Here is a 113,870-nt window from a genome sequence, read left to right as displayed (position 1 = left end):
GGCCGACCCCGCCAATCCCGTGCATCTGCTCACCGAGCAGGGCATGGGCTACCGCCTGGTGCTCTGAGCCGACGCCCCGGTGCTCAGTGCTGCGGCAGGCTCATCCGCACGACCCAGGAGCCGCTCTCGAATCCGCCCGTGAAGGTGCCGCCCAGCAGCTCGGCGCGCTCGCGCAGACGCGCGAGGCCATAGCCGGATGAGGCTACCGGCGCCTTCGCCTGTCCCGCGTTCTGCACGCAGAGCGTGACGGTGTCGCGGTCGGCGGCCAGCGAGATGCGCACCTGCCGGCCGGGGCCGACCGTGTGCTTGATGACGTTGGTGACCGATTCGCGGGCCGCGTGCACGAGCGTGGTCTCGATGCTGCGCGCCAGGGCCGGCACGGCGTCGACCGCGAGATCGACCTCGTCGCCCGCGCTGCGCAGCTGCTCGGCGAGGCGCTCGAGCGTCGCGCGCAGATCGGCCGGCTCGGTGGTGACGGGGTCGGGCTCGCGATGGATCAGCTGCAGCACCCGGCGGGTGTCGGCGAGCGCCTGGCCCGCAGCGTGCGCGATCGCCTGCTGCGAGCGCTGACGCACCTCCGGATCCTGCGTGCGTTCGAGCACGCGGGCGTGCATCGTGACGACCGAGATGTCGTGCGCGATGATGTCGTGCAGCTCGTCGGCGATGCGCACGCGCTCGGCGCGCAGCTCGGCCTGCAGGCGCTCATCACCCGCGGCGATTTCGCGGCTCAGCTCGCGGTTTCGCCGCACCATGCCGCGGATGGCCGCGCCCACCGCCACCGAGAGCACCAGCGCGAGCAGGTGCCCGAGGGTGCCCCAGTCCCCCAGGCCGGGTGGCCAGGCGGTGACGATCGCGACCCAGACGAGCGTGGCCGCCAGGAAGGCCGCCACCATCTTCAGCCCGCAGGCGAACACGATGAGCCCGGCCGTCAGCACCATCCCGCTGAGGAATCGTCCACCCTGGCCGATCGCCACGCCCCCGAAGCCGAGCAGCATCAGACCGATTGCGCCGGAGGGAGGATGCCAGAGGGTCACGGCCACCAGGGCCGTCGCGAGCAGCGGCATGGCGAAGCCGCGGGCGCCGTTGGGGAGAAGGTCCGCGAGACGCAGGGCCGCCTCGATCGCGAACAGCACCAGGGTGATCCCGAGGATCGTGACGCGCGCATCGCGGGAGAACGGGGTGAACTCCCAGAACCCCACGGGCCGGGCAGACGAGCGGAGCAGCCAGCGCTCGGAACGGACCTGCCGGGGGCGCTCCGGGGTCCTCGCCCGCGACGTCTCGCTCATGGTTCGATTCTGGTGCCGGGATGCACCCGAAAGCGCCGAGGGCGCCCGCAGAGCGGCAGTGGGCGCGCCCTATGATCCTGCTATGACGATCCGGGTCCTCATCGCCGATGACGATCCGCTGGTGCGTCGGGCGCTGTCGTTCTTCGTCGAGGACGCGACCGATCTCGCACTGATCGGCGAGGCGGCCGACGGCGCCGAAGCCGTCGCGCGCTGTCGCGACCTGCGTCCCGACGTGGTGCTGATGGACATCCGCATGCCCGGCACCGACGGTCTCGCCGCGATCGAGGTGCTCGCGCGCGAGCTGCCCGACGTCCGCGTCATCGCCGTCACGACCTACGCCTCCGATGAGACCGTGCTCGCCGCCCTGCTCGCGGGCGCCGTCGGATTCCTCGTCAAGGACACGGATCCGGATCAGATCGTCGCCGCCGTCCGCGCGGCTCACGAGGGCGGGTTCGTGCTCTCCCCCGCGGTGGCGCGCGAGCTGGTGCAGAGCGTCGCCGCGACCGTGCGCGCGCCGCAGCCGCTGTCGCCGATCGAGGCCGTGTCCGAGCGCGAGCGCGATGTCATCTCGCTGGTGGCGCGCGGGCTGTCGAACGCCGAGATCGCGCGCGAGCTGTTCCTGGCGGAGGCGACCGTGAAGTCCCACCTGCGTCGCATCATGCTGCGCTGGAAGGCACGGGATCGCACGCAGGTGCTGATCCGCGCCGTGCGAGCGGGTCTCGTCCGTCTCGACTGAGGCCGCGGTGCCGCGGTCCCCGGCCCCGCGATCCTGGCGTTACAGGCGCGCGACCTCGATCACCCGCACGACGGCCGCGCCCGCCTCATCCGACTCGGCGAGGTCGACCTCGGCGCGGATGCGCCAGTCGTGGTTGCCGTCCGGATCGTCGATGACCTGCTCGACGGTCCAGGTCTCGCGGCCCTCGGTGATCCGGCACAGTGCCGGAGAGCGCGAGGCGCCCGAGATGCCGATCGACTCGTGCTCGTCGTAGTAGGCGTCCAGGGCCTCGGGCCAGCCCGCATCCGGATCGAGCTCGACGAGCTCGTCATCGGCCTCGCGCGCGGCCAGCTGCACGCGACGGAACAGCTCGTTGCGCACGAGCACCGTGAAGGCTCGGCGGTTCTGCGAGAGGGACGGCGGGGCGGGCGGCACCACGACCTCGGCCCCGTGCGCGTCGGCGCCGGCCACGAGCGCCTCCCACTCGTCGACCAGGCTCGAGTCGACCTGCCGCACGAGCTCGCCGAGCCACGCGATGATGTCGAGCAGCTCCTCGGTGCGCGCCTCGGCGGGCACCGTCTGGCGGATCGCGCGGTACGCGTCCGAGAGGTAGCGCAGCACCAGTCCCTCGCTGCGCCCCAGCTGGTACCAGTTGGTGAACTCGGCGAAGCTCATGGCCCGCTCGAACATGTCGCGCACGACCGACTTGGGCTTGAGCTCGAAGTCGCGCACCCACGGCTGGCTCGATGCGAACACCTCGAAGGCCTGCGCGAGCAGATCCTGCAGCGGCTTCTCGTACGTGATCTCCTCGAGCAGCTCCATCCGCTGTTCGTACTCGATGCCGTCGCGCTTCATCGCGGCCACGGCCTCGCCGCGGGCTTTGAACTCCTGCTGGCTGAGGATGGCACGCGGATCATCCAGGGTCGCCTCGATCACGGAGACGACATCGAGGGCGTAGTGACCCGATCCCGCGGCCCCCGGCTTGTCCTCCGGATCGAGCAGCTCGATCGCGGCGAGCGCGAACGGCGACAGCGGCTGGTTGAGTGCGAAGTTGGGCTGCAGCTCGACGACCAGGCGGATCTCCCCCGCCGGTGTGACCTCGACGATGCCGGCGTCGCGCAGGGTGCGGAAGATCGCGATCGCGCGGCGGGCCAGCTCGTACTTGCGAGCGCGGGGCTCGTGGTTGTCGAACACCAGCGAGCGCACGTTGCCGAACACGTCGCCGCCGCGGCCGATGACGTTGATGATCATCGCCGAGGTGATCTGCATACGCGACGTCAGCGGCTCCGGATCCGACTCGACGAGCTTCTCGAAGGTCTGCTCGCTCCAGGAGACGAAGCCCGCGGGCGCCGACTTGCGCTGCACCTTCTTGAGCTTCTTCGGATCGTCGCCGGCCTTCTTGAGCGCGGTCTCGTTCTCGATCTCGTGATCCGGTCCCATCACGACGACGTTGCCGTAGGGGTCGAACCCGGCGCGGCCCGCGCGGCCGGCGATCTGGTGGAACTCGCGCGCGGTGAGGCGGCGCATCCGGGTGCCGTCGAACTTCGACAGCGCCGAGATCAGCACCGTGCGGATGGGCACGTTGATGCCGACGCCGAGGGTGTCGGTGCCGCAGATCACGCGCAGCAGGCCGCGCTGCGCGAGCGTCTCGACGAGGCGGCGGTAGCGGGGCAGCATGCCCGCGTGGTGCACGCCGATGCCCGCGCGCACGAGACGGGAGAGCGTCTTGCCGAACGCGGTCGTAAAGCGGAACCCGCCGATCGCCTCGGCGATCGCGTCGCGCTGCTCGCGCGTGGACACCTTGACGTTGGCGAGGGCCTGGGCGCGCTCCATGGCGGCGGCCTGCGAGAAGTGCACGATGTAGATCGGCACCTCGTTCTCCTCGAGCAGGTTCTCGACGAGCTCGTGCACGGGGCGCTTCTCGTAGGTGTGGTGCAGCGGCACGGGGCGGGTGGCGCCGGAGACGAGCGTCGTGGGGCGGCCGGTGCGCGCGCTGAGGTCCTTCTCGATCGCGGTGGTGTCGCCGAGGGTCGCCGACATGAGCAGGAACTGCGCGCGCGGCAGCAGGAGCAGCGGCACCTGCCAGGCCCATCCGCGATCCCACTCGCCGTAGTAGTGGAACTCGTCCATCACGACCTGGTCGACGTCGGCGTCGGCCCCCTGACGCAGCGCGAGGTTCGCCAGGATCTCCGCGGTACAGCAGACGATGGGCGCATCAGGGTTCACGGACGAATCACCCGTGACCATGCCCACGTTCTCGGCGCCGAAGACATCGACCAGCGCGAAGAACTTCTCGCTGACCAGCGCCTTGATCGGGGCCGTGTAGTACGTGCGCCCTCCCGCCGCGAGCGCGGCCGCGTGCGCCGCGATCGCGACGAGCGACTTCCCGGTGCCGGTCGGGGTCGCGAGGATCACGTTCGCCCCTGAGACGAGCTCCATCACGGCCTCGTCCTGCGCGGGATAGAGGCTCAGACCCCGACCCTCGGCCCATTCGACGAACGCGTCGTAGACGGCGTCGCCGTCACCTCCGGTCGCGCGGACGGCGTCAAGCAGCGAGGAGGTCACCCCGCGAGTCTGCCCTACGCGCCTGGGCAGTCACCCGGCCTGGCAGGCAGGGCACCACTGCGCGTTGCCCTTCGAGCCCGGCACGTCCTCCACAACGCCCCCGCACTCGGGGCACGGCTCGCCGGTGCGCCCGTGCACCCGCATCGCCGCGACCTTGGCGGCCTTCTGCTCGGCGATCGGCACGTCGCGCCGGGCCGCGAAGGCCTCGCCGAGCACGCCCGTGATCGCGTCGAACAGGCGCCCGCGCTCCTCCTCGTCGAGCGCCGATGCGTGGACGTCGGGCGCGAGGCGGGCGACGAAGAGGATCTCGTCCGAGTACGCGTTGCCGATTCCCGCGAGCGACTCCTGCTCCTGCAGCAGCGCCTTCAGCTGCTTGCGCCGGCCGCCCACGATGCCGTCGAGGGTGGCCCTGGTGAACGAGGGCAGGATCGGATCCGGCCCCAGCTTCGCGACCGACGGCTCGGTGGTCGGGTCGTCGGTCACGGAGACGCCGAGCGAGAGCCAGTCGCCCGCATCGGTCAGCGCGAGACGACCGTCGCCGTCGAAATGCACCCGGACGATCGTGGGAGCCTCGGGCAGATCCTCCGCGTTCCAGCGCGCCCACCCCGCGCGGCCGAACGAGATGAGCAGGCTCGGGCCGCTGCCCTGGGCGTCGGACGTGTCGAGGGCGAGGTGCTTGCCGAACCTGCGCACTCCGGTGATGGTGCGCCCCGCCATCTCCTCGGCAGGACGCGCGCGGGTCTTCCACGCGCGGAACTCCTCCACCTCGATCTCGCGGATCGTGCGCCCCGTCAGCTCGGCACGCAGGAACCCGGCGAGCGCATCCACCTCAGGCGACTCCGGCATGCGGGAAGTCTATGCACGGGCGACCCCACGCCCCACCCCGTCGCTCGAGGAAGCACGGAGGGCCAGACTGTGCCCATGCCCTTCGCCCGTGCCGCCGCCCACGCCCTCGGCATCCCTCCCGAGCAGCTCGAACGCGTCGAGGCCACCGCTCCCGCGTGGTCGTCGCACCTGCCGGTAGCGGAGCTGGCGGTCGATTCCGCTGCCGTCGCCTCGCTCGCGATCGATCTCACGGCCGAGGCCCGCGGATCCGTATCCTCCGAGCCGGTGCGCATCGACGGCGCCCGCGTCGCGGCGTCGTTCGCGAGCGACCGGGTACTGCGCGTCGACGGGAAGAAGCCCGACGTCTGGTCGCCGCTGTCGGGCTTCTGGCGCACGGCCGACGGATGGGTGCGCACGCACGGCAACTACCCGCACCACGCCGAGCGGCTGCGGCGGCTGCTCGGCACCGACGACATCGCCCGCGGCGCCGCGGGCTGGGCGGCGATCGACCTCGAGCAGGCGGCGATCGAGCGCGGCGCGATCGTCGCGGCCGTGCGCACCGAAGAGGAGTGGCGGGCGCACCCGCAGGCCCAGGCCGTGGCCGATCAGCCCCTGATCACGCTGACCTCCGCGGGTGAGGCGTCCGCGCGGTCATGGACCTCGGATGCGACGCCGCTCGGCGGCATCCGGGTGCTCGACCTCACGCGCGTGATCGCCGGCCCCGTCGCGACGCGCGACCTCGCGCACGCGGGCGCCGACGTGCTGCGGATCGACTCCCCCGCGCTGCCGGAGTTCGCCTGGCAGCATCTCGACACGGGCCACGGCAAGCGCTCGGCGCTGCTCGACCTCGCCGCCGATCGCGAGGCCTTCGAGGCGCTGCTCGCGCAGAGCGACGTTCTCGTCACCGGCTACCGTCCCGACGCGCTCACGCGGTTCGGCCTCGACGCGGGCGATCTCGCCGATCGCCATCCGGGTCTCGTCACCGCGCGGCTCTCGGCCTGGGGGTCAGAGGGCCCCTGGGCGCATCGCCGCGGGTTCGACAGCATCGTGCAGGCGACCGCCGGCATCGCGATGCGCGAGAGCCGCGACGACGAGACGCCCGGTGCGCTGCCCGTGCAGGCTCTCGACCACGCCGCCGGCCACCTCCTGGCCGCGGCCGTCGCCACGGCCCTTGTGCGCCAGCGCCGGGATGGCGGATCTCCGCACGTCGAGATCGCCCTCGCCCGCGTCGCGCAGGAGCTCCTCGCCGCGCCCGCCGTCACCCGCACCGAGCATCCGGAGCCGGATCTCCCCTCGCACGTCACGCAGGTCGCGGGCGGTCCGTCGCTCACGCACGCCCCGCCGATCCTGGCCTTCGCGGGCGCGCCGGATCGCTTCGCTCCGCCGCGCCCCTGGGGCGGCGATGCGGCGACGTGGGACGCCTGAGCCGCTACGCCTCGGGCCGGGCGAGCTGGCGTGCGGCCTGCACCACGGCGGCGCGGCGCGCGGCGATGCCGGCGGCGTCGGTGCCGTGCCCGGTGGCGAGCGCCGCGATGCGCGGCACCGCGAACCACCACGCGTTGAGCGCCATGATCGAGAACACCAGCTCGCCCGGGGCGAGCGCATCGCTCACGGTCCCGGATGCCTGGCCGCGGGCGAACCGGTCGGCCTTCGCGTCATAGGTCTCCTGGGTGAAGCCCTCGGGCGATCCGCCGCCCGACGACAGGCTGTCCCACAGCATCAGGCGCACCATCTGCGGCCGCGAGAGGTGGTAGTCGAAGATGCGCCCGGCGTAGTCGCCCATCGGGTCGTCCGCGTCCGGATCGAAGAGCACGTTGTCGCTGATCCGCCGGCTCTCTGCCCGCACGACGTGACCGAACAGCGCGTCGCGGTTGCCGAAGTAGTGGTAGATCCGCTCCTTGTTCACCCCCGCGAGCGCCGCGATGCGCTCGACCGTCGTGCCGGAGGGACCGTGCTCGGTGAACTCGGCGAGAGCGGCGTCGAGGATCTTCCGCTTGGTGCCCTCGGTGTCCCACGCCATGTGGTTCAGCGTACCCGGGAACACAATCTCCAACACGAGCGTTGGGAGTGCTATCGTCAAGCCAACGCAACCGTTGGAGATGGAGATATGACCCACACCGCTCCCGCCCCCGTCCTCCCCCGCCGGTCGGTCGACCATCCCGTCGCGGTGGTCGCCGTTCTCGCCGTCGCCGTGCTCGCCGCGGTGTCGCTGATCTACATCACGATCCCGCTGACCCCGGTGCTGAGCGCCGAATGGCAGGCGTCGGTCGCTGCCGCCGCCTGGATCGGCGCCGGGTTCGGCCTCGCCTTCGCGGCCGCGAGCTTCTTCTACCCCGCCCTCTCCGACACCATCGACCCGCGCTGGGTGATCACGTTCGGGCTGGTCGGCGCCGCCCTCGCGACGGCCCTGGCCGGAACCGCCACCGACCTCGGATGGATGGTCGCAGCCCGTGTCGCCCAGGGAGCTTTCGCCGCCGGCGTGCCGTCGGTCACCCTCGCCTACGTCGCCCGCGTGCTCCCCCACCGCCACCGCGTCACCGGCATCGCCGTGATCTCCGCGATCTTCCCCCTCGCGAGCATTGCCGGCCAGGCGTACTCGCTCACGATCGAGCCGGGCCTCGGGTGGCGCTGGGTGTTCTGGATCCTGGCGATCCTGCTCGTGGTGATGGCCGCGGCGATCCCCTCGCTGCCCGCGGTCGCGCGCGCCGCGCACTCACCCCGGATCTCCTCATCGCTCGCGGCTGCGGCGGGCATGTTCCGCCGGCGCACGATGTGGGCGCCCTACCTCGCCGCGGTCTCGTTCCTGCTGCTGCTCGTGGGCATGTACGCGGCCCTGCAGCAGCACGGGGCGGAGTTCGGCATCCACGACACGGCGAGCGCTCTCGCGGCGCGCCTGCCCGGTCTCCCGGGCATCGTGCTCGGCGGCTTCGCGGGAGTGTTCATCGGCCGCTTCGGCGCCTATCGCGTGGCCGCGGCGTCGTTCCTGCTGGGGGCCGCGGGCCTCGCCATCGAGGCGGCCGGATCACCGACCTGGCTCGTGATGCTCGGCAGCGGCGTGTTCGTGGCCGGCATCGCCGTCGCGATCCCCGCGATCGTCCACATGGTGGGACTCGCGAGCGGCCCCGCCCGCGGCGCGGGCATGGCGGGGTACGCGCTGCTGATCGGCACGGGCGCGAGTCTCGCGCCCCTCGCGGTCGCAGCCCTGGCACCCCTCGGCTTCGGCGTCACGGTGGGGGCCTTCGCGGCGCTGATGCTGGTGGTCGCTGCGGCGGTGATCTGGGCCCCGCGTCCGGCGCCGGCCACCTGATCAGGGGGCCGCCTGCCCCACTCAGCGGCGGAACGCAACCCCTTTCCCGCATCGGCGAGCACGTCGTAACGTCGCGGACATGGCACTCGACACCATGCTCGCCGCAGACATCGAACAGCAGCTCAAGCCTCTCGACGCCGCCGGGCGCGCGCAGTTCCTGCTCGACCTCGTCGAGGTCGTGTACAACTACGCCACCTCCGACGCGGTCGGCGAGGTGCAGGCCGGCCGCGACACCTCCACCCTCGAGGCGGTGCGCGATGCCGCCCGCACGCATGCCGAAGCCCAGGGCGGGGAGTCATCCTGAGCGCATCGCGTCCCGACAGCGTTGTGCGGCCGCCGGTCGCGCGCCAGATCGTCGTCGCGGTGATCCTGCTCGCGGCGGTGGCGGCCGTGGCGCTCGGCGGGTCGCTTGCGACCACCTCGAACGTCGACGGATGGTACGCGGAGGCCGAACGCGCGCCCTGGTCACCGCCGAACGGAGTGTTCGGCCCCGTGTGGACGCTGCTCTACGCGGGCATCGCGCTCGCGTGCTTCCTGGTGTGGCGCCGCGGGTACCTCGGCTCCGGCAACCGCAACCGCGCCCGCCCGTGGCTCACCGGCTGGATCGTGCAGCTCGTGCTCAACGCGGCCTGGACGCCCGCGTTCTTCGCGGGGTTCCCTGTGATCGGCGAGGCCGCCTGGTGGATCGCCGCCGCGATCATCCTGGCCCTGCTGCTCACGGTGCTGTGGCTGATCCTGACGGCTCCGCGCTGGTCGCGCACGGCGATGGCGATCATGATCGCCTACGCGCTCTGGCTCGCCTTCGCCACCACGCTGAACCTCGCGATCATCGCGCTCAACTGACCCCGCGCAGCATCCCGGCGCTCAGCCCACCGCGACCCGGGCACCGGCCATGCACGGAGGCCATCCGGAGAAGAGTGTCCGGATGGCCTCCATGAACCTCGACCCGGGAGCCCGGGCAGGCGTGCTCAGCGCGCGTTGGCGGCGGCGAGGAACTGCTCGAGCTCCTCGTCGCCCAGCCCGAACATGCCCATGCGCCCCACGGGGAACGACGCCATCATCATCTGGATGCCCTCGTCCTCCGAGGCGGCGAGGCCACCGGCGCCGGTGCGCTCCAGCAGCGCGTGCAGCGCGGCGGCGGCCGTCGGATCCGCGAAGACCTCACCGAGAGAGGAGTCGCGGGTGATCGGCTGAAACACCGCGTCCCCCTCGACCTCGACGTCGGTCGTGGTGCGGATGTCGCGGCTCGACGCGCCGACCTCCACCCGGTATGCGCCGCCTTCGACGACCCAGCCGTCCACGCGCACGTCCCAGTAGGCGAGATCGGAGCGGCGGACACGGAGCACGACCTCGCGCGTCTCCCCGGCGGCGAGCGCGACGCTCGCGAACGCCTTCAGCTCGCGAACCGGACGGGACACCGCCGATCCGGGCAGCGACGTGTACACCTGGACCACTTCGCGGCCGTCGCGCTCGCCCGTGTTCGTCACGGCGACGCGCACCTCGAGGTCACCGTCCGCGGTGGTCGCCGCCGCCGCCTCGCCGTAGGCGAACGACGTGTACGACAGGCCGTGGCCGAACGGGAAGGTCACCGCGAGATCCCGGGCGTCGTACCAGCGGTAGCCGACGAACAGGCCCTCGCCGTAGTGCACACGACCGAACTCGCCCGGGAAGGAGAGGTAGGCCGGGTTGTCCTCGATGCGCACGGGAACGGTCTCGGTGAGCTTGGCCGACGGGTTCACGTCGCCGAAGAGCACGTCGGCGGTGGCCCCGCCGCCCGCCTGGCCGAGCAGCGAGCCGTCGAGGATCGCGGGCACGCGGTCGGCGAACGGCAGCGCGACGACGCCGCCGTGCGAGAGCACCACGACCGTGCGCGGGTTCGCGCTGGCCACCGCGTCGATCAGGGCGAGCTGGTCGGCGGGCAGCTCGATCGTCGAGCGGTCGAAGCCCTCCGACTCGAGGCGGGCCGGCAGCCCGACGAACACCACCGCGGTCGATGCGCGGGAGGCCGCAGCCACGGCTTCGTCGCGTAGGCGCGCGGTCTCGGCCTCGGGAGCCGCCTCGTCGATCGTGAATCCCTCGGCGAACACCACGTCGCCGGACGACAGCGCGCGGATCTCGTCGATCGCCGCGTCCACGCGGGTGGGGTTGATCAGCGAGGAGCCGGCGCCCTGGAACCGCGGTTCGCGCGCGAAGACGCCGATCACGGCGAGGTCGGCGTCCTTGGCCAGCGGAAGCACCGCGCCGTCGTTCTTGAGCAGCACGATGGAGCGGCCAGCGGCCTCACGGGCGAGGGCGTGGTGGGCGTCGACGTCGAGCGGACCCTCGACGCGCTTCGCGCTCGTCGCCGCGAGGGCGAGCTTCGCGACGCGGGCGGCGGCGCGGTCGACGACCGACTCGTCGAGGGCGCCGGATCGCACCGCCTCGACGATCTTCGCGTCGGTGCGGCCCGCGCTCGAGGGCATCTCGAGGTCCAGGCCCGCGGCGAGCGCCGCGACGCGGTCATTGACCGCACCCCAGTCGGAGACGACGAGTCCCTCGAAGCCCCATTCGTCGCGCAGGACCGAGGTGAGCAGCCAGGGGTCCTCCGACGCGTAGACGCCGTTGATCCGGTTGTACGCGCACATCACGGTCCAGGGCTGCGCGTCCTCCACAACGCGCTGGAACCCGCGCAGGTAGATCTCGCGCAGGGTGCGCGGGTCGACCTCGCTCGAGACGCGCAGGCGGTCGGTCTCCTGGTTGTTGGCGGCGAAGTGCTTGAGCGACGTGCCCACGCCCTGCGACTGCACCCCCTTGACCCAGGCCGCGCCGATCACGCCCGAGACGACGGGATCCTCGGAGAAGTACTCGAAGTTCCGGCCGCACAGCGGCGAGCGCTTGATGTTGACCCCGGGGCCGAGCAGCACGGCGACCTCCTCGATCGACGTCTCCGCACCGAGCGCCGCACCCACCCGACCGACCAGCTCGGGGTCGAACGACGCGCCGAGCCCCACCGCGGGCGGGAAGCAGGTCGCGGGCACGCTGTCCTCGAGGCCCAGGTGATCGCCCGCGGCGCGCTGCTTACGCAGGCCGTGGGGGCCATCCGTCACCATCACGGACGGGACGGGACCCGCGCCCTTCGTGTGCCAGAAGTCGAGCCCGCTGGTGAGCCCCGCCTTCTCCTCGAGGGTGAGCCCCTCGATCGCCGCCTTCGCCTCGTCGAACGTCGTCATCGCGACTCCTTCTCTGCTGTTGCTGGTGTGGTGGTCTGTCCGCCGGTGGAGCGGTGCTCCGGGGCGGTGCGCGGTCGGAGCGTCACAGGGTGAGACCGTGTCCGAAGCGGAACAGGGGGTCCTCGGTGTCGAACGGCACATCCGGCCGGGACGCCTCGACCGCCGCCATCGAACGCGGCAGATCGAACGGCAGCCGCCCTTCGGCGACGGCCGCCCCGGTGAGCACGTCGAGCAGCGCCTGCGCGCTGGCGCCCCAGTTGCCCACGAGCGCGTGCGCCGTCTCGGCGATGGGGGTCAGGATCGCGGGACGGTCGAGGAAGACGTCGACCACGGTGGGCACGGCGGCGGCGACTTCGTTCACCCGCGCGATGACCTCTGCCGGGAAGTCGAGGGATCCCGCGTGGAAGAACGACTCGAAGCCGCTGCCCCGCTGCTCGAACGGTGCCTGCAGCCGGATCACGGCGACGTCGGCCTCGTCCGGGGTGTCGACCACGTCGCCGTAGGCCGCGGCGACGTCCGGCGCGATCCCCTCGACGTAGAGCTTCAGCCCCTTCGCGAGGGGAAGAAGGGCGTCGCGGTTCGCGAGGACCGTAAGCGCGGCGCGCTGCGCGGCATCGCCGGCGGCACGGAACTCCGGCGACCCGACGATCGCGTCCGCGGCGGCCTCGTCGACGTACGGATCCTCGAAGAGACCCAGCAGGAACTTCTCGCGCAGCAGGCGGCGAGCCGACGCGTCCACTCGCTCCTCGCTGATCCGGCCCTCGCGCACGAGGGTGACGAGCAGTTCGGGGCAGGCCTCTCCGCCGAACTGGTCCGCGCCGGCGTCGATGATCTTCACCATGCGCTCCTCGCGCGAGAGGTGCTCGACGCCCCACGCCCGTGCGGGGAAGGGCTGACCCATGATGTCGGCATCGGTGATGAGTCCCCAGTCGGTGCAGACGACGCCCTCGAAGCCGTAGCGCTCGCGCAGCAGGCCCGTGAGCACCGACTTGTTGAAGCCGAAGCCGACCGCCTCGTACTCGGTGCCGATGGGCATGCCGTAGTACGGCATCACCTGCCGCACTCCGGCGGCGAAGGCGTCCTCGAAGGGCTTCAGGTGCAGCTCGAACTTCCCGCCCGGATAGACCTGCTCGCGGCCGTACTCGAAGTGCGGGTCCTCACCGTCCTGCTGGGGGCCGCCGCCCGGGAAGTGCTTGACCATGGTCGACACGGCGCCGGGACCGAAGGCCTCGCCGCGCTGGAAGCCGCGGATGTACGCCGCCCCGAGCTCGCCCGCCACCTGCGCGTCCTCGCCGAAGGTCTGCAGCTGGCGCGACCAGCGGGGCTCGGTGGCCAGGTCGACCTGCGGGTGCAGGGCCACACGGATCCCGACGGCGGCGTACTCCTGCCGGGCGATGTCGCCGAACCGCTCGACGAGGTCGGGATCGCGCGTGGCCGCGAGCCCCAGCGTGTCGGGCCACTGCGAGAACGGTCCCGCCATCATCGCCGCGCCGGGGTTGTCGGTGAACGAGTGACGCGGATCCGTCGACAGCGTCACCGGGATGCCCAGACGCGTCGAGGCCGCGAGGCGCTGCAGCGCGTTGTGCCAGCGCGCGATCTCGCCCGCGGTCTGCGCGCCGCCGAGCAGGTTGAAGTGGTTCAGACGCCGCTCGATCACATACTCGCGGGTGCTCGGCAGCCCGAAGGTCGGATCGGGACCGGCGAGCTCGCCATCCTGCCCCATCGTGATCATGGTGTGGAAGAAGAGCCCGGCCTTCTCTTCGAGCGTCATCTCGGCGAGCAGCAGGTCGATGCGCTGCTCGACGGGAAGGTCGGCGTCGAGCCACGGGCGCTCGCCCTCACGGGCGACGGGTACGGCGACGGTGGAAGCGTCGGTCATCACTTCACTCCCTTGATGCGGTAGACGAGTACAGCGCCGGCGAGGGCCACCAGGGCGCCGAACAGGTACCAGGTGGTGTAGCCGCCCAGGGCGGTCGTCGCTCCGAAGGCGATGATCGCGGGGGCGATGGCCGGGGCGATGGACTGCGGCAGCGCGTTGGCGATGTTGAGCACGCCGAGGTCCTTGGCCGTGTCGTCGGGGTTGGGCAGCACCTGGGTGGCGAGGGCCAGGTCGACGGAGAAGAACGATCCGGCACCGAAGCCGATGATGGCCTGCGCGATGATCAGCGTCGTGACGTCGGGCGCGATCGCCAGCAGCGCGAGACCGACCACCATCACGAGGCCGGCGACCGCCACGAACGGACGACGCTTGCCCACCTTGTCCGAGAGGAAACCGCCGAGCGGGGACGAGATCATCATGGCGATCATCGACGCCACGTTGGCGAGCAGGATCGTCGACACCGCGCCCTGCTCGTCCAGCTGGAACTTCTCGGTCAGGTAGAAGGGCAGGAAGGTCGCGACGCCGGCGTAGCCGAACATGATGAGGAACTTCGTCAGCCAGGTCCAGCCGAAGTCGGGGTGCTTGACGGGGTTGAAGACGAAGGATCCGAAGAACTGGCCGATCGTCAGGCGCTGCGCGGGGGCGTGCTCGAGTCGGCGGTCGCGCAGCACGAACACGAAGAGCACCGCCAGCACCGCGGCGATCGCGCCGGGCACAACGAAGCGCGCGACGTCGTCGGCGAGCAGCGTGGTGAGGAAGCTGCCGCCGAGGATGCCCAGGGGCGTGGTGATCCCCACCAGGCCGGAGACCTTGCCGCGGCTGGCGGCGGGAACCTGATCGGGCAGGGTCGCGTTCGCCGCGGCGAGCGCCGCGTTCATCGCCGCCTGCACGAGGCACCAGGCGATGAGCACCACCCACACCGAGGTGGCGACCCCGATGAGCACAAATCCGCCGAGACCCACGAGGGTGCCGCCGAGCACCCACGGGCGACGCATGCCCCACCGCGAGGTGGTGCGGTCGGACAGGCGGCCCGCGAGCGGGTTCGCGACGAGCGCGAACAGGGCGCCGACGCCCATCACGAGACCGAGATTGCCGGTCGCCTCCTCGGGCGTCGCCGAGATGTGCTGCACCTTGAAGGCCATCGACACCATGACGGGCGTGAGGAGCGCGAGGAAGACGCCGAAGTTCACGGCCGCGAGCGCGGGCGCGTACGTGCGCGGTGTCTTGTCGGGGGTGATCCCCGGAGCCTTGAAGCCGGTGGTGCCGACAGCCGCGGCGTTGGCGGCGGGTGACATCTCTGTCATCGGAGTCCTTTTCGCTGGTCATGCGCATCCTCGTCGATGCGATCACGGAGCACACTACGCCAAATTCGACCGATTGGTAACCCAACTTCGACCGAGTGGTAACCGGGCATCGATAGGATCGGATCCGGATGAAGGAGACACGATGACGACGGTCGAGCCGGGGACGACCCGGAGCAGGCGGAGCGGCAGCACGCGAGCCGCGATCGTCGCCGCCGCGCGTGAGGAGTTCATCGCGCGCGGCTACCGCGCGACCTCGTTGCGCGAGATCGCCGCCGCCGCCGGGATCAGCCATCCCGGGCTCCTGGGGCACTTCGCCACGCGAGGCGAGCTGCTGGCCGAGGTGGTCGCGACCTTCGAGGAGCAGAACCGCCTTCGTGTGCTCGAGCGCGCGGCCGCGGCCGAGCCGGGCATCCTCGGGTTCAGCGAGATCGCCCGGGACAACGAGCGCGTGCCGGGTTATCTCGCACTCTTCGCGGCCCTGACCGGCGAGGCGTCGACGACCCGCCACCCGGCTCACGCGCTGATGCGCGATCGCTACGCGCGCCTGCTGGAGATGTGCACGGACGCCATGGAGGACGCCGTCGCGCACGACGCCATCGCCGCGGATCGCGACCCACGCGAGGAGTCGGTGCGCGTGGTCGCGGCGTGGGACGGACTGCAGGTGCTCGAGCAGTACCTGCCGCGCCGCGTCGACGTCGCGAGCGCGCTGGAGACATACGAGGATCTCCTCGCGCTGCCCCGGGGATGGCGGGAGGACGACGGCCCGCGCGGTGAGGTCATCCCCCAGCCCCTCCCGACGATGGCACTGGCCCAGCCCGACGCCCCACCCGTCGGCTACCGCACCGGCCGTCAGCGCCGCGAGCAGGTGCTCGCCAGCGCGATGCAGCTCTTCGCTCGCGACGGCTACGGCGACACGAGCCTGCGCGAGGTCGCCGAACACGTCGGCGTCTCGAAATCCACGCTGCTGCACTACTTCTCCTCGAAGGAGGAGCTGCTGCGCGCCGTGCTCACCGAGCGCGATCGACTGATCGAGCAGGTGACGACCGACGCGCACCCGACCCGGGCGGCCGACGTGCTGCGTGCGCTGCCGACGGGCGCCGCACACAACGCCGCCCACGAGCCGGGACTCATCGAGGTGTACGCCGTGCTGTCGTGCGAGGCCGTGCCGGCTGGCCACGTCGCGCACGAGTACTTCGAGACGCGCCTCGCCAGCGCCACCGACTACTTCGCCGACCTCTTCCGGGCCGCACAGGCCGACGGAGACCTCCCCGCGCATCGCGACCCCGAGTTCGAGGCGGCCTGGCTCGTGGCGCTCTGGGACGGTCTGCAGTACCAGTGGCTCTACGACCGCGAATCGATCGACGTCGCCGCGCACCTCATCGCGCACCTCGACGACGTCCTCCCGCGACGCTGAGCCGCGGCATACCCGCGCCGCGTCGCGGTCCGGAACGCGAAAACCCCCGCCTGGGCGGGGGTTTTCTTCTGCGGAGACGAGGGGATTTGAACCCCTGGTCCCCTTACGGGGACTCCACCTTAGCAGGGTGGTGCACTAGGCCTGACTATGCGACGTCTCCAGATCCCGAGGGATCCTGCGCCCTTGCGAGCGCGTCATTCCATCCTAACCGCACTCGCCACCTGCGCGAAAACCGCGGCGGGTCGTGGGCTCAGTTGGCCTGCGAGCAGCTGGTGTCGGCCGCGGTGCGGCCGAGCAGCTGGTCGGGCTGCGCGGCCTCGGCACCGGTGCCGGCCGACGGGTCCGTGGTCGGATCCGTCGTGGGCTGTCCGGCCTCGACCGGAGGCTGAGTCGCCTCCTGAGTGGGGGTCTCCTCCTCGAGGTACTTGCCGGTGGGCGAGATCGGGGCGTTCGACGCGAGCAGCTGCATCAGTGCCTCGGCATCGGCCTCGACGGGGACGAGACGGTTCGGATCCTGCGACCACGGAGCCGCCGGGTACTGCAGGAACACGATGTTCTCGGGCGCGACATCCTTCGCGGCGAGCGCGATCTTGACGAGCTCGACCGGCGTGAGGCTGGCGCTGGGGTCGACGTTCGTGACGACCGTGCGCGCGAGGCTCAGCACCGTGCCCGGGTTGGACAGCGTGCCCGAGCTGAGCATCTTGCGCGCGAGCGAGGACATGTAGACCTGCTGGTTCGAGATGCGTCCCTGATCGCCGCCGTCGCCGACGCCGTGGCGCGAGCGCAGGAAGGCGAGGGCCTGATCGCCTGCGAGGTTGTGCGTTCCCGCCTCGAGGTAGAGGCCACCGGCCTCCGGGTCGTCGATCGTGCCGTCGACGCAGACGTCGACGCCGCCGATGGCGTTGGTGATCTCGATCACGCCGTTCCACGTGACGGTCGCGGCGTAGTCGATCGCGAGATCCGGGTCGTAGGGCGTGGTGAGGGAGTCGATCGCCTGCACCACGCAGTTGAGGCCACCGCCCGCATATGCGGTGTTCATCATCGCCTGCGACTGCGCGGAGGTGACGGTGCCGGTCTTCGGATCCGTGCACTCGGGCATCGGGATGAGCATGTCGCGGGGGAACGCGATCGCGGTGATGCGGCGGGGCTCGGGCGAGATGTGCACCAGCAGGTTGACATCGTTCAGGCCGGTGCCGAGCTCGCGGCCGTCATCGCCGTAGCGCGACTCGCTCTGCGGGCAGCGGTCTCCGAACTTCTGACGCGAGTCCAGCTCGCAGACGTCGATGCCGGTGAGCAGCAGGTCGACGCCCTCCGTGCCGACGAGGGCGTCGATGTCCGGCGGGGCGGCCTCCTGGCCCTCGAGCGCGACGGCGTTCTGAGCGAAGGTGCGGGTCAGGTCCCAGGTCGCGTACGCGGCGGTGCCGAGTCCGGCCACGAGCAGGCAGGACAGCGCGATGCCGAGCACCCGCAGAGCACCCGCGAACGGGGTGCGTGCGCGCAGGTGCCCGTGGCGGGCGATGGTGCGGCGGCTCATCCAAGCCTTTCGGGGGTCGGGCTTCTTGCGGAGTGCTTCGTCGCGAAGCGAAGTGCGGAGGGTGTGGGATTCGAACCCACGGGACATCACTGCCCACTGGTTTTCAAGACCAGGTCCATCGGCCGCTCGGACAACCCTCCCGGCAGGGTCTCCCCTGCTGATCAGGCCCAAGTCTATCGACCACGGATCCGTCCATTGTCCCGCGCCGGTCTGTGGGACCCCTGGACACACCCGAGGTGCGGCCTGTGGACGAGCCAGCGCCCCGCAGGGCCCCTCCGCGCAACGACGCGCCTATGGCCGGCCGGCAACCGCACCCGTGGGCGATCGACGTCCGCGCTTGAATGTGTCGGCGCCCGGGCGCCGTGGATCAGCCCTGCAGCAGGTCGCGGATCAGCGCCACGAGCAGCGCCGTGCGCGGAGCGATCTCGTCGACGTACGCGTGCTCGTGGTCGGCGTGTGCGCCGCCGCCCACCGCGCCCAGACCGTCGAGGGTCGGCACGCCGATGCCCGCCGTGAAGTTGCCGTCCGACGCACCGCCGACCACGATCGCGTCGGGCAGCTCCATGCCCAGCTGCTCGCCCACGGCGCGAGCGCGCACGAACACGCCGGTCGCGGCCGAGGTCTCGAGCGGCGGACGGTTGATGCCGCCGGTGACCGTCAGGGTGGCCCCCGTCACCGAGGTGAGCGTGCGGAAGGCTTCGTCCACACGACGCTGCTCGTCCTGCAGCAGGGCGCGCACGTCGACGTCGAAGTAAGCGTGCGCGGGCACCGTGTTGGTGGTCGTGCCGCTGCGCGCGACCGACGGCACCACCGTCGTGCCGAGCGCGGGGTCGGCGAACTCGAGCACGGCCTGCACCTGATGAGCCAGCTCGACGAGCGAGTTGATCCCCTTCTCGGGCTCGGTTCCCGCATGCGCCGCGCGGCCGGCGATGTTCACCCGGTACATCGAGGTGCCCTTGCGCCCGATCTTGAGCGCACCGGGGCGTCCCGTCGCGTCGTCGCCCGCCGCCTCCAGCACGAGCGCCGCAACGCAACCGGCCGCCTCCTGCTCGATGAGGGCGCGGGAGGTGATCGATCCGACCTCCTCGTCGCCCGTGACGAGCAGGGTGATCGCCGCGTCGGAGAGCTGCCCGCCGCGGCCGTCCGCGAAGGTTCCCGCGGCATGCAGCGCCATCACGAGCCCCGGCAGCATGTCGAAGCTGCCGGGCCCGCGCAGCACACCGTCCTGGATCGAGAACGGACGCGTCTCGAGCGATCCGACCGGCCACACGGTGTCGTGGTGGCAGAGCAGGATGACCCGAGGCACCTCGGGGTCGGGGGATCCGATCCGCCAGCGCAGGTGCGACACGCCGTCGATGACGATGCGCTCGGGCGCGAAGCCGATGCGGCGCTCGCCGATCGCGGCGATCAGGTCGGCCGAGCGGGCGATGGCCGCGTGGTCGTGCGAAGGCGACTCGAGACGGATGAGGTGCTCGATGTCGTCGAGGATCTCCGGGAGCGCCGCGTCGGCCCAGGCAAGCAGGTCATCGCTCATCCTTCGACCCTAGTCAACGCGCCCGTCCGCCGAGCGCGGCGAGTCGAGACGCTCAGGCCGTGCGGCGGCCCGAGCGTCTCGGCTCGACTGTCTGTCTGTCTGTCTGTCTGGGCGAGCGAGCGAGGGCGACTCAGGCGCGCCCCGCGGCCAGCCGCTTCGCGACGAGCTCGTCGGCGGCGGCCCCCGTGGGCATGCCCTCATCGGCCGAGTGCGTGAGGATCTCGCGGGTGGTCTCGGCGATCCGGTCGAGGTGCACGCGCACCTCCTCGTCCGAGCGACCCAGCATCTCCAGGTCGGCGAGGTGGATCACACCACCGGCGTTCGCGACGTAGTCGGGCACCCACAGGATGCCCGCGGCGTGCAGGGCGGCATCCTCATACGGGGTCGGCAGCTGGTTGTTGGCGCCGCCGCACACGAGCTTCGCGCCCAGCAGCCGCGCCCTGCCGACGGTCACGGTGGCGCCGAGCGCACACGGTGCGTAGACGTCCACCGGCCCCTCGAGCGCCTCCGAGATGCGCACGCGCGCGGCGTGATCCGGATGCGCCGCATGGATCGCATCGGCCAGACGCACCCGGGCGTCGGCGGACGGATCCGCGACCATCACGATCGCGCCCGCGTCCAGCAGGAGCCGGGCGAGCGCTCCGCCGACCTTCCCAGCGCCCTCGACGCCGACGACGCGATCGTTCAGACCCTCGGGCCACAGGGTCTCGGCGGCGGCGCGCATGGCCACGAAGACGCCGTAGGCCGTGTCGGGGCCGCTGTCGCCGGAGCCGCCGGCCGCGACGGTGCGGCCGGTGATGTGGGAGGTCTCCTCGCCGACGATGTCGAGATCGTCCGAGTTGGTGCCGTAGTCGGCGGCGGTGACGTAGAGGCCGTCGAGCGCCTCGACGAAGCGGCCGTAGGCGCGCAGGATCTCGGGTGTCTTCTGTGTGGCCGGATCGCCGATGATCACGGCCTTGCCGCCGCCGAACGGAAGCCCGGCGAGGGCGTTCTTGGACGTCATTCCGCGCGAGAGGCGCAGCACGTCATGGAGGGCGTCGCGCTCGGAGTCGTAGGCCTTGAACCGCGTGCCGCCGAATCCGGGGCCGAGAGTGGTGTTGTGCACCGCGATGATGGCCCGCAGACCGCTCGCGTCATCGCGGCAGTAGAGGACCTGCTCATGCTGATCGACGATCTCGTCGCCGATGTCGAACGCCTTGTGGGCGGGAGTGATGGTCAGAGTTGTGCTCATGGCATGAGTCTCGGCCCGCCATGCAGGCCCGTCAATCGGATCCGTCGCGACAGAGCATTCCGCTCGGTCGGTCGGCGCCGAAGGGCACTCTGAGCAGCACTTCGACGGCCGCGGCGGCATACGCCGAGCAGACGGCCAGACGGGTCAGGCCTTGCGGGGCTTGCCGGCGCTGCGCTTCCTGCCCAGCACGACGTCGATCGCCTGGGAGACCCCGCCCTCCGCGACCGACCCGACGAGATCGGTGGCGGCGGCCTCGACCTCCTCGGGCGAGTGCGCCATGACGAAGGCGCGACCGCCCGAGCGCGCGGCCCACTCGAACATCCCGATGTCGTTTCGGCCGTCGCCGACGACGACGACGTTCTCCTGGGCGATGCCGAGCCAGGTGCGCACGTTCTCGAGCGCGGTGCCCTTGTCGACGCCCTGAGGGGCGATGTCGAGCCAGGCGCTCCAGCCGACCGCATACGAGACGTGCTGCAGGCCGATCTCCTCCACGAACTTCACGAAGTCGGTGTCGGCGCGCTGACCGTCGTCGTGATTGTGGTCGGGAGAGACCACCACCACACGAGCGACGTGCAGGCCCTTCATCTCGTCGAACTCGACCTGACGGGCGTTGTCACGCCACAGGCCCCAGTCGTCGACGTAGTGCGTGTAGAGGCGCGACCCGTCGGCGAGCTCGACCATGTAGTTCGCCTCGGGCAGGTGCTGATGGATGAGCTCGAGCACCTCTGTCGCATCGAACACCTCGACCGTGTGACGCGCGTAGCCGGTCTCCTGCGTGATGTCGCGGTTCATGATGGCCGCGCCGTTCGAGGTGACCACGTACTCGGGCAGGATGCCGAGGCGGTGGAGGATGTACGACGTCGACTCCCAGCTGCGGCCGGTGGCGATCGTCACGATGTGACCGGCGTCGACGGCGCGACGCACAGCCTCGTCGAGGCCGGGGCTGAACGACTCGTCCTCGAACAGGCAGGTGCCGTCGAGGTCGAGGGCGATGAGCTTCGTGCCGGGTTCTGCGGCGGGGGCGACCATGTCAGGCCACCGGCTCGAGCACCTCGAGGCCGCCCATGAACGGGCGCAGCACCTCGGGGACGACCACCGAGCCGTCCGGCCGCTGGTGGGTCTCGAGGATCGCGACGATCCAGCGGGTGGTGGCCAGGGTGCCGTTGAGCGTGGCGACGTGCTCGGTCTTGGCACCGCCCTGCTCGCCCTCCGCCTTGATCGGGCGGTGGCGGATGTCGAGGCGACGGGCCTGGTACGTGGTGCAGTTCGACGTCGAGGTGAGTTCGCGGTACGCGCCCTGCGTGGGCACCCACGCCTCGGTGTCGTACTTGCGCGCGGCGCTCGAGCCGAGGTCTCCGGCGGCGACGTCGATCACCCGGTAGGCGAGACCGAGCGACTGCAGCATCTCCTCCTCGAGCGCGACGAGCCGCTGGTGCTCGGCCTCGGCGGTCTCGGGCGTCGCGTAGACGAACATCTCGAGCTTGTTGAACTGGTGCACGCGGATGATGCCGCGGGTGTCCTTGCCGTACGAACCGGCCTCGCGGCGATAGCAGGTGGACCAGCCGGCATAGCGCAGCGGACCGTTCTGCAGGTCGATGATCTCGTCCTTGTGGTAGCCCGCGAGCGCGACCTCGCTGGTGCCGACGAGATACATGTCGTCGGCCTCGAGACGGTAGATCTCGTCGGCGTGGGAGCCGAGGAAGCCGGTGCCCTGCATGATGTCGGGGCGCACGAGCGTGGGCGTGATCAGGGGCGTGAAGCCGTTCTCGAGCGCCTTGCTGAGCGCGTAGTTCATCAGCGCGATCTCGAGTCGCGCGCCGACGCCTTTCAGGAAGTAGAAGCGCGCTCCCGAGACCTTCGCGCCCCGCTCCATGTCGATGGCGTCGAGCTTCTCGCCGAGGGCGAGGTGGTCGAGCGGCTCGAAGTCGAAGACCGGCTTCTCGCCGACCTCTCGCAGCACGACGAAGTCGTCCTCGCCGCCCTCGGGGACGCCGTCGATGACGACGTTCTCGATCTTCCCCATGGCGGCGACGAAGGCCTCCTCGGCCGCCGTGACGGCCTGCTGCGCGTCCTTGACGGCGTTGGCGAGGTCCTTCGCCTGAGCGACGAGCGCGGCCTTCTCCTCCTTGGGGGCCTTCGCGACGAGCTTGCCGAACGCGTTCTGCTCGGCTCGCTTCTCCTCGAACGCGGTGATCGCGGCACGCCGGGCCTTCTCCGACTCGAGCGCCGTCGTCACCGTGTCGGGCGACAGACCGCGCGCCACCTGCGAGCGGGTCACGAGGTCGGGGTTGTCACGCAGAAGCTGAGGATCGATCACCCGGTAAGTCTAGGCGCGGGGTCCGACACTCCCGCTGGGAGCGACACCCTCATCGCTCCCTCATCGTCGGCGCTCAGGAACGCTCCACGGAAACGCTGACACTTTCGTGCTTATGTTCGAAAGTAGTTCTTGTTCTGTCCGAACATCTGTTCTAAGCTTGAACCATGCCGCAAGCGCCGTTCGAAGCCCGCTGGGATCTCAGTGATGCCCAACGCGCCGAGGTGCGAGCCATCAAGGGCGGGCTCGGTGAGATCGAACGCGCCCGCGCCCTGCTCGCGGCCATCGAGACGCAGCTGCACGCGCAGGCCTACAAGATGGCGGTCGACACGCTGCTCGCCATGCCAGGCCGACCCTCCTCCTACGAAGTGCCGATCCGGTCGATGGCGGCCGATGTCGCCTCGGTGTCCCGCGTCTCGGACGCCACCGTGCGAGCCCGGATGGAGGAGGCGGCGCGCATGATCCAGCTCTTCCCCGCCGTGTACGCCGCACTCAGCGATGCCAGGGTGTCGCCGGCTCATGCGCGCGCGATCTGCGACGAGGGCATGAGGCTGGATGACGCCGACCTGCGGGCGCGCTACGCCGACACCGCGCTGAGCCTTGCTGACACCACCGTGGCCAAGCTGCGTCGTATCTGCCAGGTCGTCGCCGAACGCCTCGCCCCCACGCCGCTCACGGAGCGCCACGAGGCCGCCGTCGCCGGACGCAGCGTCTGGGCCTCCCCCGCCGCTGACGGCATGACCGAGATCCACGTCCTCGTCGAGACCGCTCTGGCCGAGGGCATCATCGACCGCACGACTGAGCTGGCACGCACCGTGCTCGCCGGCCGAGCGGATGACCCCGCCGATCCCGCCGACACTGCGGAAGGATCCGAGAAGGATCCGCGCACGCTCGCCCAGGCGCGCGCGGACGTCATCACCGACCTGCTGCTCACCGCGGTGCCCACCGGACACGGCGACGGGCTCGATCAGATCAAGGCGACCGTGCAGGTGACGATCCCCGCCGAGGTCCTCACAGAGCGACTCGACCTGCCTTCGTGCACGGGTGGGGGCGGCGTCGTCGCGCCCACCACCGCGCGTCGTCTGGCCGCGCACACCTTCCTCTGGTCGCGCCTGTTTCGCGACCCGCAGACCGGTGCGCTGGTCACGACCGACAGCTATGTGCCGACCGCCGAGCAGCGCCGGTTCCTGTACGCGCGAGACGAGCACTGCCGCTTCCCCGGATGCCGGCGCGCGATCCGCCGCTGCGACCTCGACCACATCCATGACTACGCGCGGGGCGGCAAGACGTCCGTCTGCAACCTCTCGGGCCTCTGCCGCGCGCACCACGTGGTCAAGCACCACTCCCCCTGGAGCTGTCGCCGCACGTCCGACGGCTCGCTCGAATGGGTCACCCCCACGGGCCAGGTCCTGCGCGAACAGGAGACCCCCGCGGTGCGCTTCCGCGTGCTCCACGGCCTAGCCGGTCCACCGCCCTTCTGAGCCGCCGCGGGTGCACACCCGTCAGCCCAGCACGCCCCGCAGCCGCTCGCGCAGCGCGGGGTCGCAGACGTACACGTATGTGCCGCGCATGCCGCGAGTCATCAGCACTCGATACACGTTGCGAACGAGCACAAGCAGATCGTCGTCCGAGTATGCGATCCCGAGCATTTTGTTGTCCTGCGCGGCGGTCTTATCGAAATAGTTGGCTCGATCGAAGACCAGCCGGGATCGTTCGACGTCCCATCGCAGATCCGGCCCGATGATCACGCCGGCGTAGTTGAGGTCATAACCCTGCACGGTGTGGATGCTGCCGACTTCGTCGACCGAACCGGGAGAGTTGATCCAGTCGGTCACCGTGCGATTCCATCGCAGCGAGACCCCGTCGAGCACGATGTCGAACTCCGACTGGGCACGCTTCGACCGCCATTCCCACGCGTAGCCGGCCACGAGCCGCGACAGCCCGACCTCGGCATCGCGCGCCCGGATCGCATCGCGCAGCTCGCCGAGGTCATCGAACATGCGCAGGTCGTAGTCGCCGAACGACGTCGGGGCCGGCAGGCGGTCACTCAGCAGCGCACGCACATGGTCCAGATAGTCGTTGCCACCAGCGACGCGCATCTGTGACCACAGGAGGTGGTGACGGTTCTCGTCACGCGCACGGTCGATGAGCTCCCGTTGCACGGCCTGCGGCAGATCGGCCGTGCGCACGCTCTGCTCGCTGTCGATCAGGAAGATCTGATGGCGGCTGCGATCCCGGATCCAATCGAGCTGCGTCTTAGACGGGTCGTCTGTGCCATACAGCTTCTCGGTGATGGTGCGGCGCAGGTGGTTCAGGGCTCCGAGATTCGCGCGATGAGTGAGCCGGTGGGCCTCATCGACGATGAGCAGGTCGAACGACTCGTCGCTCGCGCCGACCTCGAAAGCGGTCAGCACCGGCACGTTCTTCAATCCCGGCGTACGGCGGAAGACCTTCTTCACCGTCTTGCGCAACGACTGCTGCGGGACGACGAATCCGATCCGAAGTCCCTTCAACAGGTCACGCTTTTCGACGACGTACCGCTCAGAGAATCGCTCGTCAGCGTCCCGCAGGTCGGTTGGATCCATCGTCCGGATGTCCTCTAGCAGCTTGAGCAGGTAGATGGCGACGACGGTCTTGCCCGTGCCGGGTTCACCCTGAACCACGGACGTGCTGCCGACGCCCGAAGAGAGATCGTCGAACAGCCGATCAAGCAGGTCGTCGATCGCGGCGGCCTGCGCGTCATTCAGCGCCTTGAAGGGCGACAACTTGAACATGTCGCTGTTGCGGATCTCCGCGATGGACCGAGTGAAGAGCTTCTGGTCGCGCAGCTGCTCGAAGATCTCGTCGAAGGTCGCCCGGTAGGCGTCGCGATCGAAGTAGTCCCAGTCGACCTGCCCGCGATTGCTGTTGAGCACCTGGTATCGAGCGTCGGATCCGAACCACTGGATGAGGCGCGACTCGAGGTCCAGGCATGCCGACTTGTTGAACCGGCTGCCGAGCACCAGACGTACCGCGTGCAGACGTCGCTTGTCAGGATGCCCGAAGTGCTGCTCCAGCCGCCTTGCGGCGCTCGACGTCTCGCCGACGTAGACATGGGTGTCGTTGTTGAGCACGTAGACGATGGGCCAGTCGGAGAACCGGTGATCGCCGTCGCGCGCCATCTGCTTCAGCGCGGCGGCGGTCTGCGCTCCGAATGCGAGATGCTCGATCTCGAAGTCGGTCACTCGGCAGCCTCCCCAGGAGCCGGGTATTTCACCCGCGTCTTCTCGAGCTTGTCGAGCACGATCTCGGATGGATCGGCTCCAATTCGATCCGCCAGCAGCAGGCAGTAGGTGAGCACATCGGCGAGCTCGTCGCGGACGTGCTGCGGATCACCCTCCGCACCCCATTGGAAGCACTCGAGCAGTTCGGCGGCTTCGATCGAGATGCTCTGCGCGAGGTTCGCCGGCGTGTGGAATCGACCCCAGTCGCGCTCGGCGGCGAAGGCACGCAGGGTCTCGATCACGCGATCCGAGGTCATGACCATCAACGTAGCGTCGCCACGGGTGGACACCCGTCAGCGCCCCGATACGCCCCGCCCCATAGGCTCGCCCCATGGACCCCCTCGACGCCGTCGTCTGGCCCGTGTTCACCGAGCGACTCGCTCTCCGTCGTGCCACCGCCGCCGACGCCGATTCGGTCTGGCAGTGGCGGAAGCTGCCCGAGGTCGGCGAGTGGATCACCCGCGCGCCGACCGATCATCACACCTTCGTCGAGCAGTTCATCGACCCCACGCGCCTCGCGGTGACGCTGATCGTCGAGCTCGACGGCCAGCCGATCGGCGACCTCATGCTCAAGATCGAGGACGGCTGGACGCAGGCCGAGGTGGCGGACCAGGGCGTCGCCACGCAGGCCGAGCTCGGCTGGGTGCTCGATCCCGCACATCAGGGCCGGGGCTACGCGACCGAGGCGGTGCGCGGAGCGATCGGCGTGTGCTTCGAGCAGCTGGGCCTGCGCCGCGTGCACGCGGGCTGCTTCGCCGCCAACGAGCCGTCCTGGCGCGTGATGGAGCGCCTCGGCATGCGCCGCGAGGAGCACAGCCGTAAGACCGGGCTGCATCGCTCCGGCGTCTGGATGGACGGCATGAACTACGGACTCCTTGCCGAGGAGTGGCAGGGCTGAGCCGGATCAGTCCAGCTCGGCGATCAGCACCGTCTCGCCCTCCGCGGCAGCGAGCGCGCGAGCGGATCCGTCGCGGCCGACGATCGTGCTGAGCCCCGCGTACTCGAGCGTTCCCTCCGCGCCGCAGTAGTTCGCGTACGCGATGCCCACCCCCGCCTCGCGCGCATGCGCGGGCACAAGCACGGTCGAGACGTCGGCGTACGCGGCCATGTTCGCCGTCGGCACGAGCACCGCGGATGCTCCGGCCGCGGCGAGCGCACGCACATCGTCGGCGTGCTCGACGTCGAAGCAGATCAGCAGCCCCACATCCCGCCCCCGCAGCGCGAAGACGGGCAGGTCGGATCCGGGCGTGAACCGGTCGGCGTCGAGCGCCCCGAACATCCGGCGCTTGCGATAGCGCCCGACAGACACGCCACGGTCGACGAGCAGCGCCGCGTTCGCGACGCGTCCGCCGGCCAGGGCCTCGGGGTAGCCATACGCGATCGCGAGCCCGGTGCGCTCGCTGATCGCGGCCACCGTCTGGAACTCCGCCCCCTCGGGCGCGAGCCCCTCGACCGGCCCCACGTCGTAGCCCGTCAGGAACATCTCGGGCGTGACCAGCACATCCACGTCTTCCGCGGAGAGCCGCTCGGCCACCTCGGCGAGCCGTGCGAGGTTGCCCGCCACGTCTCCCGGCCTCGAGGCGCACTGCCACACCGCGACGCGCAGCTTCGAGCGGGACGTCATGATCACTCCGGCAGCGCCACCGGCGCCAGATCGTCGAACAGGTCGCCCGGGCCGGGGTTGTCCGCGGGCGTCGTCCCGCCGAAGTGGGCCATCACGCCCCACACGGCGTTCAGCGCGGTCTGCACGGCACCCTCCGCCCAGGCGGGGGTGAAGGACACGTCGTCGCCCGCGAGGAAGATCCCGCGCTGATCCTCGGGGAAGGCGTCCTGCATGAAGTGGGAGTACATCCGGTGGTTGTAGCGATAGTGCCCCGGCAGTGCGCCCTTGAAGGCGCCGAGGAAGTACGGATCGTCCTCCCACGTCACCGTCACCGGGTCGCCCACGATGTGCTTGCGGATGTCGACGCCGGGGTAGATCTTCGCCAGCGCCCCCAATGCCAGCTCCACCCGGCGGTCGACGCCGTGCGGGAGCATCTTCAGCGAGTCGGACATCCACGAGTACGACAGGCAGATCACCGCGGGCTTGTCGGGTCCCTCGTCGAACAGGTACGTGCCGCGGGTCAGTCGGTCGGTGAGCGTCATGCTCATCCGGTCCCGGCCGGTGACGGGATCCGGATCCTTCCAGAACGGCCGGTCGACCATCACGAACGTCTTCGTCGACTGCATGTAGCGCGTGCGGTCCAGCGCCATCCAGAGATCCTGCGAGAAGAGGCTCTCGTCGCAGTCGATCTCGGTCGTCAGCAGCCAGCTCTGGCAGGTCGCGACGACGGCGTCGTGGGTGCGGCGCGTGCCCCAGCGGTCGGCGACCTCGAATCGGTCGCCGTGTCTCCGGATCGCCGACGCGGCCGGCAGGGTCGCCCCGCCATGCAGAGACGCGAGCGTTGTGCCCTCCGGCCACGGAGATCCGGCCCGCACGGGCAGCTCCCACAGCCCGCGAGGCAGCTGCTCGACTCCGCCCTCGATGAGCCGCTGGTCGGTGTCGCACTCCAGCACGGCCACGCGCAGGATCTCGAGCATGGAGTTGGGGAAGTCGGAATCCCAGCCGCCCGTTCCGAAGCCGACCTGTCCGAAGGCCTCGCGGTGCCGGAACGAGAGCTTCGAGAAGGCCTCCGACGAGGCGACGAAGTCGTAGAACGTGCGGTCGTCCCACGCCCGCACCAGCTCGTCCCATCGCGCCTTCAGCGCGACAGGGTCCCTCCGGGCGATGGCGCGCTGCAGCTCCGTGTACCCGATCTCCTCGAGCGCGGCGTCCCAGGCATCCGACACCTCGCGGAAGAACTCGGGCAGGTCGTCGAGAGTGCGCCCGTAGTGCGTCTCGCCCCACAGGTCGATGACGGTGGATCCGGCCGCCTCGGTCAACGGGTTCGGAAACGGCCGATGCGTCAGCCCCACCCTGTCGGCGTAGTGGAAGAACGCCCTCCCCGAGGAGGGGAAGCGCATGCCGCCGAGCTCGGCCACCGCGCCGTCGCCGCCCTCGAAGCGGTGGGTGCGCAGGCGCCCGCCGATCCGCGTCGGCTCGTAGATCACGGGCTTGAGGCCCAGGCTCATCAGCTCGTACGCGGAGACCATGCCGGCCAGGCCCGCGCCGATGACGGCGACCTCGCGGCCCCGGGCGTCCTCGGGCAGCGAGCCGAGCCCTGCGGGGTGCGAGATCCAGTCGTCGAAGGGGAACGGGAAGTCCGGCCCGTACATTGTCACGCCGGCCGGTTCCTCCGGCCCCGTCAGGAATCCCTCGTCCGATGTCTCCCTCGAAGCCGTATCGCTCATCCGGTCATCGTAGGTCCGTCCCGGCGGCTCGGGCCATAGGCTGGCGCCATGACGTCCGACGCTCCCTCTGCGCCACGGGCCGCGCTCATCTACAACCCCATCAAGGTCGACGGAGCCGCACTGTGCGCTCTGGTGGAGCAGCACTCCGTCGAGGCCGGCTGGGAGCCGCCCCTGTTCCTCGAGACGCTCGTCGAGGATCCGGGTCAGCAGATCACCCGCAACGCGCTCGAGCAGGGCGCCGACGTGGTGATCGTGGCGGGCGGCGACGGCACCGTGCGCGCCGTCTCCGAGGCGATCCGCGGCACCGGAGTGCCCCTGGCGATCGTGCCGAGCGGCACGGGCAACCTTCTCGCCCGCAACCTGCTGCTGCCGCTGGACGACCAGGCGCTCGCCATCTCGGCCGCCTTCGACGGCGACCACATGGAGGTCGACATCGGCGTGGCGCTGCTGCGCCGGGAGGACGGCCGCCACGAGGAGCACGCCTTCGTTGTGCTCGCCGGCATGGGTCTCGACGCCGAGATGATCAAGAACACCAACCCCGAGCTGAAGAAGGCCGTGGGATGGGTGGCCTACGTCGACGGGGCCGCCCGCTCGCTGGCGGGAGCGCAGCCCTTCCGCATCGTCTACGACATCGTGCGCAAGCGCGAGGTGACCCGCAACACGCAAACCATCTCGACGTCGACGCGTCTGCGCTCGGCCAAGGTGCAGTCGATCCTGTTCGCCAACTGCGGTGAGCTTCCGGGCGGCATCTCGCTGATCCCGGACGGATCCATCGTCGATGGGCTGCTCGACATCGCTCTGGTGCAGCCGACAGGTCCGCTCGGGTGGCTCGGCGTGTGGCGCAAGGTCTGGTGGGACAACTCGGTGCTGCGCCGCACGCGCGCCGGGCGCCGTGTGCTCGAGCGCCGTGGGCGCTCGACCTCGGTGCGATACATCAGCGGCGTGGCGGCCGAGGCGGCGACGCCGATCCCCCAGCCCGTTCAGCTCGACGGCGACGAGTTCGGCCATGCCACGCGCATCTCGGTGCGCGTCGAGCACGGCGCCCTGCTCGTCACCCTGCCCAAGGGCCACCTCGACCTCGATCAGGAGTGAGGCGCGGCGCGGGTGACGCGGCGCGGCGGCGGGTGGCGCGGCGGCGCGTACGGCCGGGGGCTCCGCGGCTACTGCAGCGCCGAGGTGAGACGCGCGAGGTTGTCGAGCACCGTGGAGCGCAGCGGCTGCTGCTTCCACTCCTCGTGAGTGAGCTCGCGGCTGAGATCCCGGTAGTCGCCCTCGAGCTTGCGCATCTGCTGCACGAACTCCTCGCCGCGCACGAGCAGCGACACCTCGAGGTTGAGGCCGAACGAGCGCATGTCCATGTTGCTCGATCCGATGACCGCGACCTCGTCGTCGATCGTGAGGCCCTTGGTGTGCAGGATGTACGGCTTCGGGTAGAGCCAGATGCGCACGCCGGCGCGCAAGAGCGTCTCGTAGTAGCTGCGCTGCGCGTGGAAGACCACGGCCTGGTCGAGCTCTTCCGACACGAACAGCTCGACCTTCACGCCGCGCTTGGTCGCCGCGGTGAGGGCCAGCAGCATCGCCTCGTCGGGCACGAAGTACGGGCTGATCATGATGATCTTCGACTGCGCCGCGTAGAACAGCCCGAGGAAGAGGCGCAGGTTGTTCTCGACCTCGAAGCCCGGGCCCGACGGCACCACCTGGCAGTCGAGGTCGCCCGTGCCGGCCTCCATGTCCTTGAGGTCGATGTCCGGAGGCGTCCCCGCCTCGCTGACCCAGTCGGAGAGGAACACCGCGTTCACGCTCGAGACGATCGGACCGTCGAGGCGCACCATCACGTCGACCCACTGCAGACCGCGTCGGATGTTCTTCTTGACGTTGTAGCTGGCGTCGGTGACGTTCTGCGATCCGAGGAAGGCCACGTCGCCGTCGACGACGAGGATCTTGCGGTGATTGCGCAGATCCGGTCGCTGCCACCGGCCCTTGAGCGGCTGGATGGGCAGCGCGAAGTGCCATTCCGCGCCCATCGCGTCGAGACGCTTGAGCGTGCGGCGGTGGAACGGCTTCGAGAGGTTGGCCCAGTGATCCAGGATCACCCGCACCGGCAGGCCGCGCTCTCGCACCTCCTCCATCGCCCGGAAGATGTCATCGGTCGCCGGGTCGGACTTCAGGATGTACATCTCGAGATGCACGTACTCGCGAGCGGATCGGATCGCCGCGGCCATCTCGCGGAAGCAGTCGTCGTAGTCCGGGATGAGCCGCACGCCGTTGTCGCCCGTGAGCGGCATGGCGCCCAGCTCGCGGTTCATGCGCACGAGCGACGTGAACCACGCGGGCTCGTTCGGGCGCAGGCTCCCGCGCTCGAGATGTGAGCGGGCGTCGCGGATGTACTGGTTGATCTCGCGCTGACGCAGCCGCCGATGCCGCGGCAGGCGCGGGTTGCCGATGAGCAGGAACAGCAGCAGACCCGGCACCGGGAGGAAGAAGATCGCCAGCAGCCAGGCCATGCCCGCGGTGGGGCGGCGGTTGCGCGGCACGATGATCACGGCGAGCACCCGGATCGCCATGTCGACGATGGTCGTGACCACCAGAGTCCACGACGGATCGACGAACAGCTCCATCAGGCCCCCTTAGCGGTCGGCACCAGCGTACCGGTGCCCGGGGACATGATCGGTCGGTGACCGGGGATTATTCGGCGGCCTTGGGCGGAAGGCCGCGCTTGGCGCGCTCCTCCGCCTCGATGCGGGCATACGCCTTGCGCTCCGTGCGGTCGAAACGCAGGATGCTCCGCAGAATCCACCAGAACACCACGAGGATCACCGCGGTCGGCAGAATCGACCAGACCACTGCCATCCATCCGTCCATGGATCCATCGTAAGCGTGCCTTGCTGAGTGCCGGTCACGGCTCCCTCGACGTCGGATCTGTCGTCCACAGCCCCTGTGGGAGCCGGATCCCGTCCTCCCGCCTTCCGGGCCCATCCCGCGCTCGTCAGGCTCGGATCATGACCACCCAGACTCGATTCTCGCCCTCCCCCCAACCCGCCGTTGTGAAGGCCCACGGGGCCGCCGACCTGCTCTCGCTCGTGCCGCTGCTCATCGGGTGCCGTCCCCGCGACAGCGTGGTGCTCGTGCCGTTCGCCGGCGGGCGAGCGGCAGGGGGTCTCCGTCTCGACCTGCCGGCGGACGAGCTCTCGGCCGATGAGACCGCGGAGATCGCGGCCGAGTTCGTGGGTCACCTCGCGCGCCTGCCGAAGGAGATCGACCGCGCGGCGGTCGTTGTGTACACCGACGACCCCTATCGAGACGAGCAGGGCCGGGTCGCGCGGTCCGCGTTCGTCCAGGCGCTGCTGCGCTGCCTCGCCGCGGCCGAGTACGGCCTCGTCGACGCGCTGTGCGTCGGCTCGGACGGGTGGGGCCAGTGTCTCGACGGTCCGTTCGAGCCGCACCCCCTCAGCGAGATCGAGCCCGATCGCCTCGCGCTCCCGGGCATCGAGGTGCCGCAGGGCGACCAGCACGCGGGTACCGAACTGCCGCCGTCGAACCTCATCGAGCGAGAGCAGGTGGGCCACGAGCTGCTGCGGCTCACGCTCCGCTCGGACGACCTCACCCTGCCCGACCTCTTCGAGGACGCTCTCGCGCACGATCCCGCCGACCTGTCGCCGCCCGTCCTGGCGCGGCTGGCCCTCGCACTCGACCGCCCGGCCATCCGGGACATCGCCCTTGGCCAGTGGGCCGGCGACCTCGACGAGGGGCGGGCGATCCAGCGCTTCAACGTCGCGTGGTCGCGGGGCGAGCGGATCGACTTCGACGGCCCGCTCCGGCTGGCCGGCGAGGGGGACGAAGCCGATCCGGATCGGCTTCGTCACGCGCTGGAGGTCGCCAAGCGCGTCGCCTCGGTCGCACCGCGCGCACGTCGCGCCGGGCCGTTCGCCGCGGCGGCATGGCTGTCGTGGGCGCTCGGGCGCTCCACGCACGCGGCGCACTTCGTGAAGCTCGCGCGCGAGATCGACCCGCACCACGGGCTGGCGGACATCATCGCGACGATGATCGCTCAGACCCACCTGCCCGCCTGGCTGGGCAGTCGCGTGTCTCCGCGGGCCTCCCGCACACGGCGCGCCGGCCAGAGAGGCGCGTCGTGACGCCCTTCGCCTCCCGTGAGAGAGGCCCCGAGGGCTTACTTGACCAGCGGGAAGAGGATCGTCTCGCGGATGCCGAGACCGGTGATGGCCATCAGCAGGCGGTCGATGCCCATGCCCATGCCACCGGTCGGCGGCATGCCGTGCTCGAGCGCCCGCAGGAACTCCTCGTCGATGCGCATGGCCTCGTCGTCACCGCGGTCGGCGAGCTTGGCCTGCTCGACGAAGCGCTCGCGCTGGATGACCGGGTCGACCAGCTCGGAGTAGCCGGTGGCCAGCTCGAAGCCACGCACGTACAGATCCCACTTCTCGACGACGCCGGCGATCGAGCGGTGCTCGCGCACCAGCGGGCTGGTGTCGACCGGGAAGTCCATGACGAACGTCGGACGGGTGAGGTGCTGCTTGACGAAGTGCTCCCAGAGCTCCTCGACGAGCTTTCCGTGGGTCTCCTGCTTCGGGATCTCCACGCCGTTCGCGGTGGCCAGGGCGATGAGCTCCTCGACCGTGGTGTCGGGCGTGATCTCGATGCCCGCGGCCTCGGAGAGCGAGGGGTACATCGAGATGCGGTCCCACTGACCGCCGAGGTCGAACTCGGTGCCGTCGGCCCACGTGACCGTGGTCGATCCGGCGACGGCGATCGCCGCGTTCTGGATGAGCTCCTGCGTGAGGTCGGCGATGCCGTTGTAGTCGCTGTACGCCTGATAGGCCTCGAGCATCGCGAACTCGGGGCTGTGCGTCGAGTCGGCGCCCTCGTTGCGGAAGTTGCGGTTGATCTCGAACACGCGGTCGATGCCGCCGACGACGGCGCGCTTGAGGTAGAGCTCCGGCGCGATGCGCATGTACAGGTCGGTGTCGAACGCGTTCGAGTGCGTGATGAACGGACGAGCCGAGGCACCACCGGGCTGCACCTGCAGCATGGGCGTCTCGACCTCGGTGAAGTCGTGCGCGGCGAACGTGGCGCGCAGGCTCGCGTTCACCGTGGCACGGGCCTTGACCGTGGTGCGCGCGGTGTCACGAACGATGAGATCGAGGAAGCGGCTGCGCACGCGGCTCTCCTCGCTGAGCTCCGAGTGCAGGTTCGGCAGGGGCAGGAGCGCCTTGGCGGCGATCTCCCACGCCGACACCATGATCGACAGCTCGCCGCGGCGACTCGAGATGATCTCGCCGGAGACCGCGACGTGGTCACCCAGGTCGACGAGGTCCTTCCAGCGCTGCAGCGACTCCTCGCCCACATTCGCCAGCGAGATCATGGCCTGGATGCGCGATCCGTCGCCCGACTGCAGGCTCGCGAAGCAGAGCTTGCCGGTGTTGCGGCTGAACACGATGCGACCGGCGACCGAGGCCTGGTCACCCGTCTCGGCGCCCGCCTCGAGCTCGCCGTACTGCGCGCGCAGCTGCGGAATCGTGTGGGTCACGGGCACCGACACGGGGTACGCGCCACCCGCCGCGCTCTCGCGCTCGGCGATGAGGCGCTCGCGCTTGGCCAGACGCACGGCCTTCTGCTCGAAGATGTCCTCTTCGGTGGGCTCGGGTGCGTTCTCGGCGGGCGTCTCAGGCATGTCCTCAATCCTACGGGCGGCTGGCTGAGCGCCTCGTCGCACTCCGTGGCGCCCGGTACCCGGCGCCGCCGTCACTCGTCGGGAGGAAGGATCACCGTCGGCGAGGCCTCCGAGAGCGCCTGGTCGACCGTCGAGCGCACGAGCGCTGACAGATACCCTCCCGGGTTCTCGACCCCGATGCCGCGCAGGAGGCCGGTGGCCTGATGCACGATCTGCCTCGAGAACTCGGCTGCGGTGGCGATCGCCTCCGCGTAGGCGGCGCGATCGCGCTCTGCCACCACGATCGGCTCGCAGCCGATCTCCACCGCGAGCGCCTGCGCGATCGGCAGCACCGCCGCCGGCGCGGTCACCGCGGCGTAAGAGGCGGCGAGCTGCCGCAGGTCGAGGGTGGTGCCGGTGAAGGCGATCGCGGGGTGCACGGCCAGCGGGATCGCGCCCCGCGCGGCGGCGGGACGCAGCACCTCGATGCCGTGGGCCGGATCGGTGTGCAGCACGAGCTGCCCCATCTGCCAGGCGTCGAGCTCGGCGAGGCCTTCCACCAGACCGGGAAGCTCGCCGTGAGGCACGGCCACGATGACGAGCTCGCTGCGACGTGCGACCTCGAGAGCATCCAGCACGGGCACACCCGGCAGGATCGCCTCGACCCGATCTGGATCCGATCCGGCCGTGATCCCTGTCAGCGCGTGGCCCGCGCCGGCGAGCGCCGCACCCAGCACCGGGCCCACACGTCCGGCGCCGATGATGCCGACGCCGAGCCGTCCGTCGCGGTTCATACCGCCCCGTCGCCGCCGTCGCCGCCGGCGGGCGGTGTCGGCGGCACGACCGGCGCCACGACAGGCGGTGCCGCCGGGATCGCGGGCGCCGCGGCCGAGAGGTGCTGCGACCACCGGTGCGTCTGGTCGACGCGCGCCGCGGCAACCGCTCCCGTGCTCACGCGCTGGAGCAGCTCAATGGCATCCGCCGTGTCGAGGCCGACGACGTGACCCGAGACCGGCCCGATCACCGTGTGCACCTGAGCGCCCGCCACCCGCTGGAAGCGGTCGACCGGCCCCTGCTGCAGCGACACGGCCTGCAGGCGCGCGAGCGGGAAGACCGCGAGCTTGCGGAAGAGCACGCCCCGGCGGAACATCAGCGCCTCGTGCGTCAGCGCGAAGCCATGGCGCTTGAACGAGAACGGGCGGCGCCACCACGCACGCCGCGCCATCGTCTTGTACGGATCGATCGCGGTGGCCTTCGGGCCGAGCAGGCCGTCCTCCCACATCAGCGGGCCGTGCTCGATGGGCACGCCGGGCAGGATCAGCGCGAGCACACGCTCGACATCGGCGCGCGTGCCGACGGGCAGCACGGTGTTGAACTGCTGCGCACTGCCCGACGCCTGCGCCTCGGCGCTCTTGCCGCTCATCCGGTTGATCTTGATCGTCCACCAGCCGAAGGGACGCCAGAGCAGCGACTGCGACACCTCGACCGCGTAGATGCGGCCCGGCGGAAGCGTCTCGGTGACCGTCGTGAGCAGACCGAAGGTCACGCGCACGCCATCCGGCGTCGGGGCGATCGCATAGCGCAGCGACTTCGAGATCTGGGCCCACGTGATGGCCACCGCGGCGAACGCCATCGGGATGCCGGTGCCGAGACCGATGCCGACCGAGATGAGACCCGATTCGATCTCGTTGCCCGCGATGAGCAGCGGGATGAGGACGGATCCGATCCACAGCACGCCGAAGCCGACGATCCACCAGATGCCGTCCAGCAGGTACGCCCCGATGAGGCGGCCGGCGGGGATCTTGACGATGCTCTCGGCCGCGAGGTCCTGGTGGTCGACGCCCTCGATGAGCCCCACGACGCCGGCGTTGACCCCCGCGATCAGCGACTCACGCGGGGCGCGGCCTTCGGCGAGATCCCGCGCGGCTTCACGTGCCGCGCGCGCGCCCGAGGCGAGGCGCAGGATGTCGGCGCGCACCTGCTCGGCGCGCTCGGTCGCGAGGTACTCGAGGTCGACGTTCGCGCCGGTGCCCGCGCCGATCACCTCGAGCTTCGACAGCCCGATCAGTCGCGCCGGGAACGGACGGGTGAGGTTCACGCCCTGCACGCGGTCGAGCGGCGCGCGGCGATGCGACTTGAACAGGACGCCCTTGCGCACCTCGACCTCGTCGTCCGAGATGCGGAACTGGTGGAAGCGCCAGAGGAACCAGAAGACGCCGATGAGGACGAGCACCACCGCCAGCAGCGCGAGCAGGCCGATCACGATGAGGTTGTTCTCGAGCAGGAAGGCGACCACGTCGTCGTCCGGGTCGGTGGCGAACTCGTTCGCCTCGTTGGGCGCGAAGATCGAGATCATCCAGTACACCGCGTGATCGCGGAAGTTCGAGATGATCACACCCGCGATGACGATCAGCACCAGTCCGCCCTGGAACAGGGGGGTCAGCGGATGCATCCGGTGCCAGCCGCCGTCGGCGAGCGACGACGATCCGCCCCCGGCCAGCGGAGCGGCAGCAGCGGGCGCAGCGGGCGCGACGGGCGCGTCGGCGGAGGGCTCCAGGGGCGAGGTCACAGTCCGGTCCGGCGGGTCTCGGCGACCTCGATGAGCGTGTCGCGCAGGGCTTCCGACGCGGTGAGCGCCAGCCCCGGGATCTCGACGCCGGAGGTCGCCGCGGCGGTCACCATCTTGAGCTTCGAGATGCCGAAGGCGCGGTCGAGCGGCCCGTGCGTGATGTCGATGAGCTGCATGCGGCCGTAGGGAACGGCGACCATACGCTGCCACAGGATGCCGCGCCGGAAGACGAGGTCGTCCTCGCGCAGCATGTAGCCGAGCGCGCGTGCCTGCCGCGGCAGGATGATCTGGCTGAACAGCGTGATGGCCACCACCAGCCCGAAGCCGATCGCGTGCCACCACTGCTGCGTGAACACGCCGATCGCGATGCACGCCGCGACGAGGATCACGATGACCGCGACGTTCTGGATCGTCTGCGAGATCACGTACTTGGGTGAGATCTGGTGCCACACCCCGTCGAGGGCGAGACCGCCTCCGGCGCGCGGCTCGTGGATGCGCGTGTACGTGCCCTCATCCAGCACCGGATCCGTCGCCGGTCCCGCCTGCGCAGTGGCTGTCGGGGTCGCATCCGGGGCGGCGGGCGCCGCGAGCGGCTCAGTGCCGGTGCTCTCCGGGTTCGGGGTCTGCTGACTCTCGCTCATCGGGGTCCTCGGCGTCTGGGGGCAGGCTGCAGAAATGCTCCGCGACCAGGGCCGCCGCCACCAGCGCGGCACCCGCGGCGATGGTCGCGATGGTCGTCGCCATCGAGCCTAGCGCCGGGGTCACCGGTCGTGTCGAGACGTAGATCAGCAGGCCGACCGCGCCGCCGCCGAACACCGCGCCGACGATGCTCGAGGCCTTCGCCAGCATCGCGATCCGCACGGCCGCGAACGGGTCGACGCGAGGAGCGCCCGCGGTCCGCACCGATCGCCGCACCGGCCACGCGAGCGCGAGGCAGAGCGCGCCGAGCAGCCCGAGCAGGATCGGCAGCCCGATCGCGGGCGTGAACGTCGCGCGGCCCCCCAGCGTGAGCAGGTGGTCGACGAGGAACCCCACGCCGCCGCCCAGCACGGCGGCGACGAGCAGCGCGAGCGGCGAGGTGCGCCTCATCCGGCGCTCCCCCGCAGGGCGGCGAGCAGGTCGGCGACCCGGCCCCGGCCCGGCAGCACAGCATCCGGATCCACCTGCAGCCACGGAGCGAGCACGAAGTCGCGCTCGTGCGCGCGCGGGTGCGGCAGGATCAGCGCCTCGTCCTCCGAGACGACATCGCCGTACGCGATGAGGTCGAGGTCAAGCGTGCGAGCACCCCAGCGCTCGCGGCGCTCGCGCCCGTGGCGGGCCTCGATGGCATGCAGCATGCCCAGCAGCACCGACGGCGCCAGGCGCGTGCGCACGAGGGCCACGCCGTTCAGGTAGCGGGGCGCGGTCTCATCCGGACCGTCCAGCGTGAGCGCGACCGACTCGATCGCGTCGGACGCCACGACCTCGTCGACGAGCGGCAGGCGGCGCAGCTCGGCGACCGCCTCGTCGAGCGTCTCAGCGCGCTCGCCCAGGTTCGCACCGAGCGCGACGACGGCGGTGACCGTCTCGCGAGGCTCGCGCGCGGGAGGCGTGCCGAGGGGGCGCGTCAGGTCCTTGCTCACGCCAGCTCACTCTCGTCGGGCACGTCGTACCGCACGGCGGTCCAGGTGACCGACACGTCCTCGAACTGCAGCGGGATGGGGGCGTGGGGCTTGTGCACGGTGACCCCCGCGGACGCGATCTTCGGATCCTCGGTGAGCGCGTCCGAGATCCGCTTGGCGAGCGTCTCGATCAGGTTGACGGGCTCGCCTGCGACGATCGCGGCGATCTGCTCGGCCATCTCGCCGTAGTGCACGGTCTCGGCGACATCGTCGGTCGCCGCGGCGCGCGCGGCGGCCTCGTCTGTGAGGGTCAGGTCGACGTCGATGACGAACTCCTGCCCGTTCTGACGCTCGAAGTCGAAGACGCCGTGGTGTCCGAAGACCCGCAGCCCCTTGAGTGCGATCTGCATCATGTGCTCCTCGATCCGCTCGGCCATGTCAGCCCCTCCAGACATCGAGCACGGCGAGCGCGTCGCGCGTGGCAGTCACGTTGTGCACGCGCACCGCGTGCACGTTCAGCTGCGCCGCGAGCACGCTGGTGACCGCGGTCGCGAGATCCTTCTGATCCTGGGTCGCCTCCTCGCCCACCGCCTGCGCCAGGAAGCGCTTGCGCGACGTGCCGATGAGTACGGGGAAGCCGAGCGCCTGCACGGCGGGGAGCGCCCGCAGCAGCGCCCAGTTCTGGTCGCCCGCCTTGGCGAACCCGATACCCGGATCGAGGATGATCCGCGTGCGGGCGACGCCCGCGGCGAGCGCGGCGTCGACGCGCTCGCCGAGCTCTGCGACGACCTCGTCGGCGACGGAGTCGTAGGTCGCCTTCGCGTACATGTCGGCAGACGGCCCGCGCCAGTGGCCGAGTGCCACGGTCGCGCCCGTCTCGGCGACGACGTCGAGGATCTCCGGATCGGCGAGCCCCCCGGAGACGTCGTTCACGATGCGCGCGCCGGCGGCCACGGCCTCACGCGCGGTCTCGGCGCGGTAGGTGTCGACACTGACGGTCGCGCCATCGGCGGCGAGGGCGGTGATCACGGGCAGCACGCGCCGGATCTCCTCCTCCGCGCCCACCGGCTTCGAGCCGGGGCGAGTCGATTCGCCCCCGACGTCGAGCACGTGCGCCCCCTGATCGCGCAGGTGCCGCCCGTGCGCGATCGCGAGGGAGCGATCGAGGTAACGCCCGCCGTCGCTGAAGGAGTCGGGCGTGACGTTGACGATGCCCCAGATGCTCGTCATCCGGCGTCCCCGGCTGTGACTCCAGGCTCGAGGCGCGGCGGCTCGCTCCACGTCCGCGCGCCCGCGGCCGGGGCGATCAGGGCGATGATCTCCGCCCGGGCGGCGGGCTCGGCGAGCTCCCCGCGCGCGGCGACCGTGACCGTCGACGAGTCGCTCTGACGCGAGCCGCGCATGGTCACGCACTGGTGCTGGGCATCGAGCACAACGAGCACCCCTCGCGCGTCGAGCGACGACGCGATGGTGTCGGCGATCTGCTCGCCGAGGCGCTCCTGCACCTGCGGACGCGCGGCGAGGATGTCCACCACCTTCGGCAGCGCGCCGAGGCCCACGACCTGCTCCCCCGGCAGGTAGGCGATGTGCGCGTGTCCGGCGAAGGGCAGCAGGTGGTGCTCGCACACCGAGCGGAACCGCACGTCGCGCAGCACGACCGCCCCCGACGGGATCGTGTCGGGAGCAGGGCCATGCGAGACGCTGATGGTGTGCGCCAGCGGCTCGGACGGATCCTGTCCCACGCCCGCGAAGAACTCGCCGTAGGCCTCCGCGACGCGGTGCGGCGTCTGCTTCAGCCCGGGACGATCCGGATCCTCGCCGATCGCCTTCAGCAGCTCGGTCACGAGCGCGGCGATGCGCTCCCTGTCGACGGACATGCGCTCACTCAGGAGGTCGCGTTGGCGGCCATGCCGCCCGACGCCGAGCGCTGCGGCACCTCGATCGGGGGAAGCGTCGAGACGGGGCGCTCCTCGCTCGAGAGCCACTGCGGCCGCGCGTCGAGCTTCTTCACGTCCTTGAAGATGTCCTCGAGCTGGGTGTGGTCGAGGGTCTCCTTCTCGAGCAGCTCGAGGGCGAGACGGTCGAGCACGTCGCGGTTGGCGTTGATGACCTCGTAGGCCTCGTTGTGCGCCTGCTCGATGAGCGCGCGCACCTGGTCGTCGATGCGCTCGGCGACCCGCTCCGAGTACTCGCGGCCGTGGCCCATGTCGCGGCCCATAAAGACCTCGCCGCTCGCCGAGGCGAGTTTGACCGGACCGACCGTGGCCGTCATGCCGTACTCCGTGACCATCTTGCGGGCGATGCCCGTGGCCTTCTCGATGTCGTTCGAGGCGCCGGTGGTCGGGTCGTGGAAGACGATCTCCTCCGCGACGCGGCCGCCCATCGCGTAGGCCAGCTGGTCCTGCAGCTCGTTGCGGGTGACCGAGTACTTGTCCTCGAGCGGCAGCACCATCGTGTAGCCGAGAGCCTTGCCGCGGGGCAGGATCGTGATCTTCGTGACCGGATCGGTGTGGTTCATCGCCGCTGCCGCGAGCGCGTGACCGCCCTCGTGGTACGCGGTGATGAGCTTCTCCTTGTCGTTCATCACGCGGGTGCGGCGCTGGGGGCCGGCGATGACGCGGTCGATCGCCTCGTCGAGCGCGCGGTTGTCGATGAGCTGCGCGTTCGAGCGGGCCGTCAGCAGAGCGGCCTCGTTGAGCACGTTGGCGAGGTCGGCGCCGGTGAAGCCGGGCGTCTTGCGGGCGACCACGTCGAGGTCGACGCTGTCGGCGAGCGGCTTGCCGCGACCGTGCACCTCGAGGATCTTGCGGCGGCCCGCGAGATCCGGAGCGTCCACGCCGATCTGACGGTCGAAGCGGCCGGGGCGCAGCAGCGCCGGGTCGAGGATGTCAGGGCGGTTGGTGGCCGCGATGACGATCACGTTCTGCTTGGGGTCGAAGCCGTCCATCTCGACGAGCATCTGGTTCAGAGTCTGCTCGCGCTCGTCGTGACCGCCGCCCATGCCGGCGCCGCGGTGGCGGCCGACCGCGTCGATCTCGTCGATGAAGATGATCGCCGGCGAGTTCTCCTTGGCCTGGTTGAACAGGTCGCGCACGCGGCTCGCGCCGACACCGACGAACATCTCGACGAAGTCGGAACCCGAGATCGAGTAGAAGGGCACCCCCGCCTCGCCGGCGACGGCGCGCGCGAGGAGGGTCTTGCCGGTTCCGGGAGGGCCGTACAGCAGCGCACCCTTGGGGATCTTGGCGCCGAGGGCCTGGTACTTGGCCGGATCCTTCAGGAAGTCCTTGATCTCGGCGAGCTCCTCGAGCGCCTCGTCGGCACCCGCGACATCCGCAAACGTCACATCCGGGTGCTCCTTGTTCGAGAGCTTCGCGCGCGACTTGCCGAACTGCATGACCTTGCCGCCGCCGCCCTGGGCGCTCGACAGCAGGAACCAGAACAGCACACCGAGCAGCAGCATCGGCAGCAGCAGCGAGAGCAGCCCGTCGAACCAGGTGGCGCGCGGCACCGCGTCGTCGAATCCGTCCTTCGGGTCGGCTTCCTGCACGGCCTCGACGACCTCGTCGGCGCGGGCGCTGACGTAGTAGAACTGCACCTCGGTCGCGCCCTCATGGGCCTTCGACAGCTGCAGGTCGACGCGCTGGTCGCCGTCGGTGATCAGCACCTTCTCGGTGGTGCCGCCGCGCAGCAGCTCGAGACCCTCCTGGGTCGTGACCTGACGCGTGCCGGTGAGGCTCGAGATCAGCGAGAAGCCGACCACGAGAAGCAGGCCGATCAGCAGCACGTAGATCAGCGGATTGCGCGTCAGCTTCTTGAAATCCATGGTGCGCTTCACGTTACCCTCAGGCGCCTATGCCTTCACCGGGATTCGCCCAAGGCGTACGGCTTCGCGCGCGACGCGCGCCGCGGATCCGTGCTCGATCAGGCGTAGACGTGCGGCGCCAGCACGGCCACGTCGCGGAGGTTGCGGTAGCGCTCGGCGTAGTCGAGGCCGTAGCCCACCACGAACTCGGTGGGGATGTCGAAGCCGAGGTACCGGCAGTCGATCTCGACCTTCGCGGCGTCGGGCTTGCGCAGCAGCGCCAGCACCTCGACCGACTCGGCCCCGCGCGAGGCGAAGTTGTCGAGCAGCCAGCTGAGGGTCAGCCCCGAGTCGATGATGTCCTCGACGATCAGCACGTGCCATCCGCCGAGATCCGTGTCGAGATCCTTGCGGATCTGCACCACGCCGCTCGACTTCGTCGAGCTGCCGTAGCTGGACACGGCCATCCAGTCCATCGCGATGTCGCGCTTGAGGTGGCGCGCGAAGTCGGCCATGACCATGACCGCGCCCTTGAGCACGCCCACGAGGAGGAGCTTCTTGCCCTCGTAGTCCTGCTCGACCTGGCGGGCCAGGTCGGCGAGCTTCGCGTCGATCTGCTCCTCGGTGACGAGGACGGTCGTGAGGTCGTTCGGGATGTCCGCCGCGCGCATGGGTTCGAGCTTACGTGCGCGCGGTGAAGATGATCAGGGCGTTTTTACGGGCGGCCGTGCAGCCGGGCAGGTCGATCGGCCCCTGCCCCGACCAGTCGGTGACGAGGCGGGCGACCTCGAGGGTCTGCACGCGGGTGAGGGCGACGCCGAACTCGCTCTGCACAACGTGCCGGATGATGCGGTGGCGCAATGCCGGCGGGTTCGCGGCGAGCGCGGCCACCGAGACGGCGATGCCGGCCTCGGCGTGCTCGACGATGTCCTCGATCGTCTCCTCGATCATCTCGGCGAAGGCCTCGGCGTCCTCGCGCAGCTGCTCGGCCGTGCGCGCCAGCGCCTCGGCGATGCCGGGGCCGAGCTCGCCTTCGAGCACCGGCAGCACGCGCTCGCGCACCCGCACGCGCGAGAAGCGGATGTCGCTGTTGTGCGGGTCATCCCACGGCTCGAGGCTCTGCGCCGCGCACGCGGCCTGGGTGGCCTCGCGGCGCAGCCCCAGCAGGGGCCGGAGCCAGCGCACGCCGCTGTCGTCGGTGCGCTCCGACGCCATCCCGGCAAGGCTCGTGCCCCCGGCGCCGCGTGCGAGCCCGAGCAGCACCGTCTCGGCCTGGTCGTCGAGCGTATGGCCGAGCAGCACCGCCGCGGCCCCCGCGTCCGCGGCGGCATCGCGCAGCGCGCCGTAACGCGCGTCGCGCGCGGCCGCCTCCACGCCGCCCTCACGCCCGACCTCGACGCGCACGACCAGCGGATCGATGCCGAGCGCCGCCGCCTTCTGCGCCGCGGCCGACGCGATCCGATCCGATCCGTCCTGCAGGGCGTGGTCGATCGTGACGCTCGCCACCCGGATCCCGCGGGCGCGGGCCTCGTGAGCGGTCGCGGCGGCGAGCGCGAGGGAGTCGGCGCCGCCCGACAGCGCGACGAGCACGACGGATCCGTCCGGCACCTCCGCGAGGGACGTGCGGACGGCGAGGCGGACGGCGGCGAGGGCGGGATCGAGCACGACTCAACGGTAGTGGGGCGCCCCGGTTACTCTTTAGAGCGCATAACCCCTGATCTTCAAGGAGACCCACGCATGGGCGCGTACGACGCAGTCATCGAGATCCCGCGCGGCAGCCGCGTGAAGTACGAGGTCGACCACGGCACGGGCCGTGTCTTCCTCGACCGCGTGCTGTACACGACCTTCGGCTACCCCACCGACTACGGGTTCTTCGAGAACTCGCTCGGCGAGGACGGCGACCCGCTCGACGTGCTGGTCATCATGGACCACTCCGTCTACCCGGGTGTCGGCGCGAAGGTGCGCCCGGTGGCCGTGCTGAAGATGTCGGATGAGGCCGGCGGCGACGACAAGGTCATCGCGGTGCTCGCGAAGGACCCGCGCTGGGACCACATCCAGGACATCGACGACATCCCGGAGTACACGAAGAAGGAGATCACGCACTTCTTCGAGCACTACAAGGACCTCGAGCCCAACAAGTGGGTCAAGGTCGACGAGTGGGCCAACGCCGCCGAGGCCGAGCGCCTGGTGATCGAGGCCTACGAGCGCTTCGAGGAGCACGAGGCCCAGACCCGCACCCAGGGTGCGGGCGAGGCGCCCAACACGCGCGACTGATCCCCGGATCCGGAAGAAGGGCCCCGCTTCCTCGGAAGCGGGGCCCTTCTTCTCGCGCTCGGGCGCTCAGTACGTGTTGATGCCGCGGGCCGACATAAACGGCCCCGGATCGGTCGTGCCGCCGTTGACGTAGACCTCGAAGTGCAGGTGGCAGCCGAACGAGTTGCCGGTGTTGCCCTCGTACGCGATGACCTGACCCGCGTTGACCCACTGCCCACGCCGAACGATGATGCCGCCGTTGACGATGTGGCCGTACCCGGTGCCCACGCCGCCGCCGTGGTCGATGCGCACGTAGTTGCCATAGCCGCCGTTGTAGCCGGCGTACGTGACAGTGCCCGAGTGCGCGGCGTAGATGCGCGCGCCGCAGCCGGCGGCGAGGTCGATGCCGGCGTGGATCTTCGAGCCGCAGTACCGCGAGTTGCACATCTGGGGGCGCGGGCCGTAGCCCGAGGTGCGCCAGCCGTCGCTCGGGCGGGCCCACCCGCTGCCCGTCGGGGCACCACCGGAGGTCGAGCCACCGCCGCTTCCGCCGGCCGCGGCCTCCGCCGCCGCACGGTCTGCGGCCTCGCGGGCGGCCTGGTCGCGGGCGGCCTTCGCGGCCGCGGCGGCCGCCGCGGCGCGGCGCTGCTCCTCGAGGCGACGCTGCTCGGCCTCGTAGGCCTGCTTGGCCTTGACGCCCTTCTCGTAGTCGGCGACGGTCTTAGCCGTCGTGTCCTTGAGGGCGGCGAGCTGCGCCTCGAGCGTGATCATGTTCGCCTGCTGGTCGGCGAGGGCCTGCTCGGCTGCGGCCTGGGCCTCCTGCGCCGCGACCATCTTGTCCTCGGCGACCTTCTGCAGGCGGTCGCGCTCGGCGCGAGCCACCTCGGCCTGGTCGGAGAGGCTCTTGGCCGAGTCGCGAGCCGCGACGGCCTCGGCATAGACCGTCTCGCTGCCGCCGATGAGCTTGTCCATCTGGCCGAGCTTGGTGAGCAGGTCATCGGCCGTGGCCGCGGATCCGGCGAACAGCACCTCGAGCGACGTGCTGTCACCGCCCGCGCGGGAGAGCTGGGTCGCCACACGCGCCGCGTTGGTGGCGGCGGTGTCCGCCTTCACCGCCTGATCGTCGGCCTGCTTCTGCAGCTCCTGGGCGCGGAAGTCGGCCTCAAAGAACGCCTGCTGCGCCTCGTAGAACTCGTTCGCGGCCTTCTCGGCGGCGGCCTGCGTCTCCTCGACGCGCCGCGTGAGCTGCGCGATCATGTCGGTGACGCGCTGGATCTCCGCCTGCTTCGCCGACTGGTTGCCCTTGGCCGCCTGCACGTCGTCCCACGACGGGTAGTCATCGGGGTTGTAGGTGACGGCGAAGGCCGACCCACCGCCCGACAGCCCGACTCCGAGCGCGACCGCGCCCGTGGTCGCGAGCGCCAGGGCGCTGCGCCGGGTGATCGGGTTCCACGCGCCGGGGTTCCAGAAACGGGCGCGTTCAGCAGGGGTCGGGGCGCAGTTGCAGTCCTCTGCCGTGGCCTCAGGGGTGCCCATCGGGGGGCTGGTCACCGCGTTGTTCACATCCGTCACACTAACAACACCCGTCACATCGGGAACAGGGGGTCCCACCGGACGGGCATGCCTGGCAGCACTCCGGGGGCCTGCACATCATGCCCGCGACTCGCCCGGGATGCGGGAGGACGCGCCCCGAATTGGAGAATCGGGCGATCTCCGCTTAAAGTATTCCAGTCGGCACGTGAGCCCCGAGGTTCACCCCGGCCCCATCGTTTAGCGGCCTAGGACGCCGCCCTTTCACGGCGGTAGCACGGGTTCGAATCCCGTTGGGGTCACACGTTCTGATACAATTTCATAGTTTGGCCCTGTAGCGCAGTTGGTTAGCGTGCCGCCCTGTCACGGCGGAGGTCGCGGGTTCAAGTCCCGTCAGGGTCGCTCCAAGCGACGGGCCTTCTTTCGAGGAGGCCTTTCGTGTAGGAACGGCAGCAGTGAAGCCGTTTCGGCTCTGTAGCTCAGTTGGTAGAGCGCACGACTGAAAATCGTGAGGTCACGGGATCGACGCCCGTCGGAGCCACAAGGGTGATCATTACAGTCACTCCAGAAACCCTCGCCTAGCTTCTACATGGCGGGGGTTTTGCTTTGCCCTGGTGAGGGGTGGTTTCCGCCCCCGGTCGTTGAGCGAGCGAAGCGAATCGAAACGTCGTCGTCCGATGCCGGCGACACGAAGTCGCTGGCAGGTTGGGCCGGTCTGTGGCCGGACCTGGCTCCGATACGGTTCGAATGGCGCCTGGTCAGCTGCCGAAACCATTGCCCCGCGAGCGCTGATGGGGTCGGTCGACGCGACGGGGCACCCCTAGAGCATGCGTCGTCGCCCCGGCCGCCGGGCCGTATCCACGGCGAATCGTGGAACCCGGCCCGGCCCCGGAGACGCCGCGGCTAGCGGCGCGGCTGGTCGGCGCGCAGCACCTCGAGGCGCGCGCGGTACTCCTGCTCGTCGATGTCGCCGTTCGCGAACCGGTTGGCAAGCGTCGACTCTGCCGACGGCCCCGAGTGGCCGCCCCAACCGCCCCAACCGCCGCCGCGGAAGCGCGGACCGCGCCGGATGAAGACGGCCAGCAGGATGAAGAAGCCGATCCAGAACAGCGGCACCAGCAGGAACAGCCAGCCGGGTCCGCCACCGCCCCAGGGGCCGTGAGCGAGCACATCCTGGGCCTGAACGAGTGCTTCGGTGAACATAATGCGTCCTTTCGCGGATGATGCGGCGCGATCCGGCCGCTCATCCAGGCTCGCGAGCACCGCCCCCGGGCACATCCGCCGCCGGGAGGCGCCTGAGGCCTCCCGCGGGAGTCATCTCCAGCCGGGCTTGACCAGCCCCGAGTCGTAGGCGAGCACAACGAGCTGCACGCGGTCGCGTGCGCCGAGCTTGCCCATCATCCGCGAAACATGGGTCTTGGCGGTGAGGGGGCTGAGGAACAGACGCTGCGCGATCTCGTCGTTCGTCAGCCCCTGCGCGATCAGCACCAGCACCTCGCGCTCCCGTGCGGTCAGCGCACCGAGCTCGGCCCCCGCGGGAGCGCGTACGCCCTCGGCGACGCGCGCGAGCAGCCGCCGTGTCACCCCGGGACTCAGCAGGGCGTCGCCGTCGGCGGCGACCCGCACCGCGCGGATCAGCTCCGAGGGCTCGGAGTCCTTCACGAGGAACCCGCTGGCCCCCGCCAGGATCGCCTCGGTCACGTACTCGTCGAGCTCGAACGTGGTCACGACCACCACGTGGATGCCTCCCAGCGAGGGATCGGCGACGATCTCGCGCGTGGCCCACAGCCCGTCCCGCCCGGGCATGCGGATGTCCATGAGGAACACGTCGGGGCGGTGCTCGCGCGCGATGCGCACCGCGTCCTCGCCGCTGGCGGCCTCGCCCACGACCTCCATGTCGGGCTCGGCATCGAGCAGGGCGCGGAACCCGGCCCGGATCAGCTGCTGATCGTCGGCGATCGCGATCCGGATCATTCGTGCTCCCTTTCCGCCGGGATGCGCGCCCGCACGGCGAACCCCGAGCCCTCAGGTCCCGCCTCGAGGGTGCCGCCCAGCAGTGCGGCGCGCTCGCGCATCCCGAGGATGCCGCGTCCGCTTCCGCTCGACGGTTCGACCGGCCGTGCGGCGCCGTCGTCCACGACCTCGGCCACGATCTCGCTGCCCTCCCACCGCAGGCTCAGACGCACGTGGGATCCGGGCGCATGGCGAGCGGCGTTGGTGAGCGCCTCGCGCAGGAGCCGGTGCACCGCCAGCTGCGCCGTTCCCGTCGGTCGCGGCGACAGGCGATCGTCGAGCTCGACCGTGAGACCGAGGCGCTCGGCGTCGCGGATGAGCTCGGGAAGGGCCGAGAGGTCGGGTTCCGGCGCGAGGGCGGCCGCTTCCTCGCCGCGCAGCACGCCTAGCACCTGCCGCACCTCGTCGAGGGCCTGCGTGGACGTGCGCCGGATGTCGCGGAGGGTGTCCTGGGCGCGCGTCGGATCACGATCGGCCAGGTGAAGCGCCACCCCCGCCTGCACCGAGATCGACGAGAGCGAATGGGCCAGCACGTCGTGCAGTTCGCGCGCGATGCGCACGCGCTCGCGGTCGGCCTCGGTCTGGCGGCGCTCCTCGAACGACGCGCGCAGGCGCTCCATCCGGTCCTGCCGGGTGCGCACCGCGAGGCTGACCGCCAGCGTCACCGCCGACGCGATCACCACGAGCAGCGCGGGCAGGAAGAGCAGTCGCACGCCGAAGACCGACGCGGCCGAGAGCGGCACGAGCACACTGCCGGCGGCGATGCCCGACGACCACCACACCGCGCCGTGGCGCACGCCGCGGGCGATCGCCAGCAGCAGGGGCAGCAGGGCGAACGGCGGCGGAACGGGGTGGACGGCGAGCGCGACGATCGCAAGGCCCCCCGACACCGCGACGCCCAGCGCGGGCCACCGGTCGATCAGCAGCAGGGCGACGGCGGCGGCGACGGTGGCCGCGGCGGAGAGCCAGAGCAGCCCGGATGTCGGCGTCCACCACAGCGCGCGGCTCGCCGACGCCCCCGCGGCTACAATGGCCGCGGCGAAGGCGATCCAGCGGCCCCGACGGGGATCGCGCGCCTCGCCCCAGCCGTCGGAGAGAGCGGGCGCGGGCATGGCGCCAGCGTATCGACGGGCCCGCGTGCCCGACACCATCGCCGGGAGGCGTTCGCCTACTCCACCGGGAGCATGCCCGCCGCCGCTGCCGCCCGGGGCGCATCCGCCGCGCGGGGAGCATCCGCCGCCCGAGAGGTATCCGCCGCGCGGGGGGCCGCTGCCGTGCCCTGCGCCTCCGCCGTGCGGGGGGCGAGCCGCCGACCCGCGACCCGGTACCACCGCGCGCAGAAGATGACCACGATCGCGATCTCGATTGCGGCGCCCCCGTAGTACATCAGCAGGGCTCCGTCCTGCGCCTCCGCGACCGGCACCCCGGCGGGCGGGTGCGCGTAGAGCTGCTTCGCCAGCACGGCGTGCGAGGCCATGGCCAGCACGAGCACCACGGCGCGGAGCACGGGACGCGGCGCATGCGGCGACGGATCCTGCCCGATGATCGCGGCGGCGAAGAGGTAGCCCGACACCAGCAGGTGCCCCTGCACAAGCACGTGCAGCAACGGGATCGCCTGCATCGCCTCGAAGACGGGCGTGAGGTAGATCACCCAGAGCCCGCCCGCGCTGAGCACCCCCGCCGTCACCGGATGCGTGATGAAACGCGCGGGCGCGCTGCGCAGCAGGCGGGAGATCCGGCGAGCGGGCGTCACGTGGAGAGTCCGCAGCGCGAGCGTGACTGGCGCGGCCAGCACCAGCAGCAGCGGCGCGATCATGCCGACCGCGAGGTGCGCCGCCATGTGCCGCACGAAGTCCTCGCGGGCCGCAGCGGCCATCGGGCCGACGACGGTGGCACCGGCCGCGACGATGCCGAGCGTCCACAGGCCCAGCCGATCCGTCGACCAGCTGCGCCCCCGCCGGCGCGTGGTCACCATGCCGGAGACATAGGCGACGATCGCCAGTGCGGCCAGGCCGATCAGCAGGAGGTCGAGCGTGGCGGTGCCCCCGCCACCATGCGCGTGCGTCATGTCCGCTCCTTCGCGCGGGCGACCCCGGCAGGTCGGGTCATCACGGCGAGCACGATGCCGGCGGCGAGGATCAGCACGGCCGAGACGTTCCAGACGAGGTCGTACGGCAGGATGTCCTCGACGTACCGGATCTGGTGGATCCGGAACCACTTGTGGTGCACGGTGCCGTCGTACAGCTGGAAAGCGCCTGCTCCCACGAGCACCCCGCCCACCCACCGCCGCCACCAGAGGGCCCCGCGCCGGCGCAGGTCGGCGAGCAGAAACAGGCCGGCGATCGTGGCGAACCAGCTGAAGGCGTGGAACAGCCCGTCGGAGATGAGGCCCCACTCGGGCGTCGCCCGGTCGTAGAAGTGGTGCCAGTGCAGCAGCTGGTGGAAGACGGCCTCGTCGAGGAAGGCGACCAGGCCGACGCCGAACAGCACGCCCGACCACAGATTCTGTGCGGATCGCTCCGCCCGCGGATCCCGCGGGCGCTCGTCGGCCGGCGTCTGGCCGGGACGCGGTGGCGTGGAATCTCGCGGGGACATCCTGCGATGGTGCCCGTCTGCGGCTCCTCCTGTCATCCTCTCGACGTCCGGGCCTGGGGGTGATACGCACAGAGCGAGAGCTGCCCGGCCGCGCGGACGGCGTGGTCCTCGGTGGCGTGCGCAGACCCCCTCACCTATCATCAAACGATAGCTAGCTATGGATGAACGATAGGATCCGCATGCATCGGGCAACCGTCCTCGCCGCGAAGGCGCTCATCGTGGTGCTCCTCGCGGCGCTGCTGGGTGTGCAGGTATGGGTCGTGCCGAGCCTCGCCCGCTCGACCGCCGCGTACGCACCGGAGTTCGCGCAGCTCGTGGCGCCGGGCATCGCGCTGCCGGCGGTCTTCGTGCTGTGCATCCAGATCGTGCTGGTGTGCGTGTGGCGACTGTTGTCGATGGTGCGCGAGGAGAGCATCTTCCGCCCCTCCGCCTTCGTCTGGGTCGACGTGATCCTGGGGGCGATCGTCACCGCGACCCTGCTGGTCGTCATCGGCGCCGTGGTGATCGACCGTGCGCAGGCGGGCACCCCGCTGATCCTGATCGGATCCGTCGTGGCGGTGATCTTCGGCGCGGGTCTCGCGCTGGTGATGGTGGTGCTGCGCGGGCTGCTGCAGAAGGCGACGCAGCTCGAGTCGGACCTGTCCGAGGTGGTGTGATGCCCATCGTCATCGACCTCGACGTGCAGCTCGCCAAGAAGAAGATGGGCGTGAACGAGCTGGCCGCGGCCATCGGCATCACGCCGGTGAACGTCTCCGTGCTCAAGAACGGCCGCGCGAAGGCCGTGCGCTTCACCACCCTCGACGCCATCTGCCGCGTGCTCGAATGCCAGCCGGGCGACATCCTGCGCTGGGTGGACGAGGTGTGAGCAGGCACGACGCGGCCCACGCCGCGAGCATCGCCGGCTCCGCCCTCACAATCGGGATCGCGATCATGACCTCGCTCGCGGTGGCGATCCACTCGCTCTTCGCAGCCAGCCCGCCCATCGAATGGAGCGAGGAGAGCAACCCGGTGCGCATCCTGGATCTCGTCGCGTCGGGCTTCCGCGCGGACGTGACGCTGCTCGGTGCGGCCGGGCTGCTCGTGCTGGCCGGTGCCGCGGTGATCACGGTCGGCGCGCTGACGCGCAGCGCGACGTGGCTGGGCACGGGCATCACGGTGACGGTGATCTTCGCGCTGCTGTTCGGAGGGCTGCTCGCGCTGTTCGGTGTTGCCACGGCCCACACCGCCGACCGCGCCGAGAGCGCGATGAAGCGCTCCGCCACCGCACGGGTGCAGGAGTCCGCCCGTGAGTTCGGGCCGCTGCTGCCGCCGAAGCCCGCCGAGCCCGTCAACCCGCTGCCAGGAGCGGAGAAGGTTCGCACCGAGATCCGACGCATGGTCGCCGCTTCCTTCAATGCGGCCTCCGGCGCGGTGGTCGATGAGGCGGGCGCACCGCTCCGTCCCGCGGCGGTGGCGTTCTCCTCCGCGGCCTGTGGGGAGACGGGAGTCGCCGTTCAGCTGCACCTCGCCTTCCGTACCCACGACAATGCGGCATCGATGGGGCGCATCCTCGCGGTCTGGGACGAAGCCGGTTATGCCCCCGACTACGCGATGCACGAGGAGATCCGGTACAGCGACTCCCGGCTGATCGAGCGCATGGGCCTGCGCGACCGGACGACGATCGACGGCCTCATCCACATGAGCATCGTCGGCGCCTGTGCGACGCCGTGATCACCGAGCTCAGAGCTCGCCGGGGCGCATGGCCTCTTCGTCGATCAGGCGGATGATCCTCTGGCCCGCCGTCTCGGTCGCGGGCTCCTGCCCCGCGACGGCCCTGCGGGGGCGGTAGACGACCAGGGAGTGGAAGACGAACCGCGCCACGAAGGCGACCGCGAGGGTGATCGCCGTGGCGAGCCAGGCCGAGATGTGCCAGCTGTGCACAAGCACCGCGAGGATCGGCAGGCGGATGGCCGCCTCGACGCCGTTGAAGGCGAAGGACGTCAGGAACCGGCGCCAGAAGCCGCCCGCCTGATCCCGCATCTCCGAGAAGACGAAGCGCTCGGCGAGCAGGAAGTTCGCGACGATGGTGACCACGGCGGCGATGATCGCGGCCCAGATGCCGAAGGACTCGCCGAACAGCGCGGTGAGCGCCCACACGATGCCGATGTTGGCCACGGCGCCCGCGGCCCCGATGATCGCGAAGAGCGACATCTTGCCGAATCTCAGCCGCGCGAGATGCACGAGGAACGTGATGCCCTGACGCAGCGAGGCCTTCGACTCGCCCTCACCGCGCGGCAGGAACTGCATCGGCACCTCGGCCGTGCGCAGGTCGGTGCGCACCAGCAGCTCGAGCAGGATCTTGAACCCGCTCGGACGCAGCGAGTCGAGGTCGAGCCGCGAGCGATCGACGAGGAAGAACCCCGTCATGGGGTCGCTCGTGCCGTGCAGGCGCATGGGGAACATCGCCTTCGTCAGCGTGGTCGCGCCCCGCGAGACGCCGAAGCGCAGCGTGGTGCCGAGGCCCGTGGAGTCGCCGCCGCCGATGTAGCGCGACGCCACCACGACGTCGCAGTCGCCCCGTGCGTGGCGGTCGACCAGCGCGGGCACCAGAGCGGGCGGATGCTGCAGGTCGCCGTCCATCACCACGCAGACATCGGATGCGGCCGCGCGCAGCCCGGCCACCACGGCGCTGCCGAGCCCTCCCCCGCGCCGACCGGCCTCGCGGTGCAGCACACGCACCGGCAGCGGTGCGTCCTGTGCGACGCGCAGGATCTCCGAGGCGGTGTCATCATCGCTGTCGTCGACGAACAGGATCTCCGCGCGGCGACCCGCGAGGGCGACGGCCAGCTGCCCCACCAGGGGTGCGACGTTGCCGCGCTCGTTGCGCGTCGGAACGATGACGGTGACGTCCACGCAGGTCCTTTCGAAGATCCGCAGAGTCCCATCGTTTCATGCCCGCTTGTGCGGCCGATCCCGTGTCCCACAGGGCGCGTACCCTGGAAACATGACGACTGTGGACCCGACCAAGATCACCATGTTCGGCGCCGAGTGGTGCCGCGACTGCCGCCGCACCAAGGCGCAGCTGGATGGCCTCGGTGTCGAGTACACGTACGTCGATCTCGAGGCCGAGCCCGCTGCGGCCGAGGTCGCCAAGGACATCTCGGGCCGCACCCAGATCCCCGTCGTGGTCTACCCGGACGGCTCGCACCACGTCGAGCCGGCCAACGCCGACGTCGACGCGAAGCTGCGCGAGCTCAGCCTGATCTGAGCGGGCCGGCTCGACTCGATCGTCCCGGCGCCCACTCGACGAGCGGACGCCGGGACGGCGGGATCACAGCTTGTCGCCCGCCACGGCGAAGGTGTCGCAGGCGTTGACGCCGCCCGAGCGACCGGTGTCGAACCAACGCTGACGCTGCTCGCTGGAGCCGTGGGTCCAGCTCTCGGGGTTGACCTGTCCCCCGGACTGCTCCTGGATGTGGTCGTCACCCACCGCGGCCGCCGCGTTCAGCGCGTCGGCGATCTGCTGCGGCGTCGGCTCCTTCAGGTACGGATCGCCGTCGGCGTCCTTCTCCTCGGTCATCGCCGTCACCCAGGCGCCGGCGAAGCAGTCGGCCTGCAGCTCGGTGCGCACGCCGTTGCTGTCGGGCCCGGTGCCGTTCTGCGGGTGCTCCTGGAACACGCCGATCAGGTTCTGCACGTGGTGTCCGTACTCGTGCGCCAGCACGTACAGCTGCGCGAGGTCGCCGGCGGAGGCGTCGTACTGCGAGCGCAGCAGGCCGAAGAAGGTCGGATCGATGTACACCGTCTCCTCCGGCGGGCAGTAGAAGGGCCCGGTCGCGTTGGATGCCGTGCCGCACTGCGTGCCGGTCGACCCGTCGACGATGACGAGCTCGGGCTCTCGGTAGCCCTCGAGCGTCCGCGCCCAGAACTCGTCGAGCACGATCGCCCCGCCCTCGAGGCGGCACGCGTCATTCGCGTTGGCGTCGGCTCCGCTGTCGCAGTTCTCGACGATCGTGGACTCTCCGGATCCCTGGGATCCCTCGCCGCCGCCGACGATGCCGAGGAGACCGCTCAGATCCTGACCCGTGAACGCCTGGATGAGGAGCACCGCGATCGCGCCGATGCCGACCACACCGCCTCCCGCGATCGCGGTGTTGCGCCCGCGCCGGCTGGCCTTGTTCTTGCCGAAGTCGGCGTTCTCGTTGAACGTCATGTGCCCACGCTAGTCGCCCGCGCCGCGCCGGAAGAGGGGCTTGCGATGCCGCCCCGGGGTCCTTCGCGGTCGGCGCGGGGTCCTCGCGGGGTCGTCGCGCGGCCCCCGGCACGGCAGAATGGAGAAGCACGGAAAGGGGGTCGCCGATGATCGAGACGACGCACACGCATGACGAGACTCACGGCCAGGATGACGCGCACCCGGAGACCGCCCCGCTGCACCTGCCGCACGCGGCCGCCGAGTGCCCGAAGTGCTTCACCGAGCTGCAGCGCGACCGCGACTGGTGGCTCGCCCGCCCGGCCGGATCGCGCCTCGTCGGCCTGGTCGTGGCGCGCGCCGACATGCCGTCGATCAAGCAGCAGCGCGATGACCTCACCCGCTTCGGTGTGCCGATCGAGGGCTTCCGCCACCCCGCGCCCGACATCCTCGAGACCTGGGAGCAGCGACTCGCGCGCCTGTTCGACACCTTCAAGCCCGGCGACGTGCTCGTCGTGAGCAATGTGCAGGCGCTCGGCTGCGACGTCGACGAGGGCACCCGCACGGCCGCCGCGCTCAGCCGTCGCGGCATCATCGTGAAGGTGCTGTCACACGGCGCCCGCCACCTCGGCACGGTGCCCGCCGTCTGACGCCGTCGGGCGATCGCCGCTCTCGCCCCGCAAGCTCGCGCCGCTAGTCAGTGCAGATGCGGGCGGGCTCCCTGGTGAAGGTGCCGTCCGCACGCACCAGGGTCACCTCGATGCACACCTGCGCCTCGCCGCCCGTGGGCAGCGTGACCGTAGGCTCCTCGGTGCGCACCGGCTTGCTGTCCTCCGGCAGCATGCGCCGCGACCACAGGAAGAAGTCGCCCGCCTCGGGCTCGGGGTTCTTCCATGTGAAGACGGCGTTCTCGCCCTGGATCGTGCCCTGGGTCTCGGTCACCTGCGGCACGGCGCTGTTGCCGGTCGGATCCTGCGGCGCCACCACCGGGGTGGTGTTCTCCGGCTCGGGCTCGACACCCGAGATCAGCTGCGGGATGGTCGCGGCGCCGATGCCGAGCAGTGCGACGCCGATCACCGTCGCCGCGATGATGGCGCCCCAGCGACGCGGGGCGGGCTCGGGCGCCACCTGCGGGCCGGGTGCGGCGGGGGTGTGAGCCGTCGGCGGCGCCCAGGCGGGTGCGGATGCGCCCCCCGCGGGCGGGGTGGCCGGCGGTCGCAGCACCGTCGCATCGTCGATCTGCGATGACGCGAAGCCTCCGGCGGGACGAAGCACCGTGGCGTCGTCGACGGGCTCGGAGGCCGTGGGCGTGGGGGTGCCGACCTGCTTCGTCGTCGCCGAGGGGCGGGTCGCCGTCTCGATCGGCGCGATGTCCGTGATGCCGCGGACGCGCGTGAGACCGCCGTCGTCGTCCTTGAGATCCTCCGGGTCGGGCTGGTCGTCGAGGATGTCGATCGGCGTCACGGAATGCGCGAGCTCGATCTGCACCTTCTGCAGCGCCCGCGCGAACGCCACGGCGCTCGGGTAGCGGTCGGCGGGAGCCTTCGCCATCGCGCGAGAGAGCACCACATGCAGCGACGTGGGCACATCCGGACGCTCCATCGCGGGCAGCGGCATCCGCGCGATGCGCTCGATGAGCTCGGCGCTGCCGTTTCGCTGCCCGGGGATCTCGAATGGCGAGCGTCCCGCAAGCAGCGTGTACGTCGTGGCGCCGAGCTGGTAGACGTCCACACGCGCGCCGCTCTGGGCGAGTTCGGCGGCCGCATCGCCGGCGAACGCCTCGGGCGGCGACCACGGGATCGAGACGCCGGTCATCTCCGAGGCGTCCTGAGACGTCGTGGCGATGCCGAAGTCGGTCAGCGCCGGCCGGTTGTACTCGGTGACCAGGATGTTCGCCGGCTTGATGTCGCGGTGCTGAACCCCCGCGCGGTGCGCGGTCTCCACCGCGGCGGCCACCTGGATGCCGACGCGCAGCGCCTCGGCGACCGAGAACGGCTCACGCCGGTAGCGCACCTGCAGGTTCGGACGCGGGCAGTACTCCATCACCAGGTACGGACGTCCGTCGGAGGACACCCCCGCCTGGTAGATCGTGACGATCGCCGGATGCGTCGACAGCATCGCCATCACGTTGGCCTCGGCGGTGAACTGCGCGGCCGAGGCGGAGATCCGCTCGGGCAGCAGCACCTTCACGGCGACGCGTCGGCGCGGCAGCTCCTGCTCGTACAGGTACACGTCGGCGAAGCCGCCCGATCCGAGCAGCTCAAGGGGCGTGAAGCCGGGGAGCTGAGGAGGCGGTGCCGCGGGACGGCGCTGATTCACGGAAGGTCCTCGAAGGTGACGGTCACGCCGTCACCCAGATCGATCACATCACCCGACGTCACCACCGTGTTCTCGCCGGGGTGCAGGCGGATGGGATCTGCTCCCCCGAGCAGCCCCGTGCGGTACAGCAGGGTGCCGTTGGTGGTGTGCAGGTCGGTGACGACGACGGTCTCGCCGTCGCTGGAGATCTCGACGTGGTTGCGCGAGATGTCGTTCTGCGGGCTCTCCACGGCGATCAGGCGCGGCATGTCGGCCCCGGTCGTGCGCGACGAACGGGGACGCCGGCCGATGATCACGGTGTGGTCGAGCTCGATGACCTCGCCGGTCGACAGGCGCAGGCGGCCCCGGCGGGGCGGGGGCGTGTACGCGACCGTGGGCGGGGCGGGAACGTCGAACGGAGGCAGCTCGGAGACCACGTCGACGGGCACGTCGGTCGTCACGCTCGCGCCCTGGGGCACCATGATCGTGACGCCGTCGTGGTCGCCGAGACGCTCGTCGTCTTCGGAGGGTGCGGGCGGGGGCACGTCAGACGGCGCCGTCGGCTCCGCGTGGTGCGTCTGCGGTGTCTGGCGCGGTGCGCTCGCCTGCAGCGCGTCGAGCTGGGCCGCCGAGATCGTGGCGCCGTCGTGATCGCCGAGCTCGAGCGGATCCACCGGACCCGAGGTCAGGAGCGGATCGAGCGTGTCGAGCGGCACCTGCTCGTCGACCTCGGGCCGCTCGTCGGCCGCGGGCTGGTCGCCGGCCGCCACGGGGGCGGGGGCCGGCGCGGGCGGGACGGCCGGCGGCACAACGACCTCGGGAAGCGGCGGAAGCGGCGGCAGCGGCGGCAGCGGCGGCAGCGGGGGCAGCGGCGGGATGGGCGGCACCGGCGGCGTCGGCTGCGCGGCCGCAGGCTCCTCGCCGAACGGGGCCGACTCCTCGCCGAGGAAGAGCGTCTCGAGCGGCGCGTGCTCGGGTGCCGAGCTCGGCTCGTCCTCGGGCGGCACCGCGGGGGCGAGCGCCGTCGCAGCGGCCGCCATCGCCTCGGCCGACACGATGTCGTCCGGCACGACCACGCCCGGCGCGTCATCACCCCGGGCGCGCACCGGCTCGAGCGTGTCGCTGGCCTCGAAGAAGACCGCGCGCACGCTCGCGGCGAGCACGGCTCCGGAGGCGATCGGCAGCTCGGCGGCGACCGCCGGAGCATCCGTGCCGGGGTGCACCTGCACCGCGAGCGCATCCTCGATGAGGCGCACGGTCCAGGTGTCGACGCCGACGGCCGAGACCTCGAGCGGGCCGCTCAGACGATCGACGGCGATCCGCAGGTCACCGCGCACCGCCGTGCGCACGGCGTCGCCCTCGAGCAGTGCGACCGCGAAGTGCGGCAGCGAACGGGTCGCCGATCCGAACGCCTTCTCGAGCGCGGCCAGGACGGCGCCGACGCCGTCGCCAGAGTCGAGGCCGGTCCAGACGTCGTCGATCAGATCGTGCGGCAGCCCGCCGGGCAGCACGGCGATGCCGTCGTCCGCCACGATGGTCAGCATGCCGCCGGGCTCGTACGTCACGCGCATCAGCGCATCCCCCCTACAGGTTCGCGCGGCAGGGTGTCCGCGTCGATGTCCGAGTCGCCGGTGGGCGCGCCCGCCGACGAGCCGCGGCGCGCCACCGAGACGGCGTCGACCACGATCGCCGTGATGTTGTCGCGGCCGCCGTGGAGCACGGCCTCGTGCACCAGGCGCGTCGCCGCGGCCTGCGGGTGCGCTTCGACCGACAGGATCGTGCGGATCCGTTCGGCGGGCAGCTCGCTCGGCAGGCCGTCGGAGCAGACCAGGATGCGGTCGCCCTGTGCGGCGGGAAGCATCCAGTAGTCGGCGTCGCCGTCGCTGCCCGCGCCGAGGGCGCGCGTGATCACGTTGCGGCGGCGATCGCGCGAGGCGTCCTCCGCCGTCAGCTCGCCCCGATCCATCAGCTCCTGCACGACCGAGTGGTCGACGCTGATCTGGTGGAGCACCCCGCCGGAGAGCCGGTAGGTGCGCGAGTCGCCGAGATTCATCGCGAGCCAGTAGCCCTCGCCCGCCACATCGGCCACAACAACGCCCGTGAGGGTGGTGCCGGCGCCCGCCTCGCTGTCGTCGGAGAGGCTCTCGACGCCCGCGCGAGCGCGCGCCAGCGCCTGACGCACGTCGTCGATGGTGAGGCTGTCGCGCCCTGCGAACCCGGCGAACTCCGCGATCGCGGTCGCGGACGCCACCTCGCCGCGGTCATGGCCGCCCATGCCGTCGGCCACGAGGAACACCGGCGGCACGGAGAGGAACGAGTCCTCGTTGAGGGAGCGGCGCAGCCCCGCATCGGTGGCCGCGCCGCTGAGCGCGATGATCGGACTCGTCATCGACGTCCCTTGTAGGTCATGATGCGATCGCCGATCTCGAGGGCGTCGCCTTCCTGCAGCGCGACCGCGACGCCGGCCTCCGCCGTGATGCGCTCGCCCGCCCGCACGACGGTGACGCCGTTGGTGGAGTGCTGGTCGATGACCGTGACCTCGTCGCCTGCGACCCGGATCTCGAAGTGCGTCTTCGAGAGCGAGAGGGTCTCGTCGCGCACGACGATCGCCTCGACGCCCTCGGAGGAGGCGGGGTTGCGACCGAAGAGCGCACGCGATGTCACGGTGTGCTGCGTGCTGTCGTCCCACTCGAACACCGCGGGTCGTGTGCGCACAACGAGGCGGGTGTCCTCGAGGTCGGCCTCGGGCTCCGGCTCGGCGACCGGCTTCGGCTTGCGCACCAGCACCGTGACACCGTCGATGTCGTCCTCATCCAGGGTGGGCCCCGCCACCGGCTCGCCGCGCATCTCGGTGAGAAGCGTGTCGATCGAGGGCTTCCGGGGCCCCGCCGCGGCCGGCGCGCCGACGCCGGTGGGCGCGGGAGGCGGAGGCGGATCCTGCGTCACCCCGGGCACGAAGGCGATGAGGCCCTCGTCGACGGGAGGGATCGGAACCCCGACCGCGGGTGCCGGAACGGCGACCGCGGGGGCCGGAGGAACGAACGGCGCGGTCGGCGGCGCGGGAGGGGCGACAGGCTCGGGCAGCGGCGGCCGCGGCGGCAGCTGACCCCCGTCGTACGACTGCGCGGGCGGCGCCGGCATCACAGGCGCGGGGAACACCGTCGCGGCCGGCGGGGCGACCGGCTCGGGCGATCCGGATGAGTAGGTGGGGAACGCGGAGCCCGCACCGCCGCCGTACGCGGGGGCGACCGGCGACACCGGAGGCACCGAGACCGGGGGCACCGGCGCGCTCACGGCGGCACCCGCGCTCTCGTGGGAGACATCCGCCATAAACGCGTTGACGACCTTGTCGTGCCAGCCCTGGTTTCGGCCCGACTTGTCGAAGAGCACCGAGAAGTAGCCCACCACGATCGACGCGGCGGCACCCCAGACGATGTTGCGCAGCAGCGCCTTGCCGAACCCGAGCTGCCCGCCGGTGTCCAGGCGCATGAGCTTCAGCTTCATGATGCGCATGCCGATGGAGCCGGCCCCGCCCTGGAGGCCGCTGTAGACGAAGATCCAGCTGATCGCGAGCAGCCAGGCCACGATCGCAAAGACGAGGAAGACGACGGGCTCGTCGGTCGAGCTCGCGATGACCGCTCCCACGATCAGCCACACCGTCACGAGCAGCGCGATCGCCACGATGTCGATGACATACGCGATGGCGCGTCGCCCGAGCGCGGCCGGCGTGCCCGGGGTCGGAGGACCGGGCGGGGTCGCGGGGCCGTACCCCGGGGATGCCGCCGAGGGCTGGTGCGGCGGAGGATACGAGCCCGGCGTGGGGGCTCCGTAGGGGTTCGGCGTCGTCATGTCAGCCTTCCTTCCGTCGCGCGGAGACGTTCTCCCGCAGGGTGCGCACGCGGGTCGCGAGCGACGAGCTCTGAGTGAGCGATCGCAGGTTCAGCTTGGCTCTCAGCCTCTTCCAGAACGATGCCCGTGCATTCATCCCGCCGACCACCCCGTCGACCTCGGCCCAGAAGGCCTCGATCTCCTCCGGCGTCGGCTCCCCCGGGCCGAAGACCCCCGCGTCCGCGCGTACGGCGAGCGTGTGCACACGCGGCTCCTCGAGCGTGGCCACCAGCTGCGCCGACTGCTCGTAGCGGGTGCCGCCGGTGGGCACCCCGCGTCCGAAGTCGACCGCGCGGTCCATCAGCTCATCCCAGCCGCCACTGATCCGGTCGGCCGGGTTCTCGGCCTCGCGGCGCTTGCGACGGCGCGAGGCCTTGAGACCCCCGATGATCGCAAACGGCGCCAGAAGCAGCGCGATCGTGCCGAGGCTGATGCCGCCGATCGTGAGGATCAGACCCAGGTAACCCGGGATCGGATCCGCCTCGTCCTCCTTCTCCCGGTCATCCGGGACGAGAGGCGGCTCGTCCGCATCCTCCTTGGGCGGAGGCGGCGGCTGCAGCGGCATGGGCTGCGGATCGGTCTTGGGCTGGGTGGTCTGGTCCTTGGGCTCCTTGTCCTCGTCCGGCGTCGGGTCGAACGCGACCCAGCCGGCCTCGGCGAAGGCGACCTCGACCCAGGCGTGCAGATTGTCACCGGTGGCGACGAGCTCGCCGCCCTCGTCGTCCTCGCCGGCGTGGAAGCCCATGACCACACGCGCCGGGATGCCGACCTCGTGGGCCATCAGCGCCATCAGCGCGGCGTACTGCTCGTCGTCGCCGACCATCTGCTCGGCGGCCGCCATGCCGCCCAGGCGCGCGGATCCGTGGCCCGACGGCGAGTACTCCCCGTCGTCGAGGCCGTGGCTGAAGAAGCCCGAGTCGGCCAGGTACGACCGGATCGCCTGCACCTTCGCGTACGGAGTGGTCGCCTTCGCCTCGGAGATCGCCTCGGCGGCGAGCTCGCGCAGCTTGTCGGGCACGGCCACGGGCTTGGGTGTGTCGACGGCAGCGAACTCGTCGTCCTCGAGCGCGGACTCGTCCGGCGTCGCGGGGATCACGGTGCTGAGCGTGTAGGCGTCGCCCTCCGCGAGGCCGGATGTCACCACCCCGGTGCCGGTCGAGGGGTTGAAGTAGGTGGCGCGGCGCAGGTCCTCGGCCGCCGCCCCCTCGAACTCGAGTGCGTCGACGTGACCCGCATCGGGCAGCCAGACATCGTTGTACCCCTGGATCTCCACACGCACCTCGGCGTGCTCGCCCCGCACGTCGGACGCCATGTTCGAGCGCAGGGGGGTGAACGCGCTGGACGAATCGGACACGTTGTAGACCACGCCCGAGTACGCGTCCATGGTGCCGAGGCGCACACGCGCGCCCTTCGGCAGGCCGCTCACGGTGAACAGCGGCTCCTCCGCGTACTCGTCCACGTAGATCCGGTAGTCCTGCAGAGGGCTGGCGTACTCGCGGATGTCGAAGGGCGGGATGATCACGTCGCGGATGACGTAACGGATCTCGTGCGGCGGCGCGAGCAGCATCGACGCCCCGCCCGCAGCGGCCGCGACGGCGACGACCGCACCGCCCGCGCCGACACGGCGCAGCAGCGCGCGACGATCGCGCGAGGCCCCCTCGTCGTCGGACGACAGCGCCACCGCGCTGCGGGTCGGCGCCCAGTCCGCGCGGATCGCGAGCCAGAGGATGGCCACCACGCTGAGCAGGATGCCCTGCACGATCGGCGACCAGGGCTCGGAGGTGCCGAGGGCGATCTGCAGGGCGAGGCAGAGCCCCACGGGGATCAGCGCCCATCCCGGGCTGCGCAGCCGGAGCGCGAGGCTGCCGGCGATCGCGGATGTCACCAGGATCAGCAGGAACGGCACAACGAGGTGGCCGTCGCCCGCCGAGACGGGGGCCACCGTGGTGAGCAGCGACTTCCACGACGTGACGACGCCGAGGGCGAGCCGGCGCAGTGTGTCGAGCGTCGGCACCACACCCAGGATGGCCGTGTGCGGCAGCGCGAACATGGCGCCGAAGACGAAGTACGCCACGACCACCGCGGCCGAGACCACGAGAACGCCCCAGCGCTGCAGCGTGCCGAGCGCCGCGATCCCGAGCCCCAGGACGAGCGCGCCGAGCCCCGGCAGCAGCACGATCGGGCTCTCGAACGTCGGCAGGAAGCCCAGGATGGGCACCAGCATCAGCAGCGCCACGGCCGACAGATCGAGGATCCAGCGGCGGCGTTCCGGGAGCGGGTTGCGCGAGGTGCGGTGCTCGCGACGGGAGCGCAGGGGCGCCGGCTGCGCCTCGGGCTGCTCGTCGCCGACGAGCGGGGCGTCGATCACGGCGGTCATCCGAGAACCCCCTGTCTTGTGGCGCTCATCCGAGCACCCGCCGGAGGGAGGGCGGCAGGTGATCCAGCGCGCCGATGGTGATGACGTCGGCCTCGCCGATGCGACGGCGGGCCGCGTCCTGGCCGAGGGCCGCGACGACCACCAGGGCGCGCGCCCCGACCGGCAGGCGCGAGACCGCCGACTGCAGTTCGGTCGCCGAGACGCGGCTGCCGCACACGAGCACGGCGACCGCGGCCGAGGGCGCGTTGGCGGAGACGGCGCCGGCGAGCGCGGCGGTGGCGCCCTCCCGCGGCTTCGAGGAGTCCAGCCCCGACAGCGCGTCGAGCAGGTGCTTCTGCGTCTCGGTGCGCAGCTTGCCCGACTGCGTGCGCACGTCGACGCGGTACGCGTCGCGCAGCGCGCGCAGTCCGAGGGATCCCGCGGCCGAGACGGCCAGTTCGAACTCGTCCGGATCCGCATACTCGCCCGGGAGGGTCGACAGCCCGATCACGTAGTGCGAGCGGCGGGTCTGCTCGTATGTGCGCATCATCAGCACGCCCGTTCGGGCGGAGGACCGCCAGTGCACGTGACGCAGGTCGTCACCCGGCTGGTACTCCGAGAGGGCGTGGAAGGCGATGTCGTCCCGCGCGAGGTCGCGCGATGTCATGCCCTCGAGGTCGCGCACGAAGCCGAGGGACTGCCCCTCGAAGCGCACGGTCTTCGGGTGCACAAAGAGCTCGACCGGCTCGTCGCGGCTGTCGACGCGCTCGAACAGGCCCAGCGGATCGCCGCGCACGATGCTCACGGGGCCCACCGGGAGCACGGAGCGGCGGGTCGTGGGGATCGCGAAGAGCTCCTCGACCTGCTCACCCGGCGCGAGGTGCTTGATGCCGAAGACGCCGCGACCGGCGCCGACGGGCAGCACCACACGCGAGGGCAGGATCGCGCGCGAGCCCGAGTTGGAGAGGGTGAGCGCTCCGATCGCCCGCTCGCCGACCACGACCCGGGTGCGGGTGAGATCCAGTTCGACGTCGTACGTCGTGCGGCCGATCATAAAAAGCAGGCAGAGCAGCACGACCACCGTCACGACCACGGCGGCCACCGTGATCTCGCGCCAGCCCATCACGAGGCCGACGATCCACAGCACGGGGGCGATCCCGATCAGGATCCAGCCGAGCGGGCGCACCACCTTGGCCGCCGTGCGCAGGCTGGCACCGCCGCGCGCGAGAGCGTACAGCGCGACCTCGCGCCAGCTGGCCTGCTCGGGCGCGGGCGCGTCATCGAGCGGGGCGGGGCCTGTGGCGGCGGTCTCGGGGGGTGCGGTCGTCATCGGCGGTGTTCTGCGGATCGGGGGGGTGGGAGGGTCAGACCGGGGCGCCCGCGCGCGTCTGCGGTGCCGCGACGACGCCCAGCACGCGGGCGATGACGGTCTCGGGTGTGGTGCCGACGAACTCGGCCTCGGGATCCATCACCAGGCGGTGGGCCCACGCCGGCTGCGCGAGCGACTTGATGTCATCCGGGATGACGTAGTGGCGCCCCTGGGCGGCGGCCCAGACCTTCGCCAGGCGCACGATGGCGATCGCGCCGCGCACCGAGACGCCCAGGCGCGTGTCCTTGTCGACGCGGGTCGCCTCGGCGAGCTCGGCGGCGTAGCGCAGCACGGCCGGCTCGACATGCACGGTGGCCGCGAGGTCGGCCATGTCCGACACGGCGCTCGTGGTGATGATCGCGCTGAGGCTCGCCGACGGGTTGCGGTCGGCCGAGCCGGCGAGGATGCGCTCCGTGACCTCGAGCGTGGGGTAGCCGATCGAGGTCTTCACCAGGAAGCGGTCGAGCTGCGCCTCGGGCAGCTTGTAGGTTCCGGCCTGCTCGATGGGGTTCTGCGTCGCGATCACGAGGAACGGGCGCCCCACCTCGTGAGGGGTGCCGTCGACCGTGATCCGCGATTCCTCCATGACCTCGAGCAGGGCCGACTGGGTCTTCGGCGACGCGCGGTTGATCTCGTCGGCGAGCACGATGGAGGCGAACACCGGACCGCGGTGGAACTCGAACGTGTGCGTCGACTGGTCGTAGATCGTCACGCCGGTGACGTCGGACGGCAGCAGGTCGGGCGTGAACTGGATGCGGTTCGAGGTGCCCTGGACGGTGGCGGCGAGCGCCTTGGCGAGGCTGGTCTTGCCGGTGCCGGGGGCGTCCTCGAGCAGCACATGGCCCTCCGCGAGCATCGCCGCGAGCACCAGGCTCACGATCTCGCGCTTGCCCATCAGCGCCTTGTCGACGTTGTCGACCAGGCGGCTGAAGGTGCCCTGGAACCAGTTGGCCTGTTCGGGCGTCATCGTCATTCGCTCGTCCTCATCATCAAGTCGGTCACTTCTCGGTCTCGGTGCTAATTGTCCGCGATGAAGTCGGCGGGCCCACTCACCACGACCCGGACATCGTTCGCGAAACCGTACGCGCAGCGCAACTGCTCGCTGTTGTTGCCGCTCAGTCCCCGGCTCTCCGTGGCGAACGTCTGCCAGCCGCCCCTGTTGTGCTGGCACGCGATGTTGTACGTGCCCTGCGGGACGTTCTGGTAGGTCAGGCGCAGGTACTTGCACGTGTTGGTGCAGCCGTTCACCACACCGTTCGGGTTCGCCTCGCTGGTCGGAACGTACGACACGGATCCGCTCGCGGGCCGCGAGCTCGTCGAGACGGGGCCCGAGTCGCGCGAGTTCTGGCCACCGGGGTTCGCCGTCACCACGACCTCGATGCGCCCGGTCTGGTCGTAGCCGCTCGCGCAGGTGCGCGATCCGGTGAGGCCGACGTTCTGCCATCCGTTGCCGTCGAAGAAGCGCGCCTGCACCGAGACGGGGCGCCCGTTGGCCGAGCCGCTCGCATCCCACGAGCAGACGACGGTGGTCGCGTTGGTCCGGCTCGCCGACACTGCGGGCGCGAACGGCCGGCCGTAGGGAGAGACGGATGCCGACTCGCCCGAGGCGGGCCCCGCCTCGGAGTTCTGCCCGCCGGCGACCGCATACGCGCGCACCTGGGCCTTGTACCAGGCGCCGTTCTGCAGCCCGTTCACGGTCACCGAGGTCGCGGTGCCGACATCGGTCCAGCTGCCGCCCGAGATCAGGTACTGGTAGCGGACCTCATCCGCCCCCTGCGCGGTCGCGGGCGCCCACGACAGCGCCACCGAGCGGTCACCCTCGCGGATCGTCGGCGTTCCCGGCGCGGTGGGCGAGGTGAACTGCCGCAGCGGCGTGCTGTCGGCGCTCCACGCACCCCATCCCGCCTTGTTCTTCGCCTGCACCCGGAAGGTGTAGGCCGCCCCGCTCACCGGAAGCGAGAACGTCGCCGACGTTCCGGCGGTGGTCTTCGGGCTGCCGTACGCGGCACCGCCCTGGTACGCCTGCACGCTGTACAGATCGACCGGATCGCCGCCGTCGGCGGGCAGCCCCGTGATCGCGGGCCAGGTCACCTGGATGTCGCCGGGTGTCGCGCCGATCTTCGACATGCGGTGGGCGGTCGGTGTGCCGGGGGCATCCGGGACGCGAGCCGGCGAGTTCCTCGCCGACTGCGCGCTCCACTCGGACGGGTCGGGTGCCAGGTTGTGCGCCCGCACGCGGAACGAGTAGGACGTGCCGTTGGCAAGGCCGGTGATCGTGCGCGTGGGCGCCGCGGAGGAGTCCTTGACCCTGATCTCCTTCACGCCGTCCGGCGTGGCCGGCGTGATCTCGAGCGTGTAGTCGGTCACGGGTGAGCCATCGGTGGCGGGGCGCGCCCAGGCCACCGTGAGGCTGCCGTCGCCGAAACCGGGGATGGTGGGGGCGGCGGGGGTCTCGGGACGGACGTCGGGGCGGCCGTCCTGGCTCACCGGCGACGGGTCGGAGTCGCCCACCCGGTTGGTCGCGACCACCTGGAACGCGTAGGTCACGTTGTTCTTCAGGTTCTGCAGGATGCAGGTCGTGCTCGGGCAGTCGGCGGTGTAAGACGTGTCGCCCTTGACCGCCGTGACCTTGTAGCCCGTGATCTGCGCGCCGTTGTCGGCGGGTGCGTCCCAGTCCAGCGTCAGCTGATGGCTCTGGATGTCCGAGACGCGCGGCTTGATCGGCGTCTCCGGGCGCCCCTGCACCGTGACGTTCACGCGAGCCTGCGCCGTGCGATCCGGATCCTGCGTCTTGTCCTGCACGGTGTAGCGGATCACCAGGCGGCCGTGGAAGTCGGCGTTCGGGGTGATCGTGATGCCCGAGGCCGTGAACGACATCTCCGCGTCCGCGCGAGATCCGGTCTCGAACTGCGCGTCGATCACCTCGAGCGGCGACCCCTCGTCGGCGAAGGGGTTGACGTCGTTGCCGAGCACATCGACGGTCTTGGTGGTGCCCTGATCCCACTCGTCGAAGGTGTCGTCGGTGGCCACCGGCAGCTCACGCGTGGACGCGGTGACTGTCACCGCGATCTCCGCCGTGGTCGGCTGCGGATGGTCGGGGTTGTCCTGCCCGTCGTCGGCGACGATCACGATGTCGCCCGTTGTGCCCTTGGCGTCCGCGTCGGCCTTCACCTCGAGGGTCGAGCCGTTGAGCGTGGCATCGATGCCCTCGGGCGTCGTCTGGATCTGGAAGGAGATCGGATCCTGGTCGATGTCGGTCGCCAGCCCCGCGAGGTCCACCCGACCGGGCTGGGCGTCTCCGGCCCCGACCGTGACGGATCCGCCCGCCATCTCCGGGGGCTCGTTCGCCGGGGGCAGCACGGTGATCGGGATCGAAAGGATCGACACGCGGCCGTCCGGGTCGTCGGCCGACGCGCCGTCGGTGACCTCGAACGTGAGCGCGTCCCCGCCCGAGTAGCGATCCGCGGAGGTGTAGGTGAGCGTGTGCTCGTCGAGCACCAGCGCACCGCCGTTGCTGTGAGCCGCCGCGACCTTCTCGGTCGCCGTCAGGCGCACCGACTTGTCACCGTGGGCGCGCACGTAGTCGGCGAGCGGCAGCTCATAGGTCTTGCCGCTCTCGGCCTCGAGCGGCTCGGTGCTCGCGAGCTGCGGACGCAGGTCCTCGAGCCCCGGGACGTGAAGGAAGGCCTGGGCCGTCTGCCCGTCCACATCCGTCACCTCGTACTGCACGAGCCGGCGCTTCTCGAACACCGTCACGGTGGCCGTGCCGGTGGCGGCATCCAGCACCACACCCTCGTCCGCGTCGACCAGCGCGATGTCGAGGGCCTCGCGGGTGCCGTCCGGGTCGGTGTCGTTCTCGCGCAGATCGATGACGGCCTGCTCGGTGTCGCCGTCGACCTTCTCGGTGAGCACGAAGTCGTCGCGTGCCACGGGCGGCAGCAGCGGGGCATCCTCGTCGACCGTGACCTGCAGCACACCGCGCGCCTGGGCGCCGCGGGCGTCCTCGATCGTGTACTGCAGCGAGGTCTCGAGCTCCTCGTCGGGAGCCGTGACGACCACGTACTGGTCCTGCACCTCCGCCTCGATGAGCGGATCCGGGCCCAGGATCAGCGCATCCTCACCGGCGAGCACGTCGAACTTGTCGCCATCCGGATCGGAGTCGTTGTCGCGCACCGGGGCGGCGACCACACGGCCGGGCTTCATGATCAGGCTGTCGCGCACGGCGAACGGCTCCTGGTTCACGTCCGACTTCGGCGCGATGCCGATGCGGATCGTCCCGGTCGCCTGGGCGCCGAGCGCATCGCGCACCGAGTAGGTGAAGGTGTCCAGCCCCGACATGCCCTTGGTGGCCTGGTAGACCCAGCCGCCGTGGCCGTCCGACTCGACGCGGCCCTTCTTGGGCCCGGTCGCGAGTCCGACGTACTCGACGGAGTCGCCGTCGGGGTCGATGCCGTCGAGCGGGATGACGAGCGGGGTCTCGGATCCCGCGAGGGCGCGGGCCTCGACGGTCGCCGGCCGCGGTGCGTTGTTGTTCTCGGGGTCGACGGGGAGGATGTGGATCGCGATGGAGCCGCCGTCGCGCTGACCGTTCTCGTCCTCGACCACGTAGGTCACCGTCACGTCGCCCGCTTCGTCGCCCGCGCGGAAGCGCACGTACTTCGCCTGCGACACGAACGCGAGGCCCGCCTCCGTGTCGACGGCGCCGTCGAGCTCGGGCACCACCGACATCTCGCGGTCGTTCGGGTGGTAGTCGTTGTCGAGCACGGGGATCGTGACGATGTCTCCCGCGCGCACGGTCGCCTCGTCGTCGTTGACCACCGGCGGGAGGATGGTCGGCGGCGCGGGCATGGGCAGCACCACGACCTCGCCCATGGCGGTCTCGTTGCCGTTCGAGATCGTGTACGAGATCCGCGCCTGCGCCATCGCGTCGCTGCCGGTGAGCCCCGCATCGGTCACGCGCAGGGTCTCGTGATTCAGCACCGACACCGAGATGTGGCTGTCGTCGGGCACCGTCACGCTCTGCACCACCAGCACACCGCCCGCAGGGTCGGAGTCGTTGGCGAGCACGTTGACCAGCGCGTCACCGCCGGAGGGCAGCAGGGCGACATCGCGCACGGCGACCGGCGGACGGCTCGCGGCGTCCTCGGCCTTGAGCACGTCCACGCGCACGAGCCCGGGAACCGGCTCCGTTCCCGACGTCGATGCCTTGTAGTCGACGTAGTACGTGCCGGCCTTGCCCGAACGGAACGTGAAGGTGCCGTCGGTGTAGTCCGGAACGACCTCGGCGTCCATCACCTCGGACACCTGCGTCAGCACGACCGGCGCGTCGCTCGCGCTGAGGTCGTTCGCGAGCGGGTTGACGGTGCCCAGCTGGCCCTCGCGCACGACCAGGTGGTCGGGCGTCACGAGCGGGGGCTTCGAGGACGGCGGGAACACCTCCAGCAGGAAGACGCCCACCATGCTCGACTCGCCGTCGGAGATCGTCACGCTCACCTCGACCGGACCGATGTTGCCCGAGAGCGCGCGGTACACGATGCGGCCGTCGGCCGTGAAGCGGGCCGTGTCGCCTTCGGCGGCGGCGACCTGCTGCAGGAAGAGGTTGTCGCCGTCCGGATCGATCCAGTCGGGCAGCACGTTGTAGGTGATGGTGCTGCCGGTCTCGACGGGCAGCGCGATCTTGCGCAGCTGCACGGGCCCGGAGTTCTCGCCCTCCGGGGTGACGTCGATGCCCACGTGGCCGGTGTCGGTGCCGTCGGGGCGGCCGTCGCTCACCTCGTAGTCGAAGCCCTGCACGCTCGTCGTGCCCGCCGGGACGGTGATCTGCAGCGCCGTGCCGTCGTTGATCGGCTGCACCTCCACGCCCGACGGCGGCTCCGGCACGGTGACCACGAGCACGTCGCCATCCGGATCCGAGTCGGCGCCGAGGCCGTCCGGCCCCGATCCGGTCAGCACGGGCAGGATCGTCGAGGATCCCGCGCGCACGCCGAACGAGTCGTCGTTCGCCACGGGAGGATGGTTCTCCTCGCCGCGGTCCGGCGGCGTCGGATCCGGCACCTGCACGGTGGTCGGGTCGGGCTCCTCGACGCCGTCGCCCTTGGGCGGAGTCAGGTCGTCCCAGTTGTCGACCTTCTGCAGGCTCTCGCTCGCGAGCCAGGCGCCACCCGTGACGACGTCGTTGAGCATCACGACGTCGCGGTTCACGCGGAAGACGAGCTCGCCGCCCGCCTCGTACTTCTCGATCGGCACGGAGAGGTCGAGGTCGTCGCCGACGCAGTCGCGCACGAAGCGTCCGGTCCCCATCCACGCCGAGTACGCGCAGCCGCCCAGCCACACCGGTGCGGCCGGCGTGCCGTGCGCCTCGCCCGCGTCCACCTCGGTGGGCTCGGATCCGTCCAGCGGCAGGCTGACGAGGGCGTCGCGGGTGGCGATCAGCACCGCATCCGAGGCCGGCGCATCCTGCGCGAGCCTCGCCCTGTCGGCGGCGTCGCCGAGCTCGTAGGCCTCGCGGCCGGGGATGAGCACCGTGCCCGACTTCTGTTCGAGCACCACCGGCCGATCGCCCACCGAGGTGAGCGCCAGCTCGGACTTCTTGTCGACGCCCGCGAGCTCTTCCTTGCGGATGTCGTCCTTCGTGGCCGACCCCTCCGGCGAGACGGGAATCGTGTAGAGGGTGGCCTTCTCGGGCGAAGCGGCATAGACCGTGCCGTCGAGGCCCACCGTGATCACGGCGTTGTCGCCGAGCTTGTCGAGCAGCGGCTTCGAGGTGCCCGGCTCGAAGCCGTCGAGCCCCTGCAGCGGCTGCACGTACAGCGAGCCCTTGGCCGGATCGAGGATCGCGACGCTCTGCTGCGCGTACTCGACCTGCGCCTGCGGAGGCAGCTTGATGTAGGACGGCACGGCGACGGAGGCGTCGTCGATGCGCCCGAGCGAGCCGTCGTCGAGGTCGTGCACGAGGGCCACGCCGTCGTCCTGCAGCACGTCGTAGTCGGCGGTGATCGCGTAGAGCTTGCCGTCGAGCACCTTGGACTGCGCGTTGAAGTGGCCGACGAGGCCCGCGTCCTTCTTGGTGATCCAGACGGCTCCGTCGTGCAGCTCGAGCTCGGTGGTCGGGTTGCCCTCGTAGGCGACGGCCATCGTGGTGATGCCGATCGCCGCGACACTGACGATGGACGCGCCGATGAGCGTGCGCGGACGCACATTCAACCAGGACGACACGCCCATATCGCCAGACCCCCTCTGCGATGCCTGGGGTTATCCTAATCGGCCCCGCGAAAGCTGCCCGTCGGCCCGCGAGGGCACCTCTCCCCCGAGCCGCAGACACGCCGCGGGCCCGAGGCGTCTCCACCCCGGGCCCGTCGTCCGCCTGCCGGAATCAGCGCTTCGCCGGCTTCTTCTCCTTCGCGGGCGCCTCGCCACTGGCCGCGAGCGCGGCGTAGTGAGCGGCGGCCTCCTCCTGGCGGAGGCGCTCGGCGCCGGACGCGATCGGCGCACGGACATGCTCGGGCGCATGTCCGAACGCGTCGACGAGATCCGGCGCGTGCGGGCGCAGGCGGCGGCAGAGGCGGTCGATGTACCGGGTGACGGCGCTCGCGCGCTGACCCGACAGGCGGCCGTGGATGAGGTACCAGGCGAGGTGCTTCTCGATCAGCGTCAGGCCGAACAGATCGCGCAGCCAGCCGAGCACCTCGCGGGTGTCGGCATCCTCGATCGAGGCGACGATGTCGGTGAAGGCCTCCCACTGGAGCAGCTCGCCGTGCGCGCGCGACGCCTCGAGCAGCTCCACCTGGTTCTCGTTGAACAGCGCGGCCGCGTCCTCAGGGCCCAGCTTCGAGGCGTTGCGCAGGCGACCCGCGACATCCGCCACCATCTGCTGCACCCGGCCCGTCAGCAGCTCGTGCTGGTCCTTCGCTCGCAGGCCGAGCTCGACCGAGCGCGCGACCTGACCGAGGTCGGCGACCGCCTGGCCGAGCTGGCGCAGACCCGCGCCGTGGAACACCTTTCCGGCGGTCTGACCCACGACGAACGCCGCGAGTTCCTTGCTGTCCTTGCCCTTGAACTGCTTGGCGTAGTCGGCGAGGAGGCGCTTGCCGACGAGCTGCAGCAGCACGTTGTTGTCGCCCTCGAACGTCGCGTAGACGTCGAGGTCCTGGTGCAGGCTCACGAGGCGGTTCTCGGCGAGGAAGCCGGCGCCGCCGCAGGCTTCGCGCGCCTCCTGGATCGTGTCGAGCGCGTTCCAGGTCGACAGCGGCTTCAGCGCGGCCGCGAGCGTCTCCAGATCCTCGCGGTTCTGCTCGGTGTCGGTCTCGCCGCCGAACACCCCGTGGAACTTCTGCAGCAGCTCGTCGTGCGCGAATGCCTGCGCATAGGTCGTCGCGATGAGCGGCAGCAGGCGGCGCTGGTGCTTGCCGTAGTCCATCAGCACCGTCTCGGCGCCGGTGGCGCCGGCGAACTGGCGACGCTGGTTGCCGTACGTGACCGCGATGTTCAGCGCGAGCGCTGCGGCGTTGGTCGCGGATCCGTCGAGCGACACCCGCCCCTGCACGAGCGCACCCAGCATGGTGAAGAAGCGACGGCCGGGGCTGGCGATCGGGCTCGAGTAGGTGCCATCGGCCGCGACATCGCCGTAGCGGTTGAGCAGGTTCTCGCGCGGGACGCGTACCTGGTCGAAGTGCAGGCGTCCGTTGTCGATGCCGTTCAGGCCGCCCTTGACGCCGTCGTCCTCGCCGCCGACGCCCGGCAGGAATCCCTCGTCGTCGCGGATCGGCACGAAGAAGCAGTGCACGCCGTAGTTGACGCCGCCGGTGATGAGCTGCGCGAAGACCGTGGCCGCGCGACCGTGAACGGCGGCGTTGCCGAGGTAGTCCTTCCAGGCGCCGCGGAACGGCGTGTGGATGACGAACTCCTCCGTCTCCGGGTCGTAGGTGGCCGTGGTGCCGATCGCGGCGACGTCCGATCCGTGACCCGTCTCGGTCATCGCGAACGCGCCGGGGATCTCGAGCGAGATCGCGCCTCGAAGCCACTTGTCCCAGTGCTTCTTGGTGCCGAGCTGGTAGATGGCCGAGGTGAACAGGCCCCACTGCACACCGGCCTTGATCTGCAGGCTCGGGTCGGCGAAGACCAGTTCCTCGAAGCTCGCGAGGTTGCCGCCGTTGTTGCTCTCGCCGCCGTACTCGGCGGGGAACGCGCGGGCGATGGAGTTGTGCGCGACGAGCTTCTTCAGCTGCTGGAACACGCGCTCGCGGTGATCGTGGTGCGTGAGACCGGGCTCCTGCCAGAACGCCGGGTCCTTGATCATCTCGCGGGCGGTGCGACGCACGTCGGCCCACGTGCCGAGCAGCTTGTCGGTGACCAGCGGGACGTCGATGCGAGGGCTGGGCGACGGGTCTGCGGGGGCCGTGGCGGCCTCGTGGGCCTTCTCAGGATCCTGGGGGCGAACAGCGGTGTCTGCCATGACTGCCTTCCACGTGATTGGGGTCGGGGCTCTCTCCCAACGGTAGGACGGCGACAACCCAGGCAGAACCTTCTTGTACGTGATCGACAGAATCGCTTCGCAGCGTCCGCGGACCGGATGTGCTGGCGCAACAGACACCTCAACGGCGCACGGCGGTGAGCCCCGGCGCGCTCGGCCTGCTTCGCTGCGCACGGGATCCGGATCCGGCTCTGCCTGCGGGGGTGTCGAGGGACGCGGCGGTGGACGTCATTGGACCGTGAACGTGGGCTCACCGATCTTGAGGAGCTCGACCGTGTGATCCCAGTCGAATCGCGCTGTCCCCTCCGCACCCAGCTGAATCGTCTTCGTGCGGAGGAGCCCGTTCGAGACGACGACGGTGGTGTGGGGCGTTCCCGTGACCTCGAGGTGATAGGTCGCGGCGACCTGAGTCTCGAGCAGCCCGTCGAGCAGCTTGTCGACGACTCCGCCGAGGCTGCCGAGCAGCTTCGCGAGAAGCCCCGTGGGCGCGGTGTACTCCCTCACCGTGGGCTCGACGACGACCACGGGCGGCGGCTCGGCGGGAGGAGGCGTCGGCTGCGCGGGAGGGGACGTCGGCTGCGGCTCGGCGGGAGGGGGCGTCGGGTGCGGCTCGGCGGGAGGAGGCGTCGGGGTCGGGTGCGCGGGAGGGGGCGTCGGCGCGGGCTGCGCCGGCTGCGTCGGGGTCGGCTCGGGCGCCTCCGAGGTCGGCGTGGGAGTGGGCAGCGGCGCGGGGTCGATGTCGCCGTCGCCGTCGGCACCGGGTTCACCGGACTGCGGAGGCGTCGGGAGGGGCACTTCTGGCTGCTCGCCGGTGCCCGGGGATCCGTCCGGGTCGGTCGTGGGGGCACCCGATGGCTCGGGAGGCGCCGGCGCGGGGGAACCAAACGGAGGAGTGCTCCCCGGAGGCGGGCTCGGCGGCTTGGGGTTCGAGGGCGCAGGGTTCGGGGGCGCAGGTTTCGAGGGCGCAGGTTTCGGGGGCGCAGCGGGTTCCGGCGCCGTGGGAGCGTCCGCCAGGGGCGGCGACGTGGGCAAGCCGCCGGGGGCTTGCTGTGACGGAGATCGCGGGGCGGCGGGCGGGCGGTCGCCGCTGCCGTTCTGCTTCGGCGAGGCCGGAACATCCGGCCGCATCGGGTCGGCCGGAGGCTCGTCGGCGCGCCGATTGCGCGGCAGATCGGCCGTGACGCGGCCGCCCTCGGCACCCAGCGGACGCTTTGTCGAGAGCGGATACGGCTGCGCGACCTGTTCGGCGTGATCGGCGGATGGGGCATTGAGCGCGCTCATCTCGAGCAGGTCCGCCCCGGGAGGCGGTGCGAACGTCGCGGTGATGACGGCAACCGCGGCGGCTGCCATGCCCGCGGTGGCGAGCTGCCCGGCTCGGCGCAGCGGTGTCGGCCCGGCGTACTCGACGTCGATCCGGAATGTCAGGCTGGCGGCGGCCGGCAGTTGGCCACCGGCGCGCGTCGCGCCCTCGTGCGTCACGGGCACCGCGTAGACCGGCGCGTCCAGATCGCCGCCGTCCGAGATCGATGCGGGGCGGATCGGCGCGGCCGACGGAAGGACGGTCTCGACCCGTGGCGCGCGCGGCACCGCGTCTGCGGCGACACCGCGCTCGTCGGTCATCAGATCGTCCCCCGGGCTCCTGCCCGGGCGCGCAGGAGATCTCACCGCAAATTAACACGGCTGACCGCGATATCGCATGCCAGAATCCTGGTCGGGTTCAGCGGGCTCCGCTCACGCGCCAGCGCGCGCGATCACCTCGAGTACGGCCTCGCCGTAGGCCTCCCGCTTGCGCTCTCCGATGCCGGAGATCGCCGCGAGCGCGCCCTGCGTTGCGGGCCGATGCTCGGCGAGCGCACGCAGTGTCGCGTCGCCGAAGACGATGTACGCGGGAACACCCTGCGCACGTGCCTGCTCGGCGCGCCAGGTGCGCAGCGCTTCGAAGAGTTCGCGATGCTCGGGCGCCAGCTGCTCGGCCGCCGAGGCCTTGCGCGCGCCGCCGGAGGCACGGGAGACGCGTCCGATCGTGTCCCGCCGGAGAAGCACCGGCGTCTCGCCTCGCAGCACTCCCCCGCTCGCCTCGCTCACCGCGAGCGTGCCGTACTCGCCCTGCGCGACCAGCAGACCGCGCGCGAGGAGCTGACGGATCACGCTGCGCCAATCCTGTTCGGAGAGGTCGGCGCCGATGCCGTAGGTCGCGATCGACTCATGACGCATCGAGCGGATGCGCTCGGTGGAGGCCCCCCGCAGGATGTCGATGAGGTGCCCGGCACCGAACGCCTGGTTGCGCTCGCGGCGCAGCCGAACGATCGTCGAGAGCAGCTTCTGCGCGGGGATCGTGCCGTCCCACGTCTCGGGCGGGGTGAGGCAGGTGTCGCAGTTTCCGCAGGGCTCGGATGCCTGGCCGAAGTACGACAGCAGGTTCTGCCGACGGCAGCTCACGGTCTCGCAGAGCGCGAGCATCGCGTCGAGGTGCTGCCCCTGCCGCTGCTGGATCGCGCGATCGCCGTCGGACTGCTGAATGAGGCGGCGCTGCTGAACGACGTCGCCGAGGCCGTAGGCCATCCACGCCTGAGCGGGCTCGCCGTCGCGGCCCGCGCGTCCGGTCTCCTGGTAGTACCCCTCGACCGACTTCGGCAGATCGATGTGGGCGACGAACCGCACATCCGGCTTGTCGATGCCCATGCCGAACGCGATCGTGGCCACCACAACCACGCCGTCCTCCCGCAGGAAGCGCGCCTGGTGTCGCGCGCGTGTGCCCGCGTCGAGGCCCGCGTGATAGGGGATGGCGTCGATGCCCTGCTTGGCCAGGTACTCCGCGGTCTGCTCGACCGCCTTGCGGCTGAGCGCGTAGACGATGCCCGCAGATCCTTCGGGCTGCGACCGGATGAACGACAGCAGCTGCGAGCGCGGTTCGGTCTTGGCGTCGATCCGGTAGCGGATATTCGGGCGGTCGAAGCTCGCCACGAAATGCTTCGCCTCGGGCAGACGCAGGCGCTCGGTGATCTCGCGGTGGGTCTCTCGCGTGGCCGTGGCGGTGAGCGCCAGCCGGGGGACGCCGCGGAATCGCTCCGCGAGACCCCCGAGGGCGAGGTAGTCGGGGCGGAAATCGTGGCCCCACTGCGAGACGCAATGGGCCTCGTCGATGGCGATGATGCTGAGGGTTCCACGCTCGAGAAGACGCAGGGTCTGCTCGCTGTTCAGGCGCTCAGGCGCGACATAGAGGAGGTCGAGCTCGCCCGCGAGATAGGCCTGCTCGACGCGAGCGCGCTCATCCGGAGCCTGCGTGGAGTTGAGATAGGCGGCGCGGACCCCGTTGGCGACGAGCGCGTCGACCTGGTCGTGCATCAGCGCGATGAGCGGCGAGACCACCAGGCCCGTGCCCGGGCGCACCAGCGCGGGGACCTGATAGCAGACGCTCTTGCCGCCGCCCGTGGGCATCAGGACGACGGCGTCGCCGCCCGCGATCACGTGCTCGACGATCGCCTGCTGATCACCGCGGAACGCGTCGTAGCCGTAGACCGTCTTGAGCGCGTCGAGCGGGGTCGCGTATCGCGAGGGCGCCGACCGCGGGGAGCGGGATGTCGACGGCGGCGCGACGGCCGCAACCGCGAGCTCCTCCGGAGGAGCCGCGTCGAGATACGGGTCGTACGGCGGCTCGTCGTCGTAGGGAACCCAATCGCCCGGTCCGCCCTGCTCGGACGGATCGGCGGGCGCCCACGACCCCCAGTCGGCGCGGGAATCAGGGGCGTTCGGAGTCACGTGCCCACTCTAAGCGGCGGGTCCGACAGGTCCCCCGGCTGTGCATGACCGGGGTAGCGTGGCGAGCATGGGGACGAACCAGTGAGCCGGCTCGACGTCGACGTCGAGGAGACTCCGCTCGGCGCATCGGCCTGTGACGGCCCGCGCGAGCTCCTGCTCGAGCCGCGCGAGGTGCCGCTCGGCGGCGTGCGCGCGATGGCGGTGCACCGCTCGCTTCCCCAGCGCGACCTCCCGACGGTGGGCGCGTGGTGCTTCTTCGACCGCTTCGGCCCGCAGGACACGGTGATGCGCGTCGAGCCGCACCCGCACATCGGACTCCAGACCGTGACCTGGCCCCTGGTGGGAGAGATCCGGCACCGCGACAGCCTCGGCAGCGACGTGACCATCCGCCGCGGGGCGCTGAACATCATGACCTCCGGTCGCGGCATCTCTCACTCCGAGTACTCGCTCGGCGACGACGCCGCGCCACTCGACGCGCTGCAGCTGTGGATCGCGCTCCCCGAGCACCGCCGCCACGGTCGTGCGGACTTCGAGCGACACGAGCACCTGCCCACCGTCGCCTTCGACGGCGCGCTCGCCACGGTCGTCGTCGGCGAGCTCGCCGGTGTGGTGTCGCCCGCCACGGTGCACACACCGATCGTGGGCGCGGAGATCGCGCTCGAGCCGGGAGCGCGCATCCGGATCCCACTCCGTCGCGAGTGGGAGCACGCCCTCACGCTGGTGGAGGGGGACGTGACCGTGCACGCGGGACGCGAGGGCGAGCCGACCTCGGTCGGCGCGCTCGATCTCTTCTACCTCGGGCTGAACCGCGAGGGGATCGACGTCACGAGCGACACCGGCGCCGTGCTCTTCCTCCTGGGCGGCGAGCCCTTCGGCGAGGACGTCGTGATGTGGTGGAACTTCGTCGGGCGCGACCACGACGAGATCGTCGAGGCCCGTGAGCACTGGGAGGCGGGCTCCGAGCGCTTCGGGCACGTGACGACGCACGGCGCCGAGCGCATCCCCGCTCCCCCGATGCCCCAGGTGCGGCTCATGCCGCGTCGGCGGAAGGTGTGAGCGCACCGCGTTCTTCGCCTTTTTCTTCGAACCTCGCTTGACATAGATTCGGATATCTGTTCGAATCTGTGCATGAGGTGGCAGGGACAGCAACTCGGCGTCGGAGATGACAACGCGCTGCCCGGGATGGAGCAGCTCGACGGCCTCGTGCGCTCGGTCACGACACCGGAGTTCGCCCGCGTCACCTTCCACGAGGTCGCGGCGAGGTCGGCCCTCAACCACGTGCCCGGCTCGAGTGCCATGCCCTTCGACTGGACGATCAATCCGTACCGCGGATGCACACACGCCTGCGTCTACTGCTTCGCCCGCGGAACCCACGAGTACCTCGACCTGGATGCCGGGGCCGACTTCGATTCGCAGATCGTGGTGAAGGTCAACGTCGAAGAGGTGCTGCGGCGAGAGCTGGCGCGATCGAGCTGGGGGCGGGAGCCCGTCGCGCTCGGCACGAACACCGACCCGTACCAGCGGGCCGAGGGCCGCTACCGGCTGATGCCCGGCATCGCGACGGCGCTCGCCGAGTCGGGTACCCCCTTCTCGATCCTGACCAAGGGCACGCTGCTGCGGCGCGATCTGCCACTGCTGGCCGAGCTGAAGAAGCAGGTGCCGATCTCGCTCGCGCTGTCGATCGCGGTCTACGACGACGAGCTCCAGCAGGCGATCGAACCCGGCACGCCCACCGCGCAGGCCCGGCTCGACACGGTTCGCGCCGCTGCCGACCTGGGCTTCGGTGTGCAGGTGTTCCTGATGCCGATCCTGCCTCACCTGACCGACTCCTCCGAGGCGCTCGATTCGGCGCTCGCCCGGGTGAAGGCGGCCGGAGCCGCGCGGGTCGTGCACGGGGCGCTGCACCTGAGGCCGGGCGTCAAACCGTGGTTCATGCGCTGGCTCGCGCGCGACCACCCCGAGCTTCTGGGCCTCTACCGCGGCCTCTATCCGGGCGCGTCGACAAATGCGCCTCAGGCCTATCGCACCTTGCTGGCCGACCGCATCCGTCCCCTGATCCGCGCGCACGGCCTGGGCGGGAGGTCGGACGGCGACCCGTGGCGCAGGCCCACCGCCGCGGCTCCGTCGGCGACCGCGACCGCGTCACGAGTGGTCACCACATCGCGCGGACGGGCGTCCGCGGCGCGGTCCATCCAGAAGACGCCGGAGCCCGCGCGCCTGTTCTGACACGCGGGCCCCGACTGGGCTCGTCTCACGGCGAGCCCGATGAGCGTCTACGAGACGAACTCGACCTCCGCCTTCTCGTCGCTGACCACGATGACCGGGGTGATCAGCGAGAAACCGGCCGCGCGCACGCGATCCGGATCGAACGACACCAGCGGATCACCCGCCTTCACCTGGTCTCCCTGCGAGACGAGCGGCCGGAATGCCTGGTCCTTCAGCTCGACCGTGTCGATGCCGATGTGGATCAGCAGCTCGGTGCCGTCGTTCAGCGTCAGTCCGAGCGCGTGGCCGGTCGGGAACACCGTGGTGACGGTACCCGCCGCGGGGGCCACGACCGTGTCGCCCGTCGGATCGATCGCGACACCCGGCCCCATCGTGCCCTCAGCGAACATCGCATCGGGCACGTCCGAGAGGGCCAGCACGCGCCCCTCGATCGGCTGGCGCAGGCGCACGATCGACGGTGCGAGGGTCTGCACGGCCACCGTCGGCGGGGCCGCGACCGGGTCGGCGACATCGACCTCGCGGCCCGCCATCAGGTCTTCCATCGCATCCTTCACGAACTGCACGTTGAGGCCGTAGACGACCTGCACGCTGTGCCCGCCGGGCTTCATGGTGCCCGCGGCTCCCGCCTTCCGGAGCGCGGCGTCGTCGACCTTCGTGGTGTCGGCGACCTCGAGCCGCAGCCGGGTGGCGCAGTTGTCGAGCGAAGTGATGTTGCCGGCCCCGCCGAGGCCGCGAATGAAGCCGGAGGCGATGGCCGCGTACTTCGACTCGCCCGTGGGCACCGCCGACACCGGCGTGCCGCCACCCGCGGTGAGCGGCGTCCCGGTCTCGATGGCGACATCGTCATCCTCGCGCCCCGGGGTCTTGAGGTCGAAGCGCCGGATGATGAAGCGGAACACGAAGAAGTAGACGACGAACCACCCGATGCCCATCACGGGGATCAGCCACGGATTCACCGCCAGCGGATTGACCCATCCGAGCACCAGGTCGATGAAGCCGCCCGAGAAGCCGAAGCCCATGCGCACCGGCAGCAGCGCCGCGATGGTCAACGAGATGCCCATAAAGAGCGCGTGAAGCGCGTAGAGCCAGGGCGCGAGGAATAGGAAGGAGAACTCGAGCGGCTCGGTCACTCCCACGAAGAACGAGGCGATCGAGGCCGAGAGCAGGATGCCGGCCACGGCCTTGCGGCGGTTCGTCTTCGCGGTGACGTACATCGCGAGCGCCGCGCCGGGCAGACCGAACATCATGACCGGGAAGAAGCCCGTCATGTACTGGCCGGTCACGCCGCGCACGCCGTCGCCGTTCGCGCCGTCGAGGAAGTTGCTGAGGTCGTTGATGCCGGCGATGTCGAACCAGAAGACCGAGTTCAGCGCGTGGTGCAGGCCGAGCGGGATGAGCAGGCGGTTGAGCATTCCGTAGATGCCGGCGCCGACGGGACCGAGGGTCAGGATCCACTCGCCGAACGCGACGAGGGCGCCGAACACCACCGGCCAGATGAAGAAGAGCAGCACGCCGACGACGAGCGAGAGGCCCGCCGCGACGATCGCCACGGAGCGCTTGCCGGAGAAGAACGACAGCCAGTCGGGCAGCTTCGTGTTCTTGAAGCGGTTGTACGACCAGGCGCCGATGAGGCCGCAGATGATGCCGACGAAGACGTTCTGCACCTTGCCGAATGCCGCATCGACGTTCTCGAGCTCGGCGGCGCCCGTGAGGGCCATGACCGTCTCGGGTTTGAGCAGCGTCGTGATCGTCAGCCAGGACGCGAGACCCGCCAGCGCGGAGGTCCCGTCGGGTTTGTCGGCCATGCCGATCGCGACGCCGATCGCGAACAGCAGTGCCATGTTGTCGAGCAGCGCACCGCCCGCGGCACCGAAGAACGCCGATACGACGTTCGGGCCGGCGGCCGTGGCGATCCAATAGCCGATACCGGACAGGATCGCTGCCACCGGGAGCACGGCAACGGGCAGCATCAGCGACCTGCCCAGTCGTTGGAAGAACTTCATCGGTCTCTCCAAAGGGTCGGGGATGCCCGCACTGTACTCCCGGACGCGCCGGATCCCGCGCAAGCGCACACGCCGAGCCCGTCCTGAGATCCGACCGCGCGGTGCTCCGGGCATGCAGAAGGGGAGCGCCCACCCGGACGCTCCCCTTCTGAACCTGGCGCGGTCAGTAGTTGTAGGTGCCGTACTGCGCCATCGCCGCGAAGAACAGGATCATGGCGAAGATGCCGCCGATGACGCCGAGCACCAGCAGGATGATGCTGACGATGATTCCCCACTTCGCGAGCTGGTTGTCGTAGCCGGCGGCCTTCGACTTGTTGCGCGCGATGATGGAGACGATCAGTCCCGCGAGAGCGAAGACGAACGCCAGGATGAAGCCCACGATGCCGAGCGTCTTGCCCGGATCCTCGGCGGGAGCGCCGCCGTACTGCGGGCCTCCGTATTGCGGGGCTCCGTACTGCGGCGGCTGAGCGGACGGGTACTCGTTGGTCATGGTGCTCCCCCAGGGGCGTCGGGCGACCGGATCGGCGGGCGCCGGATCCACGCGACACGCTATCGGAGACGAGCCCGCCCGCGTGAAATCAGCCGTAGTCGGGAGCGGCGGGCAGCCCGAAGAACGCCTCGAGCGTGCGGTGCCCGCCCTGGTGGTAGACCTCGGCGAGCTCGGGGCCGATGTACCGCAGGTGCCACGGCTCGGGGTCGTATCCCGTGATCGACGTCTGGTCCTGCTCGTAGCGCACGATCCAGCCGAAACGCCACCCGTTCTCCGCCACCCACTGCGCCTGCGGGGTGCCCCCGAACTCGTAGATCGTGCCGCAGCCACCGTCGTCGCACGCGACGACGTCGACCGCGAGACCGAGCTGATGCTCGCTGTAGCCCGGACGTGCCGAGAGCGCATCGGCTCCGTGCTGGCCGCGGGCGTCCACCTGCGAGTGGTAGGTGTCCACCTGGACGTCGTAGGAGCGGTAGCCGCTGAAGAGCGACATCCGCCCCGCTCCCGCCTCCGTGGCCGCCGCCACCAGCTGCTCGAACGACGCGATCACATCGGCACGCAGGCGTCCGTCGACCATGTGCGACGGCGGCACCTCCACGTGAGACGGCGCGTACTGCGCCGGGTTCAGCGGCCGCAGCTTGTTGACCACGACCCACGGCAACGACGGGTCGTCCAGCGGAACGCACGGCGCTGCTCCCGCGAGTATCGCCTCGTGCATCGCGGCCGCACCGCCGAAGGCCGCGATCATCGCCGCGGGATCCTTCGCCTGCAGGGCACCGCCGGCGCATCCGTCGACAGGCCCATCCGGATCCGCCGTGACCTGTTCGATCACCGGCACCGGGATGACGCCCGCCGCGTCGTCACCGTGGTCCTCCGCGTCGGGCGCGCGCTCCGCGGCCGCGGCGGGGCCCCGGTCGACCAGCTCGGTGAGCATCGCCACCTCGCCGCCCAGCAGCGCGGCGGCCGCGAGCGCGACCATCGCCACTCGCCTCGTGCGGCGCAGGCGCGCGGCACGGCGACGAGATCTGACGCGCTGGGCGTAGTTCACCGTTCCATTCTGACTCGCGGCAGCCAGAAGCGCCGGGGCTGAGCTGCCCCGGCGCCTCTTTCCGCGTGTCGCGGGCGGATGTTACGCGGAGTACGCCACGCCCCACGTGGCCGTCCACTGCTCACCCGGTGCGAGCCGGCGCAGGTCCTGGCCCGAATTGAAGGCGTCGGTGGGCGCGGTCATCGGCTCGATCGCGAGCGCGACATCGTGACCGGGGTACTTGTCGGTGTTGAAGGCCTGGATGTAGTCCCAGTTCTCGTCCTGCCACATCGTGACGCGACGACCATCCGGAGCCGTGATCGAGGAGCGAGCGCGGCCGTCCGCGTCCCGCTCGAGCTTGCCGAAGCCCGTGTCGAGATCGAGATCGCCCACGCGGGCGCCGCCCCGCAGATCCCACTCCCCCGACACCGGCACCTCGGCGGTCGGCAGCAACCGCTCGTCCACCTCGAAGACGGTGGTGGCGGGCAGCGTGAGCGTGAGATCAGCGGTCTCGACGCCGCCGATGCAGAAGAACGGGTGCGTGCCCAGTGCCACGGGGGCGTCGCCCTCGCCGACGTTCTCCACCGCATGCGTGACCTGCACGCCGTCGTCGGTGAGCGTGTAGGTGACCGAGGTGCGCAGCGTGTACGGCCAGCCGTGCTGCGGGAAGATCGTGGCGTTCAGCGTCACGGTGTCCTCGGACGCGTCGATCTCGTAGGGCGTGTAACGCAGGAGACCGTGGATGGCGTTGTTCAGGGCCACCTCGGTGAGGTCGAGCTGACGCTCGGTGCCGTTGTCATTCCACTTGCCGTCGCGGATGCGGTTGGGCCACGGCGCGAGCACGATGCCCGATCCGAACGGCGTCGGCGAGCCTGCGTCATAGCGCGTCACGATGTCGACGCCGCCGACCGAGAGGCCACGCAGGGCCGCACCCACCTGAGCGATGTGGGCGGTCACCTCGCCGCCCGTGCCCTCACGACGGAGGTGGATCTGGGTGCCGGTGGGGTCGATGCGCGTCGCTGCAGTCACGGGGTCGAGCCTATCGCCCGCGACGCCGACTGAGCGGGCGTCCGCGTCGCGCGTAGGTCGTTGCGCAAACACACCACGCCCCGCTGCCGGGGCATCCGCCCGCGAACGACGGATGCCGCCCTCCCGTCAGGAAGGCGGCATCCGGATCCGCGGTGGTTACGCCGTGAGGTCGGCGAGCGTCATGCCGCCGGTCAGCTCGTCGAGGATGTCGTCGCCCGCGCGGACGTCGTCGAACGGCGCCTCGATCTCGGCGCGCTCGAGCATCTCGGTCATACGACGGCGACGCTGGCGCGGGATGAGGGTGACGACGCGGCCGGCGTTGCCGGCGCGGCCGGTGCGGCCCGCGCGGTGCAGGTAGGTCTTGTACTCGTCCGGGGCGTCGGCCTGGATGACCAGGTCGACGTCGTCGACGTGGATGCCGCGGGCGGCGACGTCGGTGGCGACGAGCACGCGGGCGCGGCCCTTCGAGAAGCGCTCGATGTTGCGGGTGCGCTTCTGCTGGTTCAGGTCGCCGTGCAGCGAGATCGCATCGATGCCGGCCTCTTCGAACTGCTCGGCGAGCATCTCGGCGTAGGCACGCGTGCGGGTGAAGACGAGCGTCTTGCCCTCGCGGTCGACGAGCGTGTCGAGGATGCCCGCCTTCTCGCGGTGCTCGACGACGAGCACGCGGTGCTCGATCGTGCCCGTCTCCTGCGTCTCGCCGGCGACTTCGTACACCTGCGGGTCGACGAGGAACTCGTCCACGAGGGCTGCCACCTCGCGGTCCAGCGTCGCCGAGAAGAGCAGCTTCTGGCCGCCATCCGCCGTCTGACGCAGGATCTCCTGCACCGGCTCGAGGAAGCCGAGCTCGCACATGTGGTCGGCCTCGTCGAGCACCGACACCACGATCTTCGAGAGGTCGAGCTTGCCCTGCTTGGCGAGGTCGCCGATGCGGCCGGGGGTGCCGATGACGATGTCGACGCCCTTCTTGAGCGCGCCGACCTGGCGGGCCTGGGGCACGCCGCCGTAGATCTGCGTGGTGAACAGGCCCACGCTGCGGGCGATCGTCTGCACCGTGCGGTCGATCTGCAGAGCGAGCTCGCGCGTCGGCGCCATGATCAGCGCGACGGGGGCGCGGCCGAACTCGCGCTTGACGCCGGCCTTCGAACGCAGGATGCGCTCGACGAGCGGGGCGCCGAAGGCGATCGTCTTGCCGGATCCGGTGCGGCCGCGAGCGAGGACGTCGCGTCCCTCCAGGATCGACGGGGCGGTCGAGGCCTGGATCGGGAACGGCTTCTCGGCGCCGAGGCCCGCAAGCGCGCGGACGATGTTGTCACCGAAGCCGAGGTCGCCGAAGGTCACATCCGAGACCTCGTCGGCCTGCACGGCCTGCGCCTCGAGGCGCTCGTGCACCACATCGATGCGGTCCTCGTGCGCCTTGGTGCGCACGGGGCGCTCCTCGCGGCGCTCGGCCCACTTGCGCTCGCCGTCGTTGTTGAAGCTGCGCGCGGGACGCTCCTCGCGCTGCGGGCGGTCGTCGCGGGCCGGGCGGTCGGCACGGTCGAAGCGGGGACGCTCGCCATCGCGGGCCGGGCGGTCGGCGCGGTCGCCGAACCGCGGGCGCTCCTCACGCTGCGGGCGGTCGGCGCGGTCGAAGCGGGGACGCTCGCCATCGCGGGCCGGGCGGTCGGCGCGGTCGAAGCGGGGACGCTCGGCGCGGTCGGCGCGGTCGAAGCGGGGGCGCTCGCCATCGCGGGCCGGGCGGTCGGCGCGGTCGAAGCGGGGACGCTCGGCGCGGTCGTAGCGGGGACGCTCACCATCGCGGGCCGGGCGGTCGGCGCGGTCGAACGAACGACGCTCACCCTCACGGGCCGGACGGTCGAACGAACGACGCTCACCATCGCGGGCCGGGCGGTCGGCGCGGTCGAAGCGCGGACGCTCGGCGCGGTCACCGAACCGCGGGCGGTCCTCGCGCTGCGGGCGGTCGAACGAACGACGCTCGCCGTCGCGGGCCGGACGGTCGAACGAACGACGCTCGCCATCGCGGGCCGGGCGATCGACCGAACGACGCTCACCATCACGGGCCGGACGCGCATCGCGATCGAAGCGCGGACGGTCGGTGCGGTCACCGAACCGCGGGCGGTCGTCACGCTGCGGGCGGTCGAACGAACGACGCTCACCATCACGCGCCGGACGCGCATCGCGCTCGAAGCGCGGACGCTCGGTGCGGTCGTAACGAGGACGCTCGCCATCACGGGCCGGACGCTCGAATGCCGGACGGTCGGAGCGGCTGTCGTTGCCCCGGAAGGGGCCACCCGCACGCTTCTTGGCGTAGCGCGGGTCGAAGTTCTGGGCCGGGCGACCGCCGGCGGGCTTCTTGTTCTTGGGCATGCGAAGTAACGCACCTTCCGTAGGTGTTCAATGCGGCCTGTCAGGACCACATACACCCACGCTGACATTGCGTGGCATCCCAAGCCGACCCTTCAGAATACCGAGGTCGCCTGAGAGAACGCCCCCGGCGGCTCCCCCATCCCCGCACCCGGAGGACATCCCGCCCACGGCGGGCCGAATCCACCCACCCCGCCCTCCCGATCCGGGATCCCCTCCCGCTCCGCGCCGCCCCCGGACCCAATCCGCGCCCGCGGCCGCACCAGACCGGAGGAGATCCCGCCGACGGAGGACCGAACCCGCCCCGCCCGCCCTCCCGATCCGGGATCCCCTCCCGCGGCGCAGCGTCCGACCTAGTCGTGGCCGCGCCCGCACCAGATTGGAGGCGATCCCGCCGACGGAGGACCGAAACCGCCCTGCCCGTCCTCCCGATCCGGGATCCCCTCCGCACCGCCCGGGCCCGCGCCGCACCACCGCCCCCGACGCCCCGCCCCGCCCCGCACCACCGCCCCCGACGCACCACCGCCCCCGACGCACCGCACCACCGCCCCGCCGCACCACCGCCCCCGCACCGCCCGCGCCGCACCGCCCCACACCACCGCCCCGCCGCAGACGAAACGCCCGCCCCGGCGGAGCGGGGCGGGCGTTCGAGCGAGGCTCAGGCCGTGGGCGTCTGCGGGCGCAGGTCGCGGCGGCGAAGCACGGGCTTGCCGTCGGGGCCGATGATCGGAACCGACGAGGTGTGCGCCGGGGGCTCGACCGGCGGCAGTCCCTGCTTCACGCGTCGGCGTTCGCGGGCGCCCTCGACGAGGTTGTAGAGCGTCGGCAGCACGATCAGCGTCAGCACGGTCGAGGACAGCAGGCCGCCGATCACGACGATGGCGAGCGGCTGTGAGATGAAGCCGCTGTGACCGGTGATGCCGAGCGCCATCGGGGTGAGCGCGAAGATGGTCGCCAGGGCGGTCATCAGGATCGGGCGGAGACGGTTGGACGCGCCGGCGACAGTCGCGTCGTGGGCGGAGAGTCCCCGCTCGCGGTATTGGTTGACGAGATCGACGAGCACGATCGCATTGGTGACGACGATGCCGATCAGCATCAGCACGCCGATGAGCGAGGCGACGCCGAGAGGCACGCCCGTGGCCACCTGGAGCAGGATCGCGCCCGTGGCCGCGAAGGGCACGGAGACGAGCAGCAGCAGCGGCTGACGCAGCGACTTGAATGTCGCGACCATGATGACGTAGATGATCAGGATGGCCGCGAGCATCGCGAGCCCGAGCTGCGAGAACGAGTCGGCCTGCTGCTCGGCCACGCCGCCCACCTCGGCGTTCGCGCCGTCGGGCAGGTCGACCTTGGCCAGGGCGGCGTTGACCGACGCCGTGGCCTCGGCGAGGTTGTCGCCCTTCGGGGGCACGGTGACCGTGGCGGTGCGGCGGCCCTGCTGCGTGCTGATCGAGGTGGGGCTGTCGGCCATCTCGACGGAGGCGATCTCGTCGAGGCGGATGATGCCGCCTGCGGTCGGGATCGCCAGCCCGCGGAGCTCATCGACCGACGCCGGCGCGTTGGGCGTCTCGATGTACACGGTGAGTGCGCTGCCGTCGATCTCGACGGATCCGGCCTGCTGGGGACGCATCGTGTTCGACACGATGGCGCCGACGGCGACCTCGGAGAGGCCGCGTTCGGCGGCCTTCGTGCGGTCCACCTTCACGGCGATGTAGGGCAGCGACGCGGCGAGGTCGGTGGTGACGCGGCCGACCCCGGCGCGTCCATCGAGCTCTTCGACGAGCGCGTCCGACGCCGTCTGCAGGTCGTCCTGGTTCAGCGCCGAGATGGTGACGGCGATGTCGGACGATCCGAAGCCCGAGGCGGCCTGGATGGTCAGCTCGCCCGCGCCCTCGATGTCGTCGAGCGCCTTCTGGACGCGCTCGCGCAGCGCCTCCTGGTCGGCGTCGGAGTCGGTGACGATCGAGTACGTGACGCTGCCGCCACCCGAGAACGCGTCACGCAGCGGCGATCCGCTCGATCCGATCGAGGCCTGAACGGTCTCGATGCCCGAGATGCCCTCCAGCGCGGCCTCGACCTTCTGCGCGGCCGCGTCGGCCGTCGCGAGGCTGGCCGTCTCTTCGAGCTCCTGCGAGATGGTGAGCGTGTTCTGCCCCGAGTCGCCGAGGAAGTTGATCTTCATCAGCGGGGCCGCGGCGACCGTGCCGCCGAGCACGAGCACGGCGAGCAGCAGGGTGATCCACGAGTGGCTGAGCGTCCAGCGCAGCACCGGAAGGTAGGTCTTCTGCAGACGCGAGGGCGGCGCATCCGGTGATTCCGGATCGATCCGCTCGCCATTGCCGTCGAGCAGGGGCTTGCCGGGACGCAGGAACCAGTACGCGAGCACCGGCACGATCGTGAGCGAGACGAGGAGCGAGGAGACCATGGCGATCGTCACGGTCATCGCGAAGGGACGGAAGAGCTCGCCGACCATGTCGCCGACGAACACGATCGGCAGGAACACGGCGACGGTGGTGAGGGTCGAGGCGGTGACCGCCATCGCGACCTCACGCACGGCGAGCCGGATGGCGTAGCCCTTCTCGACGCCCTCCACGTAGTGCCGCTTGATGTTCTCGATCACGACGATCGAGTCGTCGACGACGCGGCCGATCGCGATGGTGAGCGCTCCGAGCGTCAGCATGTTGAGCGAGTAGCCGAAGGCCTGCAGGCCGATGAAGGTGATGAGAACCGAGGTCGGGATCGAGATCGCGGTGACGATCGTCGAGCGCAGCGACATGAGGAAGACCAGGATCACCACGACGGCGAAGACGAGGCCGAGGAGTCCCTCGGTCGCGAGCGACTCGATCGACTGGGTGATGAACGGCGCCTGGTCGAAGACCACGGTGAACTCGGCATCCGGGAACGCGTCCTCGAACGACGGGATCAGATCCTGAACGCCGTGCGAGACCTCGACGGTGTTGGCGGCCGGGAGCTTGGTGATCGCGATGGTGAGGGCGTCCTCGCCGTTCACGCGAGAGATCGAGGAGACCGGATCGGTCGTGACCGCGACATCGGCGACGTCGTCGATCTTCGCCGACTGGCCGCCGAGCAGGGGCAGCGCGGCGAGCTCCTCGGCGGAGGTGATCTTCACCCCCGTCTGCACCGTGAAGGTCGACTCGCCCTCGGTGATCTCGCCGCCCGGGAAGAGCACGCCGTTCTGCTTCAGGGCGTCGGTGATGGCCGCGGTCGACAGGCCGCGCGCGGCGAGGGCGTCCATGTCGGGCGTGATGGTGATGCGCTGGCCGAGGCCGCCGACGATCGAGGCCGATCCCACGCCGTCGACGTCCTCGAGGTCGGGCAGCACGAGCGCGTCGAGATCGGCCTGGGCCGTGGACACGTCGTCGAAGCCGGTGACCGCGATTTGGATCACGGGCAGCGCGTCGAGGCTGATCGACAGCACCTGCGGCTCGACACCGTCGGGCAGCTGGCTCGAGATGCGGTTGATCGCCTGCTGCATCTTCTGCTCGGCCGTGGCGAGGTTGGTGCCGTAGGAGAAGGAGGCCTGCACGATCGAGGAGTTCGTCGTGCTGGTGGCGCTCGTCGCATCGAGGCCCGAGACCCCCTGAATCGCCGTCTCGATCGGCGTCGACACGTCGTTCTCGACGACCTCGGGCGAGGCACCCGGATAGGTCGACATCACGAGCAGCTGCGGGAGCTCGATCGTCGGGATCAGCTCCTGCTTGAGCGTCGTCAGCGAGAGGCCGCCGAAGATCGCGGCGCAGATCGTGATCAGCGCGATGAGCGCGCGGTTCTTGAGGCTCAGGACGGCAAGGTTCGACACGGCTGTCTCTCGTTCGGAGGCGAATGGGATGAACCAGCGGCGCAGATCTGCCGATACGGTTCTGTATCCCCGACTCATTCTGGCACGCGGCCCATAACGGCCTGGTGACGCGGGACTATGGGCTGGCTGAGAACGGGCCTGTGAACGAGTCTCAGTGGGCGAGGGGAAGACCCGCGCCGGAGAGCACCATGCCGAGAGCGAGCCCGCCCGCGGCGAGCGCGACGCAGAGCACCAGCGTGCCGAGCGCATTGCCCCAGGCCGCCTCGGTGCGGCCGGACTGCGCGAGCATCTGGGTGTCCACCGCAACCGTGCTGAACGTCGTGTACCCCCCGAGCAGCCCGGTGCCCATGATCGCCAGCCACGTCGAGTCGAGCGAGAGTCCCGTGAGCAGGCCGAGCGTGAGGGATCCGCTCGCGTTGACGATCAGGATCGCCCACGGGAAGCCCGCCGGGAGCACGCGAGACAGCACCACGTCCGCGAGCCAGCGCAGGCTCGCGCCCACGCCGCCGCAGAGCGCGAGCAGGAGGAACATCAGCGTGTTCACGGGGCGATCCCCCGTCGGCGCGCGAGCTTGGCGCCCGCCTGCAGTCCGAGGATCGCGCCGGCGCCCGCCGAGAGCAGCGCCAGCGCAGCGAACAGCGCCGCGTAGAGGATGAGCCCGGCCTGCGCGAGCTCGCCGAGCAGCACCGCGAAGCCGCTGTACGTCGTGAAGCCGCCCATCACGCCCGTGCCGAGGAAGGCGCGGCGCCGCGGATGCGCGTCGCCGAGGCCCGCGACGAGGAAACCGAGCAGGCCGGATCCGACCGCGTTGATGCCGATCGTCGCGACGAGCAGGCCGAAGGTGAAGCCGCCCTGCATGGGCAGGGTGAGGGCCGCGCGCAGCGCCACGCCGAGCACACCGCCGGCGAACACCAGCGGCAGCAGCCCCCAGCGGATCGGCGCGCGCATCACCTCGTCAGCCTACGGTTCGTCCCCAGCGGCGTTCGCCGCCTCGTTTTCTCCCGAAGCGCCTCGGGCCGCTGCGGTGCCGGCTCTCACCCCCTACGGTCGTTGCTGTTCCGGTGCCCGACCGGGAGGATGGAGGCATGCAGGTGTCCGCAGAGCTCATCGCGATCATCGCCGTCGGCGTGGCCATGATCGGAAGCCTGGGGTGGGTGATGACGCGGTTCGACGCGAAGCTCGATTCGGTGGAAGGACGGCTCGAGACCCGCATCGGCTCACGGATCGATGCCGTCGAGCACCGTCTCGGCTCACGGATCGATGCCGTCGAGCACCGCCTCGGCACGATCGAGTCGGAGATCGTGGAGCTGAAGGTCGCGGTGGCCCGGATCGAGGGCCCGCGACCGCGCTTCGCGACTCGCTGACCCTCGTCCGGATGCCTCAGAGGTTCGCGTCGGCGAACACCCGCAGGGCGTCGCGCACGAAGGTCGCGCCTTCGACGCCGCCGTAGTTGGCGCCGAAGCGGTCGTCGGCGACGTACATCTCGCCGAGCCCGAGCACGTAGCCCTTCACGTCGCCCTCCGGGGCCGCCGCGGGGGTGCCGGGGATGCCCCGGAGCCACTCGACGTGCCGGCGGGCGAGGTCCTGCGCCTCGTCGGAGGCGGGATCCACGCCCGACTCGGCGGCCGCGATCCAGTCGCGTCCGAGCTGAGCCGAACGCTCCTGCCATGCGGCGCGCTCGTCTTCGGACATGCCCCGCCACCAGGCATCGCCGCGCGCGTAGGCGTCGGCGCCCCAGCGCTGCTCGACCTCCTCCTTGTGCTGCGTGTGGTCGAAGCCGTCGAACATCTTCTCTGCCATGAGGTTCTCCTCTCCTCCGAGGCCGCGGATGGTGCCGGCGACCGCCGCGATCTGGCGCGCGATCCGATCCTGCTCGTCGCGCAGCCACGCGAGATGCGTCTCGAGCGCATGGCGCTCATCCGTGTGCCGCTGGAGGATCTCCCCGATCTGCGGCAGCCCGAGCCCGAGCTGGCGCAGCAGCAGGATGCGCTGCAGGCGCACGAGGGCACGCTCGTCGTAATAGCGGTACCCGTTGGCGCCCACCCGCGTGGCAGGCAGCAGCCCGAGCTCTCCGTAGTGACGCAGCGCGCGGCTCGTGGTGCCCGCGAGCTTCGCGATCTGCTGGATCGACCATTCCATCCGTCGTCCTCCTTCCTTGTTGATTCGATGCTCCGGCTTGACGTTGCGTCAAAGTCAAGGCCGGTAACCCTTCGGATTCGCTGAACGACCTCGACAATCGAGATATATCGTGTTTCACTCAGGGTATCGAGATATATCTCGAGTTCATCCTGAAGGGACGAGAACAGTGGAGAAGTGGATCGTGCAGCCGGGGCAGACCCGGATCATCGACGTCGAGGGCATCCGCCGCCTCAAGGTGGGTCTCGCCGGCGGCCAGGTCGACATCATCGGTCACGACGAGCCGGGCACCCGCGTCGAGGTGCACGGCGTGACGGTGAAGGACCTGCGCATCGAGGTCACGGGCGACGAGCTCGAGATCGACCACCCGCAGCTGCGCTGGGACAACTTCCTCGAGGTGTTCCGCAACTTCGGCTCAGGCGGACCGCGAGCCGAGATCAGTGTCGCGGTGCCGCGCAGCGTCGCGCTCACGCTCGGCGTCGTCAGCGCCAACGCGCTCGTCGCGGGTCTCGCGAACGAGGCTCGGGTCAACACCGTGTCGGGCGACGTGCTCGTCGACGGACTCACCGGCGACCTCACGGCCAACGCCGTCTCCGGCGACGTGCAGGCCCGCGCACTGAACGGGGCCTTCTCGGCGAACACGGTCTCGGGCGACGTCACCGTCTCCGGATGGATCCATCGTGCGAACGTGGACTCCGTCGGCGGCACCACGATGATCGACGCCGAGGGCGCGATCGACGCGGTCGCGGTCAACACCGTCAGCGGCAACGTCACCGTGCGTCTCGACGAGGGCCTGCCGGCCAACTACGTCACGCGATCGGCGAGCGGGCGCATCGTCATCGACGGCACCGTGCGGTCGTCGGGCGGCCCGAGCAACGTGAACGCGTCGATCGGCGAGCTGTCCGGATCCTTCGCCGACGTGCGCGCCAACACCGTCTCGGGCGAGATCACCGTGCTGCGCCGGCCAGGCGGCCAGACCTCGGACACCCCTGCCGCGGCCGCGGATCAGTCCGTGACCGAGCCGCCGACCGACCCGGAGGAGGTGCTCTGATGCCCCCCGTCTTCTCTCACGGAGACCTGCGCCTCTACCTGCTGAGCCTGCTGGCCTCCGCCCCGCGCCACGGCTACGACATCATGCAGTCGCTCGCCGAGCGCACGGGCGGCACCTACACCCCCAGCGCGGGCACGATCTATCCGCGCCTTGCGAAGCTCGAGGAGGAGGGCCTTGTGACCAAGACCTCTGACGGACGCAAGACCGTCTACGAGATCACCGACGCGGGCCGCGCCGAGGTGGAGTCGCGCGCCGCCGACATCCAGGGCATCGAGGCGGGGCTCGCCGACACCGTGCGCGCGATCGCCGACGAGGTGCGCTCGAACGTCCGCGAGGCGATGAAGAGCCTGAAGGCTGATCTCGCCGCCGCCGCGCACGAGGCGCCGCGGGCTTCCTCGTCCGCATCGGATCCCTCCGAGGACGACTCGCGCGTCCGCGCTCGTGCCGAGCTGCACCGGGCCGAGGCGGCCATCGCGGAGTTCCGTGGTCGCGTGCGCGCGGATCTGCGCAGCCACGTCGCCCGCGGCGGCGAGCTGCTGCCGGCCACGGTCGACGCGCTGACCGCGGCGCTCGAGGCCGCGGCCTCGTCGCTCAGCTCGTCGCTCAAGCGCTGACGGAAGGTCCGGGCGTCTCGACTCGCTTCGCTCGCTCGACGAGCGAACGGGGCGAGGCGCCCCGGCCCGCGTCGGCAGCTCGACGAGCGAAGGGGGCGAGGCGCCCCGGCCCGCGTCGGCAGCTCGACGAGCGAAGAGGCGAGGCCCCCCGGACCGCGTCAGACGTCGACCTCGGGGAAGCCCTCGTCGTCCTTGAGCAGCTCGCCCTGCGGCACCACGAGCACGGGGCGGTGCTGCCGGTGCGCGAGGCGGGCAGCGACGGATCCGGTGAAGAACTGACGGATCGACTCGCCGAAGCCGCGCTTGCGGGTGCCGACCACGATCAGTCGCGCGTCGATCTTGTCGGCGAAGTGCTTGATGGCCAGCGCGGGGTCGCCCACGAGCTGGCGCACCTCCCAGGTGCCGCCGAAGTTCACGAGGTGCTGCTGGGCCGCGGCCTTGACGGCCTCGAGCTCACCCTCTCCGGCCTGCACGCTGATGTCGACCGGGGCCGAGTGCACGTAGCCATCCGGATCCTCGTAGGTCACGAAGCGGGTGACGTCGACGTGCACCACCACCAGCGGCGCTCCGAGCAGCTGCGCGTAGTGCGCGGCCTCCTGGAGCACCCGAGGGGTCTGCTCTGGAATGATGCCGACGATCACGGCTCCGTGCATCGCGGCGTCTAGTGGCGCCTCGCGGCGCACCGCGTCGACGTTCTCATTCGGCTGATCGGACATCATGCGACCCCCTCCGGATGGTGCGGCCGATCGAGGCGTCGAGGCCGCGTGGTATCCTGAATGCTACTCTTCACCGGCTTTCCGAGCCGGTTTCCGCAGCAGACCAGGGACAGAGATCCCGGCTCAACGTGAGGGGGTCTCGCGCATGGGGCGTGGCCGTCAGAAGGCGAAGCACACCAAGCTCGCCCGCGAATTGAAGTCGTTCAGCCCGACTGTGAACTATTCGGCGCTCGAGCGTGAGCTCGGGCACCCGTCGGACGACGAGAACGAGTACGTCGACAAGTGGGCCGACCTCTATGGCGGCGACGATGACGACGACTCGGACGAGGATGAAGACGAGGCCGACGAGCATCTGACTCACCAGCACGTCTGATCCTCGCTCTTCGCGTGGTGTCATTCGCCACAAGAATGTGAGAAGGCGGCCCGGTCATCGACCGGGCCGCCTTTCGCGTTCCTTCGGAAGGTCAGGACGACTGCGTCTGCTCGACCCAGGCGAGGTACTCGTCCGAGACCGTGCCGGTGACGTAGCGACCGTCGAACGGGCTGAGATCGAGATCGTCGAAGCGCGGGTCGCCCTCGGCGCTCTCGATGATCGCGGCCTTGAGATCCTCGACCTCCTGGTACACCAGGTAGTCGGCGCCGAGCTCGGCGGCGATCTCCTCGGTCGTGCGGCCGTGCGCGATGAGCTCGTGACGCGAGGGCATGTTGATGCCGTACACGTGCGGGAAGCGCACGGGCGGTGCGGCTGAGGCGAAGATCACCGATTTCGCGCCGGCGTCGCGCGCCATCTGCACGATCTGCTTGGACGTGGTGCCGCGCACGATCGAGTCGTCGATGAGCAGCACGTTCTTGCCGCGGAACTCGCTCGACATCGCGTTGAGCTTCTGACGCACGCTCTTCTTGCGTGCCGCCTGGCCCGGCATGATGAACGTGCGGCCGACGTAGCGGTTCTTGTAGAAGCCCTCGCGGTACTCGATGCCGAGCACACGCGAGACCTCCATCGCTGCAGGACGCGACGAGTCGGGGATCGGCATCACGACGTCGATGAAGCCCTCGGGCACGGTCTTCGCGATGGTCGCGGCGAGCTTCTCGCCCATGCGCAGGCGCGACTCGTAGACGGGCACGCCGTTCATGATCGAGTCGGGGCGGGCGAGGTAGACGTACTCGAACGAGCAGGGCAGCAGCCGCGGATCGTCGGCGCACTGCTTCGAGAACAGCTCGCCCTCGTCCGTGATGAAGACGGCCTCGCCGGGCTCGATGTCGCGCACGATCTCGTAGTCGCCGTTCTCGAGCACGAGCGACTCGCTGGTGACGACCCACTCGTCCTTGCCGTCGTCGGCCGCGCGGCGGCCCAGGATCAGCGGGCGGATGCCGTGCGGGTCGCGGAAGGCGAGCAGGCCGTACCCGGCGATGATCGCGATCACCGCGTAGGCGCCCTCGATGCGGCGGTGCGTGCGCGTGACCGCCTCGAAGATGCGCTCGGGCTCGAGATCGACCGGGCTCGTGGTGGCCTGCAGCTCGTTGGCGAGCGCGTTGAGCAGCAGCTCGGTGTCGCTCGACGAGTTGAGGTGGCGGCGGTCGCGCTGGGCCATGTCCTCGGTGAGCTCACGGGTGTTGGTGAGGTTGCCGTTGTGGATCAGGATGATGCCGTACGGCGAGTTCACGTAGAAGGGCTGCGCCTCCTCCTCGCTCGAGGCGGTGCCCTTCGTCGCGTAGCGCACGTGCCCGAGGCCGACGTTGCCGAGCAGCGAGCGCATGTCGCGCGTGCGGAAGGCCTCGCGCACCATGCCGGAGGCCTTGTGCGTGTGCATCACGCCGTTGGGCTCGGCGGTGGCGATGCCGGTGGCATCCTGCCCGCGATGCTGAAGGAGGAGGAGAGCGTCGTAGATGTCCTGGTTGACCGGGGCGCGCCCGACCATTCCGACGATGCCGCACATGAGGTGTTGCTTGTCCCGTTCCTGAACTCAGGCGCCGCGGCCGGCGTACTCGCCGACCAGTCGCACGGCGCCGCCATCGACGCCCTTGGCGCCCTGCTCGAATTCGCCGCCCGTGGTGGGCAGCGCGTCGTCGCGGACGACGCCGACCTGCCAGGCGGAGATGCCCGAGGCCTCGATCTGCGCGATGGCCTCAGAGGCCTTGTCCGCCGACACGATCGCCATGAACCCGATGCCGAGGTTCCACGTGCCCTCGCTCGACTCAAGAGAGGTGCCGGCGATGTCGCTCAGCACCTGGAACACCGTCGAGGGCGCCCACGTGGAGCGATCGACGTCGACCCACGTGCCGACGGGGAGCACGCGCGCGAGGTTCGCGGCGATGCCGCCGCCGGTGACGTGCGTGAGCGAGTGGACGTCGTCGCCGAGCGTCGCGATGAGCTCGAGCAGCGGGGTCGTGTACAGACGCGTCGGCTCGAGCAGGGCCTCGCCCCACGTGACGCCGAAGTCGGAGGCCTGGTCGCCGTAGCGGATGCCGGCGCGCGTGATGATGTGGCGCACGAGCGAGAATCCGTTGGAGTGGATGCCGCTCGAGGCCAGCGCGATCACCGCGTCGCCGGGCTGGACGCGCTCGGCGCCCAGCACCTTGTCGGCCTCGACGACGCCGGTCGCCGCGCCCGCGACGTCGTAGTCGTTCTGGCCGAGCAGACCCGGGTGCTCGGCCGTCTCGCCGCCGACCAGCGCGGTGCCCGTGAGCGCGCACGCCTCGGCGATGCCACGCACGATGTCGGCGATCCGCTGCGGGAACACCTTGCCCGTGGCGATGTAGTCGGTCATGAACAGCGGCTTGGCGCCGACCACCACGATGTCGTCGACGACCATGCCGACGAGGTCGTGGCCGATGGTGTCGTGCTTGTCGATGGCCTGCGCGATGGCGACCTTCGTGCCGACGCCGTCGGTGGAGGTCGCCAGCAGGGGGCGCTTCATGCCGACGAGGGCGCTCGCGTCGAACAGGCCGGCGAAGCCGCCGACACCTCCGAGCACCTCGGAGCCGTGAGTGGCCTTGACGGACGCCTTCATCAGCTCGACCGCGAGGTCGCCGGCTGCCGTGTCGACACCGGCCTCGGCGTAGGTCGAAGCGGGGCGGGTGGACGTGGATTCGGTGGGGTCGGGTGCCACCCGACAAGACTACCGGCCGAGATACTGGGAAAGCACCGCCGGGTCGCTTCGGATCCCTCCTGCATGCCCCCGATAATGGCCGCATGACCTCCCCCGAGTGGCACGTCCGCGAGGACTGCGGTCGTTCGGTGCTGGTCGCGCTCTATCTGCGCCAGGCGCTGGGCGTGCGGCATCCGGCCGAGCTGCCCCAGCTGCGCGGCGTCGCGCGCGGGCAGGACGCCTCGGACGCCGTCGAGATGCAATGGCGCCGGTACTGGGAGATGACGGTCGAGCCCGAGGCGCACCTCTCCCCGACTCCCCTCGAGCTCGTCGAGAGCTTCCGCACGCACGTCGCCCTGCCCGTGCACGCCGGCGACCTGCGCGACGCGGCCGAGCCGCTCGGCGCGCAGGCGCTCGCCTACGCCGAGGCCGAATACGTGCGGTACGAGCGCACGCACCGTGCGTACCGCGGCTACGCGGGCGCCGTGGTCGAGTTCGAGCGCGCCGCCGGGCGGCGCGCTCATCCGTTCCGCCTCGACGTGCAGGTGCTGCCGCTCTCGCAGCGCGGAGTCTGGTGGATCGGATCCCTCACGGTCGCGGTGTCGGACACCCTGCGAGGGGATGTGGCCGCGTTCGACGCGGCGATGCAGCCGATCCTGCGGGAGCTGGCCTGACGGATCCGGCCAGGGAGTGGCTCAGTCGGCGCGCGTCTCGCGCACCGCGGTGACCTGCTGGGTGCGGCGTCCGATCGTCCACTCGAGCACAAGCGCCACGATCATGGCCAGCAGGATGCCCGCGGGCACGCACCAGAGCAGGATGAAGCCGAACGTCTGCGAGGGCGAGTACACGACCTCGGTGAACGGGCTCGGGTCGCTCGTGCCGTCGAAGGCGGTCGCGAGGATCATCGCGACGACGATGCCCAGGGCCGCGCCCACTCCGGCGAAGACGCCGTAGCGGGGCGATCGCCGCACCGTCACCGTGCCCGGAGTCTGCTCGGCGGGGACTCCCTCGTCAGCGGGGAGAGGCGATGCATGGGCGGACATGCCGCCATCAAAGCACCGGTTCCTGAACAGCTGACGTGGAAAAGGTGTTCCCTAGCTGATCCCTCCCGAAAGCGGCGTCAGGGACGCACCGGAAGCACCGCGGCGAGATCGGCGCGCACGCCGGAAGCGCTGATCCGCCCCTGTCCCACCGCCTCCTCCCAGGCGAGCGCTCCCGTGGCCAGAGCGATCCAGGTGGACGGCTCCATCTCGACCACATTGGGCGGGGTGCCACGCGTGTGCCGAGGGCCCTGGATCACCTGCGCGGCGCCGAAGGGCGGCACCCGCACCTCGACGCTGTTGCCCGGGGCCTTCTCGACGAGCAGCTGCAGCAGGTACCGCACGGCGGTGGCGTGGGCGGTCCGCGCGGGCTTCTCCCCCGCGCTCTCCGCCGCCGCCACCGCGGCGAGCGCGTCGCGTCCGTCGCCGGTGTCGATCCGCTTCGTGGCCATATGCCCAGGCTAGGCGGCTAGACGTAGCGCGTCGCCTCGGCCGGCAGTGTGGAGACCGGCACGATCACGACATCCTGCATCTTCCAGTCCAGCCCGACGACGCGGCGCTGCAGCTCTTCGAGGTGCGCGAGGTCGAGGCGACGCCTGCGGGGCACGACGAACGCCTCCACGTGCAGCACCTGGCCCAGATCGCGCACGCGCACGGCGGCGTCCTTGACCGCGGGATCGGCGTGCAGGGTGCGCAGGATGTCGCGCAGCACCGGGTGGACGGATCCCTCGTCGTACGAGGTCGCCCGCTTGTCGATGAGGTCCTCGATCGCGGTGATCATGTTGCGCCAGCCGTCCCAGAGGATGCCGAGGGAGATGAACAGGGCTGCCGCGTAGTCGAGCCACCACAGGCCGAGACCCACGCCGCCCACGCCGACGATCGAGGCCACCGTGGTCTGCCAGTCGGCCTTGGCCATCGCGGCGTCGGCGTGCAGCAGCTTGTTGTGCAGGGGGCCGGCGAGCTTCGCCTTGTAGCGGCCGTAGAAGAACGGCCCGATGACGATGACCGCCATCACGCTCATCATCAGCCAGCCGAGCCAGATCGTGTGCCCGAACAGCACCACCGTGCCGATGGTCGGATGCTCGCCGCGCAGGAAGCCGACCACCGCCTCGACCGCGAGGTTGCCGCCGACGATGAGCAGGGCGACGCCCGCGACGAGGTGCCCGACGCCCATCGCCCGGTGCTTGCCGAAGGGGAACCGCCGGCTGGGCCGACGGCGGATGAACAGCAGCGCGACGAGGAAGGCGATCTGCGGCAGCAGCGAGAGCATGTCCTCGATCCACGCCGTGCGCATGGCCTGCGAGCTGCCGACGACGAGGGCGATCAGCGCGATCGTCACCGAGGTGTAGGCGATCGTGATGATCTCGATCTTCACGGCCTTGCGCATCGCCTCCTGCTGCTCCTGCGGCAGGTCGGTGCGTCCGATCCGGGCGGTCATCGTGTGGCCTCCTGCTGCTCCTGCAGCTCCTGCAGGTGGGTCTCGAGCGCGACGACGAAGCGGTTCTCGCCCAGGCGGGCGAGCATCACCACGGGACCGTCCACCTCGGGCAGGTCGGTGAACTCGCGTGTCACCGCGACCTTGTCGACCCACGGCGTCTGTCCCGTCATACCCCCGATCGCGAGGTCGAGCTGGCCGTCTTCGATCTTCGTCACGAGTGTCTCCTCGCTGCCGACGCTCCATTCCACGTCCGCATCGATGCTCTCGGCGAAGTCCTCGACGACCGCGGCCAGGGGCCCGCTCACCTCAGCGCCGTCGACGAGCACCCGCCCGTCGTCGGCGGAGGCCCCCACCCGCAGCTCTCCCCCGCTCACGCGCTCGAGCGTGCCCTCCGGATCCTGCGGGATCCGGATCCCGTCGCATCCGGTCGCGAGGGCCAGCGTCGCCGCGAGCGCGATCGCCATGCCGGCGGTCCTGCGCAGTGCGTCCATGATCCGACGGTAGGTCGGGGGCTCGGCGGGTCGCACGGGCCTTGTGCGAAGGCCCACTCACCGGTATGACCTCGGGGCGCTCGGTATCCTGGACGGGTGAAGATCCTCGTCCTCGGTTCCGGCGCGCGCGAGCACGCCCTCGTCCTCGCACTGAAGTCGGAGGACGCCGGTCACGAGCTGCTCGCGGCTCCCGGCAACGCCGGCATCGCGCGCGATGCGGCCATCGTCGCGGTCGACCCCAACGACCCCGTGTCGGTCACGTCGTTCGCGCTCGACAACGACGTCGACCTCGTGATCATCGGCCCCGAGGCGCCGCTCATCGCGGGTGTCGCCGACGCCCTGCGCGAGCGCGCCGTCCCGGTGTTCGGCCCCGGCAAGGCGGCCGCGGCCCTGGAGGGTTCGAAGGCGTTCGCGAAGCGGATCATGGACGCCGCCTCTGTGCCGACCGGTCGCGCCGCATACGCCCGCACGATCGACGAGGTCGCCGCCGCGATCGACGAGTTCGGCGCCCCCTACGTCGTCAAGGCCGACGGGCTCGCCGCGGGCAAGGGCGTCATCGTGACGTCGGACCGCGACGCCGCGCTGGCGCACGCCGAGACCTACCTGCCGAGCGGCCCGGTGCTGATCGAGGAGTTCCTGTCGGGCCCCGAGGTGTCGCTCTTCTTCCTCTCCGACGGCGACACCGTGCGCGCCCTGAGCCCCGCGCAGGACTTCAAGCGCGCGCTCGACGGCGACGGCGGTCCGAACACGGGCGGCATGGGCGCCTACTCGCCGCTGCCGTGGCTGGCGGAGCGCTTCGGATCGGAGGAGGCCTTCGTCGCGGAGGTCACCGAGACCGTCGCGCTGCCGGTGATCCGCCAGCTCGACGCCGAGGGCACGCCGTTCATCGGCCTGCTCTACGCCGGACTGATCCTCACGGATGCGGGCGTGCGCGTCATCGAGTTCAACGCGCGCTTCGGTGACCCCGAGACCCAGGTGGTGCTGCCGCGTCTCGTCACGCCGCTGTCGCGCCTGCTGCTCGCCGCCGCGAACGGCACGCTCGAGGACGAGGGGCAGCCGGAGTTCTCGTCCGACGTCGCCGTCACCGTCGTGCTCGCCTCGGAGGGCTACCCGGAGTCGCCCATCACCGGTCGTGCGCTGACCGGCGTGGACGAGGCCGGCGAGGTCGAGGGCGTGCACGTCGCGCATGCCGCGACGGCCGACGCCGACGGAGGCCTCGTCGCCACCGGCGGCCGCGTGCTCAACGTCGTGGCGACCGCATCCGACTTCCGCACGGCCCGCTCGCGCGCCTACGACGCGATCGGCCGCATCGGCCTCGAGGGCGGTCACCACCGCTCCGACATCGCCGCCCGCGTGGAGTGAGCTGACCGCCCGCCGCCCGTTCGTCGAGCGGCGCGGGCACGAGTCGCGCCGGCCCGGACCTCCCACGAGGTCCGGGCCGTTCGTGTTCTAGGCCCGTCCGTCGCGCGTGGTGCGCGGCCGATGCGGCAGGCCTGCGGCCAGCACCGCCGCCGCGAGCACCAGCGCGAACGCGGCGATCGTGACGGCCGGCCACCGGGCGGCATCCCACGCCCAGCCCAGCAGCAGAGCACCGGCCGACGATCCGGCGTAGTAGAAGAGCGTGTACCAGGCCTGACCCACCGAGGGTCGTGGCGAGACCGAGGGCACGGTGGCGCTGGCACCGGCGTGCAGCATGAAGAAGCCGGCCGCCAGCACAAGAAGACCCGCGATCACCGCGACCAGGTGATCCAGGATCAGGATGGCCGCACCGGCCGCCATGATCGCGGATCCGCTGAGGATCGTTGTGCGCGCCCCGAAGCGGTCGAGCAGGGCGCCCGTGCGCATCGACGAGTACGTGCCGGCCGCGTAGGTGAGGAACAGCAGCGAGGTCACGCCGAGTCCGAGCGAGAACGGCGGCTCGTGCACACGGAACGCCACCGCATTGAAGACGCCCATAAACGCGGCCATGCCGGTGAACGCCACGGCGAACAGGCGGGCCCGCACCGTCCAGGGGTGGCTGCGGGGGATCTCGATCGACGTGGTCGGCGGGGCCTGTGCCTTGCGCCGCAGCGTGACGAGCACCGCGAGCACCCCGCCCGCACCGGCGAGCAGCACGATGAGATCGACCGCCGCGACGCCGGCTCGCCAGCCCCACCACTCGGCGACCACGCCCGCCACGATGCGACCGGCCATCCCGCCCGCCGTGGTGCCCGCCACGTACATCGCGGCCACACGCTTTCGCCGGATCGACGGCGCCGCCTCCGACGACCAGACCAGCGCCGAGACCAGCACCCCGCTGAGCACAAGACCCGCGAGCAGGCGCGAGGCCACCAGCACGGGCCACACCGCAGCGGTGCTCGTCACGGCGGTGAGCACAACCCCGACCACGAGGGAGCCGACGATCACACGACCCCGGCCGATCCGATCCGCGAGCCACGCCGCCGGGAAGACCCCTGCCGCGATGCCGAGCGTCGTCATCGAGACCACGAGGTTCGCCTCGAACGCGGTGCGACCGAACTCGCGCGCGATGGCCGCCAGCAGCGGCTGCGGGGCGTAGATCGCCGCCATGACGGCGACCCCCAGCAGTTGTGCCCCGGTCGCGGCGACCCGCCAGCGGTCGGTGCTCGCGGCGGTCATGGATCCATCCTGCCCGGGCCGAGGGGGTGCCGGGCCGTCACCTCCGCAGGGCGCCCCGCAGGATCGGCCGGGCCGACGGACGGGGCTCATCCGGGGCGAGGGCGGCGAGCGCGCGCATCAGCGTCGTGAGCCAGACGAACGCCAGCCCCACCGCCACCGCTTCGAGGCCCGTGGCCGCGTAGAGGTGGAGCGGCTGCCACAGCAGCACGGCCACCACGAGCCCGACGCCGACGCCGACGGTCGTGACGAGGAGGGCGGGAGGCGGGCCGGGCATCGCCACGGCCACCGCGACGGCCGACGCCGCCATCAGCACCAGCGTGGCGATGGCGGCGACGAGGTGCGGCACCGGCGCGCGATGGAGGGGGAACAGGCCGATCAGGGCCAGGCTCACCCCCGTGGCCGCGAACAGCAGCACGACCGGCGCGATGCGTCCGAGCGCCGCGTCGCCGAGGATGCGGTGCAGGTCGCGGCCGATGTAGGCGCCCACCGCCGCGAGCAGCAGACCGCCGAGCACCAGCGTGCCGTTGAACGCCCACGCGCTGCCACCCGCGCCGAGCTGCGAGAAGTTGCGCTCCCACCAGCGCGGATCGGCCGCCGTCAGCATCGAGAACAGCGTGCCGGTGACGAGGAAGGAGAAGAGCAGGCCGACGAGGTCGTCGGTGCGCACGCGCGCGCCAAGCCCGAAGCCGGCGCTGCTCGCGGCCGCGGCCGCGGCGCCGGTGAGCAGCCCACCGCCGAGCGGGGCGACCTGCAGGCCGTCGAGGCCGACGGCCAGCACCTCACCCAGGCACAGCACGGCGAGCGCCGTCACCCCGGCGAGGGCGAGAGCGACCGCCGCATCCGAGACCCGCGAGACGATCTGCTGCCACCGCGGCATCTGGGCCGTCTCTCCGCGCCGATGCAGCAGCGATCCGGCCGCGAACCCAGTGACCGCGGCGAGCGCCGCCACCCCCGCGGCGGGCAGGCCGATCGACCCCTCCCCCGCGAGAGGCCGCGCCGGCCCCCACAGCAGCGCCGTGCCGAGCGCGGCGCCGACGGCGAACCCGATCCACGCGGCCCACGTCGCGTGCGTGTCGCGCGCGATCCGGTCCTGTGCCGTCATGCTCACATCGAACCACGGGCCTCCGACACGGGCGCGGGGCTTGCGGGGCGTGCGCGAGAGCGCTTCGCGCTCGCGCTCGCGCCGAACCCACGCCGCCCCGCGCCCATGCCGCCCGCCGTCGCGCCCGGCCACGCGGCGCAGGCGCATCCGGCCGACCTGGAAGAATGAGCCCATGACGCTCGAGATCCCCGGTTGGAAGCACACGTACTCCGGCAAGGTGCGCGACCTCTACGCGCCCGCCGACGGATCCGCGAGCCGCATGCTCGTCGTCGCGAGCGATCGCGTGAGCGCCTTCGACCACGTGCTCGAGCCGGGCATCCCCGGCAAGGGCGAGCTGCTGACCACGCTCAGCCAGTGGTGGTTCGACCAGCTGGCGGGAGCCGACGGCGGCACGCCGGTGCCGAACCACCTCACCGGCGAGACCGTGCCGGATGAGGTCGCCGGCCGATCCATGATCGTGCGCTCGCTCGACATGCTGCCGATCGAGTGCGTGGTGCGCGGGTACCTGACCGGATCCGGCTGGCTCGAGTATCAGCAGAGCGGCACGGTCTGCGGCATCTCGCTTCCGGAGGGTCTGCAGGATGGCGACCGCCTCCCGGAGCCGATCTACACACCCGCGTACAAGGCGCCGATGGGCGAGCACGACGAGAACATCTCGTTCGAGAAGTCGGCCGAGCTCGTGGGCGCCGACCGCGCCGCCGAGCTGCGTGACCGCTCGCTCGAGATCTACCGCCGCGCGGCCGCGACCGCCGAGGCGCACGGGCTGATCCTGGCCGACACGAAGTTCGAGTTCGGCACCGATGAGGACGGAGTGCTGCGCCTCGCCGACGAGGTGCTCACGAGCGACTCCTCGCGCTACTGGGACGCCGAGGCCTGGCGCACCGGCACCACGCCCGCCGAGCGCATGGCGAGCTTCGACAAGCAGATCGTGCGCAACTGGCTCGCCGCCAACTGGGACAAGCAGGGCACCCCGCCAGAGCTGCCCGCCGCGATCGTCGACCAGACGGTCGCGCGCTACCGCGAGCTGCTCGACCTGCTCATCGGCTGACCCGCCCGATTGCCCCGAATGGCCGCTGTTCCGAGAGGAGCAGCGGCCATTCGCGGCATATGGCGGGTCAGCCCTTTCGCGGCGGGCGCCTGTCCTCCCCCACCACCAGCGAGGCGTCGCCGGATGCGGTGTGCTCCGGGTGATCCGGGCCCTTGGGCTGGATGCGCCCGGGCTCGAGCGTGCGCGCGACATCGGACGCGGTGACGATCTCGATCTGCTCGGTGGCCGTTGTGTACCACTCCACCAGCGCCGGATCCTGCGTGTCGATCGCGGCACCGGCCCCCTGGTCGGGCTGCACCTCGGTCGCGCCGAAGACGAAGTCGTCTCCGTGCTCCTCGATGCCGAGCCGCACACCCTGGGCGATGGCCGCGCGCGCGAACTTACGGCGCATGATGTACGGATCCGTCGCCAGCTCACGCGCCCAGGCGATCATGATGCCGACGACGATCACGGCGAACGGCAGGGCCGTCACGACCATGATCGACTGCAGCCCCGACAGGGCGGTCTCGCCTCCCGCGAGGAGCAGCGCCAGGGCGGCGGCCCCGAGCAGCACGCCCCAGGTGATGGTGACCCAGGTCGACGGCTCGGGCTTGCCGCGCTGGCTCATCGATGCCATCACGATCGCCGCCGAATCGGCCGACGTCACGAAGAACAGCACGATCGAGAGCATCGCCAGCACCGACAGCACGCCGGCGAGCGGCAGATTCTCGAGCACCGCGAACAGCACGGCCTCGGTGCCACCGTCGGCCATCGCCTGCCCGACCGCCCCCGTGAGCTCGTCGAAGTACATGGCGGATCCGCCCATGATGCCGAACCAGACGATGCAGACCACGGCGGGCACGACGATCACGACGGTGGTGAACTCGCGGAGGGTGCGACCACGCGAGATCTTGGCGATGAACATGCCCACGAACGGCGTCCAGGAGATCCACCATGCCCAGTAGTAGTTGGTCCAGCTGTTGACGAACGATGCGGCGTCCTCGCCCTGCGCGGGGTTGCGCATGAGCATCGTCCACAGCTCGGCGAGGAACGTCGACACGGATGCCGGCACCAGGTTGAGCAGCAGCAGCGTCGGTCCCAGGGCGAACAGCAGCACGCCGATGATCACCGCGATCACCATGTTGATGTTCGACAGCAGCCGGATGCCGCGCTTCACGCCCGAGACGGCCGACACCACGAACGCGGCGGTCAGCACCGTGACGATCGCGATGAGCGCGCCGTTGCCGAGCGGTCCGATGCCCGTGACGAACTCGGCACCCCGCGCGATCTGCAGCGTGCCCATTCCGAGCGTGACGGCGGTTCCGAACAGCGTCACGATGATGGCGAAGACATCGACCACCGCACCCATCCAGCCCTCGGTGCGCTCCTTGAAGATCGGCGCGAAGATGGCCGAGATCAGCGGCGCACGGCCGCGGCGGTAGGCGGCATAGGCGATCGCGCCGCCGACCAGCGCATAGAACGCCCACGCCAGCGGGCCCCAGTGCAGGTACGACTGCGCCAGCGCGAGGTGCATCGCGTCGCGCGATCCCGCCTCGGCGTCGAAGCCGGGCGGCACGTTCAGGAAGAAGGACAGCGGCTCCGCGGGCCCCCAGAAGAGCAGCCCGATGCCCATGCCGGCGGAGAAGAGCATCGCGATCCACGACACCGTGGAGAACTCGGGCGCCTCGTCGTCGGCGCCGAGGCGGATCCCTCCGGTGCGGCCGTAGCCCACGACCATCATGAAGACGACGGTCGCGATGGCCAGCAGCGCGAAGAACCAGCCGAAGTGCTCCATGACCCAGCCGAGCGAGGCCGATCCGGTGTCGCTGATGCTCTGCGGAGCGGCGAAGCCCCAGATCACGACGCCGAGAACGAGGGCGCCCGCGATGCCGAACACCAGCCAGTTCGTCGAGAACGTGCGATTGGTGTCCTCGACTCCGATGCCCGGGATCAGCGCAGGATGTGTCACCTCCTTCACGAGCGCGGTGACGGGCTTTCGGGAGGGGGGAGCCCCGGTTTCGGGGCGCGACTGATCGGTCATGTTCAGCTCACTTGACGAAGGGAAACGTGCGTTGCGTATGGAATTCGAGCGTCTTCCAACGTACGCGGGAGCCCTCCGCGTCTCCTGCCAGGGCCGGGATCGTGCCCGTGCTGTGACGTTCGAGCCGCCTGTGGAGAACCGCGGGCGGCCGGATCCACAGCCGTTCCGACGCCCTCCCCGGTGCCGATAACCTGGCCTCACCATTCGTCCGGGGGAGGCACGATGTCATACCGAACGCCCGCAGAAGGTGCCGAGCATGCACCCGCCGCACCGCACGGGGATCCGCTCACGGCGCGGCAGTCGCTGCTGCGCAGGGCCACGCTCTGGCTGACCCTCGGCGTGCTCGTCGCCGCCGCGGTTCTCGGTGGCGTCTTCATCATCATCGGCGACCAGTCAGGCGTCGCCGGTCGCGCCTGGCTGACGCTGCTGCTCGTCACCGGGTTCGCCGGCATGGTGCTGCTCGACGGCGCCGTCGGCGACGGACCGAACAAGTGGTACCTCGCCGCATCGACGATCACGAACGTCGTGCTGCTGGTCATCGGTCTCCTGAAGGTCTGGAACGGCCCGCTGCAGCCGGGCGACACCATCGACGCGGGTGTCTGGAGCGAGCAGATCGCCCGATGGATCGGCCTCGTGCTCCTCGCACGCCTCGTGCTGCTGATCACGCAGGTCTACGTGCACCGCTTCATCACGAACGGCCGCAGCCCGGTCACCCGGGCGTCGGCGTGGGTGACGCTCGCCTTCCTCTGGCTCACGGCGCTGGTCTGGGCCATCCCGCTGTCCTTCCCCAACCTCGCGCCCATCGGCATCCCGCAGGGCTACAGCGAGGTGTGGTGGCGGGTCGCCGGCGCGACCCTGCTGGTGGCGGCCGTCTCGGCGGTGGTGCCGGTGGTGGTGTACGCCTTCGGCCCCAAGCCCCCGAAGCCCCAGCGGGTGGCCGCGCCGTACGGCCCGGCAGGTCAGGTGCCACAGGCGCCGGGCTGGCCCACGCAGTACGCGCCGCAGCAGGGTCACCCGCAGGCGCCGGGCTGGCCGGCGCAGCCGCAGGGCTCCCCGCAGCAGCCGGGCTTCGGCCAGCAGCCGCCGCATCCGGGCTACGGGCAGCCCGCGTACCCCGCGCAGCCGCCGCATCCGGGCTATGGGCAGCAGCCCCAGCACCCGGGCTACGGGCAGCCCGCATATCCCGCGCAGCCGCCGGCCTCCCCCGCTCAGCGCCCCGCGCAGCCGCCGGCCCCCGCGGTGCCGCCCGTGCCGCCGGTGCCGCCCGTGCCGCCCGTGCCGCCCGTGCCGCCCGTGCCGGGCCAGCGTCCTCCCGTGCCGCCGCAGTAGCCGCGCGCGCTCCTCACGAAGGGGAGGTGATCCGATCCGGATCGCCTCCCCCTTCTCATTTGCGCGACACCGCCTGGATCCGTCCCGTGTTCTGCGGGTGGGGTGACGTATTGTTGATCGATTTGTCCCCCACCCGCTCCACCCGAAGGAGACCCATGGCCCTGTGGACCCTGCACGGCAACGGCCGCACCGTCGAGCCCGGCGCCGTCGTCGGCCCCGCCGAGCGGCTTAACTGGCCCGCCACGATCGCGATGGGCGTGCAGCACGTCGTCGCGATGTTCGGCGCCACGTTCCTCGTGCCGACGATCACCGGCTTCCCGGTGTCGACCACGCTGCTGTTCAGCGGTCTCGGCACCCTGCTCTTCCTGCTCATCACGAAGAACCGCCTGCCCAGCTACCTGGGATCGTCGTTCGCGTTCATCGCACCGGTCACCGCCGCCACCGCGTCGGCCGGGATGGGGTCGGCGCTCGCGGGCATCGTCGCGGTCGGCGTGCTGCTGGCGATCGTCGGCTTCGTCGTGCAGTTCGTCGGCGTGCAGTGGGTCGACCGGTTCATGCCGCCCGTCGTCGCAGGCGCCATCGTCGCGCTGATCGGCTTCAACCTCGCGCCCGTCGCCTGGGACAGCTTCTCCGCCGCGCCCCTCACCGCCACGGTGACGCTTGCGGTGGTCATCCTGTTCGCGGTGCTGTTCAAGGGCTTCCTCGGCCGCATCTCGATCTTCCTCGGCGTGATCGTCGGCTATGTCTTCGCGGCGATCATCGGCGAGCTCGACTTCTCGGCCGTCGGCGAGGCGGCATGGATCGGTCTGCCGACGTTCCACGTCCCCGACTTCGCGTCCGCGGGCACCTGGTCGGCGATCGGCATGTTCCTGCCCGTGGTGCTCGTGCTGGTCGCCGAGAACGTCGGCCACGTGCGCGGCGTCGCCACGATGACCGACGCCTCGGTCAACCAGCACACGGGCCGCGCGCTCATCGCCGACGGCGCCGCGACGACCCTCGCGGGCCTCGGCGGCGGATCGGGCACCACCACCTACGGCGAGAACATCGGCGTGATGGCCGCGACGCGCGTGTACTCCACCGCGGTGTACTGGGTGGCGGGCCTCGCGGCCATCCTGCTCGCGTTCTCGCCCAAGATCGGTGCGGTCTTCAACTCGATCCCGGCGGGTGTGCTCGGCGGCGTGACCACCGCGCTCTACGGCCTCATCGGCATCATCGGCATCAAGATCTGGGTCGACAACCGTGTCGACTTCTCGCGCCCGGTCAACCAGTACACGGCCGCCGTGGCCCTTGTCATCGGCATCGCGGGCTTCACGATGAAGATCGAGGGCTTCGAGTTCGGCGGCATCGTGCTCGGCACGGTCGCGGCGCTGGTCATCTACCACGTGGGCAACCTCATCGCCCGCGCACGCAAGACCGGCGCCGACGACGGCGGCCCGATCCCGGCGGTCGGTCAGCTCGGCGGCGACCCGCAGGACTGATCCGCGACGCGGCCGCCGACCGGCGACCGCGGGCGTCCCGAAAGGGCGCCCGGCTTCGGCCGGGCGCCCTTTCGCGCATCCGGTGCACACGTCAGGATGTGCGTGTTGGCCCGCGACATGGTGGTGGTGCGGTGCCCACGGGGTGCGCGTGTGTTCAGTTGGAGGTCTGGCGTCGCCGGAGGGTGGCCAGGCTGAAGGCTCCGACTGCGACGAGGAGTGCTCCGGCGCCGATGAGTGAAGTGGAGATCTCACCGCCGGTCTGCGCCATTGGCGTCACTCAGCAGTGCCCGCCGCATCACCGGCCGTATACGCGACCGCCATGCTGGAGATCTCTTCTTCGTGACGGCCGCCCAGCGTCCACTCGGTGACCTCCGCCGACGTACGAGAGCCATCGGCGCAGACGACATAGATCGTGGTCGTCGTCTGCGAGCCGGAGGCAAGGCTCGTGACCGTGTAGCTCCGTTGATCGGCCGGCATCACGACGCTGTAGTCAATACCGCTACCCGGTTCCTCGACTCTCACGTGATCGTAGATCGCGCCTTCGGGGAGGGACCACTCGACCGTGATCGTGTTCTGGGTGATGTCGGATGCCCATGCGGCGGGCTGCGGGCACACAGCGACCGCTTCCGGATGGTCGGTCGCGCCGCTGGCACCTGCCGTGGCGGATGCCCCATCATCACCGGGGATGTCGGATGCCGTGCCTTCACTCTTGGCGGTGGCTCCGGTGGCTGCGCCTTCGCCGGAGGCGGTGCCTTCGACGTGTGTGGGGGCGTCGCGGTCGGCTTTCGCGTCGGTGTCGGCGGCGAGGGCGGAGCAGGCGCTGAGGATGCTCACGCTGGTACCAAGGGCGAGGGCGAGGATGCTGGCTGTCGTGCGGCCGCGCCGGTGCGGTCTTGTCAGTGAACGGCGCGGCGTTGTCATTATTTGGTGCCTCATTTCGTTTCAGTGCGGTGGTGCGGGGTATCAGTCGGCGCGCGCGGCCAGCAGCAGCCGCACACCGGTCACCCACCTGTAAGCGGTGGCGGCCATATTGTGGTTCAGGGTGCCGTCGGGCTTCATCGGGATAGTCACCTGGTTGCCATTGGAGGGAACCGAGTACCAGGCGTAGGGAGCAGGCTTCCCCTCGCTCAACGCCCAGTCGGCGACGATCGTCGCCTGCGTCCTCCCCGCGAAGTAGCTCACCGTGGTGATCGCACGGGGGGTCGCCTGGAAGGGCGCTGACGGGTCGCGGGTACCGAGGTAGGCACGGGGCATCCCGCTGGTCGCATCAGCGACGATGAGGTCGGGCATCGTGTCGGCGTTGATATCGGCGACGCTCATGAGCTTGCTGTTCACGGACGCATCGGCCGGGAGCACATCGAGGGGATCGGTGAGCGAATCGGTCTGGTCGAGGCGCACACGCAGTTCGAGCGCACCGTTCGTGCGTTGCAGGATGAGCCCCGTACCTGTGCCGACAGTCGACAAGCCGCGCACGTAGGTGCCGCCGACGATGTCGGCGCCCACCCCGGTTGCGATGGTCGTGCCGGCATCGAGCTTCTTCGTGGCCGGGTCGTAGGCGTAGTACTTCAGATCGAGATTCGATCCGCTGGCCACAGAAGCGATGAACCCGTTGCTGCTCGGCACCCGATAATCGAACACCGGCACCGTGATGGCATGTCCCGTCCA

The 113,870-nt window shown here is 70.8% G+C and carries 99 protein-coding genes and 5 tRNA genes (2 of these 104 only partly in view); 31 read left to right on the top strand and 73 right to left on the bottom strand.

Annotation, left to right across the window (positions count from 1 at the left end; all coding sequences use genetic code 11):
- Positions 1-67, top strand: partial view of a response regulator gene (locus tag J5V96_RS05505; RefSeq protein WP_208501454.1) — the 3' end only. It extends 605 nt beyond the left edge of the window; the window shows 67 of its 672 coding nt (coding positions 606-672); its start codon lies beyond the left edge, outside the window; the stop codon is at positions 65-67.
- Positions 68-83: 16 nt separating this feature from the next.
- Here J5V96_RS05505 and J5V96_RS05500 read toward each other — a convergent pair whose 3' ends face one another.
- Positions 84-1,286: a sensor histidine kinase gene (locus J5V96_RS05500; protein ID WP_208501452.1), complete on the bottom strand. Its 1,203-nt coding sequence runs from the start codon at positions 1,284-1,286 to the stop codon at positions 84-86.
- 82 nt (positions 1,287-1,368) lie between these two features.
- Between J5V96_RS05500 and J5V96_RS05495 the strand changes: the two genes are divergently transcribed.
- Positions 1,369-2,022 (top strand): response regulator, encoded by a 654-nt coding sequence (locus tag J5V96_RS05495; protein ID WP_208501450.1) that lies wholly within the window; start codon positions 1,369-1,371, stop codon positions 2,020-2,022.
- A 39-nt stretch (positions 2,023-2,061) separates the two neighbouring features.
- On the opposite strand, the gene J5V96_RS05490 is transcribed toward J5V96_RS05495, so the two are convergent.
- Together J5V96_RS05490 and J5V96_RS05485 are read right to left on the bottom strand one after the other, a co-directional pair.
- A complete protein-coding gene (locus tag J5V96_RS05490; protein WP_208501448.1) occupies positions 2,062-4,566 on the bottom strand; it encodes a DEAD/DEAH box helicase in 2,505 nt (834 codons plus the stop codon).
- A 30-nt stretch (positions 4,567-4,596) separates the two neighbouring features.
- Positions 4,597-5,412: a DNA-formamidopyrimidine glycosylase family protein gene (locus tag J5V96_RS05485; RefSeq protein WP_208501446.1), complete on the bottom strand. Its 816-nt coding sequence runs from the start codon at positions 5,410-5,412 to the stop codon at positions 4,597-4,599.
- 75 nt (positions 5,413-5,487) lie between these two features.
- Between J5V96_RS05485 and J5V96_RS05480 the strand changes: the two genes are divergently transcribed.
- Complete coding sequence (locus tag J5V96_RS05480; protein WP_208501443.1) at positions 5,488-6,816, top strand: CoA transferase; 1,329 nt, start codon at positions 5,488-5,490, stop codon at positions 6,814-6,816.
- A 4-nt stretch (positions 6,817-6,820) separates the two neighbouring features.
- Here the strand turns inward: J5V96_RS05480 and J5V96_RS05475 are convergent, their stop codons facing one another.
- The gene (locus J5V96_RS05475) at positions 6,821-7,411 is read right to left on the bottom strand and encodes a TetR/AcrR family transcriptional regulator (protein WP_208501441.1); all 591 of its coding nucleotides are present in this window, start codon (positions 7,409-7,411) and stop codon (positions 6,821-6,823) included.
- A gap of 87 nt (positions 7,412-7,498) precedes the next feature.
- Between J5V96_RS05475 and J5V96_RS05470 the strand changes: the two genes are divergently transcribed.
- From J5V96_RS05470 to J5V96_RS05460, 3 genes are all read left to right on the top strand, one after another.
- On the top strand, positions 7,499-8,698 hold the full coding sequence (locus tag J5V96_RS05470) for an MFS transporter (protein ID WP_208501438.1): 1,200 nt from the start codon (positions 7,499-7,501) through the stop codon (positions 8,696-8,698).
- Between the two features lie 79 nt (positions 8,699-8,777).
- Positions 8,778-9,002 (top strand): hypothetical protein, encoded by a 225-nt coding sequence (locus J5V96_RS05465; protein ID WP_208501436.1) that lies wholly within the window; start codon positions 8,778-8,780, stop codon positions 9,000-9,002.
- 23 nt (positions 9,003-9,025) lie between these two features.
- The gene (locus J5V96_RS05460) at positions 9,026-9,541 is read left to right on the top strand and encodes a TspO/MBR family protein (RefSeq protein ID WP_307793534.1); all 516 of its coding nucleotides are present in this window, start codon (positions 9,026-9,028) and stop codon (positions 9,539-9,541) included.
- A gap of 125 nt (positions 9,542-9,666) precedes the next feature.
- Here the strand turns inward: J5V96_RS05460 and J5V96_RS05455 are convergent, their stop codons facing one another.
- The 3 genes from J5V96_RS05455 to J5V96_RS05445 form a co-directional block, all read right to left on the bottom strand.
- Positions 9,667-11,907 carry a glycoside hydrolase family 3 C-terminal domain-containing protein gene (locus tag J5V96_RS05455; RefSeq protein ID WP_208501434.1) on the bottom strand — a complete coding sequence of 747 codons (2,241 nt, stop codon included), beginning with the start codon at positions 11,905-11,907 and terminating at the stop codon, positions 9,667-9,669.
- 82 nt (positions 11,908-11,989) lie between these two features.
- Complete coding sequence (locus J5V96_RS05450; RefSeq protein ID WP_208501432.1) at positions 11,990-13,786, bottom strand: glycoside hydrolase family 3 protein; 1,797 nt, start codon at positions 13,784-13,786, stop codon at positions 11,990-11,992.
- Complete coding sequence (locus tag J5V96_RS05445) at positions 13,786-15,090, bottom strand: MFS transporter (RefSeq protein WP_208501430.1); 1,305 nt, start codon at positions 15,088-15,090, stop codon at positions 13,786-13,788. The genes J5V96_RS05450 and J5V96_RS05445 overlap by 1 nt, the downstream gene beginning before the upstream one ends.
- 142 nt (positions 15,091-15,232) lie before the next feature.
- Here J5V96_RS05445 and J5V96_RS05440 point away from each other — a divergent pair, with 142 nt between their 5' ends.
- Complete coding sequence (locus J5V96_RS05440) at positions 15,233-16,504, top strand: TetR/AcrR family transcriptional regulator (protein ID WP_208501428.1); 1,272 nt, start codon at positions 15,233-15,235, stop codon at positions 16,502-16,504.
- A gap of 71 nt (positions 16,505-16,575) precedes the next feature.
- On the opposite strand, the gene J5V96_RS05435 is transcribed toward J5V96_RS05440, so the two are convergent.
- The 7 genes from J5V96_RS05435 to serS all read right to left on the bottom strand — a co-directional run bounded on the left by J5V96_RS05435 (position 16,576) and on the right by serS (position 23,120).
- Positions 16,576-16,664: transfer RNA gene (locus J5V96_RS05435), tRNA-Ser, on the bottom strand.
- A 90-nt stretch (positions 16,665-16,754) separates the two neighbouring features.
- Positions 16,755-18,038: an LCP family protein gene (locus J5V96_RS05430; RefSeq protein WP_208501426.1), complete on the bottom strand. Its 1,284-nt coding sequence runs from the start codon at positions 18,036-18,038 to the stop codon at positions 16,755-16,757.
- A 55-nt stretch (positions 18,039-18,093) separates the two neighbouring features.
- Positions 18,094-18,178, bottom strand: a tRNA-Ser gene (locus J5V96_RS05425).
- Between the two features lie 227 nt (positions 18,179-18,405).
- Positions 18,406-19,572, bottom strand: a complete 1,167-nt coding sequence (locus tag J5V96_RS05420) for a M20 family metallopeptidase (RefSeq protein WP_208501424.1) — start codon at positions 19,570-19,572, stop codon at positions 18,406-18,408.
- Positions 19,573-19,702: 130 nt separating this feature from the next.
- Positions 19,703-20,803: a Glu/Leu/Phe/Val family dehydrogenase gene (locus tag J5V96_RS05415; RefSeq protein ID WP_208501422.1), complete on the bottom strand. Its 1,101-nt coding sequence runs from the start codon at positions 20,801-20,803 to the stop codon at positions 19,703-19,705.
- Between the two features lie 144 nt (positions 20,804-20,947).
- Positions 20,948-21,832, bottom strand: a complete 885-nt coding sequence (locus J5V96_RS05410) for an HAD-IIB family hydrolase (RefSeq protein WP_208501420.1) — start codon at positions 21,830-21,832, stop codon at positions 20,948-20,950.
- 1 nt (position 21,833) lies between these two features.
- The gene (gene serS, locus J5V96_RS05405) at positions 21,834-23,120 is read right to left on the bottom strand and encodes a serine--tRNA ligase (protein ID WP_208501418.1); all 1,287 of its coding nucleotides are present in this window, start codon (positions 23,118-23,120) and stop codon (positions 21,834-21,836) included.
- A gap of 164 nt (positions 23,121-23,284) precedes the next feature.
- On the opposite strand from serS, the gene J5V96_RS05400 reads away from it, so the two are divergent.
- Entirely contained in the window at positions 23,285-24,598 is a 1,314-nt protein-coding gene (locus J5V96_RS05400; protein WP_208501416.1) for an HNH endonuclease signature motif containing protein, read from the top strand.
- A gap of 21 nt (positions 24,599-24,619) precedes the next feature.
- Here J5V96_RS05400 and J5V96_RS05395 read toward each other — a convergent pair whose 3' ends face one another.
- Together J5V96_RS05395 and J5V96_RS05390 are read right to left on the bottom strand one after the other, a co-directional pair.
- Complete coding sequence (locus J5V96_RS05395; protein WP_307793533.1) at positions 24,620-26,341, bottom strand: DNA/RNA helicase domain-containing protein; 1,722 nt, start codon at positions 26,339-26,341, stop codon at positions 24,620-24,622.
- A complete protein-coding gene (locus tag J5V96_RS05390) occupies positions 26,338-26,637 on the bottom strand; it encodes a nucleotide pyrophosphohydrolase (RefSeq protein ID WP_208501414.1) in 300 nt (99 codons plus the stop codon). The genes J5V96_RS05395 and J5V96_RS05390 overlap by 4 nt, the downstream gene beginning before the upstream one ends.
- Positions 26,638-26,711: 74 nt before the next feature.
- Between J5V96_RS05390 and J5V96_RS05385 the strand changes: the two genes are divergently transcribed.
- Positions 26,712-27,278 (top strand): GNAT family N-acetyltransferase, encoded by a 567-nt coding sequence (locus J5V96_RS05385; RefSeq protein WP_208501412.1) that lies wholly within the window; start codon positions 26,712-26,714, stop codon positions 27,276-27,278.
- A gap of 6 nt (positions 27,279-27,284) precedes the next feature.
- On the opposite strand, the gene J5V96_RS05380 is transcribed toward J5V96_RS05385, so the two are convergent.
- Positions 27,285-28,004, bottom strand: coding sequence for a nitrilase-related carbon-nitrogen hydrolase (locus J5V96_RS05380; RefSeq protein WP_208501410.1), 720 nt, complete (start codon positions 28,002-28,004; stop codon positions 27,285-27,287).
- Positions 28,005-28,006: 2 nt separating this feature from the next.
- Positions 28,007-29,710 carry a flavin monoamine oxidase family protein gene (locus J5V96_RS05375; RefSeq protein ID WP_208501408.1) on the bottom strand — a complete coding sequence of 568 codons (1,704 nt, stop codon included), beginning with the start codon at positions 29,708-29,710 and terminating at the stop codon, positions 28,007-28,009.
- A 48-nt stretch (positions 29,711-29,758) separates the two neighbouring features.
- Between J5V96_RS05375 and J5V96_RS05370 the strand changes: the two genes are divergently transcribed.
- The gene (locus J5V96_RS05370) at positions 29,759-30,802 is read left to right on the top strand and encodes a diacylglycerol/lipid kinase family protein (RefSeq protein WP_208501407.1); all 1,044 of its coding nucleotides are present in this window, start codon (positions 29,759-29,761) and stop codon (positions 30,800-30,802) included.
- A gap of 68 nt (positions 30,803-30,870) precedes the next feature.
- Here J5V96_RS05370 and cls read toward each other — a convergent pair whose 3' ends face one another.
- The gene (gene cls, locus J5V96_RS05365) at positions 30,871-32,328 is read right to left on the bottom strand and encodes a cardiolipin synthase (protein ID WP_208501405.1); all 1,458 of its coding nucleotides are present in this window, start codon (positions 32,326-32,328) and stop codon (positions 30,871-30,873) included.
- 67 nt (positions 32,329-32,395) lie between these two features.
- The gene (locus J5V96_RS05360) at positions 32,396-32,572 is read right to left on the bottom strand and encodes a hypothetical protein (protein WP_208501403.1); all 177 of its coding nucleotides are present in this window, start codon (positions 32,570-32,572) and stop codon (positions 32,396-32,398) included.
- Between the two features lie 137 nt (positions 32,573-32,709).
- On the opposite strand from J5V96_RS05360, the gene J5V96_RS05355 reads away from it, so the two are divergent.
- Positions 32,710-33,846, top strand: coding sequence for a DUF4192 family protein (locus J5V96_RS05355; RefSeq protein ID WP_208501401.1), 1,137 nt, complete (start codon positions 32,710-32,712; stop codon positions 33,844-33,846).
- Between the two features lie 35 nt (positions 33,847-33,881).
- On the opposite strand, the gene lysS is transcribed toward J5V96_RS05355, so the two are convergent.
- The 12 genes from lysS to tilS form a co-directional block, all read right to left on the bottom strand.
- Positions 33,882-35,402 (bottom strand): lysine--tRNA ligase, encoded by a 1,521-nt coding sequence (gene lysS, locus J5V96_RS05350; protein WP_208501399.1) that lies wholly within the window; start codon positions 35,400-35,402, stop codon positions 33,882-33,884.
- 71 nt (positions 35,403-35,473) lie between these two features.
- Positions 35,474-36,175, bottom strand: a complete 702-nt coding sequence (locus J5V96_RS05345) for a DUF2520 domain-containing protein (protein WP_208501398.1) — start codon at positions 36,173-36,175, stop codon at positions 35,474-35,476.
- The gene (locus tag J5V96_RS05340; protein WP_307793532.1) at positions 36,172-37,950 is read right to left on the bottom strand and encodes a PH domain-containing protein; all 1,779 of its coding nucleotides are present in this window, start codon (positions 37,948-37,950) and stop codon (positions 36,172-36,174) included. The genes J5V96_RS05345 and J5V96_RS05340 overlap by 4 nt, the downstream gene beginning before the upstream one ends.
- Complete coding sequence (locus tag J5V96_RS05335; RefSeq protein ID WP_208501395.1) at positions 37,947-38,591, bottom strand: PH domain-containing protein; 645 nt, start codon at positions 38,589-38,591, stop codon at positions 37,947-37,949. Before J5V96_RS05335 ends, J5V96_RS05340 begins: the two co-directional genes overlap by 4 nt.
- Entirely contained in the window at positions 38,545-39,039 is a 495-nt protein-coding gene (locus J5V96_RS05330; RefSeq protein WP_208501388.1) for a DUF3180 family protein, read from the bottom strand. The genes J5V96_RS05335 and J5V96_RS05330 overlap by 47 nt, the downstream gene beginning before the upstream one ends.
- Positions 39,036-39,572 carry a 2-amino-4-hydroxy-6-hydroxymethyldihydropteridine diphosphokinase gene (folK, locus tag J5V96_RS05325; protein ID WP_208501386.1) on the bottom strand — a complete coding sequence of 179 codons (537 nt, stop codon included), beginning with the start codon at positions 39,570-39,572 and terminating at the stop codon, positions 39,036-39,038. The genes J5V96_RS05330 and folK overlap by 4 nt, the downstream gene beginning before the upstream one ends.
- Positions 39,569-39,988 (bottom strand): dihydroneopterin aldolase, encoded by a 420-nt coding sequence (gene folB / locus J5V96_RS05320; protein ID WP_236014523.1) that lies wholly within the window; start codon positions 39,986-39,988, stop codon positions 39,569-39,571. Before folB ends, folK begins: the two co-directional genes overlap by 4 nt.
- A gap of 1 nt (position 39,989) precedes the next feature.
- A complete protein-coding gene (gene folP / locus J5V96_RS05315) occupies positions 39,990-40,781 on the bottom strand; it encodes a dihydropteroate synthase (RefSeq protein ID WP_208501384.1) in 792 nt (263 codons plus the stop codon).
- Positions 40,778-41,428 carry a GTP cyclohydrolase I gene (gene folE, locus J5V96_RS05310; protein WP_208501382.1) on the bottom strand — a complete coding sequence of 217 codons (651 nt, stop codon included), beginning with the start codon at positions 41,426-41,428 and terminating at the stop codon, positions 40,778-40,780. The genes folP and folE overlap by 4 nt, the downstream gene beginning before the upstream one ends.
- 8 nt (positions 41,429-41,436) lie before the next feature.
- Positions 41,437-43,377 carry an ATP-dependent zinc metalloprotease FtsH gene (gene ftsH, locus J5V96_RS05305; RefSeq protein ID WP_208501380.1) on the bottom strand — a complete coding sequence of 647 codons (1,941 nt, stop codon included), beginning with the start codon at positions 43,375-43,377 and terminating at the stop codon, positions 41,437-41,439.
- A gap of 98 nt (positions 43,378-43,475) precedes the next feature.
- Positions 43,476-44,027 (bottom strand): hypoxanthine phosphoribosyltransferase, encoded by a 552-nt coding sequence (hpt, locus tag J5V96_RS05300; RefSeq protein ID WP_208501369.1) that lies wholly within the window; start codon positions 44,025-44,027, stop codon positions 43,476-43,478.
- Between the two features lie 10 nt (positions 44,028-44,037).
- Positions 44,038-45,021 carry a tRNA lysidine(34) synthetase TilS gene (gene tilS, locus J5V96_RS05295; protein WP_208501359.1) on the bottom strand — a complete coding sequence of 328 codons (984 nt, stop codon included), beginning with the start codon at positions 45,019-45,021 and terminating at the stop codon, positions 44,038-44,040.
- 72 nt (positions 45,022-45,093) lie between these two features.
- On the opposite strand from tilS, the gene J5V96_RS05290 reads away from it, so the two are divergent.
- Positions 45,094-45,630 carry an inorganic diphosphatase gene (locus J5V96_RS05290; RefSeq protein ID WP_208501351.1) on the top strand — a complete coding sequence of 179 codons (537 nt, stop codon included), beginning with the start codon at positions 45,094-45,096 and terminating at the stop codon, positions 45,628-45,630.
- A gap of 66 nt (positions 45,631-45,696) precedes the next feature.
- Here J5V96_RS05290 and J5V96_RS05285 read toward each other — a convergent pair whose 3' ends face one another.
- Positions 45,697-47,145 carry a M23 family metallopeptidase gene (locus J5V96_RS05285; RefSeq protein ID WP_208501350.1) on the bottom strand — a complete coding sequence of 483 codons (1,449 nt, stop codon included), beginning with the start codon at positions 47,143-47,145 and terminating at the stop codon, positions 45,697-45,699.
- 223 nt (positions 47,146-47,368) lie between these two features.
- On the opposite strand from J5V96_RS05285, the gene J5V96_RS05280 reads away from it, so the two are divergent.
- The 3 genes from J5V96_RS05280 to J5V96_RS05270 all read left to right on the top strand — a co-directional run bounded on the left by J5V96_RS05280 (position 47,369) and on the right by J5V96_RS05270 (position 47,680).
- Positions 47,369-47,441 (top strand) — tRNA-Glu (locus J5V96_RS05280).
- 26 nt (positions 47,442-47,467) lie between these two features.
- Positions 47,468-47,541 (top strand) — tRNA-Asp (locus tag J5V96_RS05275).
- A gap of 66 nt (positions 47,542-47,607) precedes the next feature.
- Positions 47,608-47,680 (top strand) — tRNA-Phe (locus J5V96_RS05270).
- 362 nt (positions 47,681-48,042) lie between these two features.
- On the opposite strand, the gene J5V96_RS05265 is transcribed toward J5V96_RS05270, so the two are convergent.
- From J5V96_RS05265 to J5V96_RS05245, 5 genes are all read right to left on the bottom strand, one after another.
- Positions 48,043-48,342: an SHOCT domain-containing protein gene (locus J5V96_RS05265; protein WP_208501348.1), complete on the bottom strand. Its 300-nt coding sequence runs from the start codon at positions 48,340-48,342 to the stop codon at positions 48,043-48,045.
- A 111-nt stretch (positions 48,343-48,453) separates the two neighbouring features.
- Positions 48,454-49,113, bottom strand: coding sequence for a response regulator (locus J5V96_RS05260; RefSeq protein WP_208501345.1), 660 nt, complete (start codon positions 49,111-49,113; stop codon positions 48,454-48,456).
- Positions 49,110-50,264, bottom strand: coding sequence for a sensor histidine kinase (locus tag J5V96_RS05255; protein ID WP_208501343.1), 1,155 nt, complete (start codon positions 50,262-50,264; stop codon positions 49,110-49,112). The genes J5V96_RS05260 and J5V96_RS05255 overlap by 4 nt, the downstream gene beginning before the upstream one ends.
- A gap of 56 nt (positions 50,265-50,320) precedes the next feature.
- Entirely contained in the window at positions 50,321-51,220 is a 900-nt protein-coding gene (locus J5V96_RS05250; protein WP_208501341.1) for a cytochrome c oxidase assembly protein, read from the bottom strand.
- Positions 51,217-51,747 carry a DUF2243 domain-containing protein gene (locus J5V96_RS05245; protein ID WP_208501339.1) on the bottom strand — a complete coding sequence of 177 codons (531 nt, stop codon included), beginning with the start codon at positions 51,745-51,747 and terminating at the stop codon, positions 51,217-51,219. The genes J5V96_RS05250 and J5V96_RS05245 overlap by 4 nt, the downstream gene beginning before the upstream one ends.
- A gap of 179 nt (positions 51,748-51,926) precedes the next feature.
- Here J5V96_RS05245 and J5V96_RS05240 point away from each other — a divergent pair, with 179 nt between their 5' ends.
- The 3 genes from J5V96_RS05240 to J5V96_RS05230 all read left to right on the top strand — a co-directional run bounded on the left by J5V96_RS05240 (position 51,927) and on the right by J5V96_RS05230 (position 53,457).
- The gene (locus J5V96_RS05240; protein ID WP_208501337.1) at positions 51,927-52,403 is read left to right on the top strand and encodes a DUF2975 domain-containing protein; all 477 of its coding nucleotides are present in this window, start codon (positions 51,927-51,929) and stop codon (positions 52,401-52,403) included.
- Positions 52,403-52,612 carry a helix-turn-helix domain-containing protein gene (locus J5V96_RS05235; RefSeq protein ID WP_208501328.1) on the top strand — a complete coding sequence of 70 codons (210 nt, stop codon included), beginning with the start codon at positions 52,403-52,405 and terminating at the stop codon, positions 52,610-52,612. Before J5V96_RS05240 ends, J5V96_RS05235 begins: the two co-directional genes overlap by 1 nt.
- A gap of 65 nt (positions 52,613-52,677) precedes the next feature.
- Positions 52,678-53,457: a hypothetical protein gene (locus tag J5V96_RS05230; RefSeq protein ID WP_208501326.1), complete on the top strand. Its 780-nt coding sequence runs from the start codon at positions 52,678-52,680 to the stop codon at positions 53,455-53,457.
- Between the two features lie 9 nt (positions 53,458-53,466).
- On the opposite strand, the gene J5V96_RS05225 is transcribed toward J5V96_RS05230, so the two are convergent.
- A complete protein-coding gene (locus tag J5V96_RS05225; protein WP_208501324.1) occupies positions 53,467-54,639 on the bottom strand; it encodes a glycosyltransferase in 1,173 nt (390 codons plus the stop codon).
- A 91-nt stretch (positions 54,640-54,730) separates the two neighbouring features.
- Between J5V96_RS05225 and J5V96_RS05220 the strand changes: the two genes are divergently transcribed.
- Positions 54,731-54,994 (top strand): glutaredoxin family protein, encoded by a 264-nt coding sequence (locus tag J5V96_RS05220; RefSeq protein ID WP_208501322.1) that lies wholly within the window; start codon positions 54,731-54,733, stop codon positions 54,992-54,994.
- A gap of 63 nt (positions 54,995-55,057) precedes the next feature.
- Here J5V96_RS05220 and ypfJ read toward each other — a convergent pair whose 3' ends face one another.
- Positions 55,058-55,939 carry a KPN_02809 family neutral zinc metallopeptidase gene (ypfJ, locus tag J5V96_RS05215; protein WP_208501312.1) on the bottom strand — a complete coding sequence of 294 codons (882 nt, stop codon included), beginning with the start codon at positions 55,937-55,939 and terminating at the stop codon, positions 55,058-55,060.
- 146 nt (positions 55,940-56,085) lie between these two features.
- Here ypfJ and J5V96_RS05210 point away from each other — a divergent pair, with 146 nt between their 5' ends.
- The gene (locus J5V96_RS05210) at positions 56,086-56,565 is read left to right on the top strand and encodes a recombinase family protein (protein ID WP_208501310.1); all 480 of its coding nucleotides are present in this window, start codon (positions 56,086-56,088) and stop codon (positions 56,563-56,565) included.
- A gap of 43 nt (positions 56,566-56,608) precedes the next feature.
- On the opposite strand, the gene J5V96_RS05205 is transcribed toward J5V96_RS05210, so the two are convergent.
- The 11 genes from J5V96_RS05205 to recQ all read right to left on the bottom strand — a co-directional run bounded on the left by J5V96_RS05205 (position 56,609) and on the right by recQ (position 79,054).
- Complete coding sequence (locus J5V96_RS05205) at positions 56,609-58,234, bottom strand: serine/threonine-protein kinase (RefSeq protein ID WP_208501308.1); 1,626 nt, start codon at positions 58,232-58,234, stop codon at positions 56,609-56,611.
- The gene (locus J5V96_RS05200) at positions 58,231-59,784 is read right to left on the bottom strand and encodes an FHA domain-containing protein (RefSeq protein ID WP_208501300.1); all 1,554 of its coding nucleotides are present in this window, start codon (positions 59,782-59,784) and stop codon (positions 58,231-58,233) included. The genes J5V96_RS05205 and J5V96_RS05200 overlap by 4 nt, the downstream gene beginning before the upstream one ends.
- Positions 59,784-60,602 carry a PP2C family protein-serine/threonine phosphatase gene (locus J5V96_RS05195; RefSeq protein ID WP_208501297.1) on the bottom strand — a complete coding sequence of 273 codons (819 nt, stop codon included), beginning with the start codon at positions 60,600-60,602 and terminating at the stop codon, positions 59,784-59,786. The genes J5V96_RS05200 and J5V96_RS05195 overlap by 1 nt, the downstream gene beginning before the upstream one ends.
- Positions 60,599-62,062 (bottom strand): RDD family protein, encoded by a 1,464-nt coding sequence (locus tag J5V96_RS17205; protein WP_208501294.1) that lies wholly within the window; start codon positions 62,060-62,062, stop codon positions 60,599-60,601. The genes J5V96_RS05195 and J5V96_RS17205 overlap by 4 nt, the downstream gene beginning before the upstream one ends.
- Position 62,063: 1 nt before the next feature.
- On the bottom strand, positions 62,064-64,478 hold the full coding sequence (locus tag J5V96_RS05185) for a transglutaminase-like domain-containing protein (protein ID WP_208501292.1): 2,415 nt from the start codon (positions 64,476-64,478) through the stop codon (positions 62,064-62,066).
- A 25-nt stretch (positions 64,479-64,503) separates the two neighbouring features.
- Complete coding sequence (locus J5V96_RS05180; RefSeq protein WP_208501290.1) at positions 64,504-65,787, bottom strand: DUF58 domain-containing protein; 1,284 nt, start codon at positions 65,785-65,787, stop codon at positions 64,504-64,506.
- Positions 65,788-65,821: 34 nt separating this feature from the next.
- Complete coding sequence (locus J5V96_RS05175) at positions 65,822-66,799, bottom strand: AAA family ATPase (protein ID WP_208501288.1); 978 nt, start codon at positions 66,797-66,799, stop codon at positions 65,822-65,824.
- 44 nt (positions 66,800-66,843) lie between these two features.
- A complete protein-coding gene (locus J5V96_RS05170; RefSeq protein WP_208501286.1) occupies positions 66,844-73,047 on the bottom strand; it encodes an Ig-like domain-containing protein in 6,204 nt (2,067 codons plus the stop codon).
- Positions 73,048-73,198: 151 nt separating this feature from the next.
- Entirely contained in the window at positions 73,199-75,277 is a 2,079-nt protein-coding gene (locus J5V96_RS05165) for an acyl-CoA dehydrogenase family protein (RefSeq protein ID WP_208501284.1), read from the bottom strand.
- 246 nt (positions 75,278-75,523) lie between these two features.
- Positions 75,524-76,915, bottom strand: a complete 1,392-nt coding sequence (locus tag J5V96_RS05160; protein WP_208501261.1) for a hypothetical protein — start codon at positions 76,913-76,915, stop codon at positions 75,524-75,526.
- A gap of 111 nt (positions 76,916-77,026) precedes the next feature.
- Positions 77,027-79,054 (bottom strand): DNA helicase RecQ, encoded by a 2,028-nt coding sequence (gene recQ / locus J5V96_RS05155; RefSeq protein ID WP_208501259.1) that lies wholly within the window; start codon positions 79,052-79,054, stop codon positions 77,027-77,029.
- Between the two features lie 81 nt (positions 79,055-79,135).
- Between recQ and J5V96_RS05150 the strand changes: the two genes are divergently transcribed.
- On the top strand, positions 79,136-80,110 hold the full coding sequence (locus J5V96_RS05150) for a pirin family protein (protein ID WP_307793531.1): 975 nt from the start codon (positions 79,136-79,138) through the stop codon (positions 80,108-80,110).
- 72 nt (positions 80,111-80,182) lie between these two features.
- Positions 80,183-81,280 carry an Rv2578c family radical SAM protein gene (locus J5V96_RS05145; RefSeq protein ID WP_208501257.1) on the top strand — a complete coding sequence of 366 codons (1,098 nt, stop codon included), beginning with the start codon at positions 80,183-80,185 and terminating at the stop codon, positions 81,278-81,280.
- 47 nt (positions 81,281-81,327) lie between these two features.
- Here the strand turns inward: J5V96_RS05145 and nagE are convergent, their stop codons facing one another.
- The 8 genes from nagE to J5V96_RS05105 form a co-directional block, all read right to left on the bottom strand.
- On the bottom strand, positions 81,328-83,283 hold the full coding sequence (gene nagE / locus J5V96_RS05140) for an N-acetylglucosamine-specific PTS transporter subunit IIBC (RefSeq protein WP_208501251.1): 1,956 nt from the start codon (positions 83,281-83,283) through the stop codon (positions 81,328-81,330).
- Positions 83,284-83,446: 163 nt separating this feature from the next.
- Complete coding sequence (locus tag J5V96_RS05135) at positions 83,447-83,773, bottom strand: DUF4190 domain-containing protein (RefSeq protein WP_208501246.1); 327 nt, start codon at positions 83,771-83,773, stop codon at positions 83,447-83,449.
- An 88-nt stretch (positions 83,774-83,861) separates the two neighbouring features.
- Complete coding sequence (locus tag J5V96_RS05130) at positions 83,862-84,821, bottom strand: M15 family metallopeptidase (protein WP_307793530.1); 960 nt, start codon at positions 84,819-84,821, stop codon at positions 83,862-83,864.
- A gap of 81 nt (positions 84,822-84,902) precedes the next feature.
- Positions 84,903-85,829, bottom strand: a complete 927-nt coding sequence (locus J5V96_RS05125; protein WP_307793529.1) for an aldose 1-epimerase family protein — start codon at positions 85,827-85,829, stop codon at positions 84,903-84,905.
- A 156-nt stretch (positions 85,830-85,985) separates the two neighbouring features.
- The gene (locus J5V96_RS05120) at positions 85,986-88,199 is read right to left on the bottom strand and encodes a DEAD/DEAH box helicase (RefSeq protein WP_208501244.1); all 2,214 of its coding nucleotides are present in this window, start codon (positions 88,197-88,199) and stop codon (positions 85,986-85,988) included.
- 655 nt (positions 88,200-88,854) lie between these two features.
- Complete coding sequence (locus tag J5V96_RS05115; RefSeq protein ID WP_208501234.1) at positions 88,855-92,016, bottom strand: efflux RND transporter permease subunit; 3,162 nt, start codon at positions 92,014-92,016, stop codon at positions 88,855-88,857.
- A gap of 151 nt (positions 92,017-92,167) precedes the next feature.
- Positions 92,168-92,560 carry a fluoride efflux transporter FluC gene (locus J5V96_RS05110; RefSeq protein WP_307793528.1) on the bottom strand — a complete coding sequence of 131 codons (393 nt, stop codon included), beginning with the start codon at positions 92,558-92,560 and terminating at the stop codon, positions 92,168-92,170.
- On the bottom strand, positions 92,557-92,964 hold the full coding sequence (locus J5V96_RS05105) for a fluoride efflux transporter FluC (RefSeq protein ID WP_208502367.1): 408 nt from the start codon (positions 92,962-92,964) through the stop codon (positions 92,557-92,559). The genes J5V96_RS05110 and J5V96_RS05105 overlap by 4 nt, the downstream gene beginning before the upstream one ends.
- Positions 92,965-93,101: 137 nt before the next feature.
- On the opposite strand from J5V96_RS05105, the gene J5V96_RS05100 reads away from it, so the two are divergent.
- Positions 93,102-93,380 (top strand): hypothetical protein, encoded by a 279-nt coding sequence (locus tag J5V96_RS05100; protein WP_208501220.1) that lies wholly within the window; start codon positions 93,102-93,104, stop codon positions 93,378-93,380.
- Positions 93,381-93,396: 16 nt separating this feature from the next.
- Here J5V96_RS05100 and J5V96_RS05095 read toward each other — a convergent pair whose 3' ends face one another.
- On the bottom strand, positions 93,397-94,155 hold the full coding sequence (locus J5V96_RS05095) for a MerR family transcriptional regulator (RefSeq protein WP_208501218.1): 759 nt from the start codon (positions 94,153-94,155) through the stop codon (positions 93,397-93,399).
- A gap of 166 nt (positions 94,156-94,321) precedes the next feature.
- Between J5V96_RS05095 and J5V96_RS05090 the strand changes: the two genes are divergently transcribed.
- A complete protein-coding gene (locus J5V96_RS05090) occupies positions 94,322-95,203 on the top strand; it encodes a DUF4097 family beta strand repeat-containing protein (RefSeq protein WP_208501216.1) in 882 nt (293 codons plus the stop codon).
- The gene (locus J5V96_RS05085; protein WP_208501213.1) at positions 95,203-95,817 is read left to right on the top strand and encodes a PadR family transcriptional regulator; all 615 of its coding nucleotides are present in this window, start codon (positions 95,203-95,205) and stop codon (positions 95,815-95,817) included. Before J5V96_RS05090 ends, J5V96_RS05085 begins: the two co-directional genes overlap by 1 nt.
- A gap of 158 nt (positions 95,818-95,975) precedes the next feature.
- Here J5V96_RS05085 and J5V96_RS05080 read toward each other — a convergent pair whose 3' ends face one another.
- On the bottom strand, positions 95,976-96,533 hold the full coding sequence (locus tag J5V96_RS05080; RefSeq protein WP_208502365.1) for a universal stress protein: 558 nt from the start codon (positions 96,531-96,533) through the stop codon (positions 95,976-95,978).
- Positions 96,534-96,678: 145 nt separating this feature from the next.
- Between J5V96_RS05080 and J5V96_RS05075 the strand changes: the two genes are divergently transcribed.
- Complete coding sequence (locus tag J5V96_RS05075) at positions 96,679-96,906, top strand: DUF3073 domain-containing protein (RefSeq protein WP_208501211.1); 228 nt, start codon at positions 96,679-96,681, stop codon at positions 96,904-96,906.
- A 91-nt stretch (positions 96,907-96,997) separates the two neighbouring features.
- On the opposite strand, the gene purF is transcribed toward J5V96_RS05075, so the two are convergent.
- Positions 96,998-98,470 (bottom strand): amidophosphoribosyltransferase, encoded by a 1,473-nt coding sequence (gene purF, locus J5V96_RS05070; RefSeq protein ID WP_208501208.1) that lies wholly within the window; start codon positions 98,468-98,470, stop codon positions 96,998-97,000.
- 27 nt (positions 98,471-98,497) lie between these two features.
- On the bottom strand, positions 98,498-99,544 hold the full coding sequence (gene purM / locus J5V96_RS05065; protein WP_236014577.1) for a phosphoribosylformylglycinamidine cyclo-ligase: 1,047 nt from the start codon (positions 99,542-99,544) through the stop codon (positions 98,498-98,500).
- A gap of 182 nt (positions 99,545-99,726) precedes the next feature.
- Between purM and J5V96_RS05060 the strand changes: the two genes are divergently transcribed.
- Entirely contained in the window at positions 99,727-100,296 is a 570-nt protein-coding gene (locus J5V96_RS05060) for a zinc-binding alcohol dehydrogenase (RefSeq protein ID WP_208501206.1), read from the top strand.
- Between the two features lie 21 nt (positions 100,297-100,317).
- Here J5V96_RS05060 and J5V96_RS05055 read toward each other — a convergent pair whose 3' ends face one another.
- From J5V96_RS05055 to J5V96_RS05040, 4 genes are all read right to left on the bottom strand, one after another.
- Positions 100,318-100,665, bottom strand: a complete 348-nt coding sequence (locus tag J5V96_RS05055; RefSeq protein ID WP_236014522.1) for a potassium transporter Trk — start codon at positions 100,663-100,665, stop codon at positions 100,318-100,320.
- A gap of 77 nt (positions 100,666-100,742) precedes the next feature.
- Positions 100,743-101,114 (bottom strand): sterol carrier family protein, encoded by a 372-nt coding sequence (locus J5V96_RS05050; RefSeq protein ID WP_208501204.1) that lies wholly within the window; start codon positions 101,112-101,114, stop codon positions 100,743-100,745.
- A gap of 17 nt (positions 101,115-101,131) precedes the next feature.
- The gene (locus tag J5V96_RS05045) at positions 101,132-102,100 is read right to left on the bottom strand and encodes a cation efflux transmembrane domain-containing protein (RefSeq protein ID WP_208501202.1); all 969 of its coding nucleotides are present in this window, start codon (positions 102,098-102,100) and stop codon (positions 101,132-101,134) included.
- A complete protein-coding gene (locus J5V96_RS05040) occupies positions 102,097-102,591 on the bottom strand; it encodes a type 2 periplasmic-binding domain-containing protein (RefSeq protein ID WP_236014521.1) in 495 nt (164 codons plus the stop codon). The genes J5V96_RS05045 and J5V96_RS05040 overlap by 4 nt, the downstream gene beginning before the upstream one ends.
- Before the next feature lie 96 nt (positions 102,592-102,687).
- Between J5V96_RS05040 and purD the strand changes: the two genes are divergently transcribed.
- Complete coding sequence (gene purD / locus J5V96_RS05035) at positions 102,688-103,953, top strand: phosphoribosylamine--glycine ligase (protein WP_208501192.1); 1,266 nt, start codon at positions 102,688-102,690, stop codon at positions 103,951-103,953.
- An 87-nt stretch (positions 103,954-104,040) separates the two neighbouring features.
- Here purD and J5V96_RS05030 read toward each other — a convergent pair whose 3' ends face one another.
- Together J5V96_RS05030 and J5V96_RS05025 are read right to left on the bottom strand one after the other, a co-directional pair.
- Positions 104,041-105,228, bottom strand: coding sequence for an MFS transporter (locus J5V96_RS05030; protein ID WP_208501190.1), 1,188 nt, complete (start codon positions 105,226-105,228; stop codon positions 104,041-104,043).
- A gap of 37 nt (positions 105,229-105,265) precedes the next feature.
- Positions 105,266-106,504, bottom strand: a complete 1,239-nt coding sequence (locus J5V96_RS05025) for a DUF998 domain-containing protein (RefSeq protein ID WP_236014520.1) — start codon at positions 106,502-106,504, stop codon at positions 105,266-105,268.
- Here J5V96_RS05025 and J5V96_RS05020 point away from each other — a divergent pair.
- Complete coding sequence (locus J5V96_RS05020) at positions 106,503-107,378, top strand: phosphoribosylaminoimidazolesuccinocarboxamide synthase (RefSeq protein ID WP_208501188.1); 876 nt, start codon at positions 106,503-106,505, stop codon at positions 107,376-107,378. The two genes, J5V96_RS05025 and J5V96_RS05020, sit on opposite strands and share 2 nt — an antisense overlap.
- Positions 107,379-107,445: 67 nt before the next feature.
- Here J5V96_RS05020 and J5V96_RS05015 read toward each other — a convergent pair whose 3' ends face one another.
- Positions 107,446-109,398, bottom strand: coding sequence for a BCCT family transporter (locus J5V96_RS05015; protein WP_208501185.1), 1,953 nt, complete (start codon positions 109,396-109,398; stop codon positions 107,446-107,448).
- Positions 109,399-109,620: 222 nt separating this feature from the next.
- Here J5V96_RS05015 and J5V96_RS05010 point away from each other — a divergent pair, with 222 nt between their 5' ends.
- A complete protein-coding gene (locus tag J5V96_RS05010) occupies positions 109,621-110,727 on the top strand; it encodes a hypothetical protein (protein WP_208501177.1) in 1,107 nt (368 codons plus the stop codon).
- Positions 110,728-110,882: 155 nt separating this feature from the next.
- Positions 110,883-112,205 carry a uracil-xanthine permease family protein gene (locus J5V96_RS05005; RefSeq protein WP_208501175.1) on the top strand — a complete coding sequence of 441 codons (1,323 nt, stop codon included), beginning with the start codon at positions 110,883-110,885 and terminating at the stop codon, positions 112,203-112,205.
- Positions 112,206-112,359: 154 nt separating this feature from the next.
- On the opposite strand, the gene J5V96_RS17445 is transcribed toward J5V96_RS05005, so the two are convergent.
- From J5V96_RS17445 to J5V96_RS04990, 3 genes are all read right to left on the bottom strand, one after another.
- On the bottom strand, positions 112,360-112,473 hold the full coding sequence (locus J5V96_RS17445) for an LAVTG motif-containing sortase-dependent surface protein (RefSeq protein WP_208501174.1): 114 nt from the start codon (positions 112,471-112,473) through the stop codon (positions 112,360-112,362).
- Between the two features lie 5 nt (positions 112,474-112,478).
- The gene (locus J5V96_RS04995; RefSeq protein ID WP_208501172.1) at positions 112,479-113,039 is read right to left on the bottom strand and encodes a fibronectin type III domain-containing protein; all 561 of its coding nucleotides are present in this window, start codon (positions 113,037-113,039) and stop codon (positions 112,479-112,481) included.
- A 129-nt stretch (positions 113,040-113,168) separates the two neighbouring features.
- Positions 113,169-113,870, bottom strand: partial view of a S8 family peptidase gene (locus tag J5V96_RS04990; protein WP_236014575.1) — the end only. 1,275 nt of this gene lie beyond the right edge of the window; 702 of the gene's 1,977 nt are visible here — the last part of the coding sequence; its start codon lies off the right edge, out of view; it ends in the stop codon at positions 113,169-113,171.

Source organism: Microbacterium stercoris (genome assembly GCF_017592545.1).
GTDB classification, from domain to species: Bacteria; Actinomycetota; Actinomycetes; order Actinomycetales; family Microbacteriaceae; genus Microbacterium; species Microbacterium stercoris.
This window is presented reverse-complemented; position numbering and strand designations above follow the sequence as displayed.

Coding starts and splice junctions, on each gene's coding strand:
- J5V96_RS05095 (WP_208501218.1), bottom strand. CDS start 94,155: ATGGAATGGTCGATCCAGCAGATCGCGAAGCTCGCGGGCACCACGAGC.
- J5V96_RS05240 (WP_208501337.1), top strand. CDS start 51,927: ATGCATCGGGCAACCGTCCTCGCCGCGAAGGCGCTCATCGTGGTGCTC.
- J5V96_RS05075 (WP_208501211.1), top strand. CDS start 96,679: ATGGGGCGTGGCCGTCAGAAGGCGAAGCACACCAAGCTCGCCCGCGAA.
- J5V96_RS05020 (WP_208501188.1), top strand. CDS start 106,503: ATGACGCTCGAGATCCCCGGTTGGAAGCACACGTACTCCGGCAAGGTG.
- J5V96_RS05470 (WP_208501438.1), top strand. CDS start 7,499: ATGACCCACACCGCTCCCGCCCCCGTCCTCCCCCGCCGGTCGGTCGAC.
- J5V96_RS05445 (WP_208501430.1), bottom strand. CDS start 15,090: ATGACAGAGATGTCACCCGCCGCCAACGCCGCGGCTGTCGGCACCACC.
- J5V96_RS05415 (WP_208501422.1), bottom strand. CDS start 20,803: ATGAGCACAACTCTGACCATCACTCCCGCCCACAAGGCGTTCGACATC.
- J5V96_RS05015 (WP_208501185.1), bottom strand. CDS start 109,398: ATGACCGATCAGTCGCGCCCCGAAACCGGGGCTCCCCCCTCCCGAAAG.
- J5V96_RS05170 (WP_208501286.1), bottom strand. CDS start 73,047: ATGGGCGTGTCGTCCTGGTTGAATGTGCGTCCGCGCACGCTCATCGGC.
- J5V96_RS05495 (WP_208501450.1), top strand. CDS start 1,369: ATGACGATCCGGGTCCTCATCGCCGATGACGATCCGCTGGTGCGTCGG.
- cls (WP_208501405.1), bottom strand. CDS start 32,328: ATGGAGCTGTTCGTCGATCCGTCGTGGACTCTGGTGGTCACGACCATC.
- J5V96_RS05100 (WP_208501220.1), top strand. CDS start 93,102: ATGCAGGTGTCCGCAGAGCTCATCGCGATCATCGCCGTCGGCGTGGCC.
- J5V96_RS05005 (WP_208501175.1), top strand. CDS start 110,883: ATGGCCCTGTGGACCCTGCACGGCAACGGCCGCACCGTCGAGCCCGGC.
- J5V96_RS05025 (WP_236014520.1), bottom strand. CDS start 106,504: ATGGGCTCATTCTTCCAGGTCGGCCGGATGCGCCTGCGCCGCGTGGCC.
- J5V96_RS05195 (WP_208501297.1), bottom strand. CDS start 60,602: ATGACGAGTCCGATCATCGCGCTCAGCGGCGCGGCCACCGATGCGGGG.
- J5V96_RS05420 (WP_208501424.1), bottom strand. CDS start 19,572: ATGAGCGATGACCTGCTTGCCTGGGCCGACGCGGCGCTCCCGGAGATC.
- purM (WP_236014577.1), bottom strand. CDS start 99,544: ATGAAGGCGTCCGTCAAGGCCACTCACGGCTCCGAGGTGCTCGGAGGT.
- J5V96_RS05485 (WP_208501446.1), bottom strand. CDS start 5,412: ATGCCGGAGTCGCCTGAGGTGGATGCGCTCGCCGGGTTCCTGCGTGCC.
- J5V96_RS05050 (WP_208501204.1), bottom strand. CDS start 101,114: ATGGCCACGAAGCGGATCGACACCGGCGACGGACGCGACGCGCTCGCC.
- J5V96_RS05375 (WP_208501408.1), bottom strand. CDS start 29,710: ATGAGCGATACGGCTTCGAGGGAGACATCGGACGAGGGATTCCTGACG.
- J5V96_RS05400 (WP_208501416.1), top strand. CDS start 23,285: ATGCCGCAAGCGCCGTTCGAAGCCCGCTGGGATCTCAGTGATGCCCAA.
- J5V96_RS05380 (WP_208501410.1), bottom strand. CDS start 28,004: ATGACGTCCCGCTCGAAGCTGCGCGTCGCGGTGTGGCAGTGCGCCTCG.
- J5V96_RS05080 (WP_208502365.1), bottom strand. CDS start 96,533: ATGTCCGATCAGCCGAATGAGAACGTCGACGCGGTGCGCCGCGAGGCG.
- folB (WP_236014523.1), bottom strand. CDS start 39,988: ATGGCCGAGCGGATCGAGGAGCACATGATGCAGATCGCACTCAAGGGG.
- J5V96_RS05245 (WP_208501339.1), bottom strand. CDS start 51,747: ATGTCCCCGCGAGATTCCACGCCACCGCGTCCCGGCCAGACGCCGGCC.
- J5V96_RS05185 (WP_208501292.1), bottom strand. CDS start 64,478: ATGACCGCCGTGATCGACGCCCCGCTCGTCGGCGACGAGCAGCCCGAG.
- J5V96_RS05480 (WP_208501443.1), top strand. CDS start 5,488: ATGCCCTTCGCCCGTGCCGCCGCCCACGCCCTCGGCATCCCTCCCGAG.
- J5V96_RS05430 (WP_208501426.1), bottom strand. CDS start 18,038: ATGAGCCGCCGCACCATCGCCCGCCACGGGCACCTGCGCGCACGCACC.
- J5V96_RS05370 (WP_208501407.1), top strand. CDS start 29,759: ATGACGTCCGACGCTCCCTCTGCGCCACGGGCCGCGCTCATCTACAAC.
- ftsH (WP_208501380.1), bottom strand. CDS start 43,377: ATGGATTTCAAGAAGCTGACGCGCAATCCGCTGATCTACGTGCTGCTG.
- J5V96_RS05105 (WP_208502367.1), bottom strand. CDS start 92,964: ATGCGCGCGCCGATCCGCTGGGGGCTGCTGCCGCTGGTGTTCGCCGGC.
- J5V96_RS05085 (WP_208501213.1), top strand. CDS start 95,203: ATGCCCCCCGTCTTCTCTCACGGAGACCTGCGCCTCTACCTGCTGAGC.
- J5V96_RS05390 (WP_208501414.1), bottom strand. CDS start 26,637: ATGACCTCGGATCGCGTGATCGAGACCCTGCGTGCCTTCGCCGCCGAG.
- J5V96_RS05165 (WP_208501284.1), bottom strand. CDS start 75,277: ATGGCAGACACCGCTGTTCGCCCCCAGGATCCTGAGAAGGCCCACGAG.
- J5V96_RS05220 (WP_208501322.1), top strand. CDS start 54,731: ATGACGACTGTGGACCCGACCAAGATCACCATGTTCGGCGCCGAGTGG.
- J5V96_RS05120 (WP_208501244.1), bottom strand. CDS start 88,199: ATGCCCAAGAACAAGAAGCCCGCCGGCGGTCGCCCGGCCCAGAACTTC.
- J5V96_RS05500 (WP_208501452.1), bottom strand. CDS start 1,286: ATGAGCGAGACGTCGCGGGCGAGGACCCCGGAGCGCCCCCGGCAGGTC.
- hpt (WP_208501369.1), bottom strand. CDS start 44,027: ATGCGCGCGGCGGACATCCCGAACGACCTCACGACCGTCCTCGTCACC.
- J5V96_RS05040 (WP_236014521.1), bottom strand. CDS start 102,591: ATGGACGCACTGCGCAGGACCGCCGGCATGGCGATCGCGCTCGCGGCG.
- J5V96_RS05450 (WP_208501432.1), bottom strand. CDS start 13,786: ATGACCGACGCTTCCACCGTCGCCGTACCCGTCGCCCGTGAGGGCGAG.
- J5V96_RS05010 (WP_208501177.1), top strand. CDS start 109,621: ATGTCATACCGAACGCCCGCAGAAGGTGCCGAGCATGCACCCGCCGCA.
- J5V96_RS05285 (WP_208501350.1), bottom strand. CDS start 47,145: ATGGGCACCCCTGAGGCCACGGCAGAGGACTGCAACTGCGCCCCGACC.
- J5V96_RS05335 (WP_208501395.1), bottom strand. CDS start 38,591: ATGAGCGAGAGTCAGCAGACCCCGAACCCGGAGAGCACCGGCACTGAG.
- J5V96_RS05255 (WP_208501343.1), bottom strand. CDS start 50,264: ATGCCCGCGCCCGCTCTCTCCGACGGCTGGGGCGAGGCGCGCGATCCC.
- J5V96_RS05230 (WP_208501326.1), top strand. CDS start 52,678: ATGACCTCGCTCGCGGTGGCGATCCACTCGCTCTTCGCAGCCAGCCCG.
- J5V96_RS05360 (WP_208501403.1), bottom strand. CDS start 32,572: ATGGACGGATGGATGGCAGTGGTCTGGTCGATTCTGCCGACCGCGGTG.
- ypfJ (WP_208501312.1), bottom strand. CDS start 55,939: ATGACGTTCAACGAGAACGCCGACTTCGGCAAGAACAAGGCCAGCCGG.
- J5V96_RS05045 (WP_208501202.1), bottom strand. CDS start 102,100: ATGACCGCCCGGATCGGACGCACCGACCTGCCGCAGGAGCAGCAGGAG.
- J5V96_RS05475 (WP_208501441.1), bottom strand. CDS start 7,411: ATGGCGTGGGACACCGAGGGCACCAAGCGGAAGATCCTCGACGCCGCT.
- J5V96_RS05465 (WP_208501436.1), top strand. CDS start 8,778: ATGGCACTCGACACCATGCTCGCCGCAGACATCGAACAGCAGCTCAAG.
- J5V96_RS05410 (WP_208501420.1), bottom strand. CDS start 21,832: ATGGTCGCCCCCGCCGCAGAACCCGGCACGAAGCTCATCGCCCTCGAC.
- J5V96_RS05235 (WP_208501328.1), top strand. CDS start 52,403: ATGCCCATCGTCATCGACCTCGACGTGCAGCTCGCCAAGAAGAAGATG.
- J5V96_RS05455 (WP_208501434.1), bottom strand. CDS start 11,907: ATGACGACGTTCGACGAGGCGAAGGCGGCGATCGAGGGGCTCACCCTC.
- J5V96_RS05135 (WP_208501246.1), bottom strand. CDS start 83,773: ATGACCAACGAGTACCCGTCCGCTCAGCCGCCGCAGTACGGAGCCCCG.
- J5V96_RS05160 (WP_208501261.1), bottom strand. CDS start 76,915: ATGACCGACGAGCGCGGTGTCGCCGCAGACGCGGTGCCGCGCGCGCCA.
- folP (WP_208501384.1), bottom strand. CDS start 40,781: ATGACGAGCATCTGGGGCATCGTCAACGTCACGCCCGACTCCTTCAGC.
- lysS (WP_208501399.1), bottom strand. CDS start 35,402: ATGCCTGAGACGCCCGCCGAGAACGCACCCGAGCCCACCGAAGAGGAC.
- J5V96_RS05200 (WP_208501300.1), bottom strand. CDS start 59,784: ATGCGCGTGACGTACGAGCCCGGCGGCATGCTGACCATCGTGGCGGAC.
- J5V96_RS05330 (WP_208501388.1), bottom strand. CDS start 39,039: ATGAGGCGCACCTCGCCGCTCGCGCTGCTCGTCGCCGCCGTGCTGGGC.
- J5V96_RS05440 (WP_208501428.1), top strand. CDS start 15,233: ATGACGACGGTCGAGCCGGGGACGACCCGGAGCAGGCGGAGCGGCAGC.
- J5V96_RS05250 (WP_208501341.1), bottom strand. CDS start 51,220: ATGACGCACGCGCATGGTGGCGGGGGCACCGCCACGCTCGACCTCCTG.
- J5V96_RS05145 (WP_208501257.1), top strand. CDS start 80,183: ATGAGGTGGCAGGGACAGCAACTCGGCGTCGGAGATGACAACGCGCTG.
- J5V96_RS05290 (WP_208501351.1), top strand. CDS start 45,094: ATGGGCGCGTACGACGCAGTCATCGAGATCCCGCGCGGCAGCCGCGTG.
- J5V96_RS05180 (WP_208501290.1), bottom strand. CDS start 65,787: ATGACGACCGCACCCCCCGAGACCGCCGCCACAGGCCCCGCCCCGCTC.
- J5V96_RS05055 (WP_236014522.1), bottom strand. CDS start 100,665: ATGTCCGCCCATGCATCGCCTCTCCCCGCTGACGAGGGAGTCCCCGCC.
- nagE (WP_208501251.1), bottom strand. CDS start 83,283: ATGAAGTTCTTCCAACGACTGGGCAGGTCGCTGATGCTGCCCGTTGCC.
- folE (WP_208501382.1), bottom strand. CDS start 41,428: ATGTCCGTCGACAGGGAGCGCATCGCCGCGCTCGTGACCGAGCTGCTG.
- J5V96_RS05030 (WP_208501190.1), bottom strand. CDS start 105,228: ATGACCGCCGCGAGCACCGACCGCTGGCGGGTCGCCGCGACCGGGGCA.
- J5V96_RS17445 (WP_208501174.1), bottom strand. CDS start 112,473: ATGGCGCAGACCGGCGGTGAGATCTCCACTTCACTCATCGGCGCCGGA.
- J5V96_RS05060 (WP_208501206.1), top strand. CDS start 99,727: ATGACCTCCCCCGAGTGGCACGTCCGCGAGGACTGCGGTCGTTCGGTG.
- J5V96_RS05355 (WP_208501401.1), top strand. CDS start 32,710: ATGACCACCCAGACTCGATTCTCGCCCTCCCCCCAACCCGCCGTTGTG.
- J5V96_RS05385 (WP_208501412.1), top strand. CDS start 26,712: ATGGACCCCCTCGACGCCGTCGTCTGGCCCGTGTTCACCGAGCGACTC.
- J5V96_RS05210 (WP_208501310.1), top strand. CDS start 56,086: ATGATCGAGACGACGCACACGCATGACGAGACTCACGGCCAGGATGAC.
- J5V96_RS05345 (WP_208501398.1), bottom strand. CDS start 36,175: ATGAACCGCGACGGACGGCTCGGCGTCGGCATCATCGGCGCCGGACGT.
- purF (WP_208501208.1), bottom strand. CDS start 98,470: ATGTGCGGCATCGTCGGAATGGTCGGGCGCGCCCCGGTCAACCAGGAC.
- J5V96_RS05265 (WP_208501348.1), bottom strand. CDS start 48,342: ATGTTCACCGAAGCACTCGTTCAGGCCCAGGATGTGCTCGCTCACGGC.
- J5V96_RS05260 (WP_208501345.1), bottom strand. CDS start 49,113: ATGATCCGGATCGCGATCGCCGACGATCAGCAGCTGATCCGGGCCGGG.
- J5V96_RS05175 (WP_208501288.1), bottom strand. CDS start 66,799: ATGACGATGACGCCCGAACAGGCCAACTGGTTCCAGGGCACCTTCAGC.
- J5V96_RS17205 (WP_208501294.1), bottom strand. CDS start 62,062: ATGACGACGCCGAACCCCTACGGAGCCCCCACGCCGGGCTCGTATCCT.